Raw genomic sequence first — 112,318 nt, forward strand, 5'->3', positions numbered from 1 at the left:
ACGGCACCGGCCGGGTGATGTTCCGCAACGGCCGCCGCCACGTGGGCGGCTTCCCGGAGCGGCGCCTGCATATCGCCGAGCTCGAGGCGCCCTCCGCCTACCGGCGGGTGCTGCGGCGCCTGGCCCGGGACGAGGACTACCTGGACGAGCTGCTCATCGAGACCGGCCTCGACCACCCCGAGGTGCTGATCTACCCCGACGCCATGTATCGGGCGATGACCGACGACCCCCTCAATACCGAGCCCTGGTGGCAGTTCGACCCGCGCGTGAGCTGGCTGCTGGAGCGCCTCGCCGACGACGGCGAGGGGGGCTTCGCCGGCGACAAGGTGCTGGTGATCGCCCACGACCGCGAGACCGCCCAGGGCCTCGCCGAGGGCCTGCGGGTGCTCGGCGGCTACCAGGCCCCGGTGTTCCACGAGGGGCTCTCGCTGGTCGAGCGCGACCGCGCCGCGGCGGCCTTCGCCGACGAGGAGGAGGGCTGCCAGGTGCTGGTCTGCTCGGAGATCGGCTCCGAGGGGCGCAACTTCCAGTTCTGTCGTCACCTGGTGATGTTCGACCTGCCGCTTCATCCGGACCAGCTCGAGCAGCGCATCGGCCGCCTCGACCGCATCGGCCAGCGCCACGCCATCGAGATCCACGCGCCGGTGTTCACCGGAAGCCCCGGCGAGAAGCTGCTGCGCTGGTACCACGAGGGCCTGGACGCCTTCAGCGCCCCCCAAGGCCTCGGCAGCGAGATCCACGCCGCCTTCGGCGACACCCTGGCCGACAGCCTGCTCGACGACGAGGACCTCGACGAGGTGATCGCCGAGACCCGCGCCCTGTTCGAGGCCAAGCTCGCGGAGCGCGACGCCGGCCGCAACCGCCTGCTCGAGCTCAACGCCTGTCGCCACGACCGCGCCGAGGCGGTCGCCGAGGCGATCCGCGAGCTCGACGCCGACAAGGCCCTGGCCCGCTACCTGGACCAGGCGCTGGATATCTTCGGGGTCGACAGCCAGGACATCGGCGGCGGCATCCAGCACCTGCAGCCCAGCCCGCAGATGCTCGACGGCCTGCCCGGCCTGGTGAAGGGCGAGGAGGGCTTCTCGGCCACCTTCTCCCGGGAGCGCGCCCTGGCCCGGGACGACGTCCAGCGCCTCTCCTGGGAGCACCCGCTGCTGCGCGAGATGATGGGACGGATCCTCGGCGGCGCCATGGGCAACACCGCCCTGGCGCTGCTCAAGCACCCGGCCATCCCCGCCGGCCGGCTGATGGTCGAGCTGGTCTTCCGCACCCACTGCCCGGCGCCGAAGCGCCTGCACCTCAACCGCTTCCTGCCGCCCACCGCGGTGCGCGTGCTGCTCGACGAGTCGGGGGCCAACCTGACCGCCAAGATCTCCTTCACCGGCCTCTCCAAGGCGGTGCAGAAGGTCAAGAAGGCGGTCGCCCGGGACCTGATCAAGAGCCGCCACGACCAGCTGCGCGAGCTGCTCGACGGCGCCGAGGCCGAGGCCCAGCGGGAGCTGCCGAGCATCGTCGAGGCCGCCCAGGGGCGCATGCGCGCCGAACTCGACGCCGAGCTCGCTCGCCTCGAGGCGCTCTCGCGGCTCAACCCCGCGGTGCGCGCCGACGAGCTCGAGGCGCTGCGCCGCGAGCGCGCCGAGCTGGACGCCGCCATCGAGGCCACCCGCCTGCGCCTGGACGCGGTGCGGGTGATCGTCACGGTGGGCGACGACGCCCGCTGAGCGACGGCAACCTGCGATACCCAGAGGCCCCGGTCGGCAGTGCCGGCGGGGGCCTCCGTGCGATGGGGCATAGTGCCTAAAGCCGAGTCTGGGTGCAGCGCCCTCGGCCAAGCGTAGGTCGAAAGCCCTCAGCCGAGGATATCGGCCAGGGCCTTCTCAAGGGTCGGGAAGCGGAACGCGAAGCCGGCCTCCTGCAGCCGCGCCGGGCGCATGTCGGCGCCGGTCAGCAGCAGCCGCGCCATCTCGCCGAAGGCGACCTCCAGGGCGAGGGCCGGCACCGGCATCAGCGCCGGGCGCCCCAGCTGCCTGGCCAGGGTGCGGGAGAACTCGGCGTTGGTGACCGGGTGGGGGGCGCTGCCGTTGAAGGGGCCCGCCAGGTCGTCGCGCTCGAGCAGGAAGAGGATGGCGCGCACCAGGTCCTCGCGGTGGATCCAGGGCATGAACTGGGTGCCGTCGCCGAAGCGCCCGCCCAGCCCCAGCTTGAAGGGCGGCAGCATCTTCGCGAGGCTGCCGCCTCCCTGGTCGAGCACCAGGCCGATGCGCAGCAGGGCGACCCGCACACCGTAGTCCTCGGCCCCTCGGGCGACCTCCTCCCAGCGCTTGCAGAGCCGATGGGCGAACTCGTCGTGGGCCGGGGTCTGCTCGGTGACCTCGCGATCGCCCTGGTCGCCGTAGTAGCCCATGGCCGAGGCCGAGACCATCACCTTCGGCATGCGCCCCAGGCTCGCCTTCAACTGCTCGCAGAGCATTACCAGGTCGCCGGTGACGTTGACCCGGGAGTCGATCAGCCGCTCCTTCTGCGCCTCGCTCCAGCGCTTGGCGGCGATCGGCTCGCCGGCCAGGTTGACGATGGCGTCCGGCGGGGTGTCGACGAAGTCCAGCACCGAGCGCCGGATGTCGCTGCCCTCCGGCAGGCGGTCGCGCACCTCGTCGGGCGATCGCGAGACCACCAGCAGCTGATGGCCCGCCTCCTTCAACCGCCGGCAGAGCCGCTGCCCGACAAACCCGCTGCCGCCCGTGATCAGCACTCGCATCCGGAATCCCTCCCCAGCCATCTGCGGCCCGCCGTGGCGGCCGGCCGCCATGAGTTATACAGCCGTTGTACACTTCTGCTAGTCTAGCGATGAACGCCGTTGACTGCACGAGAGCCCCATGTCCCACGCCACCGCTACCACCGCCATCATCGGCGCCGGCATCGCCGGCCTCGCCTGTGGACAGGCCCTGCGGGCGCACGGCCTGCCGGTGCGCCTCTTCGAGAAGGCGCGCGGCCCCGGCGGGCGCATGTCCAGCCGTCGCCTCGAGAAGGCCGCGGTCGACCTGGGGGCCCAGTTCTTCAGCGTGCGCGATCCGGCCTTCCGCCGCGCGGTAACGGCCTGGCGCGAGGCGGGCGTGGTCGCGCCCTGGCCCGACTCCCTGTGGGAGGCCGGGCCCACCGGCTGGCAGCGCCACCGCGACGACGTCGAGCGCCTGATCGGCGTGCCCCGCATGAGCGCGGTCACCCGCCACCTGGCCGACGGCCTCGAGGTGGCCACCGGGACCCGTATCGAGCGCCTCAAGCCCCGGGACGGGGCGTGGTGGCTGGTCGACCAGCATGGCGAGCGCCACGGCCCCTTCGCCCGGGTGGTGCTCGCCCTGCCCTCGCCCCAGGCCCAGGCGCTGCTGGAACCCCTGGCGCCGAGCCTCGCGGCCGCCTGCGAGGCGATCATCCAGCGCCCCTGCTGGGCCGCCTGGGCCCGTTTCGCCGAGCCGCTGCCGGCCCTGCCCAGGGTCGACGACGACTGGCAGGCGGTGCGCCTGGCCCCCGCCCCGAACCGCGCCCCGGACGAGACGCCGCTGCGCTTCGTCAGCCGCAACGACCACAAGCCCGGCCGACACGGCCAGGGCGAGAGCCTGAGCCTGCTGGCGCGGCTCGAGTGGAGCGAGGCGCACCTGGAGCGCGACGCCGAGGCCGTGGCCCGGGCGCTGCTCGAGGCCTTCCGCGACCGGCTGCCGGAGGGCGTGACGCTGCCCGAGCCGACCGCGCTGGGCGCCCACCGCTGGCGCTATGCCCAGCCCGACGTCTTCGCCGGCGGCGAAGCGGTCAACCTCGACCACCGTCGCACCCCCGAGGGGCTCGCGCTGTGCGGCGACGGCTGGCGCGGGCCGCGAGTCGAGGACGCCTGGCTCTCCGGTCATCACCTCGGCGAGGCCCTCGCGGCCGACGCTTCCTGATCCCTCTTCGCGACTGGAGACATCCATGTCCTATGCCCTGATCCTGCTCGCCCACGGCTCCAGCGACCCGAACTGGCGAGCCCCCTTCGAACACTTCGCCCAGGCGCTGACCGAGCGGCTGTCGACCCCGCTGCGCCTGGCCTACATGGAGCTCAGCGAACCCTCGCTGGAGTCCACGGTGGCGGAGCTCGCCGCGGCCGGCATCGAGCGCGCCGAGGTCCTGCCGCTGTTCTTCGCCGCCGGTCGCCACCTGCGCCGCGACGTGCCCGGCCAGATCGACGCCCTGACCGCCGCCCACCCGGGCCTCGAGCTGACCCTGCTGTCGCCGGTCGGCGAGCACCCGGCCTTCGTCGAGGCGCTGGCGGCGGTGGTCGCCGAGCAGGCAGGGGAGTCGGCACGCTCATGAACGACGAGGCACGGCGCCCGGCCGACACCCCGCTCTACCCGATCCGCGAAGTCTCCCGGCTGACCGGCGTGAACTCGGTGACCCTGCGCGCCTGGGAGCGTCGCTACGGGCTGATCCAGCCCCAGCGCACCCCCAAGGGGCATCGCCTCTATGCCCGGGAGGATATCGAGCGCGTCGAGCGCATCCTGCAGTGGCTCAACCGCGGGGTGCCGGTCAGCCAGGTGCGCGAGCTGCTCGACCAGCCGGAGACGGCCGAGACCCCGGCGCCGGCGGCCGGCGACTGGCCCGGGCAGCGCCGCCAGCTGATCCATGCCCTCCAGGCGCTGGACCTCGACCGCCTCGAGGCGCTCTTCAACCAGTCGCTGGCCCTCTACCCGGTGCCGACCTGCCTGGCCGAGCTGTGGCAGCCGGTGGTGCGCCAGCTCGAGGAGGGCTGGGGCGACCAGCTGGGCGACACCCTGCAACGCCGCACCCTGGAAGCCTTCCTGCGCACCCGCGTCGGCACCCGGCTGCTGCACGCCAACCGCCTGGGTCACGGCCCGACACTGCTCGTCGCCCCGCTGCCGGACGACCCCTCGCCGCTCTGGGTGCTGCTCGCGGCCCTGGCCGCCAGCGACCGCGGCTACCGGATCCTGCTCTTCGACGCCCCGCTGCCCTTCGCCGAGGTACCGCTGGCGGTGGAGCGCTTCCAGGCCGCCGGCCTGCTGCTGGCCAGCGGCAAGGCCGAGAAGGCCGAACTGGTGCGCCGCCAGCTGCCGCGCCTGGCCGAGCAGCTCGAGGTGCCGCTGATGGCCTGCGGCCCTATGGCCCGCATCCGCGAGGCCGACCTGGAAGAGACCGAGGTGGCGCTGCTCGGCGACGACCTCGACGAGGCCATGCAGGGCCTCCAGGCCCGACTCCCCGCCCGCTGACCCGGAGCCGTCCATGACCACTCCCGCGATCGTCTGGTTTCGCAGCGACCTGCGCCTTCAGGACAACACCGCCCTGGCCGCGGCGGCCCGCCAGGGCCCCGTGATCGCCGTCTTCCTGCGCTGCCTGCCCCACTGGCAGCGCCACGGCCACGGCGCCAACAAGCTCGACTTCTGGGGCCGCGGGGTGGCCGCACTGGGCGACGACCTGGCGGGCCTCGGCATTCCACTGCTGCACCGCGATATCAACGACTTCAGCGAGGCCCCGGGCACCCTGCTGGCGCTCGCCCGCGAGACCGGCGCCCACGCCCTGCACTTCAACCACGAGTACCCGCTGGACGAGCAGCGCCGCGATCGCGCGGTCCTCGAAGCCTTCGAGGAGGCGGGCCTCGCGGCCACCGGCCACCACGACGCCGTGGCCTTCGCCCCCGGCGAGCTGCTCACCGGCAAGGGGGACTACTACGGCGTCTTCACTCCCTTCGCCAAGGCCTGGCACCGCCAGCTGACACCGGAACGCATCGCCCTGCGCGACACCCCCGCTCCCCAGGCACCGCTCGGCATCGACTCCGACCCGCTGCCCAAGCTTCCCGAGCTCGACGACGCCCCCATCGACGGGCGGCTCTGGCCCGCCGGCGAGGGACCCGCCGCCGATCGCCTGGAGCGCTTCCTGCGCTTTCGCGGCCGCCACTACCAGCGCCAGCGCGACTTCCCGGCGATCCGCGGCACCAGCGAGCTGTCGCCCTACCTGGCGCTGGGCATGATCTCCCATCGCCAGTGCCTGCAGGCGGTGCTGGCCGAGAACGACGGCGCCCTGGCCGAGGGCGATGCCGGGCTCACGGCCTGGGTCAGCGAGCTGGTCTGGCGGGAGTTCTATCGCCACGTGGCCGTCGGCTTCCCGCGGGTCTGTCGCCACCGCGCCTTCCAGGAACATACCGAGGCGCTCGCCTGGCGCGACGACGAGGCGGGCTTTACCGCCTGGTGCGAGGGACGCACCGGCTACCCCATCGTCGATGCCGCCATGCGCCAGCTGGTGGCCACCGGCTGGATGCACAACCGGCTGCGCATGGTCACCGCCATGTTCCTCGCGAAGCACCTGCTGATCGACTGGCGTCGCGGCGAGGCCTTCTTCCTTCGCCACCTGGTGGACGGCGAGTTCTGCGCCAACAACGGCGGCTGGCAGTGGGCGGCCTCCACCGGCACCGACGCCGCGCCCTACTTCCGGATCTTCAACCCCACGACCCAGTCCACGCGCTTCGACCCCGATGGCACCTTCCTGGCGGAGTGGCTGCCGGCACTGGCCGAGCTGCCGAAGAAGGCCCGCCACGCGCCGGAGCGCGACCTGCTCGGCGGGGTCGACTACCCGGAGCCCATCGTCGAGCACCGGGCCGCCCGGGCCCGGGCCCTGGAGGCCTTCAAGGCCCTCAAGACGGACTGACGCCACCGATCCACGAGGAGAGGCCTCGCATGCAGCGGACACCGGATCTGGAGGCCTTCTGCGCCTTCTTCAACAAACTGGACAAGACCTGTACAGATCGACTCGGCGAGGTATACACTGCGGAGGTGAGCTTCACCGACCCGCTGCACCACATCGAGGGCATAGAGGCACTCGAAGGGTACTTCCAGAACCTGTACGACAACGTGACATCGTGCCGCTTCACCTTCCACGAGCGCTGTCGGCAGGGAGACAGGGCCTTCGTCACCTGGACGATGCACCTGGTGCATCCGAGGCTCGACGGGGGGCGAGGCATCGAGGTCGAGGGCTGTTCGCAGCTGCGCTTCGCCCCGGACGGCCGGGTCGACCGCCACCGCGACTACTTCGACGCGGGCGCCCTGCTCTACGAGCGCCTGCCCCTGCTGGGCGGCGTGATACGCCGGGTGAAGCGCCAACTGGGCCACTGACGGCCCGCACGACGGGGAGAGCGCATGACGAACGCGAGCGACACGCAGCGCATCTGGCTGACCGGGGCCACCTCGGGCATCGGCCGCGCCCTGGCCGAGCGGCTACTCGAGCAGGGACACCGGGTCGCGCTCAGCGCACGCAGTGCATCGAGCCTGGCCGAGCTCTGCGAGGGCCACGACAACGCCCTGGCGCTGCCCCTGGACGTGGCCGACCGCGACGCCGTGGCGCGGGTCGGCGAACGCCTGGACGAGGCCTTCGGCGGCCTGGACCTGGCGATCCTCAACGCCGGCACCTGCGAGTACCTGGATGCCCGCGACTTCGACGTCGACCTGATCGAGCGGGTCTTCGCCCCCAACTTCCACGGCGCCGTCTACTGCGTGGAGGCGGCCCTTCCGCTGCTGCGCCGGGCCCGCGCGGCGGGCGGCCACCCGCTGCTGGCCGCCACCTCCAGCGCCGCGGCCTACCTGCCGCTGCCCCGGGCCGAGGCCTACGGCGCCTCCAAGGCGGCGCTCAGCCACTTCCTGGAGTCGCTGCGCCTGGACCTGGCCGGCGAGGGCATTGGGGTCAGCCTGATCCATCCCGGCTTCGTGAAGACCCCGCTCACCGACCGCAACGACTTCGCCATGCCCATGCGCATCACCCCCGACGCGGCCGCCGAGGCGATCCTCACGGGGCTCGCGCACCGCCGGCTGGACATCCACTTCCCGCGCCGCTTCACGCTGCTGGTGCGGCTGATGGGCATCCTGCCCCCCGGCCTTCGCCACCGCCTGGGCCTGCACATGGCCCGACAGGACGCCCCCGGGGAGGCCCGCCGATGAACGCCCCGACCCGCCCCCCGCACGATGCCGACCAACGGAGTGCCACCCGACGGAGTGCCGCCCAGCAGGGTGCCGCCCAGCGCATCGCCGTGATCGGCAGCGGCATCGGCGGCATGGCCGCCGCCTGGTGCCTCTCGGGCCGCCATGAGGTGACGCTCTTCGAGGCCGAGGCGCGCCTCGGCGGCCACACCGCGACCATCGACGTCACCCTCGACGGCCGCGACTACGCCATCGACACCGGCTTCATAGTCTTCAACGACTGGACCTACCCGCACTTCCAGCGCCTGCTGGGGCGTCTCGGGATCGCCGCCCAGCCCACCGAGATGAGCTTCTCGGTGCACGAGACGGCCCGCGACTTCGAGTACAACGGCCACACCCTGGCGAGCCTCTTCGCCCAGCGGCGCAACCTGCTGCGCCCGCGCTTCCACCGGCTGCTGCGCGAGATCCTGCGCTTCAATCGCGAGGCGACCCGGGCCCTGGAGGAGAACCGGCTCGATCCGGCCATGACCCTGGGCGCCTGGCTCGATGCCGGCGGCTACGACGCCGACTTCCAGCGCCACTACCTGCTGCCCATGGGCGCGGCCATCTGGTCGGCGAGCATCCGCGACCTGCGCGACTTCCCGCTGCTGTTCTTCGTGCGCTTCTTCCGCCACCACGGCCTGCTGTCGGTCAACGACCGGCCCCAGTGGTACACCCTGGTGGGCGGCTCGCGCGCCTACATCCCGGCCCTGACCGCGCCCTACGCCGAGCGCATCCGGCTCTCGACCCCGGTGCTGGGACTGCGCCGCCACGCCGACCGGGTCGAGGTGAGAAGCGCCGCCGGCACGGAGGCCTTCGACCAGGTGGTGCTGGCCTGCCACGCCGACCAGGCCCTGGCCATGCTCGACGACCCGAGCGACGCCGAGCGCGAGATCCTCGGCGCCCTGCCCTACCAGGACAACGAGGTGGTGCTGCACACCGACACCCGCCTGCTGCCGCGTCGGCCCCGCGCCTGGGCGAGCTGGAACTACCGGCTCGACGGCCGCGGCGACGACGCCCGGGTCTCGGTCACCTACGACATGAACATCCTGCAGCGCCTGAAGGCCCCGCACACCTTCTGCGTGACCCTGAACGACGGCGCCGCCATCGATCCCGACAAGGTGCTCGGTCGCTTCACCTACGCCCACCCGCAGTTCACCCTCGCCGGCCAGGCGGCCCAGGCCCGCCACGACGAGATCTCGGGGCCCTCGCGGCGCACCCACTACTGCGGCGCCTACTGGCGCAACGGCTTCCACGAGGACGGCGTCTGGAGCGCCCTGCGGGTCGCCCGGGCGCTGGGCGGCGACGAGCGGGGCCCGGGTGCCGGACGCCCCGCCGCCCGGGCGCCGGCCGCCGAGGAGAGCCCGGCATGAAGCGACTCCCGCGCTCGCGGATCTACCGGGGCAGCCTGCGCCACCGGCGCTTCCTGCCGCGCCCCCACGCCTTCACCTACGGCCTGTGGATGGCCTGGCTGGACCTCGACGAGCTGCCGGAGCTCTTCGACGGCGTGCCCGGCTTCAGCGCCCGGCGACCGGCCCTGGCGCGTTTTCGCCGCCGGGACTACCTCGGCCCCCACGACCGTCCGCTGAAGCAGGCGGTGCGCGAGGAGCTCGAGCGCCAGCTCGGCAGCGCCCCGGACGGGCGCATCTGCGTGCTGACCCAGCTGCGCACCCTGGGGCTCGGCTTCAACCCGATCTCGCTCTACTACGCCTACGATGCCAGGGGCGAGCTGCGCGCCCTGCTCGGCGAGGTGAGCAACACCCCCTGGGGCGAGCGCACCCACTACGCCTGCGCCGTGGAGCCCCGGCGCCACGGCCATACCGCCGAGTTCGACAAGGCGATGCACGTCTCGCCCTTCAACCCCATGGACATGACCTACCGCTGGCGCTTCGACACCCCCGGCGAGTCGCTCTCGATGCACATGGAGAACTGGAAGGCGGGCCAGCGCCATTTCGACGCCACCCTGACCCTCGAGGGTCGTCCGGCGACCCGCGGCATGCTGCTCGCCACCCTGGCGCGCCAGCCCTGGATGAGCCTGAAGACGCTCGCCGGCATCCACGTCGAGGCGCTGCGGCTTTGGCTCAAGCGCCTGCCGATCCATGACCACCCCGGACAAGATCACCCGCCCCGTGAGGAGAGCTCGTCGTGAACACGCTTCGCTCCGCCACCGCCCGTCCCCCGGCCGCCGAGGGCGATCGCCTGACGCGCTGGCTCAAGCCGCGAGTGATGGCCCAGCTCGACCGCCTGGAAGGCGGCACCATCATCCTGACCGACGGCCACCAGCGCCATCGCCTGGGCCAGGGCGGCGAACTGCGCGTGACGCTGGTGGTGCGCCACCACCGGGCCTGGAAGCGCCTCGCCCTGGGTGGCACCGTGGGCGCCGCCGAGGCCTACATGGACGGCGACTGGGACGCCGACGACCCGGTGGCGCTGGTGCGGCTGTTCGCCGCCAACCTCGAGCGGGTCAACGGCGAGATGGAGAACGGCACCGCGCGGCTCGGCCGCTGGCTGCTCGGCGGCCTCTACCGCCTGCAGCGCAACAGCCTGAGCGGCTCGAGGCGCAACATCGCCGCCCACTACGATATCGGCAACGCGCTCTTTTCCACCTTCCTCGACCGCGAGCACCGCATGTACTCCAGCGCGGTCTTCCCCCACGCCGAGGCGAGCCTCGAGGAGGCCTCGACCCACAAGCTCGACCTGATGCTCGACAAGCTCGACGTCCAGGCGCATCACCACCTGCTGGAGATCGGCACCGGCTGGGGCGGGCTCGCCATCCACGCGGCGAAGACCCGCGGCTGTCGGGTCACCACCACCACCATCTCCGCGGAGCAGCACGCCTTCACCGCCCGGCGCATCGAGGAGGAGGGACTCGGCGATCGCATCACCCTGCTGCAGCAGGACTACCGCCAGCTCGAGGGGCGCTACGACCGGCTGATCTCGGTGGAGATGATCGAGGCGGTGGGCCACCAGTATCTCGGCACCTACCTCAAGACGCTCGACCGACTGCTCACCGAGGACGGCCAGGCGATGCTGCAGGCGATCACCATCCGCGACCAGCGCTACGAGGAGGCCAAGCGCGAGATGGACTTCATCAAGCGCTACATCTTCCCCGGGGGCTTTCTGCCGTCGCACCGCGCCATCCTCGACGGCGTGACCCGCCACACCTCGCTCAACCTGACCGATCTCGACGAGATCGGCCTGCACTACGCCCGCACCCTGCGCGAGTGGCGCCACCGCTTCGAGGCGAGCCTGGAGACGGTGCGCAAGCTCGGCTATGACGAGCGCTTCATCCGCATGTGGCGCTACTACCTCTGCTACTGCGAGGGGGGCTTCATGGAACGCACCATCGGCACCTGCCAGCTGCTGCTGGCCAAGCCCGGCGCCCGGCCGGCGCCGCTCACCGGGAAGGTTTGACCCGCGATGGCCACCCTGTCCGCCGCGCCCGTCAAGCTGCTGGTCAACCTGGTCGCCTTCCAGGCGGGATGGTTCGCCTGCGTGCTGGGCGGCTCGCTGATCGGAGGGCTCGCGGTGGCGCTGATCATTGCGCTGCACCTCGCCTGGCTGGGGCGGCCCGGGGAGTGGCGGTGGCTCGCCGCCTTCGCCGGGCTGGGGCTCGCGGTCGACGGCGGCCTGGCGCTCGCGGGCGGTTTCGCCTTCCCCGACGGCACGCTGGCCATCGCCGGCCTGCCGCCCTGGCTGTGGCTGCTCTGGCCGCTGTTCGCGACCCTGATCCACCACTCGCTGGCCTGGCTCTGGTCGCTCCCCTGGCTCGCCGTGCTCGGCGGTGCCACCAGCGGCCCGCTCTCCTACTTCGCCGGCGCCCGGCTGGCCGGCGTCGAGCTCGCCCCCTGGCTGCTCCCCGTCGAGGCCATGGCCTGGGCGCTGATCTGCCTGATCCTAAGCCGTCGCCTCGGCCACGCGCCGGCCCTCGAGGGGCGGCCCCGCTGAGGCTCGGCCCCGCCACTCGGCCTCCAACTTTTCCGCCGGCTGCGGCCGGGCATAGAGGAAGCCCTGCACCTCGGCGCAGCCGTGGGCGAGCAGGAAGTCGCGCTGCGCCTCGGTCTCCACCCCTTCGGCCACGACCTCGAGGCCGAGTCCCTCGGCCATGGCCAGCACGGCGCAGACGATGGCGGCATCGGCGCGGTCGTCGGGCAGCGCGCGGATGAAGGCGCGGTCGAGCTTGAGCTTGTCCAGCGGCAGGTGCTTGAGGTAGCCCAGCGACGAGTAGCCGGTGCCGAAGTCGTCGATGGCCACCCGGTGGCCCCGGTCACGCAGCCGCTCCAGGCGCGGCGCTACGTCCCCGGCTCGCTCGTCGAGCAGTACCGACTCGGTCAGCTCCAGCCCCAGCAAGCGCGCCGGCACCCGATGGCGGGCGAGCCCGGAGGCGAGCACGGTCTCGAGATCCCCCTGGAAGAGCTGCATCGCCGAGATGTTGATCCACACCGTCGCCTCCGGCAGGCCCTTGCGCTGCCAGTGAGCCAGCTGGGCGAGCGCCTGGTCGATCACCCAGTCGCCGAGGGTCGACATCAGGCCGTGGCGCTCGGCCAGCGGGATGAAGTCGCCGGGCGAGACCATGCCGTCCCGCGGGTGACGCCAGCGCAGCAGGGCCTCTAGCCCGACCAGGCGATCGTCTCCCAGCCGATACTGCGGCTGATAGTGCAGCTCCAGCTGGCCGCCCACGGCCAGCGCCTGGCGCAGGTCGTTGAGCAGGCCCAGCTGCGGACTGCCCTGAACGTCGAGGGCGGGCCGGAAGCGCTGGCTGTGGTTGCAGCCGTTGCGCTTGGCGCTGAACAGCGCCGACTCCAGGCGCTGGAAGAGCTCCCCGGACTCGCGGCCGTCCTCGGGACAGCGGCAGCTGCCGATGGTCAGCCCCAGCCGCAGGCTGTGGGTATCGATCTCGAAGGGCTGCCCGAGGTGCTCCTGCAGCCCCTTGATCCAGCGGTCGTGATCGTCGTGGGTGGTGGTGCGCATCACCATGAACTCGTCGCCGCCGAGGCGTCCGACCACGCCACCCGCCGCGTGCCGGGCCAGCCGCTCCCCGAAGCGCGCGAGCAGACGGTCGCCGAGCTCCACCCCGATGCCGTCGTTGATCTCCTTGAAGCCGTCGATGTCGATCAGCGCCATGTCGAGGCTCTCGCCCGACCGCAGGTGACGCAGCCGGGAAGCCAGCAGGTCGCCCAGCCGCCGTCGATTGGGCAGGCCGGTCAGCGGGTCCTCGAAGCCGATTCGCTGCAGGTCCCGCTCCCGGGCCTTGTGCACCGAGATGTCGGTGAACAGGCAGACGTGGTGGGTGATGCGGCCCGCCTCGTCCGCCACGCCCCGAGCCCGCAGCCACTCGGGATACTCGTCGCCCTGCTTGCGTCGGCTCCAGATCTCGCCCTCCCAGCGCCCGGTACTGCGCAGGACCTGCCAGTAGTGCTCGTAGAACGCCTTGTCGTGGCGCGGCGCGGAGAGCGAGCTCGCCATTCGGCCGCGCACCTCCTCGAGGGTGTAGCCGGTGATGCGGGTGAAGGCCGGATTGACCGCCAGGATGCGATTGGCGGCATCGGTAATGACGACGCCCTCGTCCGAGAGCGCGAGGGCCTCCTCTCCCAGGCGCGAGCGCTGATGCGCCAGGCGCACCTGGCGCCAGGCATCGAGCAGCCCGAGGGCTACCAGCACGGCCGCGGCCAGGCGCAGCGGGATGCCGGGCAGCCAGATGCTGGCCGAGAAGGCCGACACGGCCATCCAGATCATCGGTCGATTAAGGGAGAAGGTTGGCCACATGGGCTGACGCTCGCTTGAGGAGTGGGCAAACGCCCCGGCAGTCGCCGGGGCTCTGGAGAAGGGATATCGGCCGGGTAGGCGGAAGCTTGACCCCGTTCCGTCGGCCCGGCCCCGGGGCCGGAGGCAATCGGCGCGGGCGAGCCCGGCGCCGGGGCGGCCCGGTCGGCGTGCATTCGTCGAGTGTGGCCAGTAGACTAGGCACAGCCGCCCGGCGGCCTCAGGCCGCTTTCGGCAGACAATAATCCCGACACTCGGAACGATTCAGTGACCAAGCAACACTCCTTTGATCGCGAAGAACTGCTGGCCTGCTCGCGCGGCGAGCTGTTCGGTCCGGGCAATGCTCAATTGCCGGCCCCCAACATGCTGATGCTCGATCGCATCAAGCACATCCACGAGGAAGGCGGGGATCACGGCAAGGGCGAGTTGATCGCCGAGCTGGATATCCGGCCCGACCTGTGGTTCTTCGACTGCCACTTCCCCGGTGATCCGGTGATGCCCGGCTGCCTGGGCCTGGACGCCATGTGGCAGCTGGTCGGCTTCTACCTGGGCTGGCTGGGCCACCCCGGCCGCGGCCGCGCCCTGGGCTGCGGCGAGGTCAAGTTCTCCGGCCAGATCCTGCCCGACGCCGAGAAGGTCACCTACCGCATCAACATCAAGCGCATCATCACCCGGCGCCTGATCCTGGGGATCGCCGACGGCACCGTGTCCGTCGACGGCCGCGACATCTATCAGGCCAACGACCTTCGCGTCGGCCTGTTCACCTCCACCGCGAATTTCTGAACAGGAGGCTCCCATGCGACGAGTGGTAGTCACCGGCCTGGGCATCGTGTCCTGCCTGGGCAACGATGCACGGCAGGTTCTGGAGGCGCTCAAGAACGGGCGCTCGGGCATTCGCTTCAAGGAAGAGTACGCCGAGCGCGGCTTCCGCAGCCAGGTGGCCGGCAGCGTCGACATCGATCTGGATGCCCTGATCGACCGCAAGCTGCGCCGCTTCATGGGCGATGCCGCCGCCTACGCCTACGTCTCCATGGCCCAGGCCATCGAGGATGCCGGCCTCACGCCGAAGCAGGTCTCCCACGAGCGCACCGGCCTGATCGCCGGCTCCGGCGGCGCCTCCAGCGCCAACCAGGTCGAGGCCGCCGACGTCATGCGCGAGAAGGGCCTGCGCCGCGTGGGCCCCTACCGGGTCACCCGCACCATGGGCAGCACCGTCTCCGCCTGCCTGGCGACCCCGTTCAAGATCAAGGGCGTCAACTATTCGATCTCCTCGGCCTGCGCCACCTCGGCGCACTGCATCGGCAGCGCCGTCGAGCAGATCCAGCTGGGCAAGCAGGACGTGGTCTTCGCCGGCGGCGGCGAGGAAGAGCACTGGACGCTGTCCTGCCTGTTCGACGCCATGGGCGCGCTCTCGACCCACTACAACGAGACGCCGGAGAAGGCCTCGCGCCCCTATGACCAGGCCCGCGACGGCTTCGTCATCGCCGGTGGCGGCGGCATGCTGGTGCTCGAGGACCTGGAGCACGCCCGCGCCCGCGGTGCCAAGATCTACGCCGAGGTCGTCGGCTACGGCGCCACCTCCGACGGCTACGACATGGTCGCGCCGTCCGGCGAGGGCGCGGCGCGCTGCATGCGCCAGGCGATGGCCACGGTCGACGGCGACATCGACTACGTCAACACCCACGGCACCTCCACCCCGGTGGGCGACGTCGCGGAGCTGAAGGCGATCCGCGAGGTGTTCGGCGACCGTACCCCGGCGATGAGCTCGACCAAGTCGCTGACCGGTCACTCGCTGGGCGCCACCGGCGTGCAGGAGGCGATCTACTCGCTGTTGATGATGGAGAACGACTTCATCAGCGCCTCGGCCAACATCGAAGAGCTCGACGAGCAGGCGGCGGGCTTCGACATCGTCACCGAGCGCCGCGACGGCGTGGCGATCGAGCGCGTGCTCTCCAACAGCTTCGGCTTCGGCGGCACCAACGCCTGCCTGGTGCTGGAGAAGTTCAAGGCCTGAACGTGAGAGACGGGGCCGGCGACGGCTCCGTCCTCGAGTCACCGGCAGGAACGCAAGAAGGCGCCCCGAGGGGCGCCTTCTTGCGTTGGTCGCGATACGTCGAGGCTCGCGGGAGCGGGTCAGGCCGGACGCCTCGCCGGCGCGGCCGCCGCCTCGGGCCGCGGCACCTCGGAGATCTCGGCCAGGCGCGCCTCGATCCAGGCCTCGGCCTGGGCCATCACCTCGTCCGGGGTGCGCCCGAGGGTCTCGATCGGCGGGCCGACCTCCAGGGTGAGGCGCCCCGGCTTCTTCACCCAGTGGCGCCCCGGCCAGCGCTCCCCGGCATTGTGCGCCACCGGCACCACCGGCATCCCGGCGCGGCAGGCGATCACCGCCCCGCTCTTGTTGTAGCGCACGCGCGACCCCGGCGAGACCCGAGTGCCCTCGGGGAAGATCAGCACCGAGAGCCCCTCCTGGAGGCGTGCCTTGCCCTGGGTGAGCACCTGCTTCATGGCCCGGGCGGGCTTCGAGCGGTCCAGGGCGATGGGGTGCAGCAGGCGCAGCGCCCAACCGAAGATCGGGATGTTGAGGAGCTCACGCTTGAGCACCGTGCAGACCGGCGGGTGCAGCAGCTGCAGGTAGACCGTCTCCCACTCGGACTGGTGGTTGGCCAAGATCACGCAGGGGCCGGCCGGCAGGCGCTCATGGCCGCGAAACTCGTAGCGCACGCCGCAGGCCAGGCGGAACCAGGCGATGATGAAGTGGTTGTAGAGGTTGAGCAGCCGATAGCGGGAGGCCAGCGGCAGGAAGGGGGCCGGCGGCAGGAAGAGCACCCCGCAGACCAGCATGGCCAGGAAGTAGCCGACGTAGAAGATCAGGCTGCGGATCACGTTCATGGCGCCGCCGACTCCTCCGCCCGCACCAGGCACCAGGCGTCCAGCATGCGACCGACCTCGAGCCGCCAGGGCTTCTGGTGGACGCCGAACACGTCCAGCACCCGCCGGCAGTTCAGCACCCGCCTCAGCGGCTGGTCGTGGTGGTGCTTGAGCGCCCTGGCGGTGCCCAGGGCGACCCGCTCGCCGCGCCCCTCGAGGCGCGTGTCGAGCTGGGTGCGCACCATCGAGACGAAGGTGTAGGCGCTCACCGGCTCGGTGCCGGCCAGGTGATAGCTGCCCCAGGCGTCGGCGCCGCAGTGCTGCTGCTGGAGCATGCCGATCAGTGCCATCGCCACCGCATCCGCCGAGGTCGGGCAGAAGATCACGTCGGACTCCGCGCGCACCTCGCCGCCCTCGATGAAGGTATCGAGCAGCTCGCCGAGCCAGGCGTGGCTGCCCTCCAGGGCGAACAGCGGCCCCAGGCGCACGATCAGGTGGCGCGGCAGCTCGGCGCGGATCCGGTCGCCGGTGCGCACCAGGCGCCGCAGGCCCTCGTCCCGGGGCTCGGGGATCACGTGCTCGTCGATGGGCACGTCGAAGCCGTCCTCGTAGAGCTGGTCGGAGACGCACCACACCAGGGGGATCTCCGCCTCGCGACACAGCGCCATGCAGGCCTCGACCGCCTCGGCATGCGCCGTGACGGCCGCCGGCTCGGCGCTGAGTGGCCGCGAGAGCGGCGGGATCACCAGCGCATCCGGGCGCAGCGACGCGAGCCGCTCCGGCGTGGTCTGCAACGCCGGCTCGATGGTGAGCTCGGTGTCGCTGCGCCGGTTGGCCTCGCGGGCCATCGCCAGGCTCAGGCAGTGGCTGGCCTCCAGAATCAGCAGCTTCACGGCATCTCCTCGGCTAGCGCCCGATCAGAACGGGATCTCGTCGTCGAAATCGTCGAAGCTGCCCGGGTCCGGGGCGCCATAGTTGCCGCCCTGCTGGCCACCCTGCTGGGGCGGGGCCGGCTGCGGGGCCGGACGCTGGGGCTGGCCGCCACCGTACTGGCCGCCCTGCTGGGGCGGCTGCTGGCCGCCGAAACCGCCGCCCTGCTGCGGGGGCTGGCCGCCGTACTGGCCGCCCTGGGGGGGACGCCCGCCGCCCTGCTGGCCGCCGCCATAGCCACCGCCCTGCGGGCCGCCGAAGCCGCCGCCCTGGCCGCCGTCGCCGCGGCCGTCGAGCATCTGCATGTCGTTGGCGACGATCTCGGTGCTGTACTTGTCCTGGCCGTTCTGGTCCTGCCACTTGCGGGTCTGCAGGCGCCCCTCGACGTAGAGCTTGGAGCCCTTCTTGAGGTACTGCTGGGCGATCTCGGCCAGCTTGTTGAACATCACCACCCGGTGCCACTCGGTGCGCTCCTGGCGCTGGCCGCTCTGGCGATCCATCCAGGTGTCCGTGGTGGCCAGGTTGAGGTTGGCCACGGCGGTGCCGGAGGGCGTGAAGCGCACCTCAGGGTCCTGGCCGAGGTTGCCGATGAGGATGACCTTGTTGACGCCACGGGCCATGGGGAACTCCTTGCTGTCATGAAATGCGTTATACGGCGATCGAGCGGCACCCAGGGCGCCCTGCCCCGATCATACGCGGCTCAGGCGCCGCTGTGGGGATTACCGGTCCCGGTGAGGCGCGCCAGGGCCTGCTCGTCCAGGCGCTGCCGGTCCACCTTAAGGTAGGCCAGGCGCTCCTCGGGCACGACCAGCACGTCCTCCACCCCGGCCACGTCGGCGAAGCGCGCCATCAGCGTCTCCAGGGCGTCGTCGTGCTCGTCGTCGTCCAGCGCCACCACCTCGCTGGAGAGGTGGCGCGGCGGCGCCATGCCGACCATCGCTGCCAGCCAGGCGAGCCCCAGCAGGCCGCAGCCGAGGAAGACCGCGGAGAGCCCCCACTGCTGGGCGAGCCACCCGCCCAGCACGCCGCCGAGGAAGGCACCCAGGAACTGGCTGGTGGAGTAGACGCCCATGGCGGTGCCCTTGGCGCCGGCCGGGGCGAGCTTGCTGAGCATCGAGGGCAGGGTCGCCTCGAGCAGGTTGAAGGCGATGAAGAACAGCAGCAGCCAGCCGACCAGCGACCAGAGGCCCTCGCCGAGGCCGGCGAGCCCGAACAGGCTCAGGGTGATGGCGGTGATCGCGGCGAGGCACATGCTCTTCATGCGGCGCCGCTTCTCGGCGACGATCACCAGCGGCACCATGGCCACGAAGGCCAGCAGCATGACGCCGAGGTAGACGACCCCATGCTGCGGCTCGGCGATGCCCGCGTTCACCAGCCGGAAGGGCACGGCGACGAAGATCGCCATCAGCACCAGGTGCAGGGCGAAGATCGAGAGGTCCATGCGCCACAGGTCACTGCGCGCCAGGATGCCGCGCAGCTGGGCGCGGTCCATGCCGACGTCGCGGTGGCGCACCCGGCGCGGCGCCGGCGGCACCAGCTTCCACAGCACGCCGAGCCCCAGCAGCGCCAGGCCGGCGGTGAACCAGAAGACGCCGGCGAGGCCGTGGTCCGCGGCGAGCCAGGGGCCGAGCACCATGGCCACGGCGAAGGCCACGCCGATGGAGAGCCCGATGGTGGCCATGGCGGCGGTGCGCACCTGTTCGCGGGTCTGGTCGGCGAGCAGCGCCATGATCGCCGCGGCCACCGCCCCGCTGCCCTGCAGGCAGCGCCCCAGGATCACCGCGCCGATGCTGTCGGCCTGGGCGGCCACCACGCTGCCGAGCATGAAGAGCACGAGCCCGACGGCGATCACCGGCTTGCGGCCCCAGCGGTCGGAGAGCAGGCCAAAGGGGATCTGCAGCACCGCCTGGGTCAGGCCGTAGATGCCCAGCGCCAGGCCGACCAGCAGCGGCGTGGCGCCCGCCAGGTCGTCGGCGTACAGGGCCAGCACCGGCAGCACCATGAACAGGCCGAGCATGCGCGTGGCGTAGAGCCCGGCCAGCCCGGCGATGGCACGACGTTCGGTGACTAACAGCAGTCCTGAGACCTTGCGCATAGCGATTCGATATTCCGTGGGCGGGCCCTGGGGGCCGGAGGTGGACCGCATATTCTAGCGGCTCGCTACCCCCCAGGGAAAGCCGAGGCCGGCGGCGCTTTGCCGCCGGCGCAGCCCGCCCCGTATAATCGAGGTTTTGCCGCGTCCGGCGAGGTGGGAATGGACACAATTCTGGTCAGGGGTGCGCGCACCCACAACCTGAAGAACATCGACGTCGAGCTGCCCCGCGACAAGCTGATCGTGGTCACCGGCCTCTCCGGGTCGGGCAAGTCGTCGCTGGCCTTCGACACCCTCTATGCCGAGGGGCAGCGCCGGTACGTGGAGTCGCTCTCCACCTACGCGCGCCAGTTCCTGTCGATGATGGAGAAGCCCGACGTCGACCATATCGAGGGGCTGTCGCCGGCGATCTCCATCGAGCAGAAGTCCACCTCCCACAACCCGCGCTCCACCGTCGGCACCATCACCGAGATCTACGACTACCTGCGCCTGCTGTTCGCCCGCACCGGCACCCCGCGCTGCCCGGAGCACGGCGAGGACCTCGAGGCGCAGACCGTGTCGCAGATGGTCGACCAGGTGCTGGCCCTGCCCGAGGGCAGCAAGCTGATGCTGCTGGCCCCGGTGGTCAAGGGCCGCAAGGGCGAGCACCTGCAGCTGCTCGCCGAGCTGCGTGCCCAGGGCTTCGTGCGCGCCATGGTCGACGGCCAGGTGCTGGAGCTCGACGACATCGCCCCGCTGGACAAGAACAGGAAGCACGACATCAGCGTGGTAGTCGACCGCATCAAGGTCCGCGAGGGGCTGCAGCAGCGCCTCGCGGAGTCCTTCGAGACGGCGCTGACCCTCGCCGACGGCACCGCCATGATCCACTTCATGGACGGCGAGGCGGAGGATCTGGCCTTCTCCTCGCGCTTCGCCTGCCCGGTGTGCGGCTACTCCATCGCCGAGCTCGAGCCGCGGATGTTCTCCTTCAACAACCCGGCCGGCGCCTGCTCCACCTGCGACGGCCTGGGCGTGCAGCAGTTCTTCGACCCCGACAAGCTGATCAGCCACCCCGAGCTGTCGCTGGCCGAGGGGGTGATCAAGGGCTGGGACCGGCGCAGCGTCTACTACTTCAACCAGCTGCAGGCCGTCGCCGACCACTACCGCTTCACCCTGGAGACCCCCTGGCAGGACCTGGCCCGCCACGAGCGCGAGGTCGTCCTCTACGGCAGCGGCAGCGACGAGATCGCCTTCCACTACGTCAACGACCGCGGCCGCAAGGTCACCCGGGAGCACCCCTTCGAGGGCGTGCTGCCCAACATGCAGCGCCGCTATCGCGAGACCGAGTCGAGCATGGTGCGCGAGGACCTGGCCCGTCACATCGCCGTGCAGCCCTGCCCGACCTGCCACGGCTCGCGGCTGCGCAAGGAGTCCCGGCACGTCTACATCGACGACAACACCCTGCCCGAGCTCGTCCGGCTGCCCATCGGCGAGGCGCTGGCCTACTTCGCCGAGCTCAGCCTGCCGGGGCGGCGCGGCGAGATCGCCGTGAAGATCATCAACGAGATCCATGCGCGCCTGGAGTTCCTGGTCAACGTCGGGCTCGACTACCTCAACCTGGAGCGCAGCGCCGAGACCCTCTCCGGCGGCGAGGCCCAGCGCATCCGCCTGGCGAGCCAGATCGGCGCCGGCCTGGTCGGGGTGATGTACATCCTCGACGAGCCCTCCATCGGCCTGCACCAGCGCGACAACGACCGCCTGCTGCAGACCCTGGAGCGGCTGCGCGACCTGGGCAACACCGTGATCGTGGTCGAGCACGACGAGGACGCCATCCGCGCCGCCGACCACGTGCTCGACATCGGCCCCGGGGCCGGGGTCCACGGCGGTCGGGTCGTCGCCCAGGGCACGCCCCAGGAGATCATGGCGACCGCCGACTCCCTCACCGGCCAGTACCTCTGCGACAGCCGGCGCATCGAGGTGCCGCCGTGGCGCATCCCGGGCAATCCCGAGAAGGTGGTGCGCCTCACCGGCGCCCGGGGCAACAACCTCCAGGACGTCACCCTCGAGCTGCCCCTGGGACTGTTCGTCTGCATCACCGGGGTCTCGGGCTCGGGCAAGTCGACGCTGATCAACGCCACCCTGATGCCGATCGCCGCGCGGGAGCTCAACCGCGCCACCTCGCTGAGCCCGGCGGCCCACGACCGCCTCGAGGGCCTCGAGCACCTCGACAAGGTGATCGATATCGACCAGAGCCCCATCGGGCGCACCCCGCGCTCCAACCCGGCCACCTACACCGGCATCTTCACGCCGATCCGCGAGCTCTTCGCCGGCACTCAGGAGGCGCGCTCCCGGGGCTACAAGCCCGGCCGCTTCTCCTTCAACGTCAAGGGCGGGCGCTGCGAGGCGTGCCAGGGCGAGGGCATGATCAAGGTGGAGATGCACTTCCTGCCGGACATCTACGTGCCCTGCGATGTCTGCAAGGGCAAGCGCTACAACCGCGAGACCCTGGAGATCGCCTACAAGGGCAAGAGCATCCACGAGGTGCTGGAGATGACCGTCGAGGAGGCGCTGGAGTTCTTCTCGCCGGTGCCGGCCATCGCCCGGCGCCTGCAGACCCTGCTCGACGTCGGTCTCTCCTACATTCGCCTGGGGCAGAGCGCCACCACGCTGTCCGGCGGCGAGGCCCAGCGGGTCAAGCTGGCCCGGGAGCTGGCCAAGCGCGATACCGGCAAGACGCTCTATATCCTCGACGAGCCGACCACCGGCCTGCACTTCGAGGACATCCGCCAGCTGCTCACCGTGCTGCACCGCCTGCGCGACCACGGCAACACCATCGTGGTGATCGAGCACAACCTGGACGTGATCAAGACCGCCGACTGGCTGGTCGACCTCGGCCCCGAGGGCGGCTCCGGAGGCGGTCGGATCATCGCCGAGGGCACCCCCGAGCAGGTCGCGCGGGTCGAGGCCTCCCACACCGGCCGCTTCCTCAAGCCGCTGCTCGCGCGGGCACAGGCCGGCAAAGCGGAACCGGAAGCCACCGCCTGACAGCGAGTCGGGCGCGGCCAAGCGGCCAAGGAAGAGCACGATGAAAAAGATAAACCCCGCCGACCCTAGGGTCGGCGGGGTTTCTTCTTGGCTGACGCCTGCCTCCGCACTCGCCGCTCAAAGAAAAAACCGGCTCCCTAGGGGAGCCGGCTTGGCGTGCCACTGGCGGAAGCCCGGTCGAGGATCACTCCTCGGCGGCTTCCTCGACGACCGGACGGTCGACCAGTTCGACGAAGGCCATGGGGGCGTTGTCGCCGGTGCGGTAGCCGCACTTGAGAATACGGACGTAACCGCCCGGACGCTCGGCGTAACGCGGACCCAGCTCGTTGAAGAGCTTGCCGACCGCTTCCTTGGAGCGGGTGCGGCTGAAGGCCAGACGACGGTTGGCGACGCTGTCCTGCTTGGCCAGGGTGATCAGCGGCTCGATGACGCGACGCAGCTCCTTGGCCTTGGGCAGGGTTGTCTTGATCACTTCGTGCTCGACCAGCGAGACGGACATGTTCTTGAACATGGCCTGGCGATGCGAGCTGGTGCGATTCAGGTGACGACCACTCTTACGATGACGCATGGTTGTGATTCCTTACCAAACTGGGACTCGAGTCGAGGCTCACGCGGAGGCCTTGTCGTCCTTCAGGCTAGCGGGCGGCCAGTTCTCCAGCCGCATGCCCAGGGAAAGCCCGCGGGCGGCCAACACGTCCTTGATCTCATTCAGGGACTTCTTGCCGAGATTGGGGGTCTTCAGCAGCTCCACCTCGGTGCGCTGGATCAGATCCCCGATGTAGTAGATGTTCTCGGCCTTCAGGCAGTTGGCGCTGCGAACGGTCAACTCGAGATCGTCTACGGGGCGCAGCAGGATCGGATCGATGTGATCCTCTTCCTCCACCACTTCCTGTTCCTTGTCGGCTTCCAGGTCGACGAACGCGGCCAGCTGCTCCTGCAGGATGGTCGCGCTGCGACGGATCGCCTCTTCCGGATCCAGGGTGCCGTCGGTTTCCAGGTTGATGATCAGCTTGTCGAGGTCGGTGCGCTGTTCGACACGCGCGGCCTCGACCGAGTAGGAAACCCGGCGCACGGGGCTGAAGGTTGCATCCAGCTGCAGGCGGCCGATGGCGCGGGACTCGTCGTCGGCCTCGCCACGGGCGTCCGCCGGCTCGTAGCCGCGGCCGCGAGCGACCTTGAGCTGCATCTTCAGCTCGGCACCCTCGTTGACGTGGGCGATGACATGCTCGGGGTTGACGATCTCGACATCGTGGTCGAGCGCGATATCCCCTGCCGTCACGACGGCCGGCCCCTGCTTGTTCAGCGAGAGCACTGCCTCGTCGCGGCTATGCATCCGGAGCGCCACGTCCTTGAGGTTCAGGAGGATTTCGATGACATCTTCCTGGACGCCCTCGATCGCGCTGTACTCATGCTCGACGCCGGCGATCTCGGCCTCCACCACGGCACAGCCGGGCATGGACGAGAGCAGGATGCGACGCAGGGCATTCCCCAGCGTGTGGCCGAAGCCACGCTCGAAGGGCTCGAGCACGATCTTGGCGTGGTGAGCGCTGATCTCTTCGACCTTGATGTCGCGAGGACGGAGAAACTCTGTCACTGAACGCTGCATATGAACACCTATCAGGCTGCCAAACGGATTGTCGGTACTCCAGGCCACCCCCGCGAACGGGGGCGGCACGACGCAGGCGCCGCTTACTTGGAGTACAGCTCGACGATCAGGTTTTCGTTGATGTCGGCAGACAGGTCACCGCGTTCAGGCAGGGCCTTGAAAGTGCCTTCCATCTTCTTGGCATCGGTCTCGACCCACACCACGTCGCCGCGGTTGGCGGCGATGGCCAGGGAAGTCTGGATGCGCGCCTGGTTCTTCGCCTTCTCACGGACGGAGACCACGTCACCCGGCTTCACCTGGTAGGACGCCACGTTGACGGTCTTGCCGTTGACGGCGATCGCCTTGTGGCTCACCAGCTGACGCGCCTCGGAGCGCGTGGAGCCGAAGCCCATGCGGTAGACGACGTTGTCCAGTCGGGATTCGAGAAGCTGCAGCAACAGCTCGCCGGTTGCGCCCTTCAGGCGGGCCGCTTCCTTGTAGTAGTTGCGGAACTGCTTCTCGAGTACGCCGTACATGCGACGTACTTTCTGCTTCTCGCGAAGCTGCAAGCCGTAGTCGGAAAGACGCTGACGGCGCTGGCCGTGCACACCCGGGATCTGCTCGGATTTGCACTTCTTCTCGAAGGGAGTGACACCGCTCTTGAGGAAGAGGTCGGTCCCCTCACGACGAGACAGTTTGCACTTCGGTCCAATGTAACGAGCCATGAATCTGTCTCCTTAAACGCGGCGTTTCTTCGGCGGACGGCAGCCATTGTGCGGAATGGGCGTCGCGTCGGTGATGCTCTGCACGCGGAAGCCGGCGGCGTTGAGCGCGCGCACGGCGGATTCACGGCCAGGACCGGGGCCCTTGACCAGCACGTCGACGTTTTTCACACCATACTCGGCTGCAGCGGTCGCTGCACGCTCGCTTGCCACTTGAGCAGCGAACGGGGTGCTCTTGCGAGAACCACGAAAACCCGAACCACCGGCAGTCGCCCAGGAAAGGGCGTTGCCCTGGCGGTCTGTGATCGTAATGATCGTGTTGTTAAAAGAGGCGTGGATATGCGCGACGGCATCCACTACCTGCTTTTTAACCTTTTTACGGTTGCTACGCGGGTTAGCCATGTTGATGTCTATTCCTGTCTTTACGCCAGAACGTGCGTGTTATTTGCGGATCGGCTTGCGCGGGCCCTTGCGGGTACGCGCATTGGTCTTGGTACGCTGACCACGCAGCGGAAGACCACGACGATGACGCAGACCACGATAGCAACCCAGGTCCATGAGACGCTTGATGTTCAGCGTCACATCACGACGAAGGTCACCTTCCACGGTGTACTTGCCGACTTCAGACCGCAGGCCATCCAGCTCTTCGCTGGACAGCTCCTGGATCTTGGTGGTCGGCGCGATGCCGGTCGCGGCACAGATGTCCTGCGCGCGAGTACGGCCAATCCCGAAGATATAGGTCAGCGAGATCGCCGCATGCTTGTTGTCCGGGATATTGACGCCTGCAATACGGGCCATCAGCTTACTCCGAAATTTGAGCGGCTTGCTCGATTAATCATCTACAAAAGGCGCAACAGCATACCCCTTTCCTCGTTCGAGGACAAGGGGCATGCCGGCACCCGGTTCAGTGCAGCGTGGGACTCAGCCCTGGCGCTGCTTGTGCCGCGGCTCGCTGCAGATGACGCGCACGGCGCCATTGCGACGAATGATCTTGCAGTTGCGGCACATTTTCTTCACGGAAGCTCGAACTTTCATCGTTCTCTCCAAATCGCCAGCGGCGCGCCTCAGCGCATGATGCCGCCGCTACCGTAGCCTTTCAGGTTGGACTTCTTCATCACCGACTCGTACTGGTGCGACATGAGGTGCGACTGCACCTGGGCCATGAAGTCCATGATGACCACCACCACGATCAGCAGCGAGGTACCGCCGAAGAAGAACGGCACGTTCCAGGCCACGATCAGGAACTGGGGCATCAGGGAAACCGCAGTGATGTAGAGTGCGCCGAACAGGGTCAAGCGGGTCATGACCTTGTCGATGTAGCGAGCGGTCTGCTCGCCAGGGCGGATGCCCGGCAGGAAGGCCCCTGACTTCTTGAGGTTGTCAGCGACATCCTTGGGGTTGAAGACCAGCGCTGTGTAAAAGAAGCAGAAGAATACCACCGCCGCGGCGAAAAGCAAGATGTAGAGCGGCTGCCCCGGCCCCAGGGCCTGGGAGGCGCTCTGCAGCCATTCCATGCCATCGCCGGCCCCGACCCACTGCCCGAGCGAGGCCGGGAACAGCAGGATACTCGAGGCGAAGATCGCCGGGATCACGCCCGCCATGTTGACCTTGAGCGGCAGGTAGCTGCTCTGGCCGGCATACATCTTGTTGCCCACCTGGCGACGCGGGTAGTTCACCGTGAGGCGGCGCTGGCCGCGCTCGATGAACACCACGAAGGCCACGGTGGCGATGCCCAGCACGGTCAGGGCCAGCAGCGGCAGGACGTTCCAGGCGCCTTCATTGCGGGCTAGCTCGAAGGCCTGGCCCACGGCGCCCGGAAGGCCGGCGACGATCCCCGAGAAGATCAGCAGCGAGATGCCGTTGCCGATGCCCTTCTCGGTGATCTGCTCACCCAGCCACATCAGGAACACCGCCCCGGTGACGAAGGTCACGATGGCGGTGAAATAGAAGCTGAAGTCGGCCGAGTAGGCGATCCCCTGGCTGGCGAGACCCACCGACATGCCGGTGGCCTGGACCAGGGCCAGCAATACCGTACCGTAGCGGGTGTACTGGCTGATCTTGCGACGGCCGGCCTCACCCTCCTTCTTCAGCTGCTCGAGCTGAGGCGAGACCGCAGTCATCAGCTGCATGATGATCGACGCCGAGATGTAGGGCATGATGCCCAGCGCCATGATACTCATGCGCTCCAGGGCACCGCCCGAGAACATGTTGAACATGCCCAGGATGGTGCCCTGCTGCTCCCTGAACAAGGCAGCAAGCTGGTCAGGATTGATACCGGGAACGGGAATGTGGGCACCGATACGGTAGACCACAATGGCGAGGAGCACGAAGCGCAGACGCGCCCAGAGTTCACCCAGACCGCTACCCATCGCCGGCATGTTTCCTGACTTAGCCATTTAGTCCTCTACCTTGCCGCCGGCGGCTTCGATCGCGGCACGGGCACCCTTGGTGACCTTGAGACCGCGGACCGTGACCGCCTTGTTCAGTTCGCCGGAAAGGATCACCTTGGCATGCTTGGTGGCATCCTTGAGCACGTTGGCCTGCTTGAGGGTGTCCAGGGTGACCTCGTCACCGGCGACCCGGGCCAGCTCGGCCAGGCGGACTTCCTCGGAGACCAGCGACTTCGCGGAGGTGAAGCCGAACTTCGGCAGGCGCCGCTGCAGCGGCATCTGACCGCCCTCGAAACCGGGCTTCACGCTGCCGCCGCTGCGGGACTTCAGGCCCTTGTGGCCGCGGCCACCGGTCTTGCCCAGACCGGAGCCGATGCCACGACCGACGCGCTTCTCGGCGTGCTTGGAGCCCGGTGCCGGGCTCAGGCTATTGAGTTTCATGGATTACTCTCCCTCAACACGCACAAGGTAGTTGACCTTGTGGATCATGCCGCGAACGGCAGGGGTGTCTTCCAGCTCAACCGTGTGACCGATGCGACGCAGGCCGAGGCCCTTCATGGTGGCCTTGTGCTTGGCCAGTACGCCGATGGTGCTGCGGGTCTGGGTAACCTTGATCGTTGCTGACATGGTACTTACCCCGTGATCGCTTCGACAGGCAGACCGCGCTTGGCGGCCACGTCTTCCGGCGACTGCAGGGAGGCCAGACCGTTGACGGTCGCCCGCACCACGTTCACCGGGTTGGTGGAGCCGTAGCACTTGGCCAGGACGTTATGCACGCCGGCCAGCTCGAGCACGGAGCGCATGGCACCACCGGCGATGATCCCGGTACCCTCGGAGGCCGGCTGCATGTACACCTTGGAGGCGCCGTGACGGGCCTTGACCGGGTACTGCAGGGTGCCACCGGTGAGGTTCACCTTGACCATGTTGCGGCGCGCCTGGTCCATGGCCTTCTGGATCGCGACCGGCACTTCACGCGCCTTGCCGCGGCCGAAGCCCACACGACCGTTACCGTCACCCACGACGGTCAGGGCGGTGAAACCGAAGATTCGGCCACCCTTGACCACCTTGGCGACACGGTTGATCTGCACGAGCTTTTCCTGCAGATCGCCGTTTTGCTGTTCGTTCTTCGCCATCGTAAAACCCTTTAGAATTCCAGGCCGCCTTCACGAGCGGCGTCAGCCAAGGCCTTCACACGACCGTGGTACTTGAAGCCGGCACGATCGAAAGCCACCTGGGTGATGCCAGCCTCTTTGGCGCGTTCGGCAATCAGTGCGCCCACCTTGGTGGCGGCGTCGGTGTTGCCGGTCGCACCCTCGCGCAGGGCCTTGTCCAGCGTGGAAGCGCTGGCGAGGACCTTGCCACCATCCGGCGAGATGATCTGCGCGTAGATGTGGCGGGGGGTACGATTGACGCACAGGCGATACACGCCCAGCTCGCGGATCTTGGCGCGAGCGCGGCGGGCACGACGGAGACGAGATTCTTTCTTCGCGTTCATAACCCTGCCTTACTTCTTCTTGGCTTCTTTGCGACGCACCTGCTCGTCGGCGTACCGGACACCCTTGCCCTTGTAGGGCTCGGGCGGACGGAAGGCGCGGATTTCCGCGGCACACTGGCCGAGCGCCTGCTTGTCCGCGCTCTTGAGCACGATGACGGTGTTCTTCGGCGTTTCCGCCGTGACACCTTCAGGCAGCTGGTAGTCGACCGGGTGCGAGAAGCCCAGTGTAAGATTGAGCGTCTGGCCCTTGGCCTGGGCACGATAACCGACGCCGATGATTTCGAGGGTCTTGGTGAAGCCCTCGCTGACACCGGTGACCAGGTTCTGGACCAGGGCACGGGTGGTGCCGACCATTGCCCAGCTCTTGGCGCTTTCGCTCGGCTGGAAGGTCAGCTGTCCCTCTTCCTGAGCGATCACCACGTCGGGGTGAACGCTCATGGACAGGGTGCCCTGGCTGCCCTTGACGGACAGCTGGTCACCGTCGAGCTTGAACTCGACGCCTGCGGGCAGTTTGACCGGATATTTGGCTACGCGGGACATTCCAAACTCCTAGAATACGGTGCAGATGACTTCGCCACCGACACCCGCCTGACGAGCCGCGCGATCGGTCATCACCCCCTTGGAGGTGGTGACGATGGCGACGCCCAGACCTTCGGCGACCTTCGGCAGCGCGTCCTTGCCCTTGTACTGGCGCAGGGACGGCTTGGAAACCCGCTGCAGGTGCTCGATGACCGGCTTACCCTCGAAGTACTTGAGGGTCACGGTCAGTTCGGGCTTGGCGGACTCGCTGACGGCGAAATCGCCGATGTAGCCCTCTTCTTTCAGCACGCGGGCCACCTCGACCTTCAGCTTGGAGGACGGCATGGAAACCGTCTCCTTGGTGGCCATCTGCGCATTGCGGATACGGGTGAACATATCCGCCAGAGTGTCTTGCATGCTCATTTACGTTGCGCTCCTGATGATTCTACGTGGCGTTACCAGCTGGACTTCTTGAGTCCGGGCACATCGCCACGCATGGCGGCTTCACGCAGCTTGTTGCGGCCGAGGCCGAACTTGTTGTAGTAGCCGTGCGGACGGCCGGTGACACGGCAGCGGTTGCGCTGACGCACCGGGCTGGAGTCACGCGGCAGCTGCTGCAGCTTGAGCTGCGCGTCGAAGCGCTCTTCGTCAGAAGCGTTCACGTCCTGGATGAGCGCCTTGAGCTCGGCACGCTTGGCGGCGTACTTCTCCACCAGCTTCGTGCGCTTCGCTTCACGCTCTACCATGCTTTTCTTTGCCATGATCCCACCCTTATTTCTTGAACGGGAAGTTCAGCGCGCCGAGCAGCGCACGACCTTCTTCATCGGTGTTGGCGGTGGTGGTGATGGTGACATCCAGACCACGGATCCGATCGATCTTATCATACTCGATCTCCGGGAAGATGATCTGCTCACGCACCCCCATGGAGTAGTTGCCACGACCGTCGAAGGACTTCGGGTTGAGACCACGGAAGTCACGAACGCGGGGAATCGCGATGTTCACCAGGCGATCGAGGAAGTCCCACATGCGCTCGGAGCGCAGGGTCACCTTGATCCCGATCGGCCAGCCCTCGCGGACCTTGAAGCCCGCAATGGACTTGCGTGCCTTGGTGACCAGCGGCTTCTGACCGGAGAGTTTCTCCAGGTCGCCGATGGCGTTGTCGATCAGCTTCTTGTCGCTGGTCGCCTCGCCGATCCCCATGTTCAGGGTCACCTTGGTGACCCGGGGTACCTGCATCACGTTGGCGTAGCTGAACTGCTCTTGGAGTTTAGCCACCACCTCGTTCTGATAACGTTCTTTCAAGTTCGCCATTTTGCTATCCGACTCGCGTTAGGCGTCGATCTGCGACTGCGTCGACTTGTAGATACGTACCTTGGTACCGTCTTCCTGAACCTGGAAACCGACGCGGTCTGCCTTGCCGGTCTCCTGGTTGAAGATGGCCACGTTGGACGCGTGAATCGATGCCTCGCGCTCGACGATACCGCCCTGGTTGCCCGCCATCGGGTTGGGCTTGGTGTGACGCTTGATCATGTTCACACCGGACACCACGAAGCGGTTATCGAGAACCCGCTTCACGGTGCCGCGCTTGCCCTTGTCCTTGCCGGCGATGACGATCACTTCATCGTCACGTTTGATCTTTTGCATATCCGCCTCGCTCCTTACAGCACTTCAGGCGCCAAGGAAATGATCTTCATGAACTTCTCGTTGCGAAGTTCACGCGTCACCGGCCCGAAGATACGGGTACCGATCGGCTGATCGTTGGTGTTGTTCAACAACACAGCCGCATTTCCATCGAAGCGGATCAGCGAGCCGTCGTTACGACGGACGCCACTACGGGTGCGAACCACCACCGCTTTGAGGACCTGGCCCTTCTTGACCTTGCCACGCGGAATGGCTTCCTTCACCGTGACCTTGATGACGTCGCCGACATGCGCGTAGCGGCGGTGAGAACCGCCCAGCACCTTGATGCACTGCACCCGGCGCGCTCCGCTGTTGTCAGCGACATCCAGCATTGTCTGAGTCTGAATCATCGGTTTTCTCCAAACCTAATCTGACTGCACGGGATCGATCGGCCTTGGCCGATCAACCCTTGGCCTGTTCGACGACTTCGACCAGGGTCCAGGACTTGTTCTTCGACAGCGGACGGCACTCTTCGATGGAGACCGTGTCGCCGGCCTTGGCCTGGTTCGACTCGTCGTGGGCGTGCAGCTTGGTGGAGCGCTTGACATATTTGCCGTAGATCGGGTGGCGCTCACGACGCTCGATCATGACAACGATGGACTTGTCCATCTTGTCGCTCACCACCTTGCCGGTGAGCGTACGGGCTTTCTTTTCTACGACCATCTCAGTCACCTGCCTTCTCGTTGAGCACAGTCTTCACGCGGGCGATATCCCGACGAACCTGCTTGAGCAGATGAGTCTGGCTCAGCTGACCGGTGGCCTTCTGCATGCGCAGGTTGAACTGCTCGCGGAGGAGTTCGAAAAGCTGCTCCTGGAGCTGCTCTGCGGACTTTTCACGAATTTCCTGGGCTTTCATCACATCACCGTCCGTTTCACAAAGGTGGTGGAGACCGGGAACTTCTGGGCGGCCAGGGCGAATGCCTCGCGAGCCAGCTCCTCGGAAACGCCTTCGATCTCGTACAGGACCCGACCCGGCTGGATCTGGGCGACCCAGTACTCGACGGAGCCCTTACCCTTACCCATCCGGACTTCCAGCGGCTTCTTGGAAATCGGCTTGTCGGGGAAGACACGGATCCAGATCTTGCCGCCACGCTTGACGTGACGCGTGATGGCACGACGGCCGGCTTCGATCTGACGGGCGGTGACGCGACCCCGGCCAGTGGCCTTGAGGCCGTACTCGCCGAAGCTCACCTTGCTTCCGCGATGCGCCAGGCCACGGTTGCGGCCCTTCTGCACCTTGCGGAACTTCATACGCTTGGGTTGTAACATCGACTCGCTCTCCCCTTACCTGGAACCTTTCTTCTTGGAGGGTGCGGCCTGCGGCTGCTTCGCCTTGGCACGGACCTCCTCGATGCCCCCGAGGATTTCACCCTTGAAGACCCAGACCTTGACACCGATGATGCCGTAGGTGGTCTTGGCCTCGTAGGTGGCGTAGTCGATGTCCGCGCGCAGGGTGTGCAGCGGGACGCGACCTTCGCGGTACCACTCGGTGCGGGCGATTTCCGCGCCGCCGAGGCGACCGGAGAGCTGCACCTTGATGCCGCCGGCGCCCAGACGCATGGCGTTCTGCACGGCACGCTTCATGGCACGACGGAACATCACGCGGCGCTCGAGCTGGCCGGCGATGTTCTGCGCGACGAGCTGGGCGTCGAGTTCCGGCTTGCGGACTTCCTCGATGTTGACGTGCACCGGCACGCCCATCATCTGGGTGACGTCGCGACGCAGGCGATCGACGTCCTCGCCCTTCTTGCCGATCACGATGCCCGGGCGGGCAGTGTGAATGGTGATGCGGGCGTTGTTGGCCGGGCGCTCGATGGTGATCTTGCTCACGGAGGCGTTCTTCAGACGCTCTTCCAGGAAGCGACGCACCTCGAGATCGCTGTTCAGCTTGTCGGCGTAAGCGCCGCGCTCGGCATACCACACCGAGGTATGGTCTTTGACGATACCCAGGCGAATGCCTGTTGGATTGACTTTCTGACCCATCTGGTCGACTCCTACTTCTCGGCTACCTTGACGGTGATGTGGCAAGTGCGCTTCAGAATGCGATCCGCACGGCCCTTGGCGCGCGGACGGATGCGCTTGAGCGTCATGCCCTCATCGACGCAGATGGTCGAGACACGCAGCTCGTCGATATCCATGCCGTTGTTTTCTTCCGCATTCGCGATGGCGGACTGCAGCACCTTCTTGACCAGCTTCGCGGCCTTCTTCGGGGAGAAGGTCAGCAGGTCGAGCGCCTCGGCGACCGGCTTATCGCGCACCTGGTCAGCCACCAAACGGGCCTTCTGGGCGGATAAACGAGCGCCACGCAGCTTTGCTGTGACTTCCATCTCTCAATCCTCTCTGGCTTACCGTTTGGCTTTCTTGTCCGCCGCGTGACCGCGATAAAGGCGGGTAGCAGCGAATTCGCCCAGCTTGTGGCCAACCATTTCCTCGGAGACGTGCACCGGGACGTGTTGGCGACCGTTATGGACAGCAATGGTGAGCCCGACCATGTTGGGCAGGATCATGGAGCGACGCGACCAGGTCTTGATCGGTTTGCGGTCGCCCTTCTCCACTGCAGTCTCAACCTTCTTCAGCAGATGAAGGTCAATAAAAGGACCTTTCTTCAGTGAACGTGGCACAGCCGTTACCTCTTAATGTCTTGGCGTTGGATCTTATTTCCGGGCCTTGCGGCGACGGACGATCAGCTTGTCGGTGCGCTTGTTCTTGCGGGTCTTGTGGCCCTTGGTGGGGATACCCCACGGAGACACCGGGTGACGACCACCGCTGGTGCGGCCTTCACCGCCACCGTGCGGGTGATCCACCGGGTTCATGGCCACGCCGCGAACGGTCGGACGCACGCCTCTCCAGCGCTTCGCACCGGCCTTGCCAAGTTGACGCAGGCTGTGCTCGGTGTTGCTCACTTCGCCCAGGGTCGCGCGGCACTCGGACAGCACCTTGCGCATCTCGCCGGAGCGCAGACGCAGGGTGGCGTAGTTGCCTTCGCGAGCCACCAGCTGGGCGCTGGTACCGGCGCTGCGAGCGATCTGGGCGCCCTTGCCGGGCTTGAGCTCGATGCAGTGCACGGTGGAACCCAGCGGGACGTTGCGCAGCGGCAGCGCGTTGCCCTTCTTGATGGGCGCGTTGACGCCGGACTCGAGACGATCGCCAGCGCTCACGCCGCGCGGGGCGATGATGTAGCGACGCTCGCCGTCCATGTACTTCAGCAGCGCGATGTGAGCGCTACGGTTCGGGTCATGCTCCAGGCGCTCGACCACGGCCGGGATGCCGTCCTTGGTGCGCTTGAAGTCGATGATCCGATAGTGGTGACGGTGCCCACCGCCCACGTGGCGGGTGGTGATGCGACCGTAGTTGTTACGGCCACCGGACTTGGACTGCTTCTCGAGCAGCGGCGCGTACGCGCGGCCCTTGTGCAGTTCCTCACCAACGATCTTGACGACGTGGCGACGACCGGCGGATGTGGGTTTAGTCTTGACGATTGCCATGATCCGTACTCCTGCCCTTATTCGGCGCCAGAGAAGTCTTCAAGCGTCTCGCCGGCGGCCAGTGTCACGTACGCCTTGCGATAACCCTTGCGCTGACCCAGACCCTGCGCGGTGCGCTTGGTCTTGCCCTTCATGTTCAGCACCTGAACACGGTCGACCTTCTTGCCGAACAGCTCCTGTACGGCAGCCTTGATCTCGGGCTTGGTCGCGTCGCTTGCCACCTTGAACACGTACTGGTTGCGCTCGGCGGCCATGGCGGCCTTCTCGGTCACGTGCGGACCGAGCAGAACCTTGAATACACGTTCCTGGTTCATGCCAGCTTCTCCTCGAATTTGCGCAGAGCGGAGACGGTGACCAGCACCTTGTCGAAGGCGACCAGGCTCACCGGATCAGCGGCGGCGACGTCCACCACATCCACGTTCGGGATGTTGCGGGCGGCGAGGTACAGGTTCTCGTCGACCTCTTCGGTCACGATCAGCGCCTTCTCCAGCCCCAGCTCCTCGAGCTTGGCGACCAGCTGCTTGGTCTTGGGCGCTTCGACGGCGAAGGCATCGACGGCCACCAGACGCTCCTGACGGACCAGCTCGGAGAGAATCGAGCGCATGGCCGCGCGGTACATCTTGCGGTTGACCTTCTGGGAGTGATCCTGGGGACGCGCCGCGAAGGTCACGCCACCGGCACGCCAGATCGGCGAACGGATGGTGCCGGCACGGGCACGACCGGTGCCCTTCTGGCGCCACGGCTTCTTGCCGCCGCCGCGCACGTCGGAACGGTTCTTCTGGGCACGAGTGCCCTGGCGACCACCGGCCAGGTAGGCGGTGACGACCTGGTGCACCAGGGCCTCATTGAATTCTTTGCCAAAGGTGGCATCGGATACTTCGACAGCACCGGCGCCTGCACCTGCAAGATTCAGATTCATCGGTAAGTTCCCCTTCAGCCTGCTTTGACGGCGCTGCGCACGATGACATCACTGCCGGTAGCGCCAGGCACGGCACCCTTGATCAGCAGCAGATTGCGTTCGGCGTCGACACGGACCACTTCCAGGCTCTGCACGGTGCAGCGAGCGTTGCCCAGCTGGCCGGCCATCTTCTTGCCCTTGAACACGCGGCCGGGGGTCTGGCACATGCCGATAGAACCCGGTGCGCGGTGGGCCAGGGAGTTACCGTGGCTGTTGTCCTGGGTGCGGAAGTTCCAGCGCTTGACGGCGCCCTGGAAGCCCTTGCCCTTGGAGGTGCCGGTCACGTCGATCATCTGACCAGCTTCGAAGAGGGATACGGTGAGTTCGCCGCCCACTTCCGGAGCCTCGTCGCCTTCTGCCAGGCGGAACTCCATCAGCGAACGACCGGCCTCGACACCTGCCTTGGCGAACTGCCCGGCCTGGGCTTTCGACAGATGCTTGGCCTTGCGGGAGCCGGCTGTCACCTGAACCGCGGCATAGCCGTCGGACTCGACGGACTTGACGCGAGTCACACGGTTAGGCTCAACCTCGATCACGGTCACGGGCACGGATGCGCCGTCTTCGGTGAAGACGCGGGTCATACCGGCCTTCCTACCGACTAAACCGATAGTCATTCTCAGTCTCCTATAGTGTACGGGGCTATCACCCGCTATGGCTGCCCTTTCCAGAGCATTCCACTAGCACGTTGTGTGGCGCCATCCCGGCGCGGCGGCTGCTGGACACCTTCAGAGGAGAGGGCGAACGCTGGGCCGCGAGTGTCTAGTGTGGTATCAGTCGAGCTTGATCTGCACGTCCACGCCGGCGGCGAGGTCGAGCTTCATCAGGGCATCAACGGTCTTTTCGGTGGGCTCGACGATATCGAGCACCCGCTTGTGGGTACGAATCTCGTACTGATCGCGCGCGTCCTTGTTGACGTGCGGAGACACCAGCACGGTGTAACGCTCGCGATTGGTCGGCAGAGGAATCGGACCACGGACCTGGGCGCCGGTACGCTTGGCGGTATCTACGATCTCCGCGGCGGACTGGTCGATCAGGCGATGGTCGAAGGCCTTCAACCGAATGCGAATCTTCTGGTTCTGCATTTGCCCTAACTCCAATGGATTCTGACGGCGCGAGCCGTCAACCCACGCATTCAAAGGATGCGCATTATAGGCACGCCGACAGTGAGAGTCAAACACTCACTTCCGGTGCGCAGAAAGGGGGCTCCTGGCGGAGCCCCCTTCGATCGATCAAGCGAGGAAACGCTTACTCGATGATCTTGGCCACGACGCCGGCGCCGACGGTACGACCGCCTTCGCGGATGGCGAAGCGCAGGCCGTCGTCCATGGCGATCGGAGCGATCAGGCTGACGACCATCTTGACGTTGTCGCCCGGCATGACCATCTCGACGCCTTCCGGCAGCTCACAGGTACCGGTGATGTCGGTGGTACGGAAGTAGAACTGCGGACGGTAGCCCTTGAAGAACGGAGTGTGACGACCACCCTCGTCCTTGGACAGCACGTACACCTCGGCCTCGAACTTGGTGTGCGGGGTGATGGTGCCCGGCTTGGCCAGGACCTGACCGCGCTCGACGTCGTCACGCTTGGTGCCACGCAGCAGGGCGCCGACGTTCTCACCGGCACGACCTTCGTCGAGCAGCTTGCGGAACATCTCGACGCCGGTCACGACGGTCTTGACGGTGTCCTTGATACCGACGATCTCGACTTCTTCGCCCGCCTTGACCACACCGCGCTCGACGCGGCCGGTGACCACGGTGCCGCGGCCGGAGATGGAGAAGACGTCCTCGATCGGCATCAGGAACGGCTGGTCGATGGCACGCTCCGGCTCCGGGATGTACTCGTCCAGGGCCTTGATCAGGTTGGCAACGGCGGTGGTACCCATGCCGTTGTCGTCCTTGCCTTCCAGGGCCATCAGGGCGGAACCGGTGATGATCGGGGTGTCGTCGCCCGGGAAGTCGTACTCGTCGAGGAGTTCACGAACTTCCATCTCGACCAGCTCCAGGAGCTCCTCGTCGTCGACCATGTCGGCCTTGTTCAGGAACACGACGATGAACGGCACGCCGACCTGGCGAGACAGCAGGATGTGCTCGCGAGTCTGCGGCATGGGGCCGTCGGCAGCGGAACAGACCAGGATAGCGCCGTCCATCTGGGCGGCACCGGTGATCATGTTCTTGACGTAGTCGGCGTGGCCGGGGCAGTCGACGTGCGCGTAGTGACGCGTCTCGGACTGGTACTCCACGTGAGAGGTGGCGATGGTGATGCCGCGCTCACGCTCTTCCGGGGCGTTGTCGATGGCGTCGAACTCGCTCCAGTCACCGCCGAACACCTCGGCAGAAACGCGAGTCAGGGCCGCAGTCAGCGTGGTCTTGCCGTGGTCGACGTGACCGATGGTACCGACGTTGATATGCGGTTTGGAACGTTCAAATTTTTCCTTAGCCACTGCTATAACCTCTTTACGTTAGCTAACGGTTAACCGTTCTGGTTGATGACGGCTTCAACGACGCTGGACGGCGCCTCTTCGTAATCCGCGAACTCCATCACGTAGCTCGCGCGGCCCTGGGTCTGAGAGCGCAGGTCGGTCGCGTAACCGAACATCTCAGCCAGAGGTACCGTGGCGCGGATGACCTTGCCCATGGCGGTGTCATCCATGCCCTGGACGAGGCCGCGACGGCGATTCAGGTCGCCCATGACGTCACCCATGAAGTCTTCCGGGGTCACGACCTCGACCTTCATCACCGGCTCCAGGAGCACGGCCTTCGCCTTCTTGGCACCTTCCTTGATGGCCATGGAAGAGGCCACCTTGAACGCGGTCTCGTTCGAGTCCACGTCATGGTAGGAACCGTCGAACAGCGTGACCTTGACGTCAATCATCGGGTAACCCGCGATGACACCGTTCTGCAGCTGCTCGTAGGCCCCTTTCTCGACGGCCGGCACGTATTCCTTCGGAACCACGCCGCCAACGATCTCCGAGGCGAACTTGAAGTGCATGTCCTCGTCTTCGCCCTTGTCCTCGGCGGTGAGGGGCTCGATCCGCAGGTACACGTGACCGAACTGACCGCGACCACCGGACTGGCGGACGAACTTGCCTTCCTGCTCGACCGTACCGCGGATGGTCTCGCGGTAGGCGACCTGCGGCTTGCCGATGTTGGCATCGACCTTGAACTCGCGACGCATGCGGTCGACGAGGATGTCCAGGTGGAGCTCACCCATGCCGGAGATGATGGTCTGACCCGTCTCCTCATCGGTGCGCACCTGGAAGGAGGGATCTTCCTGGGCCAGCTTGCCCAGGGCGATGCCCATCTTCTCCTGGTCGGGCTTGGACTTCGGCTCGACGGCCACGGAGATGACCGGATCCGGGAATTCCATGCGCTCGAGCACGATCTTGTCGTTCAGATCGCACAGGGTGTCGCCGGTGGTGACGTCCTTCAGGCCGATGCAGGCGGCGATGTCGCCGGCCAGCACTTCCTTGATCTCCTCGCGGGAGTTGGCGTGCATCTGGACGATACGACCGACGCGCTCCTTCTTCTGCTTCACGGAGTTGTAGACGCTGTCGCCGGACTTCAGCACGCCCGAGTAGACGCGGATGAAGGTCAGGGTGCCGACGAAGGGGTCGGTGGCGATCTTGAAGGCCAGGGCGGCGAAGGGCGCCTTGTCGTCCGCCTCGCGGGTGGCGATGGTGCCATCCTTGTCGTCCAGCTCGCCTTCGATGGCCTTGACCTCGGTCGGCGACGGCATGTACTCGATGACGCCATCCAGCACGGCCTGCACGCCCTTGTTCTTGAAGGCGGAGCCGCAGGTGACCAGGACGATCTCATTGTCGAGGGTACGACGACGCAGGCCGGCCTTGATCTCCTCGATGGACAGGTCGCCCTCTTCGAGGTACTTGTCCATCAGCTCTTCGGAGGCCTCGGCGGCGGACTCGACCATCTCCTCGCGGAACTTCTCGGCGGTCTCCTGGAGCTCGGCCGGGATGTCGACGAGGTCGTAGTTCATCCCGAAGTTGGCCTCATCCCAGAGGATGGCCTTCATCTGGATGAGGTCGATGACGCCCTTGAACTCGTCCTCGGTGCCCCAGTTGATCTGGATCGGCACGGTGTTGGCACCGAGACGCTCCTTCAGCTGGTCGACCACCATGAAGAAGTCGGCGCCGGTACGGTCCATCTTGTTGACGAACACCATGCGCGGGACTTCGTACTTGTTGGCCTGACGCCAGACGGTCTCGGTCTGCGGCTGGACGCCCGAGGAGCCGCACAGCACCACGACGGCGCCGTCGAGCACGCGCAGGGAACGCTCCACCTCGATGGTGAAGTCGACGTGTCCCGGGGTGTCGATGATGTTGATGCGGTGCTCATCGAACTGCTTGTTCATGCCCTGCCAGAAGCAGGTGGTCGCCGCGGAGGTGATGGTGATACCACGCTCCTGCTCCTGCTCCATCCAGTCCATGGTGGCAGCGCCCTCATGGACCTCGCCGACCTTGTGAGAGAGGCCGGTGTAGAACAGGACGCGTTCGGTAGTGGTGGTCTTGCCGGCGTCTACGTGCGCCACGATACCGATATTGCGGTAGCGATTTAGCGGAGTCTTGCGAGCCACGATGGAACTCCCCGTTGGTTGGCGGTGCGTCGAAAGGGACGCACTTAGAAGCGGTAGTGAGAGAAGGCCTTGTTGGCTTCTGCCATACGATGCACGTCTTCACGCTTCTTCACGGCCGAGCCCTTGCCTTCGGCGGCATCGAGCATCTCACCAGCGAGGCGCTGCACCATGGTCTTCTCGCCACGGCGACGGGCCGCATCGACCAGCCAGCGCATGGCCAGGGCCTGACGGCGCGAGGGGCGAACTTCCACGGGCACCTGATAGGTCGCGCCGCCGACGCGGCGGGACTTGACCTCGACCATCGGCTGGATGGTTTCCAGCGCCTTGTCGAAGATCTCCAGCGGCTCTTCCTTGCTACGATCGGCAACCCTGTCCAGCGCACCGTAGACGATGCGCTCAGCTACGGACTTCTTGCCGCTGATCATCAGGTGGTTCATGAACTTCGCCAGGCGCTCACTTCCGAACTTGGGATCCGGCAGGATCTCGCGCTTAGCCGCAACTCTTCTTCTAGGCATGATAAGCCCTCATCAAAGGATCCTTCAGGTAAACCCGAGACGCTCGGCCTCTCGCCATGTGGCAGACCGCGCTCGACCTTACTCTTATCAGACCGTGTTCAAAATTGGGTGACTGCTGCGTGCGAGGCCGATCAGGCCTTCGGACGCTTGGTGCCGTACTTGGAACGGCCCTGCTTACGGTTCTGCACGCCGGAGGTGTCCAGGGCGCCACGCACGGTGTGATAACGCACACCGGGAAGGTCCTTTACACGACCGCCGCGGATCAGGACCACGGAGTGCTCCTGGAGGTTGTGGCCTTCACCACCGATGTACGAGGAGACCTCGTAACCGTTGGTCAGACGAACGCGGCACACTTTACGCAGTGCGGAGTTCGGCTTCTTCGGGGTGGTGGTGTAGACACGGGTGCAGACCCCGCGACGTTGCGGGCAGGCCTGCAGCGCCGGCACGTCGCTCTTGGCGGCCTGGCGCTTGCGCGGCTTGCGCACGAGCTGATTGATCGTTGCCATGGTGTGTAGCTGACTCCAATGGGTTGCCTTGCCTTCGCAGCGGGTGCGGGCGCACCCGCCCCACTGTTAAAGGCTGCGCATTCTAATGGCTGACGCGTCACGTCGTCAAGCCTGCGCCCCCGGGAGGGCGCAGGCCGCGACGCCGGCGTCAGATCTCGTCGTCGTCCGAGTCGAGCGCGGTGAGCTGGGCGCCCAGCTCCTGCTCGACGTCGTAGGCCGACGGGTGGAGCAGCCGCTCGGCGTCTTCACGCTTGCGGCGACGCTCCGCGTGGTGGGTGAGGCCGGTACCGGCCGGGATCAGACGACCCACCACCACGTTCTCCTTCAGGCCACGCAGGTAGTCACGCTTGCCGGTCACCGCCGCCTCGGTCAGCACCCGCGTGGTCTCCTGGAAGGAGGCCGCGGAGATGAACGACTCGGTGGCGAGGCTCGCCTTGGTGATACCCAGCAGCAGCCGCTGGTACTTGGCCGGGAACTTGTCTTCCTGCTCCAGGCGCGCGTTCTGCTCGAGCACGCGGACCAGCTCGGCCTGGTCGCCCGGGATGAAGTCGCTGTCGCCGGCGTCGGTGATCTCCACCTTGCGCAGCATCTGACGCACGATCACCTCGATGTGCTTGTCGTTGATGCCCACGCCCTGCAGGCGGTAGACGTCCTGCACCTCGGCGGTGATGTACTTGGCCAGCTCGGCGATGCCCAGCAGACGCAGGATATCGTGCGGGTTGCTCGGGCCGTCGGAGATGACCTCGCCCTTCTCCACCGTCTCGCCCTCGAAGACCGCGATCTGGCGCCACTTCGGGATCAGCATCTCGAACGGGTCGCCGGCTTCCGGGGTGATCGTCAGGCGACGCTTGCCCTTGGTCTCCTTGCCGAAGCTGATCACGCCGCTGATCTCGGCGAGGATCGCCGGTTCCTTCGGCTTGCGCGCCTCGAACAGGTCGGCCACGCGGGGCAGACCCCCGGTGATGTCCTTGTTGCCGGTCGCCTCGACCGGGATACGGGCCACCACCTCGCCGACGCCGATCTTCGCGCCGTTGTCGGCGGTGATGATCGCCTTGCCGGGAAGCGGGTACTGGACCGGGGTGTCGGAGCCCGAGACGGTGACCGCCTTGCCCGCCGCGTCGGTGAGCATGATCATCGGGCGCTTGTCGCGGCCCGCCATGGGACGCGCCGCCGACTCGATCACCTCGATGGAGGAGAGACCGGTCATCTCGTCCACGCTGCGGTGCATGGTCACGCCCTCGTCGAGGTCGGCGTACTGCACCTGGCCTTCGGCCTCGGCGATGATCGGGTGGGTGTGCGGATCCCACTTGGCCACGGCCTGGCCGGCCTCGACCTGGTCGCCGTCACGGACGTCCAGCTCGGCGCCGTAGGGCAGCTTGTAGTACTCGCGCTCGCGGCCATGCTCGTCGGCGACGGCCAGGGCGCTGGAGCGAGAGACCACCACCAGCTTGCCGTCGCCGCGCTCGACGTGCTTGATGTTGTGCAGGCGCACCTTGCCGCCGTGCTTGACCTGGACGCTGTCCACCGCGGAGGCCCGGGAGGCCGCGCCGCCGATGTGGAAGGTCCGCATGGTCAGCTGGGTGCCCGGCTCGCCGATCGACTGGGCGGCGATGACGCCCACGGACTCGCCGATGTTCACCTGGTGACCGCGCGCCAGGTCGCGACCGTAACAGGCCGAGCAGACGCCGTGGCTGGTCTCGCAGGTGATGGTCGAGCGCACGACGATCTCGTCGACGCCCATGGTGTCGAGCTCGGCACACCAGGCCTCGTCAAGCAGGGTACCGCGCGGGATCAGCACCTCCTCGGTGCTCGGGTCGACCACGTCCTGGGCGACCACGCGGCCGAGCACGCGCTGGGCCAGGGAGACGATGATGTCGCCGCCCTCGATGACCGGGTGCAGGGTCAGGCCGGTCTCGGTGCCGCAGTCCGGCTCGGTGATCACCATGTCCTGGGCCACATCGACCAGGCGGCGGGTCAGGTAACCGGAGTTGGCGGTCTTGAGTGCCGTATCCGCCAGGCCCTTGCGCGCGCCGTGGGTCGAGATGAAGTACTGGAGGACGTTCAGGCCCTCGCGGAAGTTCGCGACGATCGGCGTCTCGATGATCGAGCCGTCCGGCTTGGCCATCAGGCCACGCATGCCGGCCAGCTGGCGGATCTGCGCGGCACTACCCCGGGCGCCGGAGTCGGCCATGATGAAGACGCTGTTGAAGGAGTCCTGCTCGACCTCGTTGCCCTCGCGGTCGACCACGGTCTCCTTGGAGATGCCGGTCATCATCGCCTTGGCGACCTGGTCGTTGGCACGGGCCCAGATGTCGATGACCTTGTTGTACTTCTCGCCGGCGGTCACGAGGCCGGAGGAGAACTGGTCCTCGATCTCCTTCACCTCGTCCTCGGCGCCCTCGACGATCTCGGCCTTGGCATCCGGGATGACGAAGTCGTTGACGCCGATGGACGCGCCGGACCAGGTGGCCATGCGGAAGCCGGTGTACATCAGCTGGTCGGCGAAGATCACCGCCGGCTTGAGGCCCGCGCGGCGGTACACCTCGTTGATCAGCTTGGAGATGGCCTTCTTCTTCATCGGCTGGTCGACCAGCTCGAAGGGCACGCCGTCGGGCAGGATGCGGAACAGCAGCGCACGGCCGACGGTGGTGTCGTAGATGCGACGCTGACGACGCTCCTCGCCGCTCTTCTCGTCGATCTCGACCTCCTCCAGGCGCACCTTGACGCGGGCGTGCATCGACACGCTCTGGGTGCCGAAGGCGCGCTCCACCTCGTCGAGGCCGGAGAAGACCATGCCCTCGCCGTTGGCGTTGATGCGCTCGCGGGTCATGTAGTACAGACCCAGCACCACGTCCTGGGACGGCACGATGATCGGCTCGCCGTTGGCCGGTGACAGCACGTTGTTGGTGGCCATCATCAGCGCGCGGGCTTCGAGCTGGGCTTCCAGGGTCAGCGGCACGTGCACCGCCATCTGGTCACCGTCGAAGTCGGCGTTGTAGGCGGCACACACCAGCGGGTGCAGCTGGATCGCCTTGCCCTCGATCAGCAGCGGCTCGAAGGCCTGGATGCCGAGGCGGTGCAGGGTCGGCGCGCGGTTGAGCAGCACGGGATGCTCGCGGATGACGTCGGCGAGGATGTCCCACACCTCCGGCAGCTCGCGCTCGACCATCTTCTTGGCGGCCTTGATGGTGGAGGCATAGCCCAGCGACTGCAGCTTGGAGTAGATGAACGGCTTGAACAGCTCGAGCGCCATCTTCTTCGGCAGGCCGCACTGGTGCAGGCGCAGGGTCGGGCCCACGGTGATGACCGAGCGGCCGGAGTAGTCGACGCGCTTGCCCAGCAGGTTCTGGCGGAAACGGCCCTGCTTGCCCTTGATCATGTCGGCCAGCGACTTCAGCGGGCGCTTGTTCGAGCCGGTGATGGCCCGGCCGCGACGACCGTTGTCGAGCAGCGCGTCCACCGACTCCTGCAGCATGCGCTTCTCGTTGCGCACGATGATGTCCGGCGCGTTGAGGTCCAGCAGCCGCTTGAGGCGGTTGTTGCGGTTGATCACGCGACGGTAGAGGTCGTTGAGGTCGGAGGTCGCGAAGCGGCCACCGTCCAGCGGCACCAGCGGACGCAGGTCCGGCGGCAGCACCGGCAGCACCTCCATGACCATCCACGCCGGGTCGTTGCCCGAGCCCTGGAAGGCCTCGAGCAGCTTGAGGCGCTTGGAGAGCTTCTTGATCTTGGTCTCGGAGTTGGTCTGCGGGATCTCCTCGCGCAGGCGACCGATCTCCTCCTCGAGGTCGATGTCCTTGAGCAGCGCCTGGACCGCCTCGGCGCCCATGCGGGCGTCGAAGTCGTCACCGAACTCCTCGAGGGCCTCGAAGTACTGCTCGTCGTTGAGCAGCTGGCCACGCTCGAGGGTGGTCATGCCCGGGTCGATGACCATGAAGCTCTCGAAGTAGAGCACGCGCTCGATGTCGCGCAGGGTCATGTCCAGGAACATGCCGATGCGCGACGGCAGCGACTTGAGGAACCAGATGTGCGCGACCGGGCTTGCCAGCTCGATGTGGCCCATGCGCTCGCGGCGCACGGCGGCCTTGGTGACCTCCACGCCGCACTTCTCGCAGATGATGCCGCGGTGCTTCATGCGCTTGTACTTGCCGCACAGGCACTCGTAGTCCTTCACCGGGCCGAAGATCTTGGCGCAGAACAGGCCGTCGCGCTCCGGCTTGAAGGTACGGTAGTTGATGGTCTCCGGCTTCTTGACCTCGCCGTAGGACCAGCTGCGGATCATGTCCGGCGACGCCAGGGTGATCTTGATCGCGTCGAACTCGTCGGACTGCGACTGCGATTTGAGGACTTTCACCAAATCTTTCATGGGGTCGGCTCCGTTGCGGAGTTGTCATGGGCGGGGGCGTTGCCACCCCCGCGGACCGTCATTCTGTGAAGCGCAGGCGGTGCGGCCTCAGCTTTCCAGCTCGATATCGATACCCAGCGAGCGGATTTCCTTCACCAGCACGTTGAAGGATTCCGGCATGCCCGCCTGCATGGTGTGGTCGCCGTCCACGATGCTCTTGTACATCTTGGTGCGACCCTCCACGTCGTCGGACTTGACCGTGAGCATCTCCTGGAGCGTATAGGCCGCGCCGTAGGCCTCCAGGGCCCAGACCTCCATCTCCCCGAAGCGCTGGCCCCCGAACTGCGCCTTGCCGCCCAGCGGCTGCTGGGTGACCAGCGAGTAGGAGCCGGTGGAGCGCGCGTGCATCTTGTCGTCCACCAGGTGGTTCAGCTTCAGCATGTACATGTAGCCCACCGTGACCGGACGGTCGAAGGCGTCGCCGGTCCGCCCGTCGTAGAGGGTCGTCTGGCCGGAGTCCGGCAGGTCGGCGAGGCGCAGCAGGTGCTTGATCTCGCCCTCCTGGGCGCCGTCGAACACCGGCGTGGCCATCGGCACGCCGCCCTTGAGGTTCTTCGCCAGGGCGATGACCTCGTCGTCGGAGAGCAGGTCGAGGTTCTCGACGCGGGTGCCTTCGCTGGCGTTGTAGACCTGGCCGAGGAACTCGCGGATCTGGCCGACCTGCTGCTCCCGGGCGTCGCGCAGCATGTGCTCGATCTTCACCCCGAGGCCGCGGGCGGCCATGCCCAGGTGGGTCTCGAGGATCTGACCGACGTTCATCCGCGACGGCACGCCCAGCGGGTTCAGCACCACGTCGATGGGCTCGCCGTTGTCGTCGAAGGGCATGTCCTCGATCGGCATGATCGCGGAGATGACACCCTTGTTACCGTGACGGCCGGCCATCTTGTCGCCCGGCTGCAGGCGGCGCTTGATGGCGAGGTAGACCTTGACGATCTTGAGCACGCCCGGCGCCAGGTCGTCGCCCTGGGTGAGCTTGCGCTTCTTGTCCTCGAAGCGCTCGTCCATCTCCTTGCGACGGCTCTCGAGCTGTTCGTCGGCCTGGGCCAGCAGCTCGTTGAGGGTCTCGTCCTGCATGCGCAGCTTGAACCACTGCTGACGCGGCAGCTCCTCGAGGTAGCTGTCGGAGAGCACGTCGCCCTTCTTGAGCTTCGGCCCGCCGTTGACGGCCTGGCCGGACAGGGTGCGCTGCAGGCGCTCGAAGGTCGCGTCCTCGGCGATGCGGTAGGTCTCCTGGAGGTCCTTGCGCACCTCGTCGAGCTGCTGCTGCTCGATGGAGAGCGCCCGGGAGTCCTTCTCCACGCCGTCGCGGGTGAAGACCTGGACGTCGATGACGGTGCCCTTCATGCCGGTCGGGGCACGCAGGGAGGTGTCCTTCACGTCGGAGGCCTTCTCGCCGAAGATCGCGCGCAGCAGCTTCTCTTCCGGCGTCAGCTGGGTCTCGCCCTTGGGCGTGACCTTGCCGACCAGGATATCGCCCGCGCCGACCTCGGCGCCGATGTAGACCACGCCGGCCTCATCCAGCTTGCCCAGCGCGGACTCGCCGACGTTGGGGATATCAGAGGTGATCTCCTCCGGCCCCAGCTTGGTGTCGCGGGAGACGCAGGTCAGCTCCTGGATGTGGATGGTGGTGAAACGGTCTTCCTGGACCGCCCGCTCGGAGAGCAGGATGGAGTCCTCGAAGTTGTAGCCGTTCCACGGCATGAAGGCGATGCGCATGTTCTGGCCCAGGGCCAGGTCGCCCATGTCGACGGACGGGCCGTCGGCCAGGATGTCGCCGCTCGCCACCCGGTCACCGGGGCGCACGATCGGGCGCTGGTTCTGGCAGGTGTTCTGGTTCGAGCGCAGGTACTTGGTCAGGTTGTAGATATCGACGCCGGCCTCGCCGCCGATGATCTCGTCCTCGTTGACCCGCACCACGATGCGCTTGGCGTCGACGGAGTCGATCACGCCGCCGCGGCGCGCCACTTCGCAGACGCCGGAGTCGCGGGCGACGAAGCGCTCCATGCCGGTGCCCACCAGGGGCTTGTCGGCGCGCAGGGTCGGCACCGCCTGACGCTGCATGTTCGCCCCCATCAGGGCGCGGTTGGCGTCATCGTGCTCGAGGAAGGGGATCAGGGCCGCGGCCACGGAGACCACCTGGCGCGGCGAGACGTCCATCAGGGTCACCTGCTCGGGACGCATGAAGGTGGTCTCGCCACGGTGGCGGACCTGGACCAGGTCGTCGACCAGCTTGCCGGACTCGTCCACGGTGGCGGAGGCCTGGGCGATGACGAAGTCGCCCTCTTCGATCGCCGAGAGGTGCACCACGTCGTCGGTCACCTGGCCGTCCACGACCTTGCGGTACGGCGTCTCGAGGAAGCCATAGCTGTTGGTGTGGCTGTAGGTGGCCAGCGAGTTGATCAGGCCGATGTTCGGGCCTTCCGGGGTCTCGATCGGGCACAGGCGGCCGTAGTGGGTGGCGTGAACGTCGCGCACCTCGAAGCCGGCCCGCTCGCGGGTCAGGCCGCCCGGGCCGAGCGCGGAGACGCGGCGCTTGTGGGTGACCTCGGAGAGCGGGTTGTTCTGGTCCATGAACTGCGAGAGCTGGCTGGAGCCGAAGAACTCCTTCACCGCCGCCGCGACCGGCTTGGCGTTGATCAGGTCCTGGGGCATCAGGCCTTCGCTCTCGGCCATGGAGAGGCGCTCCTTGACCGCGCGCTCGACGCGCACCAGGCCCACGCGGAACTGGTTCTCGGCCATCTCGCCGACGCAGCGGATGCGGCGGTTGCCCAGGTGGTCGATGTCGTCGACGTCGCCGAAGCCGTTACGGATGGCGATCATCTCGCGCAGCACGTCGAGGATGTCGCGCTGGTCGAGGACGCCGGAGCCGATATCGCTGTCGCGACGCAGGCGACGGTTGAACTTCATGCGGCCGACGCCCGACAGGTCGTAGCGGTCTTCGCTGAAGAACAGGTTGGTGAACAGCGTCTCGGCGGCTTCCTTGGTGGGCGGCTCGCCGGGGCGCATCATGCGGTAGATCTCGACCAGCGCCTCGAGGCGGGACCCGGTGGTGTCCAGCTTGAGGGTGTCGGAGATGAAGGGGCCACAGTCGAGATCGTTGGTGTAGAGGGTCTCGAGGGTGGTGATGCCGGCCTGGCCGAGCTTCTCCAGCAGCTCAGGAGTGATCTCCGAGTTGCAGGGGCAGATCAGCTCGCCGGTGCTGGGATCGATCTGATCCTTGGCCAGGGTCTTGCCGAAGAGGTAGTCCATCGGCACGTCGAGGCGCTCGAGGCCGGCCTTCTCCAGCTGGCGGATGTGTTTCTGGGTGACCCGGCGACCCTCCTCGACGATGACGTTGCCGTCGCCGTCCTTGATGTCGAAGGTCGCGGTCTCGCCGCGCAGGCGCGACGGCACCAGTTCCACGGAGAAGCCGGACTTCTCGATGTGGAAGGTGCTGAACTCGAAGAACTCGGCGAGGATCTCCTCGGCGCTCATGCCCAGCGCGTGCAGCAGCACCGTGGCCGGCAGCTTGCGGCGACGGTCGATGCGCACGAAGACGCTGTCCTTGGGATCGAACTCGAAGTCGAGCCAGGAGCCGCGGTAGGGAATCACGCGGGCGGAGTAGAGCAGCTTGCCGGAGGAGTGGCTCTTGCCCTTGTCATGGTCGAAGAACACGCCCGGGCTGCGGTGCAGCTGGGAGACGATGACCCGCTCGGTACCGTTGATGACGAAGGTACCGTTCTCGGTCATCAGGGGGATCTCCCCCATGTAGACTTCCTGCTCCTTGATGTCCTTGATCGCCTTGTTCGATGAATCCTTATCGTAGATGATCAGGCGGACCTTGACGCGCAGGGGGGCCGAATAGGTGACGCCACGCAGCTGGCACTCCTTGACGTCGAAGGCCGGAGTGCCGAAACGGTAGCTGACATACTCGAGGGCCGCGTTGCCGGAGAAGCTCGCGATCGGGAAGACCGACTTGAAGGCGGCGTGCAGGCCGATCTCCATGCGTTCTTCGGGTGAGCGATCCTGCTGGAGAAACTCGTAGTAGGAATCAAGCTGGATGGCCAGCAGGTAAGGCACATCCATCACTTGGGGCAGTTTGCCGAAATCCTTGCGGATGCGTTTTTTCTCAGTGTATGAGTAAGCCATCTGTATTCCCCAGCTTGTTCACCATGGGTGACCGATGCGTGTCGGCGTCACCCGACGGGTGCGGCTCCGTCAGGCGCTGACGGCAAGCCTCCACCAGGAGGCTCGCCGTCGGAATTCGGCTAGCGGTGGCCCAAGGGTGGGCGACCGTCTAGTGACAACAGAAAAAGGCCGGCAGCGGGTGCCCCGCCACCAGCCGTGGAAGCTTACGCAGCGCGTGAAGCCATGGGCACAAGGATTACTTGAGCTCCACGCTCGCGCCGGCTTCTTCCAGCTTCTTCTTCGCCTCTTCGGCGTCGTCCTTGGACATGCCTTCCTTCAGGGTCGCCGGAGCGCCGTCGACGGCACCCTTGGCTTCCTTCAGGCCCAGGCCGGTGATCTCGCGGACGGCCTTGATGACGTTGACCTTCTTGTCGCCGGCGCTGGTCAGGACCAGGTCGAATTCGGTCTGCTCTTCCTCGGCAGCGGCTTCACCGCCACCCGGGCCGGCCACGACGGCGGCGGCGGCGGAGACACCGAACTTCTCTTCCATGGCCTCGATCAGCTCGGCCACTTCCATCACGGACATGTCGGCGACGGCGTTGATGATGTCTTCTTTGGTCAGTGCCATTGTCTAGATTCCTAACTTTGCGGGAGCCTCGGCATCGCGATGGCTCGGGGATTCAATGTTCGATTCAGGCTGAGCGCAAGAGTTCGCCGTTCAGGCGGCCTCTTCCTGCTTCTGATCGCGCAGCGCGGCGAGGGTACGGACCAGCTTGCCGGCAGAAGCTTCCTTCATGACGGACATCAGCTTGGCGATCGCCTCATCGCGGGTCGGCAGGGTTGCCAGACGGTCGATGTCGCTTGCCGGGATCAGCTCACCTTCGTAGGCCAGGCCCTTGACCTCGAACTCCTTCTGACCCTTGGCGAACTCCTTGAACAGACGGGCGGCGGCGCCCGGGTGCTCGTAGGAGAAGGCCAGCATGGTCGGACCGGAGAAGGTCTCGTCCAGAATCTCCCAAGGAGTTCCGGACAGGGCGCGGCGTGCCAGGGTGTTGCGGACAACACGGATCTGGACGCCGTTCTCGCGGGCCTGCTTGCGCAGGTCGGTCATCGCGCTGACCGCGACGCCACGAGAGTCGGCAACTACGACGGAGAGCGCATCCTTGGCCGCTTCACTGACCTCGGCAACAATTGCCTTCTTGCCTTCGAGTGCTAGTGGCACAGTGATCACTCCTTCGTGCCGGAACCTCGCGAGAGGATTCCGGTGGTTACCATCTCTCCCGGCCCGAGGCCGGGAGTCCTGGGTGATGGTGCTCACCAGAGATCTGGCGGCCACACCATCTGCGCAGGCCTCCCCGAGGGAAGATTAAGCCGCGCCTCCGAGGAGGAGCGGCACCTGCGGTCTTTGACGGTGCCCCGCCGGCGAGGATTGCCCGGCACGGGGACCGCAAAGTTCCTGCATATGTCTCGATCGACGCCCGGTCAGACCAGGGCGGAATGATCGATGGTCAGACCCGGGCCCATGGTGGTGGACAGGGTGAACTTCTTGAAATAGATACCCTTGGACGTGCTCGGCTTGAGCTTCTTCAGGTCGGCGACCAGCGCTTCAAGGTTGCCCTGGATGGCGGCGGCGTCGAAGTCGACCTTGCCCAGAGTGGTATGGATGATGCCGTTCTTGTCGGTACGGAAGCGCACCTGACCGGCCTTGGCATTCTTGACCGCGGTGGCCACGTCCGGCGTCACGGTGCCGACCTTCGGGTTCGGCATCAGGCCGCGCGGACCGAGGATCTGGCCCAGCTGGCCGACGACGCGCATGGCGTCCGGCGAGGCGATGACCACGTCGAAGTCGAGCTGGCCCTTCTTGACCTGCTCGGCCAGGTCATCCATGCCGACGATATCGGCACCGGCGGCCTTGGCGGCTTCTTCGTTGGCACCCTGGGTGAAGACGGCGACGCGCACGTCCTTGCCGGTGCCGTTCGGCATGACGGTGGCGCCGCGCACGACCTGGTCGGATTTCCGCGGATCGACACCGAGGTTGATGGCGACGTCGACGGACTCCTTGAACTTGACGGTGGAGAGCTCGGAGAGCAGGGCCACGGCCTCGTCGAGGGAGTAGGCCTTGTTGGCGTCGACCTTGTCGCGAATCTGCTGGGCGCGCTTGGACAGTTTAGCCATGATCAGAGACCCTCCACGTTCAGGCCCATGCTGCGGGCACTACCGGCAATGGTACGCACCGCGGCGTCGAGATCGGCGGCCGTCAGGTCCGGCTCCTTGGTCTTGGCGATCTCTTCGAGCTGTTCGCGGGTCACGGTACCGACCTTGGTCTTGTTCGGCTCACCGGAGCCGGACTTGATGCCAGCGGCCTTCTTCAGCAGGACCGCCGCGGGCGGGGTCTTGGTGACGAAGGTGAAGCTGCGGTCGGAGTAGACGGTGATGACCACGGGGGTCGGCAGACCGACCTCGATGTCCTGCGTCGCGGCGTTGAAGGCCTTGCAGAACTCCATGATGTTGACACCGTGCTGACCCAGCGCCGGACCCACGGGGGGACTCGGGTTGGCCTTGCCAGCTGCCACCTGCAGCTTGATATAAGCCTGTACTTTCTTGGCCATGATGGACTCCAGTTGGGTAGTAGCGCCTTGCGGCTCCCCGGGTTACACGGCCACCCTCGGGTGGCCGCGACGAAAAAAAGCGGCGGACGGGAAGGTTATTCCTTCTCGACCTGGGCAAATTCCAGCTCGACGGGCGTGGAACGGCCGAAGATCAGCACGCTGACCTGCACGCGACTCTTGTCGTAGTTGACCTCTTCGACGACGCCATTGAAGTCGGCGAAGGGGCCGTCGATGACGCGAACCGACTGACCCGGCTCGAAGAGCGTCTTGGGCCGCGGCTTGTCAGTGCCGTCCTTCACCCGGCTGAGGATCGCGTCGGCCTCACGCTGAGTGATGGGCGCCGGCTTCTCCTTGGTGCCGCCGATGAACCCCATGACGCGCGGGGTCTCGTTGACCAGATGCCAGGTCTCGTCATCCATCTCCATCTCGACCAGCACGTAGCCGGGATAGAACTTGCGCTCGCTCTTGCGACGCTTGCCGTCACGCACCTCGACGACTTCTTCGGTCGGCACCAGGATCTCGCCGAAGCGATCCTCCATGCCATACATCTTCACGCGCTCGATGAGCGAGCGCATGACATGCTTCTCGAAGCCGGAGTAGGCGTGGACGACATACCAACGCTTGGACATGAAAACTCCTAACCGATGACGCCGGACATCGCCCAGCCAAGAAGGGTATCGATCAGCCAGAGCATCAGCCCGACCACCAGCACGGCCACCAGCACGATGGCGGTGGTCTGGATGGTCTCGGGCCGTGTCGGCCAGACGACGCGCTGAATTTCCTTCTTCGCACTCCTGGCGAGCTCGAGCAGATCACGACCCTTGGTCGTGGTCAGCGCCACCAGCGCCGCCGTCACGCTGAGCACGACGACACCGAGCACACGATAGAGAAGTGCCTGATCGGCAAAATAGGTATTGCCGACCACGGCAAGGACCAGCAGAGTGACGACAACCGCCCACTTGAGCCCGTCGTGGCGCGACTCCTGCACCTCGGCGTTATGCTTCATGAAAACGAGACTCCTCAGGGTGCGGCAATCGAAACATGAAAGTATATGAGATATCGCCAGCCTGGGGAAGACTGGCAGGCCAGGAGGGAATCGAACCCCCAACCTGCGGTTTTGGAGACCGCTGCTCTGCCAATTGAGCTACTGGCCTGTATCTGCTTCCGCGACCGCCCTTTGCAGGCGACCTTAACGACAGCGGGCGCCACTATAGCGAAAGGTGCTTCGCCTGGCAACCCCCTTCCCCGACACATCGTCGCCCCGAGGAAGAAAAAGAAAAGGCGAGCCGTGGCTCGCCTTCTCGATATGGAGCTCATGGACGGATTTGAACCGTCGACCTCACCCTTACCAAGGGTGTGCTCTACCCCTGAGCTACATGAGCACAACTGGCGGCATCGTCATGCGATACCTGGAGCGGGCAGCGGGGATCGAACCCGCATCATCAGCTTGGAAGGCTGAGGTTCTACCATTGAACTATGCCCGCCTACCCACTCTTGCTGCCACCGCCCGACGCATCGAGCGCAGCGAAACTTGGTGGAGGGGGAAGGATTCGAACCTTCGAAGCTTTCGCGGCAGATTTACAGTCTGCTCCCTTTGGCCACTCGGGAACCCCTCCAACTGGCGATGCATTCTACCGCCTCTGTTTCCGTTGTCAAGCCTCTGATTTATCAGGAGCTTGAAGGATCGCGCCGAGCGGGCCGACCCGTCTCTCCGGAACGCGACGCATTCTGTCAAAGCAGCATCGAGAATGCAAGGCCCGCACGGATCTTTTCAAGGGCGACCGGCGCGGGCACTTCCGGCGCGCCGGAGAGCCGCCCGGCCCGCTCCGCCGCCGTCAGCGGGAAACAGGCCTCGAGGCCGCCATAGACCATGTCCGGCCATACGGCATGGGGGACCTGGATGCCCCGCGACACCACCCGCGCATCGCCGCCGGTGAGCAGCATGGGCAGCGCGACGTCCTGCTGGTCGCACACCTCGCTGTAGATGCGATTGACCGCGCTGACCGCGGCCATGTAGATGCCGTGATTGACAGCCTCGACGGTGCGCCGGCCGGGCTCGAGCAGCGCCTGCGCCTCGCTGTCCGGGTCGATGGCCACGTTGCGGGTGCCGAGCTTGAGGCTCTCCTTCATCAGGCGCAGTCCGGGCAGGATGTAGCCGCCGAGGTGGCGCCCGCCAGGCAGCACGAAGTCGACGGTGATGGCGCTGCCGCAGTCCACGGCGCAGCAGCCGCCCGCCAGCTGGTAGCCCGCCAGGACTCCCATCCAGCGATCGACACCCAGCCTGCCGGGCTCCTCGTAGCCGTTGGCGACGCCCAGGGCCTCATGGGTAGAGCGCGCCACGTGCACGGTGCCGACCCGACGACGCAGCAGCCCGACCGTCTCCTCGAGCACCGCCCGGCGCGCCACGCTGGAGATGCGCACGGCCTCGACCACGTCGAGGTCGGGGATGTCGGCCCCCGGCCGCCACTCCTCGCGGGTCCAGACCGCGCCACGCGAGCGGATCTCGCTGCTGTCGCCATCCTTGAGCCGCCACTTCGACAGGGTATTGCCGATATCCAGGTCCAGGATCATGCCCGTCTCCGCACGCTGATTTCACCGCCGACCAGGCGCCGCTGCCGTTCACCCTGGCGCACCCAGAGGTTGCCGGCCTCATCCACGTCGCCGGCGATCGCCACCTCGCGCTCGCCCCGCTGCAGGATCTCCACCTCGCAACCGGCGTAGGCGTGCCGCGCATTCCACTCCTCCTGCCAGGCGGTGAAGCCCTGCTGCTCGAACGCCGCCAGCAGCGGCAGCAGCTCGTCCAGCAACGCCGCCGCCAGGGCATTGCGTGACAACCCCGGCGCCTGGTCGTGGACCGCGGCCACGGGCTGGTCGATGCGCTCGCGAAACGCCGGGGGCAGGTCGACGTTGATGCCCATGCCGACCACCACCTCGCAGGGCCCGGCGGCATCGCCGCTGATCTCGACCAGGATGCCCGCCAGCTTTCCGAGCTCCCCGCCCTCCTGCTGCAGCAGCACGTCGTTGGGCCACTTGAGACGGGGCTTGGCCCCATGGCGCTCGAGGACCCGAGCCAGTACCACCCCGAGGGCCAGGCTCAGTCCCTCCAGGGCGGCCGCACCGGCCTCGATCCGCCAGCCGATCGAGAGCATCAGCGTGCGCCCCCAGGGCGTCACCCAGGCGCGCCCACGGCGTCCCCGTCCTTCGGTCTGCTGCTCCACCAGGCAGACCTCGCCATGCCCCGCCCCCTGGGCGAAGCGTTCGCGCAGGTAGGCGTTGCTGGAAGGCAGGGTCTCCTCGACGAACAGCCGGGTCAGGTGCGGACGGGCCTCCCGGGAGAGGCCGGCCACCACGGCGCGCCCGTCGAGCAGCTCCAGGCGCTCGGTCAGGCGATACCCCTGCCCCTTCACCGCCTCCATGGGGATGCCCAGGGACTCCAATTTCTGCAGCTGCTTCCATACCGCCGCCCGCGAGACGCCCAACTGCACTCCCAGCTGCTCGCCGGAGTGGAACTCGCCGTCGCTCAACAGGCGGATCAGGTCACCGATGGTCATGCTCATGCCCCAGACGGGAAATGAGCCATTCTAGCGGATGGGGGCAGGCCCCGGAAATCGCGGCGCGCCGATGATTCTTCCGATGCCCCGCCGAGGCCGTCCCTCGAACGGCCACAGGGGAAACGGCCGGAACGGGCCCGCCTCCCCACCCTCGGCGCCACATATCGACGTGAGGACGAGAAGGTCTCGCCCCTCCCCTTCCGACGTCCCGCGGCGCCGTCAGGCCGGGCTGCCCGGGCCCTGAGACGATCACGCGAGGAGGCGGGGGCGTTCTGGTGTTGGGTGGCGCCGGTGGCCGGCGATCGGGCGGGTGCACGCCTCGCGCAAAAACACCCGCTCATGAAAAAACCCCGAGCTCGGCTGAGCTCGGGGTTTTCTCGGAATAGGTGCCTGACGATGATCCGGGCGGCGCTCCGCTACTCTCCGGGGGAGGCCCAGAAACGACGAAACCCCGACCACAAGGGTCGGGGTTTCTGAATAGGTGCCTGACGATGACCTACTCTCGCATGGGGAGGCCCCACACTACCATCGGCGCTGATCGGTTTCACTGCTGAGTTCGGCATGGGATCAGGTGGTTCCCGTACGCTATGGTCGTCAGGCGAAAAACGGTGAATCATGCTGACGAGATGCGTCTCGCGTATCCGTCTGTCGGTTGCCATCGGCAGACCGCTTGGGTGTTATATGGTCAAGCCTCACGGGCCATTAGTACCGGTTAGCTCAACGCCTTGCAGCGCTTCCACACCCGGCCTATCAACCAGCTGGTCTTGCTGGGCCCTTCAGGAGGCTCGAGGCCTCGGGGAGATCTCATCTTGAAGGGGGCTTCCCGCTTAGATGCTTTCAGCGGTTATCCCGTCCGCACATAGCTACCCGGCAATGCCACTGGCGTGACAACCGGAACACCAGAGGTGCGTCCACTCCGGTCCTCTCGTACTAGGAGCAGCACTTCTCAAATCTCCAACGCCCACGGCAGATAGGGACCGAACTGTCTCACGACGTTCTAAACCCAGCTCGCGTACCACTTTAAATGGCGAACAGCCATACCCTTGGGACCGACTTCAGCCCCAGGATGTGATGAGCCGACATCGAGGTGCCAAACACCGCCGTCGATGTGAACTCTTGGGCGGTATCAGCCTGTTATCCCCGGAGTACCTTTTATCCGTTGAGCGATGGCCCTTCCATACAGAACCACCGGATCACTAGAACCTACTTTCGTACCTGCTCGACGTGTCTGTCTCGCAGTTAAGCACCCTTATGCTCTTGCACTCAATGCACGATTTCCAACCGTGCTGAGGGTACCTTCGTGCTCCTCCGTTACGCTTTGGGAGGAGACCGCCCCAGTCAAACTACCCACCACACACGGTCCTCGATCCGGATAACGGACCTGAGTTAGAACGCCAATGATGCCAGGCTGGTATTTCAAGGTTGGCTCCACCGTGGCTGGCGCCACGGTTTCCAAGCCTCCCAGCTATCCTACACAAGCAACATCAGCGTCCAGTGTGAAGCTATAGTAAAGGTTCACGGGGTCTTTCCGTCTAGCCGCGGGTACACAGCATCTTCACTGCGATTTCAATTTCACTGAGTCTCGGGTGGAGACAGCGTGGCCATCATTACGCCATTCGTGCAGGTCGGAACTTACCCGACAAGGAATTTCGCTACCTTAGGACCGTTATAGTTACGGCCGCCGTTTACCGGGGCTTCGATCAGGAGCTTCGCTTACGCTAACACCATCAATTAACCTTCCGGCACCGGGCAGGCGTCATACCCTATACGTCCGCTTACGCGTTTGCAGAGTACTGTGTTTTTAATAAACAGTTGCAGCCACCTGGTATCTTCGACCGCTTCGCGCTTAGGGAGCAAGTCCCATCACGCTAGTGCGGCGTGCCTTCTCCCGAAGTTACGGCACCATTTTGCCTAGTTCCTTCACCCGAGTTCTCTCAAGCGCCTTGGTATTCTCTACCTGACCACCTGTGTCGGTTTGGGGTACGGTTCCACTGTATCTGAAGCTTAGAGGCTTTTCCTGGAAGCGTGGCATCGATGACTTCCAGACCGTAGTCTGTTCGTCTCGTCTCTCGGCGTTAAGGAACCGGATTTGCCTGATTCCTCGGCCTACTGACTTTCACCAGGACAACCAACGCCTGGCTCACCTAGCCTTCTTCGTCCCCCCATCGCAATACAGTGAAGTACGGGAATATTGACCCGTTTCCCATCGACTACGCCTTTCGGCCTCGCCTTAGGGGCCGACTCACTCTGCTCCGATTAGCGTCGAACAGAAACCCTTGGTCTTCCGGCGGGGGAGTTTTTCACTCCCCTTGTCGTTACTCATGTCAGCATTCGCACTCGTGATACCTCCAGCAAGCCTCTCGACTCACCTTCATCGGCGTACACGACGCTCCTCTACCGCTCATCCAGAGGATGAACCCGTAGCTTCGGTACCTGGTTTGAGCCCCGTTACATCTTCCGCGCAGGCCGACTCGACTAGTGAGCTATTACGCTTTCTTTAAAGGATGGCTGCTTCTAAGCCAACCTCCTAGCTGTCTGAGCCTTCCCACATCGTTTCCCACTTAACCAGGATTTGGGGACCTTAGCTGACGGTCTGGGTTGTTTCCCTTTTCACAACGGACGTTAGCACCCGCTGTGTGTCTCCCACGCGTCACTCACCGGTATTCGGAGTTTGCCTCGGGTTGGTAAGTCGGGATGACCCCCTAGCCGAAACAGTGCTCTACCCCCGGCGGCGCTACGTGAGGCGCTACCTAAATAGCTTTCGAGGAGAACCAGCTATCTCCGGGCTTGATTAGCCTTTCACTCCGATCCACAAGTCATCCAAATCTTTTTCAACAGATCCTGGTTCGGTCCTCCAGTTGATGTTACTCAACCTTCAACCTGCTCATGGATAGATCGCCCGGTTTCGGGTCTATTCCCAGCGACTGGTCGCCCAGTTAAGACTCGGTTTCCCTACGCCTCCCCTATACGGTTAAGCTCGCCACTGAAAATAAGTCGCTGACCCATTATACAAAAGGTACGCGGTCACCGAACGAGTCGGCTCCCACTGCTTGTACGCACACGGTTTCAGGATCTATTTCACTCCCCTCTCCGGGGTTCTTTTCGCCTTTCCCTCACGGTACTGGTTCACTATCGGTCAGCCAGGAGTATTTAGCCTTGGAGGATGGTCCCCCCGTCTTCAGTCAAGGTTTCTCGTGCCCCGACCTACTCGATTTCACACCAATCGGATTTCGACTACGGGGCTATCACCCTGTATCGCGTGGCTTCCCAACCACTTCGTCTATCGGTCATGGTGCTTAAGGGCTGGTCCCCGTTCGCTCGCCGCTACTAGGGGAATCTCGGTTGATTTCTTTTCCTCGGGGTAATGAGATGTTTCAGTTCCCCCGGTTCGCCTCCTGGCACCTATGTATTCAGTGCAGGATACCCACGTTACCGTGGGTGGGTTTCCCCATTCAGAAATGCCCGGGTCGCAGGTTGTTTGCCACCTCGCCGAGCCTTATCGCAGGCTTCCACGTCTTTCATCGCCTCTGGCTGCCTAGGCATCCACCGTGTGCGCTTCATCGCTTGACCATATAACCCCAAGAGGTCTGGTCCGCGATGACAATCGACAATTGCCGGATACGCTTGAGACGTATCTCATGTTGCCTTCTTTCGAAAGCAACGCTTTGTCAGCATGATTCACATTGTTAAAGAGCACTGTTCAGAGAACAGTGGGAAGCCATCTGGCTTGCCGCTGGTCTCTGTGACCGGACTGTCTTGGGAAGAGATGGTGGAGCCTAGCGGGATCGAACCGCTGACCTCCTGCGTGCAAGGCAGGCGCTCTCCCAGCTGAGCTAAGGCCCCTCTGATCCTGCAAATGGTGGGTCTGGGCAGACTTGAACTGCCGACCTCACCCTTATCAGGGGTGCGCTCTAACCAACTGAGCTACAGACCCGGCTACAAACCACTGGGTCCGCGACCCAAACAGTCTTTGCTCTGGTCGATCAGGTAATTCATTGTGAGCACTTGCCGAGTGTCGGCGACGTCGTCGATTAAGGAGGTGATCCAGCCGCAGGTTCCCCTACGGCTACCTTGTTACGACTTCACCCCAGTCATGAACCACACCGTGGTGATCGCCCTCCGAAGTTAGGCTAACCACTTCTGGTGCAGTCCACTCCCATGGTGTGACGGGCGGTGTGTACAAGGCCCGGGAACGTATTCACCGTGACATTCTGATTCACGATTACTAGCGATTCCGACTTCACGGAGTCGAGTTGCAGACTCCGATCCGGACTGAGACCGGCTTTATGGGATTAGCTCCACCTCGCGGCTTCGCAACCCATTGTACCGACCATTGTAGCACGTGTGTAGCCCTACCCGTAAGGGCCATGATGACTTGACGTCGTCCCCACCTTCCTCCGGTTTGTCACCGGCAGTCTCCCTAGAGTTCCCGACCGAATCGCTGGCAAATAGGGACAAGGGTTGCGCTCGTTACGGGACTTAACCCAACATTTCACAACACGAGCTGACGACAGCCATGCAGCACCTGTCTGAGCGTTCCCGAAGGCACCAATCCATCTCTGGAAAGTTCGCTCGATGTCAAGGGTAGGTAAGGTTCTTCGCGTTGCATCGAATTAAACCACATGCTCCACCGCTTGTGCGGGCCCCCGTCAATTCATTTGAGTTTTAACCTTGCGGCCGTACTCCCCAGGCGGTCGACTTATCGCGTTAACTGCGCCACAAAGGTCTCAAGGACCCCAACGGCTAGTCGACATCGTTTACGGCGTGGACTACCAGGGTATCTAATCCTGTTTGCTACCCACGCTTTCGCACCTCAGTGTCAGTGTCAGTCCAGAAGGCCGCCTTCGCCACTGGTATTCCTCCCGATCTCTACGCATTTCACCGCTACACCGGGAATTCTACCTTCCTCTCCTGCACTCTAGCCTGACAGTTCCGGATGCCGTTCCCAGGTTGAGCCCGGGGCTTTCACAACCGGCTTATCAAGCCACCTACGCGCGCTTTACGCCCAGTAATTCCGATTAACGCTCGCACCCTCCGTATTACCGCGGCTGCTGGCACGGAGTTAGCCGGTGCTTCTTCTGTGAGTGATGTCTTCCCTCCGGGGTATTAACCCGAAGGCGTTCTTCCTCACTGAAAGTGCTTTACAACCCGAAAGCCTTCTTCACACACGCGGCATGGCTGGATCAGGCTTTCGCCCATTGTCCAATATTCCCCACTGCTGCCTCCCGTAGGAGTTCGGGCCGTGTCTCAGTCCCGATGTGGCTGATCATCCTCTCAGACCAGCTACGGATCGCGGCCTTGGTGAGCCATTACCTCACCAACTAGCTAATCCGACATAGGCTCATCCAATAGCGCAAGGTCCGAAGATCCCCTGCTTTCCCCCGTAGGGCGTATGCGGTATTAGCCTGAGTTTCCCCAGGTTATCCCCCACTACCGGGCAGATTCCTATGCATTACTCACCCGTCCGCCGCTCGACGCCTCCTAGCAAGCTAGGATCGTTTCCGCTCGACTTGCATGTGTTAGGCCTGCCGCCAGCGTTCAATCTGAGCCATGATCAAACTCTTCAGTTTAAAGTCTGATAGTTCCTAAGGTGGAACCAAACCTGGCTCAAGGTTCAAACGTCTCGTTTGACGAGTCGCTTGCCTTGAATGTTTCAGTGACTGGTCACCGACATCCCGACAAGCGCCCACATGAATTACCTGATCGATTGTTAAAGAGCATCTCGCTGTTGCCGTCGTGCCGGCCGCATCAACGAAGCGGCGGTCTCGCCGGCGCCCTGCGAGGAAGGCGTATTCTACCTGACCGGCATTTCTTGTCAACCCTGCGAGGCGTTCCGAAGAAGCGAAGCGGGTGACCGAAACCTCATCTCGCCCTGCGAGGTGAGTGCCGATCGAGTGGCGTGCATTCTACCGAATGCGGCGAGTTCGTCAAGCGGGAATTTTCAAAGCGTCTTCGAAAAACCCAAATGGAAACAAGCACTTCTGCCACCATCACCGCCTGCAACGTTGGCCCGTCGCCGGCAGCGGATGCGTACTTTACGGATTTCCCGGGAGGCGTGCAAGGCCTTCGTGAAGAAAAATGTCGCCGGCGTGTCGCGGCGGTGACGAAACGATGACCGCGACGCCGACGGCCGCTTATCCACAACACCTTCCGACGCCCGTCTCGGCGACCGGGTGTGGATAGAGTGACCGCCGGCCAGAGACACGAACGCCCGCGCGGGGCGGGCGTCGTGACGGGGCAACCTGGACAGGCTCACGCCATAGAGGAAGCGCGCCTCAGCCGAGGGTCACGCGGGCGTAGCGCTTCTTGCCCGCCTGGATGACGTAGCTCGTGCCGGTCGCGAGCATATGGTCGCGCTCGACCACCTCGCCGTCGACCTTGACCCGGCCGTTGCCGAGCATGTCCTTGGCCTGGGCGCTGTTGTTGGCCAGCCCCGAGCGATTGAGCACCGCGGCGATCGGCGCCTGGGCACTGCCCTCGAAGTCGACCGTCACCTCGGGCAGGTCCTCCGGCAGCTCGCCGTCGGCGAGCTGGTTGCCGGCGCTGCGATGGGCGTTGGCGGCCGCCTCCTCGCCGTGGTAGCGACCGATCAGCTCGCGGGCGAGCACCATCTTGATGTCCCGCGGGTTGGCCCCGGCCTCGACGTCGCGCTTGAGCGCCTCGATCTCCTCGTTGGGCTTGAGCGAGAGCAGCTCGAAGTAGCGCCACATCAGGCTGTCGGGCATGGAGACCAGCTTGTTGAACATCGCCCCCGGCGGCTCGTCGACGCCGACGTAGTTACCCAGCGACTTGGACATCTTCTGCACGCCGTCGAGCCCCTCGAGCAGCGGCATGGTCATCACCACCTGGGGCGACTGGCCGAAGTGCTTCTGGACCTCGCGACCCATCAGCAGGTTGAACTTCTGGTCGGTGCCGCCGAGCTCCACGTCGGCCTCCAGCGCCACGGAGTCGTAGCCCTGCACCAGCGGATAGAGGAACTCGTGAAGGGAGATCGGCTGGCCGGCGCTGTAGCGCTTGTCGAAGTCGTCGCGCTCGAGCATGCGTGCCACGGTGCTCTGACCGGCGAGCTCGATCATGTCGGCCGCGCTCATGGACGAGAACCACTCGGCGTTGAAGCGCACCTCGGTCTTCTCGGGATCGAGGATCTTGAAGACCTGCTCCTTGTAGGTCTGGGCGTTGGCCTTGACCTCCTCCTCGGTGAGCGGCTTGCGCGTCACGTTCTTGCCGGTGGGATCCCCGATGCGCCCGGTGAAGTCACCGATCAGGAAGATCACATCGTGGCCCAGGTCCTGGAACTGGCGCATCTTGGTCAGCAGGACGCTGTGCCCGAGGTGCAGGTCCGGCGCCGTGGGATCGAAGCCCGCCTTGATGCGCAGCGTGCGCCCGGAGGCCAGCTTCTTCTCCAGCTCGTCCTCGAGCAGGATCTCGTGGGTGCCGCGCTTGAGCAGCGCCAGGGCGCCAGCTACATCGGTCATTGTCTCCTCTCCACTCAGCAGGCGGCCCGCGACCCGGCGGGCACTCGGTGTTCGAATGGTCGAGGATGGTACCATGTCCGACCACCCACGGTTGAGCCCGCCCGGGAGTCCCCATGAGCCGCTTCATCGGCCTGATGTCAGGCACCAGTCTCGACGGCATCGATGCCGCCCTCGTCGATATCGCCCCGGGGCAGCCGCCGGCCCTGGTCGCGACCCACGCGGAACCGATGCCCGAGGCGCTGCGCGAGACGCTGTGGCGCCTCTGCCATGCCGACCGGGTGGCCTTCGCCGAGCTGGCGGAAGCCGAGGACGCCTTCTGCCGCCTGCAGGCCGGCGCCGTCGCCGCGCTGCTCGCGTCGAGCGGCGTGGCGCGCGAGACCATCGCCGCCATCGGCAGCCACGGCCAGACCATCGAGCACGCCCCCTGGGGCCACGCCGGCGGCCCGGCCTACACCCTGCAGCTCGACAACCCCAGCCTGCTCGCCGAGCTCACCCGCTGCCCGGTGGTCGGCGACCTGCGTCGCCGGGACCTAGCCGCCGGCGGCCAGGCCGCCCCGCTGGCCCCGGCCTTCCACGAGGCCCTCTTTCGGACGCGGGACGAGTGGCGCCTGGTGCTCAACCTGGGCGGCTTCGCCAACCTCACGCTGCTGCCGCCGAGCGACGACCCGCGGCCGCCGCTGGGTTTCGATACCGGGCCGGCCAACGCCCTGCTAGACGCCTGGCACGCCCGCCATCGCGGCGGGCGCTTCGACGCAGACGGCGCCTGGGCGGCCTCGGGGCGCGTCGACGAGGCGCTGCTCGACCGCCTGCTGGCGACGCCCTTCTTCCACCGCCCGCCCCCCCGCAGCACCGGCCGCGAGGTATTCCACCTAGCATGGCTGGAGGCGCACCTGACGGGGGGGGAGAGGCCGGAGGACGTCCAGGCCACGCTGGCCGAGCTGACCGCCGCCAGCGTGGCGCTGGGCGTGGAGATGGCCCGGGAGGCGTTCGCAGCCCCACCGGCCGCACGGCTGATCCCCTGCGGCGGCGGCGCCCACAACCCGGACCTGCTGGCGCGCCTGGCGCGCCGGCTGCCGGAGACGCCGCTCACCACCGGCGACGACTGGGGATGGCCCGCCGACTGGCTCGAGGCCGGGGCCTTCGCCTGGCTGGCCGCCCGGCGCCTGGACGGCGAGCCGGGCAACCTGCCCTCGGTGACCGGCGCCGCCGGCCCTCGGGTGCTCGGCGGGCTCTACGCCCCCTGAGCCCGCGCGGAAGGCGCGCCGCTAGAAGTCGTCCTCGCCCCGCAGGGAGAAGTGACTGGCCGACTCCTTGGCCCCCTTCACCCCGTCGCTTTTCTCGTCGCCGAACTTGATCATCATGCGCAGGTCGTTGGCCGAATCGGCGTGCACCAGCGCCACCTCCTCGCTGATCTTGCCCGCCTTGTAGAGGTCGAAGAGCGCCTGGTCGAAGGTCTGCATGCCGAGGTCCCGCGAGCGCGCCATGATCTTCTTGATCTCGCCCACCTCGCCCTTGCGCACCAGGTCGCCGATCAGCGGCGACTTGAGCATGATCTCGATCGCCGGGCAGCGCCCGCCGTCGATCGTGGGCAGCAGCTGCTGGGCGACGATGGCGTGCAGGTTGAGCGAGAGATCGAGCCACACCTGGGCGTGGCGCTCCATGGGGAAGAAGTTGAGGATGCGATCCAGCGCCTGGTTGGCGTTGTTGGCGTGCAGCGTCGCCAGGCAGAGGTGGCCGGTCTCGGCGAAGGTCAGGGCGTACTCCATGGTCTCCCGGGTGCGCACCTCGCCGATCAGGATCACGTCCGGCGCCTGGCGCAGGGTGTTCTTCAGCGCCACCTCGAAGGACTCGGTGTCGATGCCCACCTCACGCTGATTGATGATCGCCTTGCGATGCGGGTGCACGTACTCGATGGGGTCCTCGACGCTTATGATATGGCCGCCGATCGTCTCGTTGCGCTGCTGGATCATCGACGCCAGGGTGGTCGACTTGCCGGTGCCGGTGCCGCCGACCACGAACACCAGCCCCCGCTTGTTGTTGACCAGCTCGCCAAGGGCGGGGGGCAGCGAGAGCTCCTCCAGGTGGGGGATATCGAAGCCGATACGCCGCACGACCATGGCCATCTGGTTGCGCTGCTGGAAGGCGCTGATGCGAAAGCGCCCCATGTCCTTGAGGCTCAGCGCGAAGTTGGCCTCGTGCTCGGTCGTGAAGCGCTCCCGCTGCGCCTCGGGCAGCGAGGCGCCGACCAGCTCGTTGACCTGCGCCACGCTGAGCCCCTGATCGCCCAGGGGCGTGAGCCGGCCGGCCATCTTCAGGGTGGGCGGCGCGTTCACCGAGATCAGCAGATCCGACGCCTCCCTCTGCACCATGATGCCCAGCAGCTGGTGGAGCCACTCTTTTGCCGTCATGTCCCTGCCTCCTTGTGGTTCGTGCTCAGGCCAGCACGCCCTTGGCCTTGGCCTGGGCCTCCTCCCGCGCCACGATGTTGTCGCTGACCAGCCGCGCCAGGGCGGCATCCATGGTCTGCATGCCGAGGTTGCCGCCGGTCTGGATCGCCGAGTAGATCTGCGCCACCTTGTCCTCGCGGATCAGGTTGCGCACCGCCGCCGTGGCCACCAGGATCTCGTGGGCCGCCACCCGGCCGCCGCCCTGGCGCTTGAGCAGGGTCTGGGAGATCACCGCCTGCAGCGATTCGGAGAGCATCGAGCGCACCATGGACTTCTCCTCGCCCGGGAAGACGTCGATGATCCGGTCGATGGTCTTGGCCGCCGAGGTGGTGTGCAGGGTGCCGAACACCAGGTGGCCCGTCTCGGCCGCGGTCAGCGCCAGCCGGATGGTCTCGAGGTCGCGCAGCTCGCCGACCAGGATGATGTCCGGGTCCTCGCGCAGGGCGCTGCGCAGGGCCGGGGCGAAGCCGTGGGTATCGCGGTGCACCTCGCGCTGGTTGACCAGGCAGCGCTTGCTGCGGTGGACGAATTCCACCGGGTCCTCGATGGTGAGGATGTGCTCGAAGCGGTTGTCGTTGATGTAGTCGATCATCGCCGCCAGGGTGGTGCTCTTGCCCGAGCCGGTGGGGCCGGTGACCAGCACCAGGCCGCGGGGCAGCATCGAGAGCTGGCGGAAGACCGTCCCCATGCCGAGGTCCTCCATGGACAGTACCTCGGTGGGGATGGTGCGGAACACCGCCCCGGCACCGCGCGCCTGGTTGAAGACGTTGACGCGGAAGCGGGAGACCCCCGGCACCTCGAACGAGAAGTCGGTCTCGTAGAACTCCTCGTAGTCGCGACGCTGGCGGTCGGCCATGATGTCGTAGATCAGCTTGCGGACCTCTCGGTCCTCCATGGACGGCACGTTGAGTCGTCGGATGTCGCCATCGACGCGGATCATCGGCGGCAGGCCCGCCGAGAGGTGAAGATCCGAGGCGTTCTGTTTTGCCGAGAATGCCAGCAGTTCGGTAATATCCATGCGGTTGCCCTGCTTCCGGGATGAGGTTCCCTACGGTATGACCAGTATGACAGACCCTACGACATGACGGACCTGGTACTTTCGGAGTCGCTGGCTGCCGCCCAGGCCCGCCTGCGAGAGGCGCTCCACGCCGCCAGCCGGCCCGCCGACGCCGCCCGCCTGCTCGCCGTGAGCAAGACCAAGCCCGCCGCGCTGATCCGCGAGGCCTGGCACGAGGGCCAGCGGGAGTTCGGCGAGAACTACGTCCAGGAGGCCCTGGACAAGCAGGCGGAACTCGCCGACCTCACGGGCATCGTCTGGCATTTCATCGGGCCGCTGCAATCCAACAAGACCCGGGACGTGGCCGAACACTTCTCCTGGGTGCATAGCGTAGACCGGGAAAAGATCGCCCGACGCCTGAACGATCAACGCCCCGAGGACCTCGGCCCGCTGGACATCTGCCTGCAGGTGAACATCAGCGACGAGGCGAGCAAGTCCGGCGTCTCCCTCTCGGCCCTGCCGGCCCTGGCCGAGGCCGTGGCGTCGATGCCGCGCCTGCGCCTGCGCGGCCTGATGGCGATCCCCGCGCCGAGCGCCACCGCGACCGAACAGCGCCTCCCCTTCGCCCGGCTGCGCGAGGCCCTCGAGGCGCTTCGCGAACGCTTCCCCGAGGCGCCGCTGGACACCCTCTCCATGGGCATGAGTGCCGACCTGGAGGCCGCGGTGGCCGAGGGCGCCACCCTGGTGCGCCTGGGCACCGCCATCTTCGGCGAACGCCATACCCGATAATCCCGCCCGCGCCGGCTGCCGGCCGCGGCGTTCCACCATCACAAGGACAGATCCCATGGCCAGCACAATCACCTTCATCGGGGCCGGCAACATGGCCGGCGCCATCATCGGCGGGATGATCGAGAGCGGCTTCGCGCCGGACGACGTCATCGCCACCTCGCCCAGCGAGGACGTGCTTGCCCCGCTGCGCGAACGGCTGGGCATCCGCACCGAGACCGACAACGCCGCCGCCGTCGCCCAGTCCGACGTGGTGGTGCTGGCGGTCAAGCCGCAGATCATGCGCGAGGTGTGCGAGCAGATGCGCGACGCCGTCCAGGCGCGCCGTCCGCTGATCGTCTCGGTGGCCGCAGGGCTGCCGGCCGAGACCCTCGAGGCGTGGCTCGGCGGCGACCTGCCGCTGGTGCGCTGCATGCCCAACACCCCCGCCCTGGTCGGCGCCGGGGCCGCCGGCCTCTACGCCAACGCCCGGGTCGACGAGACCCAGCGTCGGCTCGCCACCGAGCTGATGGAGGCGGTGGGCCTGGTGGCGTGGGTCGAGGAGGAGGCCCAGCTCGACGCGGTCACCGCCGTCTCCGGCAGCGCCCCGGCCTACTTCTTCCTGATGTTCGAGGCCATGGAGGAGGCCGGCGTCAAGCTCGGCCTGCCCGCCGACACCGCCCGCCGCCTGGCCATGCAGACCGCGCTGGGCGCGGCCAAGATGGCGCTGTCGAGCGACAAGCCGCCGGCCGAGCTCAAGCGCAACGTGATGTCGCCGGGCGGCACCACCGAACGCGCCATCGCGCACCTCGAACAGGCCGAACTGCGCCGCATCATGGCCGAGGCGATGACCGCCTGCGCCGACCGCGCCGCCGAGATGGCCGACGAGCTCGGCCAGCCCTGAGCCCCGGGACGCCACCCGCCCCCGATCACGTTTCACGGACATGGAGGAGCCCCGATGGGCAGTCAACTGGGAAGCGCCGGCCTGCTGCTGGTCAACACCCTGATCAATATCTACATCTTCCTGCTGATGCTGCGCTTCCTGCTGCAGGCATCCCGCGCGGACTACTACAACCCCATCAGCCAGTCGGTGGTGCGGGTCACCCAGCCGGCGGTGCGCCCCTTCCAGAGCGTCCTGGGGCCGGTGATGGGCCGCTTCGACCTGGCGACCCTGGCCACGGCCTTCGTCATCAAGGCGGTCGCCATCATCGTGATCCTGCAGCTCGCCGGCTTCGGCATGGCGCCGATCGCCAGCGTCGCGATCGGGGCGGTGGCCGCAGTGGCCAACGCCATCCTCAAGATCTACTTCTTCGCCCTGATCGTGATGATCATCCTCAGCTGGGTGGCGCCCCAGGCCAGCCACCCCGGGGCACTGCTGGTGATGCAGCTGGTGGAGCCGATCATGGCGCCGGTGCGCCGGGTGATCCCGCCGCTGGGCATGATCGACCTGTCGCCCATCGTGGTGTTCATCGCCATCAGCCTGATCGATGGTATCGTGGTGGGCTCGCTGACCCGCGCCGCGGGTGTCGTCGGGGCCCTGGTCGGCCTCTGACGCTGGCTCATGACAACGAACGACTGGACACCACACACCGATGCCCGAGTTTCCCCGCGATTCGGTCGGCCTGGTGACGCCCGAGACGGCGCACTTCGCCGATCCCCTGGCCCTGGCCTGCGGCAGGACGCTGCCGGCCTATGACCTGGTCTACGAGACCTACGGCACGCTCAACGCCGAGCGCTCCAACGCCATCCTGATCTGCCATGCCCTCTCCGGGCACCACCACGCCGCCGGCTTCCACTCGACCGAGGAGCGCAAGCCGGGCTGGTGGGACGCCCATATCGGCCCCGGCAAGTCGATCGACACCGACCGCTTCTTCGTGATCTCGGTCAACAACCTCGGCGGCTGCCACGGCAGCACCGGCCCCACCAGCGAGAACCCGGAGACGGGCCGCCAGTGGGGCCCGGACTTCCCGATCATGACGGTGGTCGACTGGGTGCACAGCCAGGCGCGGCTGGCCGACCGGCTGGGCATCGAGCGCTTCGCCGCGGTCATCGGCGGCAGCCTCGGCGGCATGCAGGCGCTGCAGTGGACGCTCTCCTATCCCGAGCGCATCGCCAACGCCGTGGTCATCGCGGCGACGCCCAAGCTCTCGGCCCAGAACATCGCCTTCAACGAGGTGGCGCGCCAGGCGATCCGCTCCGATCCCGACTTCCATGACGGCTGGTACGCGGATCACGACACGGTCCCGCGCCGCGGCCTCAAGCTCGCCCGCATGGTGGGCCACATCACCTACCTCTCCGAAGATGCGATGGGCAGCAAGTTCGGCCGCGACCTGCGCAGCACCGACCTCAACTTCGGCTTCGACGTGGAGTTCCAGGTGGAGTCCTACCTGCGCTATCAGGGCGACACCTTCTCCACCGCCTTCGACGCCAACACCTACCTGCTGATGACCAAGGCGCTGGACTACTTCGACCCGGCGGGGGACCACGACGGCGAGCTCTGCCGGGCGCTGGCCCCGGCGGCCTGCCCCTTCCTGGTGGCCAGCTTCACCACCGACTGGCGCTTCCCGCCGTCGCGCTCCAAGGAGCTAGTCAACGCCCTGATCCGCGCCGACAAGTCGGTCAGCTACGTCAACATCGACTCGCCCCACGGCCACGACGCCTTCCTGATGCCCGAGCCCCGCTACCAGGCGGTGTTCGCCGCCTTCATGGAGCGCGCGGCCCGGGAGCTGGGCCTGGAGGGCCACTCATGATGCGCGCCGACCTCAAGCTGATTCACGCCTGGATCCCCGAGGGCGCCCGGGTGCTCGACCTCGGCTGCGGCGACGGCACCCTGCTGGCGGCGCTGGCCCGCGACAAGCAGGTGACCGGCTACGGCCTGGAGATCGACCCCGACAACCTCGCCACCTGCCTGGCCAAGGGCGTCAACGTCATCGAACAGAACCTCGACGAGGGGCTCGCCAACTTCGACGACAACGCCTGCGACCTGGTGGTGATGACCCAGGCGCTGCAGGCGCTGCGCCGCCCCGACCTGATGCTCGACGAGATGCTGCGCGTGGCCGGGGAGTGCATCATCACCTTCCCCAACTTCGCCTACTGGCGCCACCGCGCCTACCTCGGCTTCAAGGGCTACATGCCGGTCTCCCGCTCGTTGCCCCACGCCTGGTACGACACGCCCAACATCCACCTCTCGACCTTCAACGACTTTGAACGCCTGTGCCGCGACAAGGGTCTGAGCATTGTCGACCGGGCGGTGGGCATCGGCGACCACGAGGGCCACTGGACCTCGCGCTGGTGGCCCAACCTGTTCGGCGAGACCGCCATCTTCCGGGTCACGCGCCGGCCGTGAGCGCGCGCCGCCCGGACCCCGCAAGGCGCCGAGAGCCCAGAGAGAGCCCAGAGAGAGCCCAGAGGGAGAATCGACGATGTTGCGACACAGCTTGACGGCCCTGGTGCTGGGCCTTGGCCTACTGGCGGGCCTGCCCGCCCAGGCCCAGCAGTTCGAACAGGTGGGGGACTACCAGATCCACTACAGTGCGGTGAACACCAGCTTCCTGCCGGCGGCGGTGGCCCGAGAGCACGGCATCCAGCGCAGCCAGGCCATGGCGCTGCTCAACGTCAGCGTCATGGAGAGCCTCGAGGACGGCTCGACCCGTCCCGTGATCGCCTCGGTCGACGGCCGCAGCGCCGCCCTCGACGGCAGCGACGAGAGCCCGCTGGCCTTCCGCAGCCTGCGCATCAACGACACCCCCTCCCAGGTCGCGGTGTTTCGCATCCGCGAGGACGAGCCGATGCGCTTCGACCTGCGCGTGCGCTACGACCGCAATGCCGAGCCCGCCAAGGTGAGCTTCATCCAGCGCTTCTACATCGACCGATGAGTGCCGCCATCGCCCACCTCGACGACCTCGAGGCCACCGCCGCCCGCGGGGTGCGCCTGCCCGATGGCCGCGACGCCCTGCTAGTGCGGGTGCACGGCCGGGTCAGCGCCTTCGAGAATCGCTGCCCCCACCTGGGCGTGCCCCTCGAGGCCGAGCCGGATCGCTTCCTGGAGGCGGGCGGCGAGCTGATCCAGTGCGCCATGCACGGCGCGCTCTTCCTGCCCGAGGACGGCGAGTGCGTGTTCGGCCCCTGCCAGGGCGCGCGGCTGCGCGAGGTCCCGGTCTCAGTCGACGAGGCCGGACGGATCTACCTCGCGGCCGAGTGAGACCGGCAGGGCGTCGCCCAGGCGCACCGCCACCGGCACGCCCCCCTCGCGGAGGAACTCGCAGCGCCGCGCCAGCACCTCGACGCCGCGTGCGGCCGCCTCGCGCAGGGTCGCGGCATAGGCCGGGTCCAGGTGCGCGGCCGGCGACACGTCCTCGATGCCCTCGTGGGCCACGCAGAAGAGCAGCACGGCACGCTCCCCCCATTCGGCCAGCGCCGCCAGCGCCTCGAGGTGGCGCCGGCCCCGGGCGCTGACCGCGTCGGGGAAGTAGCCGTGCCCGTCGGCCTCCCTGAGCGTCACCTGCTTGACCTCGACGAAGGCCTTGGCGCGGTGCGGGCCCTCGAGGCAGAAGTCCAGCCGGGTGCGCTCGCGCCCCTTGCCCTCGCCGCCTGCCTCGCCCGGGCCCGCCAGGCGCACCTCGCGGCGAATCGTCGCATAGCCCGAAAGCTCCGCCACGCGGCCCGCACGCAGCGCCTCCTCGACGATGCGGTTGGCGCGCCCGGTGTGCACCGAGGCCGTCGCCGCGCCCCCCTCGGGGCGGGGCAGCTCGATCAACTCCCAGGTCCAGGCCAGCTTGCGCGCCGGGTTGTCGCTGGCGGCGAGCCACACCCGGCATCCCGGCACGTTGACCGCGCGCATCGAGCCGGTATTGGGGCAGTGGGCGATCACCTCGCGGCCGTCGTCGAGGCGCACGTCGGCCAGGAAGCGCTTGTAGCGGCGCAGCAGGGTGCCGGGCACCAGGGTCGGGTACTCCATCAGCGACGCGCCAGGAAGCGCTCGAGGCGGGCCACCGCCTCCTCGAGGCGCGCCTCGCCGGTGGTGAAGGCGATGCGCACGTGGTGCTCGCCGCCCGCCAGGGCGAAGTCGGTGCCCGGGGTGATGGCGACGTTCTCCTCCTCAAGCAGCGCCCGGCAGAAGGCCTCGCTGTCGTGGCTGAACCGCGAGATATCGAGCCACAGGTAGAAGGCCCCCTGGGGCGGCAGCGAGGGCGCCAGCCCCAGCGGCGCGAGCGCGGCCAGCAGGGCGTCACGACGCCGGCCGAGCTCGCGGCGCCGCGCCTCGAGGATCGCGCGGCACTCGGGGGAGAAGGCGGCCAGGGCGGCATGCTGGGCCGGGGTGGAGGCGGCCAGGAAGACGTTCTGGGCCAGCCGGGTGAGCGGCTCCACCGCCGCCTCGGGCGCCACCAGCCAGCCCAGGCGCCAGCCGGTCATGCCGAAGTACTTCGAGAAGCTGTTGACCACGAAGGCGTCCGGCACGCTCGCGGCCGCCGAGAGCGGCGGCAGGTCATAGCAGAGCCCCTGGTAGATCTCGTCGACCAGCAGCGCGCCGCCGTGCGCCCTGACGGTGTCGGCCACCGCCGCCAGCCGCCCGGCGTCGAGCATGTGCCCGGTGGGGTTGGAAGGGGTGGCCAGCATGGCGAGCCGGGTGTCGTCGCGCCAGTGCGCCGCGACCAGGCCGGCATCCAGCTGCCAGCCGCTCTCGGGCCCCACCGGCACGGCGTCCACCTCGGCGCCGGCCAGGGCCATGAAGTGACGGTTGCAGGGATAGTTGGGGTCGGCCATCAGCACCCGATCGCCGGGCCCCGCCAGCAGCTGGCTGGCCAGCAGCAGCGCCCCGGAGGCGCCGGGCGTGATCAGGATGCGCGCCGGATCGACCGCGGCGCCGAAGTGCTCGGCGTAGTGCCCGGCGATCGCCTCGCGCAGCGCCGGCAGGCCGGCTGCCGGGGTGTAGCGCGTCTGGCCGGCGTCCAGCGCGGCCCGGCCGGCCGCCACCACCGGCTCGGGGGTGGCGAAGTCGGGCTCGCCGACCTCCAGGTGGATGACGTCGTGGCCGGCGGCCTCCCGGGCCTGGGCGATCTCCAGCAGACTCATCACGCGGAAGGGGGCGACACGCGCCACCCGGGCATTCCAGGTCATCCGGGGCTCCTTGGGTCGCGCCGGGATTCGAGGGGCATCTTTCCGGCGGCCGATGGTCAAATCGGGCATGTTACGACTTTTGGCGCGACGTCGCAGTCCCGACGCGAACGGAGGTTGCACCGCACGCTTTTTTCCGATAAACAAGCATCCCTTTGGCGTGAAATAGCCTGCCCGCAGCAGGTATTGATCAGCAGTCACTCAAGACACGAGGCGGACCCATGCCAGTAGCAGAAAAGAAGATGGATGCTCCCAAGAAATTCACCCCCTACGAGCCGGCGGCGGGTGAAGAGTACATGAACGACAAGCAGCTGGAGCATTTCCGCCAGATCCTGCTGGGCTGGAAACGGGAGCTCATGGAAGAGGTCGACCGCACCGTTCGCCATCTGCAGGAAGAGGCGAACAACTACGCCGACCCGGCCGACCGGGCCACCCAGGAAGAGGGCTTCAACCTGGAGCTGCGCACCCGCGACCGCGAGCGCAAGCTGCTCAAGAAGATCAACGAGACCCTCGACAAGATCGACGAGGACGATTACGGCTTCTGCGAGGCCTGCGGCGTCGAGATCGGCATCCGCCGCCTCGAGGCGCGTCCCACCGCCACCCTGTGCGTGGACTGCAAGACCCTGGCCGAGCTCAAGGAAAAGCAGCTGGGCGGCTGAGTCGGCGATGCCGATGCGCGCACCGGCCATCCGCGACGGGCACCCCAGGGTGCCCGTTCGCGTGTCTGACCCCTGCCACGGGAGGCGCCCATGATCCGCTACCGCGGCCGCTTCGCCCCGACCCCCTCGGGCCCGCTGCACTTCGGCTCCCTGGTGGCGGCGCTGGCGAGCTTCCTCGACGCCCGCCGCGCGGGCGGCGAGTGGTGGCTGCGCATCGAGGACATCGACCCGCCGCGCTGCCCGGCCGGTGCCGCCGACACCATCCTGCGCCAGCTCGAAGCCTTCGGCCTGCACTGGGACGGCCCGGTGCGCTGGCAGCACGACCGCGACGACGCCTACGCCGCCGCGCTCGCGCGCCTCGAGGCCGCCGGCCTCGCCTATCCCTGCAGCTGCTCGCGCAAGCAGTGGCGCGACCATCCCGTCTACCCCGGCTGGTGTCGCCGGGGCGTGAGCGACCCCGCCAAGCCGGTGGCCTGGCGGCTGCGCAGCGACCTGGGCGCACGCCCGGTGGCCTGGCCGGATCGGCTGTTCGGCGAGCAGCGCTTCGACCCGGCCGAGCTGGGCGACGTGGTGCTCAAGCGCAAGGACGGCCTCTGGGCCTACCAGCTCGCGGTGGTGGTGGACGATGCCGACCAGGGCATCAGCGACGTGGTGCGCGGGGTCGACCTGCTCGACAACACCCCCTGGCAGCGCCAGCTCCAGCAGGCGCTGGGCTATCCCGAGCCGCGCTACCTGCACCTGCCGCTGATCCTCGGCGACGACGGCCAGAAGCTCTCCAAGCAGAACCTGGCGCCGGCCCTGCCGGAGACCGATGACGCGGTGCGCCCGCTGCTCCACGCGGCCCTGACGGCGCTCGACCAGGCGCCGCCGGACGCGCTTGCCACGGCGCCGGTGGACGAGCAGCTCGCCTGGGGCATCGCCCACTGGGAGATCGACCGGCTGCGCGCCACGCCCCATCGCCAGGGCCACGCCCCCACCCCCTGAGAGGTGCCCGACGTGTACGTCTACCGCATCATGCTCTTCCTGGTCTTCGGCGGGTACCTGCTCTCGCCGCTGCTGATGAGCGGCTGGGCGAGCCCGGACATCGCCTGGTATCGCCCCTTCGTGGTCTGGGGCGTGCTGATCGCCCTGACCCTGTGGCTGGAACAAAAGAGAAAGCTCGATGAACGCTAGCCTCGGCGCCGTCCTGGCCCTGGGCAGCGGCTACCTGCTGCTGCTCTTCCTCTGCGCCCTGGCGGTGGAGCGCGGCTGGATCCCCACGCGCATCGCGCGCCACCCGGTGGTCTACACCCTGGCGCTCGGCACCTACGCCAGCGCCTGGGCGATCTACGGCAGCGTGGAGCTGGCCGGCCGCGCCGGCTACGGCTACCTGGCCTACTACCTGGGGGTGGCCGGCGCCTTCCTGCTCGCCCCGGTGCTGCTGGTGCCGATCCAGCGCATGACCCGCACCTACCAGCTCGCCTCGCTGGCCGACCTCTTCGCCTTCCGCTTCCGCTCACGCTGGGTCGGCACCCTGATCACCCTGGTCAGCCTGCTCGCCGTGCTGCCGCTGCTCGCCCTCCAGGTGCAGACCCTGGGCGACACCATCCACCTGCTGACCGACAGCGCCTCGCCGTCGCTGCTGGCGCTCGCGTTCTGCGCGCTGATCGCGCTCTTCGCGATCCTCTTCGGTGCGCGCCACACCCGGCTGCACGCCCGCCATGACACCCTGCTGGCGGCCATCGCCCTGGAGTCGCTGATCAAACTGGTCGCCATGCTGTCGCTGGGCGGCTTCGCGCTGTTCGTGGTCTTCAACGGCCCCAGCGACCTGCAGGCCTGGCTCGACGGCCCGGGGCGCCTGGCCCAGGCGGGGGTGGAGCACCTCGACCCGGCCCAGTGGCGCACCCTGCTGCTGCTGTTCTTCGCCGCGGCCTTCCTGATGCCGCACATGTTCCACATCACCTTCGCCGAGACGCTCTCGCGGCGCACCCTGCTGCAGGCCGCCTGGGCGCTGCCGCTGTTCCTGCTGCTGATGGCGCTGCCGGTGCCGCTGATCCTGTGGGCCGCCCAGCGCCTGGGAACCGATGCCGCGGGGCTCGGCAGCGCCTACCTGGCCTATGGGCTCTCGGAGTCGCTGTGGCTGCAGGGGGGGATGTTCGTCGCCGGCCTCGCCGCCACCAGCGGCACCATGATCATCATCTCGCTGGCGCTCTCGGGGATGATCCTCAACCACCTGGTGCTGGTCGCCCACCCCCCGGTGGATCAGCCGGACCTCTACCACTGGCTGCGCTGGCTGCGGCGCGCCCTGATCGGCGCGGTGATCTTCGCCGGCTGGCTCTTCTACCGCCTGGTGGGGGTGAACCACGACCTCACGACCCTGGGCCTGGCCGCCTTCATCGGCATGGCCCAGTGCCTGCCGGGCATGCTGGCGCTGCTCTACTGGCCCGGCGCCAACCGCAAGGGCATGGTCAGCGGGCTGATCGCCGGCGTGCTGGTGTGGCTCGCCGGCAGCTGGGTGCCGCTGCTCACCGACCTCCCCGCCCAGGTGCTGCTGCCGCCCGGCCTCGAGTCCCTGGCCGGCCAGCCGGACTGGTACGTGGTGACGATCGTCTCGCTGGCGGCCAACATCCTCACCTTCATCCTGGTCTCGCTGCTCACCCCCACCTCCGACGGCGAGCGCGCCGCGGCGGAGGCCTGCTCGGTGGACGCGGTGATCCGGCCCAAGCGCCTGCCGCTGGTGGCCGCCAACGGCGAGGAGTTCAAGTACCACCTGGCCCGCGCCCTCGGCGACGATGTCGCCGGCCGCGAGGTCGACCGGGCGCTGACCGACCTGGGCCTGTCGCCGCTGGACGGGCGCCCCTACGCGCTGCGCCGCCTGCGCGATCGCATCCAGGCCAACCTCTCGGGGCTGATGGGGCCCTCGGTGGCCCAGGACATCGTCGACCGCCACCTGCCCTATCGCCGCGGCGGCCTGGAGCCCACCGATGACATCCACTTCGTCGAGAGCCGCCTCGAGGCCTACCGCACCCGGCTGACCGGCCTGGCCCGGGAGCTCGACGGCCTGCGCCGCTACCACCGCCGCATCCTCACCCGCCTGCCGGTGGGCCTGTGTGCCTTCGGCGTCGACGACGAGCTGCTGATGTGGAACGACGCCCTCGCCGAGCTCACCGGCATCGATGGCGACGGCGTGGTCGGCTCCCGCCGCGACAGCCTGCCCCCGCCCTGGGATGACCTGCTGGGGCGCATGTTCCTCGAGCATCAGGACCACCTCTACAAGCAGCCGGTGCTCCTCGACGGCACGACGCGCTACCTGAGCCTGCACAAGGCCGAGCTCACCACCGACGAGGACATCCGCGGCGGCACCGTGGTGCTGGTCGAGGATCACAGCGAGATGAAATGGCTGGAGGACGAGCTGGTGCACGCCGCGCGGCTCGCCTCCATCGGCCAGCTGGCCGCCGGGGTGGCCCACGAGATCGGCAATCCGGTCACCGGCATCTCCTCGCTGGCCCAGAACCTGCGCTATGACACCGACGACCCGGAGGTGCTGGAGACCGCCACCCAGATCCAGCAGCTCACCGACCGCATCTCGCGGATCGTCGAGTCGCTGGTCGGCTTCGCCCACGGCGGCCGCCACGTGGCGGGACGCACCTTCGCCCCGGTCTCGCTGGCCGAGGTCACCGACGAGGCCCTGCACTTGATCCACCTCGCCCGCTCGGGGGAGGATATCCATTACCGTAATCGCTGCCCGGCGGGCCTCGAGATCGAGGGCGACGCCCAGCGGCTGCTGCAGGTGATGGTCAACCTGATCGGCAACGCCCGGGACGCCAGCGTCCCCGGCGGCGAGGTGGTCGTCGACGCCGGCCGCCAGGGCGAGTGGCTGCACGTCACCGTCACCGACCAGGGCCACGGCATCGCCGAGCACGTGCGCGACCACCTGTTCGAGCCCTTCACCACCACCAAGCCGCCCGGCGAGGGCACCGGCCTCGGCCTGCCACTGGTCTACAGCATCATCGCCGAGCACGGTGGCCAGATCGACATCGACTCCCCGCCCCCCGGGCAGGCCCAGGGCACCCGCATCCACCTGTGGCTGCCCCTCCACACAGAGCATGGTGACCCCTCCGATGAGCCGGATCCTGATCGTTGAAGACGAAGCCATCATCCGCAGCGCCCTGAGGCGGCTGCTGGAACGGCACGACCACCGGGTCAGCGAGGCGGGGTCGGTGGCCGAGGCGCTGGCCCTCGAGCCCCAGGGGTTCGACCTGGTGATCAGCGACCTGCGCCTGCCCGGCGAGCCGGGCACCGAGCTGATCGCCCGCGCCGCCCCCGTGCCGGTGCTGATCATGACCAGCTACGCGAGCATGCGCTCGGCGGTGGAGGCCCTGAAGCAGGGCGCCGTGGACTACGTCGCCAAGCCCTTCGATCACGACGAGCTGCTCGAGACCGTGGCCCGGGTGCTGCACCAGCAGGCCACCCAGCAGGGCGAGCCGCCCGACGTCACCGAGCCCGACGGCCAGCGCCAGACCATGATCGGCAACTGCCCCGCCATGCAGGTGGTCTACACCCGCATTCGCAAGGCGGCCCCCGCCGATGTCACGGTGCTGGTGCAGGGCGAGTCGGGCACCGGCAAGGAGCTGGTGGCCCGGGCCCTGCACCAGCAGAGCCGACGCGCCGCCGCGCCGCTGGTCTGCGTCAACTGCGCGGCCATCCCCGAGACGCTGATCGAGTCCGAGCTGTTCGGCCACGAGAAGGGCGCCTTCACCGGCGCCAGCGCCGCGCGCACCGGCCTGGTCGAGGCCGCCGACGGCGGCACCCTGTTCCTCGACGAGATCGGCGAGCTGCCGCTGGACGCCCAGGCTCGGCTTCTGCGCGTGCTGCAGGAGGGCGAGATCCGCAAGATCGGCTCGGTGGAGACCCGCCACGTGGACGTGCGCCTGATCGCCGCCACCCACCGCGACCTGCAGAGCCTGTCGAAGACCGGCGAGTTTCGCCTCGATCTCTACTATCGCCTCAACGTGATGCAGATCGACCTGCCCTCGCTGCGCGAACGCGACGACGACATCCTGCAGATCGCCGACGTGCTGCTGGAAAAGGCCTGCCGGCGTCACGAGCGCGAGGGCCTGCGGCTCTCCCGAGCCGCCCGCCGCACCATCCGCGACTACCCCTGGCCCGGCAACGTGCGCGAGCTGGAGAACGCCCTGGAACGCGGCGTCATCCTCGCCGAGGGCCACCTGATCCACCCCGACGACCTGGGGCTCGCCACCGCGCCCCGGCCCCCCGTCGAGCCGCCCGTCGCGGCCCCGAGCCCGCCGCCTCCGGCGGCGCCGGAGCCGAGCGAGGAGGACGACCTCTCCCTGGAGGACTACTTCCAGCACTTCGTGCTCGAGCACCAGGACCAGATGAGCGAGACCGAGCTCGCCCAGAAGCTCGGCATCAGCCGCAAGTGCCTGTGGGAGCGGCGCCAGCGCCTAGGCATCCCGCGCAAGAAGAGCCCGCGACGCAGCGCGGGATGACGCCGCCGGGCCATACGACCTTTAGCCATACGACCATAGTGCAAGCGCCCGCGGCCGACACCGCGGGCGCCGTTTTTCCTCCGTCTGACCCGTGCCCTGCACCATTTGTTACCTTCCCACACAGCCATTGCCCCATGACGGGGCCAGATGGGTAACACTCCGCCGGCGCGGCACGACACCACCTCCTCGCCGCGTTTTCAAATTCATGTTTTATATAGATTTTTTTAGTAGTGGCACACCACCTGCTACTACCAGGCCAAGAAAAACAAATCCGGACGTCACACCGGGCCGACAACAACAACAAGGCTGCCAGGCGTGACAGGGCCCGACCCGACAACAACAACAAGCGACACGGGCCCCTATGACTTCGGCGCCTGCCGACAACAAGAACAGCAGCGGCACGGCGCGAGGCCTTCGAGGCGTAACAACAACAACAGACTGCTCGAAGCACCGGAGCCATCAGGACGCGACGCACCCAGAGACGGCCAACAACAATGACAAGGGCCAACGAGGTGCACTCCCGGCAACAATGCCAACAATCCGGGAGGAGGCATACTTTCATGCCGTCGTGGTTGGACTATTGTTTTGAATACGAGACGGTCGCCGTCAGGAACATCGACAACCATAACAACACTGCTTGCCTGAACCTCCTTGGTGACTGTGGTGCGTATTCAGGGCGATGCGCCATCACGAAGAAGAATCAGCTGCACGGATGCAGCATCCTGCATTGAAGGGGAGGCCACCGGCCTCCCCTTTCTCTCTCTGGTCCCTGTCGAGGGCCACGCCGCTCCTCCCATCCCCCGGGCATTGCCTCACCGCGCTTTGCAAGGTGTCAGTGGTCGGCTACACTCAACGCTTTTCCGCGTCCCGCGAGTCGATATCGCCGCATGATCAAAGGTTTTACCCGCTTTCTGCAGAGCCCGGGCCAGCACCTCAAGTCGCTGTTCGGCCCTCAGGATGCGCCGGCCGGCAGCACCGGTCCTCGCATCATCCCCCGCCAGGAACACCCGGTCTCGCGTCAGCACTTCAGTGACGCCTCCCTCAAGGTGCTCTATCGCCTGCACAATGCCGGCTTCCAGGCCTTCCTGGTCGGGGGGTGCATCCGCGACTCGCTGCTCGGCCACATGCCCAAGGATTTCGACGTCGCCACCGACGCCACGCCGGAGCAGGTCCGCGAGCTGTTTCGCAACTCGCGGATCATCGGCCGGCGCTTTCGCATCGTGCACGTGCGCTTCGGCCGCGAGGTGATCGAGGTCACCACCTTCCGCGGCAAGCCCAACGACGACCACGCCGACCATATCTCCCAGCAGTCCGACGACGGCCTGCTGCTGCGCGACAACGTCTGGGGCAACCTCGAGGAGGATGCCCTGCGCCGGGACTTCACGGTCAACGCGCTCTACTACAACATCGCCGACTTCTCGATCCACGACTTCGCCGACGGCGTGAAGGACATCGAGTCCCGCACCCTGCGACTGATCGGCGACCCGGCGACCCGCTATCGCGAGGATCCGGTGCGGATGCTGCGCGCGGTGCGCTTCGCCGCCAAGCTCGACTTCCACCTCGATCCGGCCACCGAGGCGCCGATCGACGAGGCGGCGCCACTGCTGCTGCAGATTCCGCCGGCCCGGCTGTTCGACGAGGTGCTCAAGCTGTTCATGGCCGGCCACGGGGTCGTCACCTTCCGGCTGCTGCGCCAGTACGGCCTGTTCGCGATGCTGTTCCCCGAGGCCGACGAGGCCATGGACGCGTTGCCCTGGGCCGAGCGCCTGGTCGAGCACGCCCTGGAGAGCACCGACCGCCGCATCCGCGAGGATCGCCCGGTGACGCCGGCCTTCCTGTTCGCCGCCCTGCTCTGGGCGCCCGTCCAGCAGCGCCAGGTCCGGCTCGAGGACGACGGCATGCCGGCGATCCCGGCGCTGCAGGCGGCCTCCCAGCAGGTGGTGTCGCGCCAGCTCCAGCACATCACCATTCCCAAGCGCTTCAGCCTGCCGATGCGCGACATCTGGGACCTCCAGCAGCGGCTGCCGCTGCGCCGGGGCAAGCGCGTCTTCCAGACCCGCGAGCACCCGCGCTTCCGCGCCGCCTACGACTTCCTGCTGGTGCGCGAGGCGGCGGGCGAACTCGAGCCGGGCCTCGGCGACTGGTGGACGGCCTTCCAGGACGCCGACGAGCACGAGCAGCGCCGCCTGCTGGGCAAGGTCGACGCCGATCCGGCCGGCACCCCCGCGCCTCGCAACAAGCGCCGGCGTCGCCGGCGTCGCCGCAAGCCGTCCAACAACGACTCATGAACCTCCCGCATCACGCCTGGATCGGGCTTGGCAGCAACCTCGACGGCCCCCGCGAGCACGTCGCGCGCGCCCTCGAGGAGCTCGACGGCCTGCCGCTGACGCGTCGCGTCGCCGCCTCGAGGCTCTATGCCAGCCGTCCGGTGGGGCCCGCCGACCAGCCCGACTACGTCAACGCCGTGGCCGAGCTGACGACGCGGCTCTCGCCGCTCGCCCTGCTCGATCAGCTGCAGGCCCTCGAACAGCGCCACGGCCGGGTGCGCGGCCGCCGCTGGGGCCCGCGTACCCTGGACCTGGACCTGCTGCTCTACGACGACCGCCGGCTGGCGCTGCCGCGCCTCACCCTGCCGCATCCGGAGATGGTCCGGCGCGCCTTCGTGCTGGTGCCGCTGGCCGAGCTGGCCCCGCGCCTCACCCTCGACGGCCGCTCGCTGGCGGGCCTCGCGGCGGAAGTCGATCGCGACGGGCTGGCGCCGGTGTTACCGGCCGACGGATGATCGCCCCCACACTGTTACCTATCGACACCCCTACGGGATTCGGGTAACAATCGCGGGTTACACCGAGGACGGCCCGCCAGAGGCCTCCCCCGACCAGACGATGAGAACACGCCATGAAAACCGTCACCCTGAGCACGCTCTCGACTCTCAAGCGCGCCGGTGAACCCTTCAGCTGCCTGACCGCCTACGACGCCTCCTTCGCGCGGGCGGCCGGCGAGGCCGGCATCGAGGTGCTGCTGGTGGGCGACTCGCTGGGCATGGTCCTGCAGGGGCACGCCAGCACCCTGCCGGTGACCCTCGACGACGTCTGCTATCACACCCGCTGCGTGGCCCGCGGCAAGGGCAAGAGCCTGCTGATGGTCGACCTGCCCTTCATGAGCAACACCAGCACCGAGCGCCTGCTGCAGGATGCCGGCGAGCTGATGCGGGCCGGCGCCGAGCTGGTCAAGGTCGAGGGCGAGGCGTGGATGGCCGAGGGCATCCGCGAGCTGACGCGCCGCGGCGTGCCGGTCTGCGCCCACCTCGGCCTGACGCCCCAGTCGGTCTACCAGCTGGGCGGCTACAAGGTGCAGGGCCGCGAGGCGGAGCAGGCGACCCGCATCCTCGAGGACGCCCGCACGCTGGTCGAGGCCGGCGCCTCGGTGATCCTGCTGGAGTGCGTGCCGGCGAGCCTCGGGCGGGCGGTAAGCGAGGCGCTGGAGGTGCCGGTGATCGGCATCGGCGCCGGCCCCGATACCGACGGCCAGATCCTCGTGATGCACGACGTGCTGGGGGTCACCCACGGCCGCGCGCCGCGCTTCGTCAAGAACTTCATGGCGGAGGCCGACGACATCCAGGGCGCCTTCCGCCGCTACCACGAGGACGTCAAGGCCCGCCGCTTCCCCGCCGAGGAGCACTGTTTCTGATGCGCACCCTGCACGAGATAGCCCCCCTGCGCGAGACCCTGGATGACGCCCGGCGTCGCGGCCAGCGCATCGCCTTGGTGCCGACCATGGGCAACCTCCACGAGGGCCACCTGGCGCTGGTGGCGGAGGCGCGCCGCCGGGGCGACGTGGTGGTGGCGACCATCTTCGTCAACCCGCTGCAGTTCGGCCCCGGCGAGGACCTGGACGCCTACCCGCGCACCCTCGCCGAGGACCAGACGAAGCTCGAGGCGGCCGGCTGCGATCTGCTGTTCGCGCCCGAGACCACCACGCTCTACCCCCGCGGCCTCGAGGCCCAGACCCGGGTCAGCGTGCCCGGGGTCAGCGAGGGGCTGTGCGGCGGCGACCGGCCCGGCCACTTCGACGGCGTGGCCACCGTGGTGACCATGCTCTTCCAGCTGGTGCAGCCCGACGTGGCCTGCTTCGGCGAAAAGGACTACCAGCAGCTGGCGGTCATTCGCCGCCTGGTGGCCGATCTGCACCTGCGGGTGGAGATCGTCGGCGTGCCGATCGTGCGCGCCGAGGACGGCCTGGCGCTATCCTCGCGCAACGGCTACCTGGACGCGGCGCAGCGCGCCGTCGCGCCGACCCTCTACGCCACCCTGTGCGCGCTGCGCACGGCGCTGGAGGCGGGCGCCACCCCCCACGACGTCCTGGCCGACGGCCTCGCCCGGCTGGAGGTGGCCGGCTTCGCGCCGGACTACCTGGAGCTGCGCGCCGCCGACCTGGGCCCGGTCGAGGCGACGACCCGCGAGGCCGTGCTGCTCGCCGCGGCTCGCCTGGGCCCGACCCGACTGATCGATAACCTGAGCCTGACCCTGCCGCGCTGACGGTGCGGCACGCGACCAGAGGAACCCCTCTCCCATGCAGACCATCATGCTCAAGGCCAAGCTGCACATGGCCCGCGTCACCCATGCCGTGCTCAACTACGAAGGCTCCTGCGCCATCGACGGAGAGCTGCTGGACATGGCCGGCATCCGCGAGAACGAACAGATCCAGATCTACAACGTCGAGAACGGCCAGCGCTTCACCACCTATGCCATCCGCGCCGAGGAGGGCTCGCGGATCATCTCGGTGAACGGCGCGGCCGCCCACCTCGCCACCGAGGGGCAGCGCGTGATCATCTGCAGCTACGCCCACTACAGCGAGGCGGAGCTCGACGCCCACCAGCCGGCCCTGGTCTACCTCCAGGAAGGCAACGTCGTCAGCCACACCAGCAACGCCATCCCGGTGCAGCTGGCCTGACGCCTGCCGGGCACCCCGCCGGGGTGCCCCCCTCCCGCCGCACACGCTGCGCGCTCGCCTCGCCGGCCATCGCCGTGCCCTCTCGCTTCCCCCTCGCTGCCCCCTCGCTGCCTGCCCCACCCCCCGCGCCCTGCTGCCCCCCGAGGCTCATACGGCCATGGGAGCATTGCCGCGACGCACAATACTCCCCTATGCTGAGGGCTCGGCCCTGTCCGAGACGCCATCGACCGCAGGGTGCCCTCCGGACACGGCCGCCCGTCCGCTACCTATTCTTCAGGAGTATCCCGCATGCAAGACGTGGTGATCGTTGCTGCACGCCGTACCGCCGTCGGCACCTTCGGCGGTTCCCTGGCCGGCATCCCCGCCAGCGACCTGGGCGCGCATGTCATCAAGGACATCCTGTCCACCACCGGCGTCCCCGGCGACCAGGTCGACGAGGTGCTGCTCGGCCAGGTGCTGACCGCCGGGGTCGGCCAGAACCCCGCCCGCCAGGCGAGCATCAAGGCCGGGCTGCCGGACGCGGTGCCCGCCATGACCATCAACAAGGTCTGCGGCTCCGGCCTCAAGGCCCTGCACCTGGCGACCCAGGCGATCCGCTGCGGCGACGCCGAGCTGATCATCGCCGGCGGCCAGGAGAACATGTCCGCCTCGCCCCACGTGCTGCCCAACTCGCGCAGCGGCCAGCGCATGGGCGACTGGAAGGCCATCGACAGCATGGTCCACGACGGCCTGTGGGACGCCTTCAACGACTACCACATGGGCATCACCGCCGAGAACCTGGCCGAGAAGTACGGCATCACCCGTGAGCAGATGGACGAGTTCGCCGCCGGCTCCCAGCAGAAGGCCGCCGCCGCCATCCGCGAGGGCAAGTTCAAGGGGCAGATCGTCCCGGTCGAGATTCCCCAGCGCAAGGGCGACCCGGTGGTCTTCGACACCGACGAGGGCCCGCGCGACGTGACCGCCGAGAAGCTCGCCGGCATGCGCCCCGCCTTCAAGAAGGACGGTACCATCACCGCCGGCAACGCCTCCTCGATCAACGATGGCGCCGCCGTGGTCATGCTCTGCTCCGCCGAGAAGGCCAAGGCGCTGGGCCTCGAGCCGCTGGCGCGCATCAAGGCCTACGCCAACGCCGGCGTCGACCCCAAGATCATGGGCATCGGCCCGGCCCCGGCGACCCGTCGCTGCCTGGAGAAGGCCGGCTGGAGCCTGGACGACCTGGACCTGGTCGAGGCCAACGAGGCCTTCGCCGCCCAGGCGCTCTCGGTCAACAAGGAGCTCGGCTGGGACGCCGACAAGGTCAACGTCAATGGCGGCGCCATCGCCATCGGCCACCCCATCGGCGCCTCCGGCTGCCGCATCCTGGTGACCCTGGTGCACGAGATGATCGCCCGGGACGCCAAGAAGGGCCTGGCGACACTGTGCATCGGCGGCGGGCAGGGCGTGGCCCTCGCCATCGAGCGCTAAGCCGCGCTGCGCGCGAGCTGCAAGCTGCAAGCTGCACAGAGCGTGCCCCGAGCTGGATGCTCGGGGCACGTTTTTTATCGCCTCGCGACACACCACAACAAGAAACCGCCGCCGGGGGTAACCCCGGCGGCGGTTTTCCTTGCGCCTTGCAGCTTATGGCTCGGCGCTTACAGCTCGGGATCGGCGGCCGCTTCGGCCTCGAAGGCGGCCTTCTCTTCCGGGGTGATCTCCTTGATGGTGAGCTTCACCCGGTTGCGGTTGTCGATGTCGAGCACCTTGACGATGGGCTCGTCGCCCTCGTTGAGGAAGTCGCGCACGTCGTTGACCCGCTCCGGCACGATCTGGGAGATGTGCACCAGGCCGTCGGTGCCCGGCATGATGTTGACGAAGGCGCCGAAGTCGGCGATGCGCACCACCTTGCCGCGGTAGAGCTTGCCGATCTCGGGCTCGGCGGTGATCGCGAGCACGGTGTCGATGGCCGCCTTGGCCGCCGACTTGTCCTCGGCGTAGATGCGCACGGTGCCGTCGTCGTCCAGGTCGATGGAGGCGCCGGTGTCCTCGCAGATCTTGCGGATGGTGGCGCCGCCCTTGCCGATGACGTCGCGGATCTTCTCCGGGTCGATCTTGAGGGTCGCCATGGAGGGCGCGTTCTCGGAGACCTCGGCGCGGCTCTGGGCGATCACGGTGTTCATCTGCTCGAGGATCTGCTGGCGGGCGTCGTAGGCCTGCTGCAGCGCCTGCTCCATGATCTCCTCGTTGATGCCCTCGATCTTGATGTCCATCTGCAGGGCGGTGACGCCCTCGGCGCTGCCGGCCACCTTGAAGTCCATGTCGCCGAGGTGGTCCTCGTCGCCGAGGATGTCGGTGAGCACGGCGAAGCCGTCGTCATCCTTGACCAGGCCCATGGCGATGCCGGCCACCGGCGCCTTCATCGGCACGCCGGCGTCCATCAGCGCGAGCGACGAGCCGCACACGGAGGCCATGGAGCTGGAGCCGTTGGACTCGGTGATCTCGGAGACCACGCGGATGGTGTAGGGGAAGTCCGCCTCGTCGGGCAGCATCGCCTGCACGCCGCGGCGCGCCAGGCGGCCGTGACCGATCTCGCGGCGCTTGGGCCCGCCCATGAAGCCGGCCTCGCCCACGCTGTACGGAGGGAAGTTGTAGTGCAGCAGGAAGCGATCCTTGCGCTCGCCTTCCAGCGACTCGATCAGCTGGGAGTCGCGCAGGGTGCCCAGCGTCGCCACCACGATGGCCTGGGTCTCGCCGCGGGTGAAGATCGCCGAGCCGTGGGTCTTGGGCAGGCTGCCGACCTCGATGGAGAGCGGACGCACGGTCTTGTGGTCGCGGCCGTCGATGCGCGGCTCGCCCTTGACCACCCGCGAGCGCACCACGCGCTTCTCGAGGCTGGCGAAGGCGCCCTTCACCTCGTCGGCGCCGAACTGGCCCTCGTCCTCGCCGGCGAGCTGCTCGACCGCCTGGTCCTTGAGGGCGGAGAGCGCGTCCTGGCGCGCCATCTTGTCGGTGACGCGGTAGGCCTCGCCGACCTTGGCCTCGAAGGCCTCGGCCATCGCCTGCTTGAGGGCGACGTTCTCGGCGGGCGCCTGCCAGTCCCACTTCGCCTTGCCGGCCTCGGCGGCCAGCTCGTTGATGGCGGTGATGGCGACCTGCATCTCCTGGTGGGCGTAGAGCACGGCGCCCAGCATCTCGTCCTCGAGCAGCTCCTTGGCCTCGGACTCGACCATCAGCACCGCCTTCTCGGTGCCGGCGACGACCATGTTGAGCTCGGAGTCGACCAGCTCCTCGACGGTGGGGTTGAGGAAGTAGCCGTTCTCCTCGGTGAAGCCCACCCGCGCGGCGCCGATCGGGCCGTTGAAGGGCACGCCGGAGATCGCCAGGGCCGCGGAGGTACCGATCATCGCCGCGATGTCCGGGTCGTGGTTGCGGTCGGTGGAGAGCACCGAGCAGACCACCTGCACCTCGTTCATGAAGCCCTTGGGGAAGAGCGGACGGATCGGGCGGTCGATCAGGCGCGAGGTGAGGGTCTCCTTCTCGGTGGGACGCCCCTCGCGCTTGAAGAAGCCACCGGGAATCTTGCCGACGGCGTAGGTCTTCTCCTGGTAGTGGACGGAGAGCGGGAAGAAGGGCTGGGCCGGGTTGGCCTCCTTCTTGGCCACCACGGTGCACAGCACCACGGTGTCGTCCATGGTGACCATCACGGCACCGGTGGCCTGGCGGGCGATGCGCCCGGTTTCCAGGGTGACGGTGCTGCGACCGTACTGAAATGTCTTCTTGACCGGATTCACGGCGACTTCCTTCAACGTTACTTTTCTGTGTTTGGGTCGTTTTGACTCGCCGACCATTTTAGGGCGTGACGCCCGCCGGGACCACCAGGCGGCGACATTTCCGCGCCGGCTTTGGCGGGGCTGACCCAGCGATATCGCCGCCACCAACGCAAAACGGGCAGCCCGAAGGCTGCCCGTTTTGACGTCTGCGTCAGAAAAGGAGGAATTCGCGTCACGAGCGACGGGAGGCTGGTCGCCGCCGGAGCGCAGGAACCGGAATGTAGCCTGCTACATGAGGATTCCGAGCACCGCCGGCGGCCAGGCTATCGAGCGCAGTAGCGAATTACCCTTTTCTTTAGCGACGCAGGCCCAGACGCTGGATAAGCGACTGATAGCGCTCGAAGTCCTTGCGCTTCAGGTAGTCCAGCAGCTTGCGGCGCTGGTTGACCATGCGGATCAGGCCACGACGGGAGTGGTGATCCTGCTTGTTGGTCTTGAAGTGATCCTGCAGGCCATCGATGTTGGCGCTCAGCAGGGCCACCTGCACCTCGGGGGAACCGGTGTCGTTGTCGCCACGACCGTACTCGCTGACGATTGCGGACTTCTGCTCGGCTGTCAGTGCCATCTGTCTCTCCAGTAAGCAATATGCTTGAAGTTGAATGTATGAGACCACGCATATTTGCAGTCTCGGGCGTCTCTTCCTTCACTCGGCTGCGGTGCTCAGCAGCCGCTTCGGCGCCACCTCCTGTGGCCCCGTCACCGTGGCGAGGCCGAGGAAGGCCTCACCGCGATAGAGTCTGGCGGTCTCGCCCTCGGCGAGCCCGCAGGCCTCGACCCGGGCCGACTGGCCGTGGGTCAGGCGTCCCGCCGCCTCGGCGTCGACGTCGAGGCGCGGCAGGTGATCGACCAGCACGTCCACGGGCAGCAGCACCGCCTCGCGCGCGGTCTGGTCGGCCAGGGCCTCGAGCGCGGCGACATCCTGCATGCCGTCGCTCGTGAAGGGCCCGGTCGCCAGCCGCCGTAGCGCGCTGATGTGGGCCCCGCACCCCAGGGCGCGGCCGATGTCCTCGGCCAGCGTGCGGATATAGGTGCCCTTGCTGACGCGGACCTCCAGCTCGAAGGCCTCGGCCTCGCAGGCGAGAAGCCGGGCATCATACACCGTCACGCGGCGGGCTGCACGCTCGATCGTCTTGCCCTCGCGGGCCAGTTCGTAGAGCTTGCGGCCCTGGTGCTTGAGCGCCGAATACATCGGCGGCACCTGCTCGATCTCGCCGCGGAAGCGGTCCAGCACGCCCTCGATATCGGCCTCGGTGAGCCGCGGCACCGCGTGACGCTCGATCACCGCGCCCTCGGCGTCGCCGCTGTCGGTGACCACGCCGAGCTCCACCCGGGTGCGGTAGACCTTGTCAGCCTCGAGCAGGTGGGCGGAGAACTTGGTCGCCTCGCCGAAGCAGACCGGCAGCAGGCCGGTGGCCATGGGATCCAGGGTCCCGGTATGGCCGGCCTTCTGCGCCTGGAACAGGCGCCGCGCCCGCTGCAGGGCGTGGTTGCTGGACGCGCCGGCGGGCTTGTCCAGCAGCAGCACGCCGTTCACCGGCAGTCCGCGACGTCGCCGTGCCATCAGTCCCGCTCGCTCCCGCTCTGCTCGGCGGCGTCTTCGTCCGGCGCCTCGCCGTGCTGGGCCTGGTCGCTGGCCACCGCCTCGTCGATCAGCGACGACAGCCGCTGGCCGCGCACCACGCTCTCATCGTAGTGGAAGCGCAGCTCCGGGACATGGCGCAGCTTGATGCGCCGGGCGATCTGGCTGCGCAGGAAACCGGCGGCGCGCTTGAGCACCGCCAGGTTCTCCTTGATGCGCTCGGGTTCCTGCTCACCCAGCAGGGTCACGTGGACATCGGCATAGCCGAGGTCGCGACTGACCTCGACGCCGCTGACGGTGACCATGCCCAGGCGCGGGTCCTTGACCTCGCGCTGGATGAGCACCGCCAGCTCCTTCTGGAGCTGGTCGGCCACCCGGTCGGTACGCTTGAACTCGCGCATGATCGGCTCCTCGAGCGGTTAGAGCGTCCGCTCGACCTTGACCTGGTCGAAGACCTCGATCTTGTCGCCGACCTGGACGTCGTTGTAGTTCTTCACGCCGATGCCGCACTCCATGCCGTTGCGCACTTCCTGGACGTCGTCCTTGAAGCGGCGCAGGGACTCGAGCTCGCCCTCGTAGATCACCACGTTGTCGCGCAGCACGCGGATCTTCTTGTTGCGATGCACGGTGCCCTCGACGACCATGCAGCCGGCCACGGCGCCGATCTTCGGCGCGCGGAAGACGTCGCGGACCTCGGCCACGCCGACGATCTCTTCCTTCCACTCCGGGGCCAGCATGCCGCTCATGGCCTGCTTGACCTCGTCAATCAGCTGGTAGATCACGCTGTAGTAGCGCAGATCCAGGCCTTCACGCTCGATGATCTCGCGGGCCGCGGCGTCGGCACGCACGTTGAAGCCGACCACGATGGCATCACTGGCCAGCGCCAGGTTGGCGTCGGTACCGGTGATGCCGCCCACGCCGGAGGAGACCACGGCCACCTCGACCTCGTCCGTGGAGAGCTCCTCGAGGGCGCTCTTGATCGCCTCCAGCGAGCCCTGCACGTCGGCCTTGAGCACGATGTTGAGCTTGGCGGCGACGTCCTGGCCCATCTGGCTGAACATGTTCTCCAGCTTGGCCTTCTGCTGACGCGCCAGGCGCACCTCGCGGTACTTGCCCTGACGGAAGTTGGCGACCTCGCGGGCCTTCTTCTCGTCGGCCAGCACCATGAAGTCGTCACCCGCCTCGGGGGTGCCGTCCAGGCCCTGGATCTCCACCGGGGTGGAGGGGCCGGCCTCGTCGACCTGCTTGCCCAGCTCGTTGGTCAGCGCGCGCACGCGGCCGTAGTGCAGGCCGGCGAGCACGATGTCGCCCTTCTTCAGGGTGCCGTTCTGGACCAGCACGGTGGCCACCGGGCCGCGGCCCTTGTCCAGGCGCGACTCGACCACCACGCCCTTGCCGGGCGCCTCGGGGACGGCCTTGAGCTCGAGCACCTCGGAGACCAGCTGGATCGACTCCAGCAGCGCCTCGATGCCTTCACCGGTGTGCGCGGAGACGTGCACGAACTGGGTGTCGCCGCCCCACTCCTCGGAGATGACGCCGTGCTGGGAGAGCTCGTTCTTGACCCGGTCCGGATCGGCGCCCGACTTGTCGATCTTGTTGACCGCGACCACCATCGGGACCTCGGCGGCCTTCGAGTGCTCGATGGCCTCGATGGTCTGGGGCATGACGCCGTCGTCGGCGGCCACCACCAGCACCACCACGTCGGTGGCCTTGGCACCGCGGGCACGCATGGCGGTGAACGCCGCGTGGCCCGGGGTATCCAGGAAGGTCACGCCGCCGTGGTCGTCTTCCACGTGGTAGGCGCCGATGTGCTGGGTGATGCCGCCGGCTTCGCCGGTGGCCACCTTGGCCTTGCGGATGTAGTCGAGCAGCGAGGTCTTGCCGTGGTCGACGTGACCCATGACGGTCACGACCGGCGAACGGGTGATCTCCTCGCCCTCGTAGGAGATGCCCTCGAGGACCTCGGTCTCCAGCGCATCGTCCTTGACCAGCTTGGGCGTGTGGCCCATCTCCTCGACCACGATGGCCGCGGTGTCCTGATCGATGGTCTGGTTGATGGTCACCGCCGCGCCCATGGTGAACATGGCCTTGATGACCTCGTTCGCCTTGATCGACATCTTGTCGGCCAGGTCGGCGACGCTGATCGATTCGGGGATGGAGACCTCGCGGACGATCGGCTGGGTCGGCTTCTGGAAGCCGTGCTTGCCGCCGCCCTGGCTGCCGCCCCCGCGACGACCGCCGCGACGCTCGGCGCGCTTGGCCTTCTTGCCGCCCCGGCGACGCTCCTCGCGATCGCCACGATCGTCGTCGCGATCGTCACGGCCCTTCTTGCCGGCCTTGCCGCTGGCCTTCTTGACCGCGGCGCGACGCGGCTCGCCACGCCCCTCCTTGGGGGGCGCCGGCGGCTCGTCGGTGGACGGCTGGGTCTCGAGCTCCGGCACCGGGATCGCCGGCTCGCTGGCGGCCTTCTCGGCCTCCAGCTTGGCGGCGGCCTCGCGCGCGGACTCCTCGGCGGCACGCGCCTTGGCCTCCTCGGCCTCGCGGGCGTCCTTGGCGGCCTGGGCCTGCTGGGAATCGGCCATGTCGCCGACCAGCTGGCGCGGCCCGGCGTCGACCTCGGGCTGCTCGGCCGGCTTCTCTTCCTCGCGCTTGACGTAGGTGCGCTTCTTGCGCACCTGCACCTCGATGCTCTTGCCGCGCTCGCCGGTCTTGATGCGGCTGCGCGTCTTGCGCGTCAGGGTGATGCGGTTCTTCGCCGCCCCGGCGCCGCTGCCGCCGTGACTCTTGGTGAGATAGTCGAGCAGCTGGCGCTTGTCCTCCTCGGACACGGCGTCGTTCTCGGCCTTCTGGCCAAGCCCTGCTTCCTTCATCTGCTCCAGCAGGCGAGGCACGTCGCGCCCCACCTTCGCTGCAAAATCCTTAACGGTCATTTCTGACATTACGACCCTCCTCAGCCCGTGACCCGTTTACTGTTCGTTCTCGAACCATGGCGCACGGGCAGTCATGATCAGTGCCGCGGCGCGCTCCTCGTCGATCCCCTCGATGTCGGTCAGATCATCGACGGACTGCTCGGCCAGGTCCTCCATGGTGACAATGCCCCGACTGGCCAGAATGAAGGCCAGGTGACGCTCCATGCCGTCCATCTCCAGCAGGTCGTCGGCCGGCTGGGCGCCGTCGAGTTCCTCCTCGGAGGCGATGGCGAGGTTCAACAACTCGTCCTTGGCGCGAGCGCGCAGCTCTTCAATGAGATCCTCGTCGAACTCCTCGATCTCGAGCATCTCCTCGACCGGCACATAGGCGACCTCCTCCAGGGAGGTGAAGCCCTCGTCCACCAGCAGGCGCGCCACGTCCTCGTCGATGTCCAGGTGCTGGATGAAGTGCTCGACGAGGCTATCCACTTCCTGGTCGCGCTTGGCCTCGGCCTCCTCCTCGGTCATGACGTTGAGACGCCAGCCGGTCAGCTCGGAGGCCAGGCGCACGTTCTGGCCGCTGCGGCCGATGGCCTGGGCCAGGTTGTCCTCGGCGACGGCCACGTCCATGGCGTGGGACTCCTCGTCGACGAGGATCGAGGCGACATCGGCCGGTGCCATGGCGTTGATCACCAGCTGGGCGGGATTGTCGTCCCACAGCACGATGTCGACCCGCTCGTTCTGCAGCTCCGAGGAGACCGCCTGCACGCGCGAGCCGCGCATGCCGACGCAGGCGCCGACCGGATCGATGCGGCGGTCGTTGGTCTTGACCGCGATCTTGGCCCGGGAACCCGGGTCGCGTGCCGCGCCCTTGATCTCGATGAGCTGCTCGGCGATCTCCGGCACCTCGATGCTGAACAGTTCGATGATCAGCTCCGGGCAGGTGCGCGAGAGGATCAGCTGGGCGCCGCGGGCCTCGGCATCGACCTTGACCAGCAGCGCGCGGACCCGCTCGTTCATGCGGTAGCGCTCGCCGGGGATCATCTCGCTGCGCGGCAGGAACGCCTCGGCGTTCTCGCCCAGGTCAATGATCAGGCCGTCGCGGGTGGTCTTCTTGACGATGCCGGCGACCAGCTCGCCCTCGCGCTCGGCGTAGAGGCGCACCACCTCGGCACGCTCGGCCTCGCGCACCTTCTGCACGATGACCTGCTTGGCGGTCTGGGCGGCGATGCGACCGAAGGCGGCGTTCTCGATGCGCTCCTCGACCACGTCCCCGAGCCCCAGGGGCGGGTCGCGGCGCTCGGCGTAGGAGAGCTTGATCTGGGCGTCGGGCCCGTCGAAGTCGTCGTCCTCGACCACCTCCCAGCGGCGGAAGGTCTCGTAGTCGCCCGTTTGGCGATCGATGTGCACGCGCACGCTGGCTTCCTCGTCTTCGAAGCGCTTGCGCGATGCACTGGCCAGGGCCGCCTCGACGGCCTCGAAGATCACCTCGCGGGAGACCCCCTTCTCGTTGGAGATCGTGTCGACGACCGCCAGAATTTCTTTACTCATGCCTTAGCCTCGCCAGTGAACCTGTCCTTATACACCGAGCTCGTCACGTGAACTGCGGGACGACCCGCGCCTGATCGATGCCCTCGATGGGAAAGCAATACTCCTCGCCGTCGACCTGCAGCAGCACCTCGTCGTTCTCGATACCCGCCAGCAGCCCCTTGAACTTGCGCCGACCGTCGAAGGGCGCGCGCAGCTTGATGGTGACCACATGGCCGGCATACCGAGCGAACTGCTCGAGGGTGAAGAGCGGTCGATCCATGCCCGGCGAGGAGACTTCCAGTCGATACTCGCCCGGCACCGGGTCCTCGACATCGAACACCGCGCTGATCTGACGACTGACGTCGGCGCAGTCGTCCACGCTTATCCCGTTCTCGTGGTCGATGTAGATCACCAGGCGGGAGTGTTTGCCCTGGGACAGATGGTCGATGCCCCAGAGGTCGAACCCCATGGCCGAGACCACCGGTTCGATCAGCGCATGCAGCGCAGCGTCCTTGATTGCCACGGAAGAAAGCTCCTACAGCCGTTGCATCAGGCACCTGGCCGGGAGTTGAGAGAAGAGTCAGGTGGCTGATTGGCGTTGCCCGAGCAGCGCCACCGGCATCTCCGGTGGGCAAGCTGCTAACAAAAAGCCCCTTCACAGGAAGGGGCTTTTACAAGAAACCTGTATACCACTTCGGCACTATGACACGCCCCTGATGCTGCGCATGCCTGCCAAGAAGATGGTAGCGGGGACCGGATTTGAACCGATGACCTTCGGGTTATGAGCCCGACGAGCTACCAGACTGCTCCACCCCGCATCAATCTAGGTCGGTGATTGTAAGCCCACATGACCTGCTGGTCAAGCGGCAACACCGCATTCTGCCAATCCTGCTTCGAAGGCGCGAAAGGTTCGCTTGCTTCGAGTTGGTGCCGAAGGCGGGACTTGAACCCGCACGACCATAAGGTCACTACCCCCTCAAGATAGCGTGTCTACCAATTCCACCACTTCGGCATCGGGGAGGCTGGATGAGACGACTCAGTCGCCGCTTTCCTCCAGCACTGGCGCAGTATTATCCATACCACTGCTGCCGTCGTCAAGGGTCGGAACGGCATTCTGCTGCTCGATCAGCTCGGCATCGGGAATGCCGGCCTCAGGCGCATCGCCGGCCTGGGACGCGAAGTACGCCAGGGTCAGCGAGGTGGCGAAGAAGGCCGCGGCCAGAACGCCGGTGAACTTCGCCAGGAAATTACCGCTGCCCCGCGAGCCGAACACGGTCTGGGAGGCACCGCCGCCGAAGGCGGCACCGGCTTCGGCGCCCTTGCCCTGCTGCAGCAGGATCAGGACGACCAGGGCGATGGCGATCGCCACGTGGGTCATGAGAATGGCAACTTGCATGGGTTCAACCTGCTGACTGACAAATGGCTAGGAAATCGTCGACCTTGAGGGAGGCTCCCCCCACCAGGCCGCCGTCGATGTCGGGCTGGGCGAGCAGCTCGGCGGCATTATCCGCCTTCATGCTGCCGCCGTACAGCAGACGCATGCCGTCGGCGAGCGTCGCGTCGTAGCGCGCCAGCCGCGCGCGAAGGGCGGCGTGGACCGCCTGCGCCTGCTCGGGAGTCGCGGTGCGGCCGGTGCCGATCGCCCAGACCGGCTCGTAGGCGACGATCAGGCGCGGCCGCTCGTCCGCCGCGAGGGCCTCGACGACCGCCTCGAGCTGGCCCAGCACCACCGCCTCGGTGCGTCCGGCCTCGCGCTCCTCGAGGGTCTCGCCGACGCACAGCACCGGAGTGAGCCCCTCGTGAAGGGCGGCCCTGACCCGTGCCAGCACCGCCGCGTCATCCTCACCGAAGAGGGCGCGGCGCTCGGAGTGGCCGACCAGCACCAGGCGGGCGCCGCACTCGCGCAGCATGGCACCGCTGACTTCGCCGGTGAAGGCGCCGGCGGGGCGATCGCTGAGGGTCTGGGCGCCCACCGTCACGGCGGTCTTGCCCAGCGCCTGGCCCGCGGCCCCCAGATAGGGGAAGGGCACCATCAGGGCCACCTCGACGTTCACGGGCAGGGAGACACCGGCGAAGGCCCGGCCGAACTCCTCGACCAGGGACAGGGAACCGTTCATCTTCCAGTTCCCGGCGATCAGCGGCATGCGCATGGAGCTTCCTCTTTCAAGGTGGTGCGAAATGGTATAGGAGGGGCCCCATCAAGACAACCAGAGCCCCCTCGACCGGCCCGGAGCAGCCAGGCCCCGCGCCCGGCCACTCAGCCGAGCAGCGCCTGGACGTCATCGGCCAGGCGCCGCGCCAGCCCGTCGACGTCCAGGTGCGCCCGGCCCTCGACCATCACGCGGATCAGCGGCTCGGTGCCCGAGGCACGCAGCAGCACGCGGCCCTGGTCGCCGAGCTCCGCCTCCAGGGCACTGACCGCCTGCTTGAGCGACGCCTGCTCCAGCAGCGCCTTGGCGTCGCTGCCCGGCGTCAGGCGCACGTTGACCAGTGCCTGGGGGGCCTTCTCCAGCCCAGCGAGCAGGCGGCCCAGCGACTCGCCCTCGCGCACCATGATCGCCAGCACCTGCAGCGCCGAGACGATGCCGTCGCCGGTGGTCTGCACGTGGCCGCAGACGATGTGACCCGAGGACTCGCCGCCCAGCTGCCAGCCGTTGGCCGCCAGGCGCTCCATGACGTAGCGGTCGCCGACCTTGGCGCGCTCGAAGGGGATCTCGAGGGACTCCATGGCGGTGGCGAGGCCGAAGTTGGACATCAGGGTGCCCACCACGCCGCCGTTCAGGTCGCCCCGGGCCTGGCGGTCGCGGGCGATCAGGTAGAGGATGTCGTCGCCGTCGATCTCGCGGCCATCGGCATCCACCAGCAGCACCCGGTCGCCGTCGCCGTCGAAGGCCACGCCGAGGTCGGCGCCCTGCTCGACGACCGCCTGGCTCAGGGCCTGGGGATGGGTTGAGCCCACCGCCTGGTTGATGTTGAGGCCGTCGGGCGCGGCGCCGATCAGGCTGACCTCGGCGCCCATCTCGCGAAACACGCTGGGGGCGATGTGGTAGGTGGCCCCGTGGGCGCAGTCGATCACCATCTTCAGCCCGTGCAGGCTGACCCGGTCGGGGATGGTCGACTTGCAGAACTCGATGTAGCGGCCCGGGGCGTCGTCGACCCGCATCGCCTTGCCCAGCCGGGATGGCCCCACGGTGGTCAGCGGCTCCTCGAGCATCGCCTCGATCTCGGCCTCGACCTCGTCGCCCAGCTTGGTACCGGCGGCGGAGAAGAACTTGATGCCGTTGTCCTGGAAGGGGTTGTGCGAGGCCGAGATGACGATGCCGGCGTCGGCGCGGAAGGTGCGGGTCAGGTAGGCGATGGCCGGCGTCGGCATCGGCCCCAGCAGCATCACGTCGACGCCGGCGGCGGAAAGCCCGGACTCCAGGGCCGACTCGAACATGTAGCCGGAGATCCGCGTGTCCTTGCCGATCATCACCCGCGCCCGCCCGGTCTCGCGGGTTAGCACGCGGCCGGTGGCCCAGCCCAGCTTGAGCATGAAGTCGGCGGTGATGGGGGGCTCCCCCACGGTCCCGCGGATGCCGTCGGTGCCAAAGTAGCGTCTAGTCATGCGAAGCGCCTTCCTCGAGTACGGCCCAGGTCATGTTCACCGCGTCCACGTGGGGCCCCACGTCGTGAACGCGCAGGATACGCGCGCCGCGCTCCACCGCCATGGCGGAGAGCGCCAGGCCGCCGGCGAGACGCTCCTCCACCGGTCGGCCCAGCACCTTGCCGATCATGCTCTTGCGCGACATGCCGACGAGCAGCGGCAGGCCGAACTCGCCCAGGCGATCCATCTGCTTGAGCAGGCGCAGGTTGTGCTCCACCGTCTTGGCGAAGCCGAAGCCGGGATCGAGCAGCAGGCGCTCGCGGCGCAGCCCGGCGGCCTCGCAGGCCGCCACCCGCTCGGCCAGGAAGTCGGCCACGGCCTCCTCGACCGGCGCGTCATAGTGCGGGTCCTGCTGCATGTCGCCGGGCTCGCCCAGCATGTGCATCAGGCACACCGGCAGGCCGCTGGCGATCGCCGCCGACATCGCCCCCTCGCGGCGCAGGTTGCGCACATCATTGATCATGCCGGCCCCGGCCTGGGCCGACGCGCTCATCACCTCGGGCGTGCTGGTGTCCACCGAGACCAGGGCGTCGAACTCGCGCACCAGCGCCTCGACCACCGGCACCACCCGATCCAGCTCCTGCTGGGGCGGCACCGGCTCGGCGCCCGGGCGCGTGGACTCGCCGCCCACGTCGATGATCGCGGCCCCCTCGGCGAGCATCCGCTCGGCATGGCGCAGGGCATCGTCCGGCACCGCGTGGCGGCCGCCGTCGGAGAAGGAGTCGGGCGTGACGTTGAGGATCCCCATGACGCGGGGAAAGGCGAGGTCGAGGCGGTGCCGGCCGCACTGCAGGTAGGTCGCTGTGCTGGTATCCATCGTCTTCCTGTTGATCGAACGGCAAAGGCGCCCCGCAGGGCGCCTGAGAGTACTGCCGGGGCGGCTCAGCTGCCGGCCGGGCCGCCCAGCGGGTCGGAGGGGCGACGCGAGGGGGTATCGTCATCCTCGGCATCGTCGCTCGCCGCCGGACCGGCCTCGGCCCGGGGCTCGCCGCCGGTGGGCGCGCCGCCGCTCGGGTCGTCCCAGCCCTCGGGGGGACGCGGATCGCGGCCTTCCATGATGTCCTTGAGCTGATTGGAGTCGATGGTCTCGTACTTCATCAGCGCGTCGGCCATGGCGTCCAGCTTGTCGCGGTTCTCCTCGAGGATCCGCTGGGCCTGCTCGTAGCAGCCGTCGATGATCTTGCGCACCTCCTTGTCGAGCTTGGAGGTGGTCTCGCCGGACTTGAGCTTGCCGCCCTGGCCGGGGCCGCCGAGGAACTGGTGGGACTCGTCCTCGTCGTACATGATCGGCCCCATCTCCTCGGAGAGGCCCCACTTGGCCACCATGTTGTGGGCAAGCTCGGTGGCGCGCTTGATGTCGTTGGAGGCCCCGGTGGTGACGCCGTTCGGCCCCAGGGTCATCTCCTCGGCGATGCGGCCGCCGAACAGCGAGCAGATCTGGCTGATGATCTGCTGGCGCGACAGGCTGTAGCGATCCTCCTCGGGGAGGAACATGGTCACGCCCAGCGCTCGGCCGCGGGGGATGATGGTCACCTTGTAGACCGGGTCGTGCTCCGGCATCACCAGGCCGATGATGGCGTGACCGGACTCGTGATAGGCGGTGTTGAGCTTCTCCTTGTCGGTCATGACCATGGACTTGCGCTCGGCGCCCATCATGATCTTGTCCTTGGCGAGCTCGAGCTCCTCCATGCCCACCAGGCGCTTGTTGCGGCGCGCGGCGAACAGGGCGGCCTCGTTGACCAGGTTGGCCAGGTCGGCGCCGGAGAAGCCGGGCGTGCCCCGGGCGATCAGCGACGGCTTGACGTCGTCGGCCAGCGGCACCTTGCGCAGGTGCACGTTGAGGATGTGCTCGCGGCCGCGGATGTCGGGCAGCCCCACCACCACCTGGCGGTCGAAGCGGCCCGGGCGCAGCAGCGCCGGGTCGAGCACGTCGGGCCGGTTGGTGGCGGCGATGACGATGATGCCCTCGTTGGCCTCGAAGCCGTCCATCTCGACCAGCAGCTGGTTCAGGGTCTGCTCGCGCTCGTCGTTGCCGCCGCCCATGCCGGCGCCCCGCGAACGGCCCACGGCGTCGATCTCGTCGATGAAGATGATGCAGGGCGACTGCTTCTTGGCCTGCTCGAACATGTCACGCACGCGGGAGGCACCCACGCCGACGAACATCTCGACGAAGTCGGAGCCGGAGATCGAGAAGAAGGGCACCTTGGCCTCGCCGGCGATCGACTTGGCGAGCAGCGTCTTGCCGGTGCCGGGCGGGCCGACCATCAGCACGCCGCGCGGGATGGTGCCGCCCAGGCGCTGGAACTTGGTCGGGTCGCGCAGGAAGTCGACCAGCTCCTCGACCTCCTCCTTGGCCTCGTCGCAGCCGGCGACGTCGGCGAAGGTGGTCTTGATCTGGTCCTGGGAGAGCAGCTTGGCCTTGGACTTGCCGAAGCTCATGGGCCCGCCCTTGCCGGCCCCGCCGCCCTGCATCTGGCGCATGAAGAACATGAAGATGGCCAGGATCAGCAGGATCGGGAAGCTCGCGATCAGCAGGCGCATCCACAGGCTCTGCTGCTCGGGCTCCTTGCCCACCACGGTGACGTCGTTGGCCAGCAGGTCATCCATCAGCTTGGGATCCTCCGCCGCCGGGCGGATGGTCCGGAACTGGGAACCGTCGCTGCGCTCACCACTGATGGTATAGCCATCGATGGTGACGCTCTTGACCTGCTGGTTCTGCACCTGCTGGACGAACTGGGAATAGTTCATCGCCTGGGGGGAACTGTCGACGCTGAAGTTGTTGAACACCGTCAGCAGCACCGCCGCGATGACCAACCACAGAATCAGGTTCTTCGCCATGTCGTTCAAGGGACTACCCTCATTGCAAGAATCTGTCGGCCGAAAATGCCTGGTCCTTCGACACTACATGAGCGGCACATGTTCAGCCAGCCTGGGGCCGGAGCGGGAATGCCGTCACTGTGACACAGTCGCGGCGTCCTGTCCGGCCATCGGCCCATTAGGCGCCGCCTATCGTGGCGGCGCCCCGTATTGCCGCCGAGGCCGAGCCTCAGCCGCGAAATCCTTCCGCCAGCAGGTAGACCTCCCGCGAGCGGGCCCGGGAGGCCTCCGGCTTGCGCGTCACTACCCGCGTGAAGCTGCCGCGCAGCTCCTTCAGGAACTCGTCGAACCCTTCGCCCTGGAAGACCTTGGCCAGGAAGGTACCGCCGGGGGAGAGCGTCTGGCGCGCCAGGTCCAGCGCCAGCTCCACCAGGTACATCGCCTGGGGCTGGTCGATGGCGGCCATCCCACTCATATTGGGGGCCATGTCCGACATCACAAGGTCGACCGGGCGATCGCCGAGGGTCGCGAGGATCGCCTCGAGCACGTGCTCCTCGGTGAAGTCGCCCTGGATGAAGTCGACGTCGGCCAGGGCATCCATCTCGAGGATGTCCGAGGCGATCACCACGCCGTTCGAGCCGACCTTCTCGGCGGCCACCTGGCTCCAGCCGCCCGGGGCGGCGCCCAGGTCGATCACGGTCATGCCGGACCGCAGCAGGCGGTCCTTTTCGTCCAGCGCCAGCAGCTTGTAGCTGGCGCGGCTGCGATAGCCGTCCTGCCAGCTCTGCTGCACGAAGCGATCATCGAAGTGCTCCTTCATCCAGCCCTTGCTGGTCTTGCTGGTGGAGGCCTTGCTGGCCGGCTTCTTGCCGGCAGCGCCCTTGGCGCGGGAAGCATGGGGACGTGCCACGGCATCACCTGTGAATGGCCATGAATGACAGGCAGTCGAGCGAAATCCGGGAAGACCCGAGGGAGGTGCGACGGGGTGCTGACCTGCGGACCCGGCCGGTGGAGAAGCAGGCGTGTCGGCTATGCGCTTTCGCCGCGGGGCGATTCGCCGTACCATGTGCGCTGCGCGCCAACCGGGAAGAAGCAAGATACCATGAGCTTGTCACAGGCACAAAAGAAAGCATTTCGCAGCATCGGCCACCATCTCGACCCCGTGGTCACCGTCGCCGAGAACGGTGCCTCCGAGGGGGTGATCGCCGAACTCGATCGAGCCCTGCGCGACCACGAGCTGGTCAAGGTCAAGCTCGCCCTGCCCGACCGCGACGACCGCGCGGCCATGCTCGAGGCGCTGGTCGAGTCGAGCGGCGCCGAGCTGGTGCAGAAGATCGGCAAGATGGCCCTGCTCTATCGCCACAACCCCAGGGTCAACCCGAAGCTCTCCAACATCACCCGCTTCGAGGAGCACCACGGGCGGCGCTGACGCGCGTCGCGCGTGCTGGAAGCGCTAAGCCGTAAGCTGCAAGTCAAACCGAAACACCCCCGAGGTTCTGCCTCGGGGGTGTTTACTTGCAGCTTAAAGCTTTTGGCTCACAGCCGACCGAAGGTCACAGGTGCTCGACGCTGGCGATCTCGTACTCGACCTCGCCGCCGGGCGTCTTGACCACCACCACTTCGCCCTCCTCCTTGCCGATCAGGGCGCGGGCGATGGGCGAGGTGACCGAGATGCGACGCTCCTTGATGTCGGCCTCGTCCTCGCCGACGATCCGGTAGGTGACCTCCTCGTCGTTGTCGAGGTTGATCAGCCCCACGGTGACGCCGAAGATCACCTTGCCGGTCTGGGGCAGCTTGGTGACGTCGATCACCTGGGCGTTGGAGAGCTTGCCCTCGATCTCCTGGATGCGCCCCTCGATGAAGCCCTGCTGCTCACGAGCCGCATGGTACTCGGCGTTCTCCTTCAGGTCGCCGTGCTCGCGGGCCTCGGCGATGGCGGCGATCACCCGGGGGCGCGCCTCGCCCTTCAGCTCCTCGAGCTCCTTGCGAAGCCGTTGCTCACCGGCGACGGTCATCGGGACCTTGTTCATTGCGTAGCTCCTGCATGCAGTTCCTGTAGCCGCCGCACGGTGATGGCGTTGCCGTACTCGAGCGCCATGCACACCGCCTGGGCTCCTGCCAGGGTGGTGGCGTAGGGAACCTTGCGGGCGAGTGCGGTGCGGCGGATCACCGAGGAGTCGTTGATGGCCTGGCGGCCCTCGGTGGTGTTGACGATATAGGCGACCTCGTCGTTCTTGAGCAGATCGACGATATGGGGACGGCCCTCATAGACCTTGTTGACGATCTCCACCGGCAGCTCGGTGCCCTCGAGGGCCTTCGCGGTGCCGCGGGTCGCGCAGAGTGTGAAGCCCAAGGTTACCAGAGAACGGGCCACCTCGATAACACCCGCCTTGTCCGGATCGCGCACCGAGAGGAACGCCTTGCGCTCGCCCTCGAGCCGCGGGATCGCCTCGCCGGCGCCCAGCTGCGCCTTGTAGAAGGCCTCGGCGAAGGTATCGCCCGACCCCATCACCTCGCCGGTGGACTTCATCTCCGGCGACAGGATCGGATCGACCCCCGGGAACTTGTTGAACGGGAAGACCGCCTCCTTGACGCTGTAGAAGGGCGGCACGATCTCGGTCTCGAAGCCCTGCTCGGCCAGGGTCTGGCCGGCCATGCAGCGCGCGGCGATCTGGGCCAGGGAGGTGCCGATGCACTTGGAGACGAAGGGCACGGTGCGCGAGGCGCGCGGGTTGACCTCGATGACGTAGATCTCGCCATCCTGCCAGGCCAGCTGGACGTTCATCAGGCCCTTGACGCCGAGCTCCACGGCCATCTGCTTGACCTGCTCGCGCATCGCGTCCTGCACCTCGGCGGGCAGCGAGTAGGGCGGCAGCGCACAGGCCGAGTCACCGGAGTGCACGCCGGCCTGCTCGATGTGCTGCATGATGCCGCCGATCACCACCTGCTGGCCGTCGCTCACCGCGTCGATGTCGATCTCGATGGCGGCATTGAGGAAGTGGTCGAGCAGCACCGGCGAGTCGTTGGAGACCTTCACCGCGTGGGTCATGTAGTTCTCGAGCTCGGAGGCGTCGTAGACGATCTCCATGGCGCGGCCGCCGAGCACGTAGCTCGGGCGCACCACCAGCGGGTAGCCGATCGCCTCGGCCTTGGCGAAGGCCTCGTCGAAGCTGCGCGCGGTGGCGTTGGGCGGCTGCTTGAGGCCCAGCTTGTCGATCATCTGCTGGAAGCGCTCGCGATCCTCGGCGCGGTCGATGGCGTCCGGGGTGGTGCCGATGATCGGTACGCCGGCGGCCTCGAGCTCGCGCGCGAGCTTCAGCGGGGTCTGGCCACCGAACTGCACGATCACCCCGACCGGCTGCTCCTTGTCGGCGATCTCCAGCACGTCCTCCAGGGTCACCGGCTCGAAGTAGAGGCGGTCCGAGGTGTCGTAGTCGGTGGAGACGGTCTCCGGGTTGCAGTTGACCATGATGGTCTCGTAGCCGTCGTCGCGCATGGCCAGCGCGGCGTGGACGCAGCAGTAGTCGAACTCGATGCCCTGGCCGATGCGGTTGGGCCCGCCGCCCAGCACCATGATCTTCTTCTTGTCGCTGACCTCGGCCTCGCACTCCTCCTCGTAGGTGGAGTACATGTAGGCGGTGTCGGAGGCGAACTCCGCGGCGCAGGTGTCGACGCGCTTATAGACCGGGCGGATGCCGGCGGCCTGGCGGGTGCGCCGGAACTCCTTCTCGGCCACGCCCAGCAGGCGCGCCAGGCGGGCATCGCTGAAGCCCTTGCGCTTGAGCATGAAGAGCTCGCGCGGGGTGAACTCGGAGAGCGAGCGGCTGGCCACCTCTCCCTCGAGGCGGATCAGCTCCTCGATCTGCACCAGGAACCAGCGGTCGATGTTGGTCAGCGCGAAGACCTCCTCGACGCTCATCCCGGCGCGCATGGCGTCGGCGACGAAGAAGATGCGCTCGGCACCGGCGGCCTGCAGCTCGCCCTTGATGTGCGCCATCGCCTCGTCGGTGAAGCGGGTGACCTTGGGGTCGAGGCCGTCGTTGCCGGTCTCCATGCCGCGCAGCGCCTTCTGCAGCGACTCCTGGAAGGTCCGGCCGATGGCCATCACCTCGCCCACCGACTTCATCTGGGTGGTCAGGCGATCGTTGGCCTGGGGGAACTTCTCGAAGGTGAAGCGCGGGATCTTGGTGACCACGTAGTCGATGGACGGCTCGAAGGAGGCCGGAGTGCGCCCGCCGGTGATGTCGTTCGAGAGCTCGTCCAGGGTGTAGCCCACCGCCAGCTTGGCGGCGATCTTGGCGATCGGGAAGCCGGTGGCCTTGGAGGCCAGCGCCGAGGAGCGCGAGACCCGCGGGTTCATCTCGATCACCACCATGCGCCCGGTCGTCGGATCCATGCCGAACTGGACGTTGGAGCCGCCGGTCTCGACGCCGATCTCGCGCAGCACCGCCAGGGAGGCGTCGCGCATGATCTGGTATTCCTTGTCGGTCAGCGTCTGGGCCGGGGCGACGGTGATGGAGTCGCCGGTGTGCACGCCCATCGGGTCGAAGTTCTCGATGGCGCAGACGATGATGCAGTTGTCGTGCTTGTCGCGCACGACCTCCATCTCGTACTCCTTCCAGCCGAGCAGCGACTCGTCGATCAAGAGCTCATGGTTGTTGGAGAGCTCGAAGCCGCGCTGGCAGATCTCGTCGAACTCCTCCTTGTTGTAGGCCACGCCGCCGCCGGAGCCGCCCATGGTGTAGGAGGGGCGGATGATGGTCGGGAAGCCCAGCTCGGCCTGGATCTCCCAGGCCTCTTCCATGGTGTGGGCGACCTTGGCCTTGGGGCACTCCAGGCCGATGTTCTTCATCGCCTTGTCGAAGAGGTCGCGGTCCTCGGCCTTGTTGATGGCGTCGGCGTTGGCGCCGATCATCTCCACGCCGTGCTTCTCGAGCACGCCGTGCTTGTCGAGGTCCAGGGCGCAGTTGAGCGCGGTCTGGCCGCCCATGGTGGGCAGCACGGCATCGGGCTTCTCGGCCTCGATGATCTTCTCCACCGCCTGCCAGGTGATCGGCTCGATGTAGGTGGCGTCGGCCATCACCGGGTCGGTCATGATGGTCGCGGGGTTGGAGTTGACCAGGATGACCCGGTAGCCCTCCTCGCGCAGCGCCTTGCAGGCCTGGGCGCCGGAATAGTCGAATTCGCAGGCCTGGCCGATGACGATGGGGCCAGCACCAATGATCAGGATGCTCTTGATGTCGGTACGCTTGGGCATGACGGTTTCCGCGGCTAATCGATGAATGACGGTCTGATGTAGGGCGATTCGCGCCTAGCGGCGTTCCTTCATCATGGAGACGAAACGGTCGAACAGCGGCGACACGTCACGCGGCCCCGGGCTCGCCTCGGGGTGGCCCTGGAAGCTGAAGGCCGGGCGGTCGGTGCGCTCGATGCCCTGCAGGGTGCCGTCGAACAGCGAACGGTGGGTCGCGCGCAGGGTAGCCGGCAGGCTCGCCTCGTCGGCGGCGAAGCCGTGGTTCTGGCTGGTGATCATCACCTTGCCGGACTCGAGGTCCTGCACCGGGTGGTTGGCGCCGTGGTGGCCATGCCCCATCTTCACGGTCTTGGCCCCGCTGGCCAGCGCCAGCAGCTGGTGGCCCAGGCAGATGCCGAAGATCGGGATCTCGGTCTCGAGGAAGGTCTCGATGGCGGCGATCGCGTAGTCGCAGGGCTCGGGGTCGCCGGGGCCGTTGGAGAGGAAGATGCCGTCCGGGGCCATGGCCAGCACCTCGTCGGCCGGGGTCTGGGCCGGCACCACGGTCAGCCGGCAGCCGCGGGAGGCGAGCATGCGCAGGATGTTGCGCTTGGCGCCGAAGTCGTAGGCGACCACGTGGTAGGGGCGCTCCGCGGCCGTCGCATCGGCGTAGCCCTGGCCCAGGGCCCACTCGCCCTCGTTCCAGTCGTGGGCGGTCTGACAGGAGACCACCTTGGCGAGATCCATGCCCTTGAGGCCGGGGAAGGCCCGGGCCGCCGCGAGCGCTCGCTCGACGGCGTCGTCGCCCTCGGCCTCGGAGCCCGCCAGGATGGCGCCGTTCTGGGCGCCCTTGTCGCGCAGGATGCGGGTCAGGCGGCGGGTATCGATGTCGGCGATGCCGAGCACGTTCTCGCCCTTGAGGTAGTCGGAGAGCGACTGCTCGGAGCGGAAGCTGCTGGCCAGCAGCGGCAGGTCGCGGATCACCAGGCCCGCCGCGGCGATGCTGCCGGACTCGACGTCCTCGGCGTTGACGCCGGTGTTGCCGATATGGGGGTAGGTGAGGGTGACGATCTGTCGGGAATAGGAGGGGTCGGTCAGGATTTCCTGGTAGCCGGTCATGGCCGTATTGAACACCACCTCACCGCTGGTTTGTCCATCGGCACCGATGGCCGTGCCGTGGAACACACTGCCGTCTTCCAGGGCCAGTATCGCGGGTCTGTTCAATGTAAGGTCCTCCCAAGTGTTAACCGCTCGTCAAGGAATGCCGTTCGCCGGGCCGCAAAAAAGCGGGACGAACCCGATGGCTAGACCGGTTTCATCCCGCTTGTTGTCATTCGCTCGGAATGCCTGGGCCGAAGCAACAAGCGCTGTTGGAGGGGGCTTTCGCCCGTGCGCCCGGCCAAAATTTTGGGGATATTACAGGAAACGACGCCCCGCGACTACCCCCGCCGCACCCCGGTCAGTGCCCAGGTGCCGGGACGATGAGAATCAACGACCCGGCAACGGGCAGTAGGTTTAGTGGGAGCGGTGCTTGCACCGCGATGGGATGCCTCCGTCCTGCGAGGGGCCAGGCCAACCCCGCCGCCGCTACGCGGCGGATCGCGACGCAAGCGTCGCTCCCACAAGGGTAATGTGGCGCCTCCGCTCTTCGCGGTGCCTCCCTCCCGTCACTCCAGGCCCAGCACGTCCTGCATCGCATAGCGGCCGTTGTCCCGGTCGGCCACCCAGCGCGCCGCGCGCACCGCGCCCTTGGCGAAGGTCATGCGGCTACTGGCCTTGTGGGTGATCTCGATGCGCTCGCCCTCGGTGGCGAACATCACGGTGTGCTCGCCGACGATGTCGCCGGCGCGCACGGTGGCGAAGCCGATCTCCTTGTCGGTGCGCGGCCCGCACTGGCCGACGCGCTCGAACACGCCGTATTCCTTGAGCGGACGCGCCAGGGCGTCGGCCATCACCTCGCCCATCTTGAGCGCGGTGCCGGAGGGGGCGTCGACCTTGTGGCGGTGGTGGGACTCGATCACCTCGATGTCGTAGCCCTCGTCGCCCAGCGCCCTGGCGGCGGTCTCGAGCAGCTTGAGGGTCAGGTTCACGCCGACGCTCATGTTGGGGGCGAAGACCATCGGCACCCGATCGCGGTAGCCGTCCAGTTCGGCCAGTTCGTCGTCGGACAGGCCGGTGGTGCCGATCACGATGCGCTTGCCGTGCTCGGCGCAGAACGCCAGGTTCGACAGCGTCACCTGCGGCGCGGTGAAGTCGATCAGCACGTCGAAGTCGTCGACGATACGCGCCAGCGAATCGACCGCGGCGACCCCCAGCCTGCCCTGGCCGGACAGCTCGCCGAGATCGGCGCCGACGAGCGAGCTGCCCGGCTCGACGATGCCGCCGGCCAGGGTGGCTTCGGCATCCTGCTGCACGGCGTTGACCAGGGTGCGGCCCATGCGGCCGGCGACACCGACGATGGCGATACGGGTCATGCGGACTCCTGCGAATGCGTTGGCTGCGGAAATGGCGGCAGTATACCAGAGGGGCGCCCGGGCCGGGCGGCCCGCTCAGCCGCCGCGCCCGGCGCCCGCATCGGCGCGGAGCAGCAGCGCGATCGCCGCCACCACCAGCAGGCTGCCCGGCAGCCAGATCCAGTCGATGCGCCCCGGCTCGCGCAGGAAGAGCAGCAGCATCGAGACGAAGGGCACCAGGTAGCTGTAGGCGGTGACCGCCCCCGGCGTCAGCACCGCGGTGGCGCGCTGCAGGAGCCAGAAGGTCAGGGCGCTGGAGAAGAGCCCCAGATAGACGAGCAGCGCCAGGTCGCGGCCGGTCATGGTGGCCAGGCGCGCCACCGGCTCGACGGCGAGGCCCGCCAGCCCGACCAGCACGGCGCCGAGCCCCAGGCTCCAGAAGGTGCGCACCGCCGCCGAGGCCGACAGGCGCCCCGTCGCCATCCCCCACTTGCTGAGCACCGGATAGAGCGCCGTGGCGAGACACCCGAGGAAGAACACCGCCTCGCCGAGGCCGAAGCGCAGCGTCCCGGCCTGCCCCACGGACTCGGCGACGGCCAGCCCCAGGGCGCCCGCCGCGCCGAGCGCCAGGATCGCGGGCAGCCGCCAGCTCAGTCGTTCGACCCCGACGAGCGCGCCGCCCAGGAAGGCCAGCAGCGGCACGGTCACGAACAGGGTGGCCATGGAGAGCGCCGTGGCGTGGTGCGCCGCCCAGAACATGGCGCCGAAGAAGCCGGCCAGGCAGAGCCCCATCAGGGCGTAGAGCGGCAGGGCCCGGGCGTCGGGCAGGAAGCCCGGCGAGCGCCGGGCCAGCCATCCCAGGCCCGCGCAGGCGATCAGGAAGCGCAGCGCGGTGAGCGAGAGCGGCGGCAGCGCACTCATCATCCCCACCGCGGGAAACGAGAGCCCCACCAGCACCGCCCAGAGCAGCATGCCGAGGTGGGCGGCGCGGGCCGAACGCGGCGCGCTCAATTTTCCCAGACGATCTCCAGGCTCACCCCCGACAGCCCCTCGAGGGCGGCGTTCACCTGGCCCTCCAGGCGATCCAGGCTCTCGTCATCCAGGGTCTCGACGGCCACGCTGAGGTGCCCCGGACGGGCCTCGAGCAGGCAGCTGCCCTCGTCGAAGCGCACCCGCGCCTGGGCCTCCTCGCGGTCGATCGGCTGGGCGTCGTCCCACTCCCGGCACAGGCGCTCGATCAGCCCCTGGGCATCCTCGGCGGGTATATCGGCACGTGAAATCGGCATGGGGGACTCCGTGTTCCTGGGACATGAGTCTCCAGACTATGACGCCCACCCCCGACAACGCCACCCCGCCCGCCGGGCCAGCGCACCTCGCCCGGGTCGCCATGCCGCGGCACAGGGCATCGTCTTCGCGGTGGCCGCCTCGACGCCACTCGGGGATTCCGCCATACTGGCCGCCGCTTGAGAATACGAACGATACGCAAGTAGCCAACGAGATACGCTCGCGGCAACCGCCGAACGGCGCGGGCACCGGGCGTCGAATCGACCCATCCACGAGTACGAAATCCGCACATGCCAAACGCACTGCTCAGCGCCGTCGGTTGCACGGCCCTCGCCCTCGGTTCCACGGCCGCCCTCGCCGAGGAGATCACCGTGACCGACATCGCCGGCCGCGAGGTCACCCTCGATGCCCCCGTGGAGCGCGTGATCCTCGGCGAGGGGCGCCAGATCTACCTGCTGGGCGCGCTGCAGCCCGACGCCCCCTTCGAGCATGTGGTGGGCTGGCGCGAGGACTTCTCCCAGGCCGACCCGGACAACTACGCCCGCTATGCGGCGAAGTTCCCGGCGCTGGAGGACATCCCGACCTTCGGCGGCTTCAAGGACGGCACCTTCGACGTCGAGCAGGCCGCGGCGCTCACGCCCGACGTGGTGCTGATGAACCTCGAGGCCCGGGCCGCCACCGAGGATGCCGCCTATGACGACAAGCTCGCCGAGCTCGGCATCCCCATCGTCTACGTCGACTTCCGCGAGGACCCGCTGGCGCACACCGTTCCCTCAATGCGGCTGATGGGCGAGCTGCTGGGCGAGGAGGCCGCCGCCGAGGCCTTCATCGACTTCTCCGAGGCCCAGATGGCCCGTGTCGCCGAGCCCCTCGCCGCCGCCGACCCCGCGCGTCCCAGGGTCTTCATCGACCGGGCGGGCGGCTACTCGGAAGACTGCTGCATGAGCTTCGGGCCGGGCAACTTCGGCGAGTACGTCGAGCTGGCCGGCGGCACCAACATCGCCGCCGACATCATCCCCAACACCTTCGGCTCGCTGAACCCCGAACAGATCATCGCCGCCGACCCGGATCACGTGGTCGTCACCGGTGGCAACTGGGACGCCTACGTGCCCGGCGGCGACTGGGTCGGGGTGGGCCCCGGCGCCGATCTGGACGCGGCTCGCGACAAGCTGCAGGGCCTGACCGAGCGCACCGCCATGACCGGCATCGGCGCGGTCGAGAGCGGCGACTTCCATGCCATCTGGCACCAGTTCTACAACAGCCCCTACTACTTCGTCGCCGTGCAGCGCCTGGCCAAGTGGCTGCACCCCGAGCTGTTCGCCGACCTCGACCCCGAGGCCACGATGCGCGAGCTGCACGAGCGCTTCCTGCCGGTGGACTACGAACCGGGCTACTGGGTGTCCCTGAATGAGCAGTAACGCCGTCGCCGGCCCCGCCGCTCCCCGGGGCGGCTTCTATCGCGCCCTGGTGGTTCGCCGCCAGCTGATCCTCGCCGGGCTCACCCTGGCCCTGGTCCTGAGCCTGTGCATCGACCTGGCGCTCGGCCCGGCGCGCTACGGCCTCGGCGAGGTGGTCGCCGCGCTGCTCACGCCCGACGCCGTACCGGCCTCGGTGCGGGTGATCCTCTGGGAGATCCGCATGCCGGTGGCGCTGATGGCCCTGGTGGTGGGCGCCAGCCTGTCGATCGCCGGCGCCCAGATGCAGACCATCCTCAGCAACCCGCTGGCCAGCCCCTTCACCCTCGGCATCTCGGCCGGCGCCAGCTTCGGCGCCGCCCTGGCGCTGGCCTTCGGCGTCACCCTGATGCCCGTCGCGGTCGACTACGTGATCCCGATCAACGCCTTCGTGATGGCGATGCTGACCGCCTTCGCCATTCACCTGCTGAGCCTGCGGCGCGGCGTGACGATCGAGACCATCGTGCTGCTGGGCATCGCCATGGTGTTCATCTTCAACGCCCTGATGGCCCTGATCCAGTTCTTCGCCAGCCAGCAGGCGGTCTCCGCGGTGGTGTTCTGGACCATGGGCAGCCTGACCAAGGCGACCTGGCCCAAGCTGTGGATCGCGCTGGGGGTGCTGGCCGTGGTGGTGCCGCTGCTGGCGCGTCACGGCTGGGCGCTCACCGCCATGCGCCTGGGCGACGCCAAGGCCGAGAGCCTCGGGGTCAAGCCGCGGGCCCTGCGCCTCGAGGTGCTGGTGCTGGTCTCGCTGCTGGCCGCCATCGCGGTGGCCTTCGTCGGCACCATCGGCTTCATCGGGCTGGTCGGGCCGCACATCGCCCGGCTGCTGCTGGGCGAGGATCAGCGCTTCTTCCTGCCGGGCGCGGCGCTCTGTGGGGCCCTGATCCTCTCCGTGGGCTCGGTGCTGTCGAAGGTCATCCTGCCCGGCACCGT

Annotated in this window: 108 protein-coding genes, 8 tRNA genes and 3 rRNA genes (2 of these 119 cut by a window edge); 36 read left to right on the forward strand and 83 right to left on the reverse strand. The window is 67.4% G+C overall.

Annotation, left to right across the window (positions count from 1 at the left end; translation table 11 throughout):
- Positions 1-1,721, forward strand: partial view of an RNA polymerase-associated protein RapA gene (gene rapA, locus FIU83_RS16120; protein ID WP_152484984.1) — the 3' portion only. 1,228 nt of this gene lie to the left of the window's left edge; only the last 1,721 of its 2,949 coding nucleotides appear in the window; its start codon lies beyond the left edge, outside the window; the stop codon is at positions 1,719-1,721.
- Positions 1,722-1,849: 128 nt separating this feature from the next.
- Here the strand turns inward: rapA and FIU83_RS16125 are convergent, their stop codons facing one another.
- Positions 1,850-2,755: a TIGR01777 family oxidoreductase gene (locus FIU83_RS16125; RefSeq protein ID WP_152484985.1), complete on the reverse strand. Its 906-nt coding sequence runs from the start codon at positions 2,753-2,755 to the stop codon at positions 1,850-1,852.
- Positions 2,756-2,873: 118 nt separating this feature from the next.
- Between FIU83_RS16125 and FIU83_RS16130 the strand changes: the two genes are divergently transcribed.
- The 10 genes from FIU83_RS16130 to FIU83_RS16175 all read left to right on the forward strand — a co-directional run bounded on the left by FIU83_RS16130 (position 2,874) and on the right by FIU83_RS16175 (position 11,930).
- The gene (locus FIU83_RS16130; protein ID WP_152484986.1) at positions 2,874-3,932 is read left to right on the forward strand and encodes an NAD(P)/FAD-dependent oxidoreductase; all 1,059 of its coding nucleotides are present in this window, start codon (positions 2,874-2,876) and stop codon (positions 3,930-3,932) included.
- Positions 3,933-3,957: 25 nt separating this feature from the next.
- Positions 3,958-4,338, forward strand: coding sequence for a sirohydrochlorin chelatase (locus tag FIU83_RS16135; RefSeq protein ID WP_152484987.1), 381 nt, complete (start codon positions 3,958-3,960; stop codon positions 4,336-4,338).
- Positions 4,335-5,249 (forward strand): MerR family transcriptional regulator, encoded by a 915-nt coding sequence (locus FIU83_RS16140; protein WP_152484988.1) that lies wholly within the window; start codon positions 4,335-4,337, stop codon positions 5,247-5,249. Before FIU83_RS16135 ends, FIU83_RS16140 begins: the two co-directional genes overlap by 4 nt.
- Positions 5,250-5,262: 13 nt before the next feature.
- A complete protein-coding gene (gene phrB, locus FIU83_RS16145; protein ID WP_152484989.1) occupies positions 5,263-6,681 on the forward strand; it encodes a deoxyribodipyrimidine photo-lyase in 1,419 nt (472 codons plus the stop codon).
- Positions 6,682-6,710: 29 nt separating this feature from the next.
- A complete protein-coding gene (locus FIU83_RS16150; RefSeq protein ID WP_152484990.1) occupies positions 6,711-7,145 on the forward strand; it encodes a nuclear transport factor 2 family protein in 435 nt (144 codons plus the stop codon).
- A 24-nt stretch (positions 7,146-7,169) separates the two neighbouring features.
- A complete protein-coding gene (locus tag FIU83_RS16155) occupies positions 7,170-7,964 on the forward strand; it encodes an SDR family oxidoreductase (protein WP_152484991.1) in 795 nt (264 codons plus the stop codon).
- Positions 7,961-9,355 carry an NAD(P)/FAD-dependent oxidoreductase gene (locus FIU83_RS16160; RefSeq protein WP_152484992.1) on the forward strand — a complete coding sequence of 465 codons (1,395 nt, stop codon included), beginning with the start codon at positions 7,961-7,963 and terminating at the stop codon, positions 9,353-9,355. The genes FIU83_RS16155 and FIU83_RS16160 overlap by 4 nt, the downstream gene beginning before the upstream one ends.
- Positions 9,352-10,131 (forward strand): DUF1365 domain-containing protein, encoded by a 780-nt coding sequence (locus FIU83_RS16165; protein ID WP_152484993.1) that lies wholly within the window; start codon positions 9,352-9,354, stop codon positions 10,129-10,131. Before FIU83_RS16160 ends, FIU83_RS16165 begins: the two co-directional genes overlap by 4 nt.
- Before the next feature lie 77 nt (positions 10,132-10,208).
- Positions 10,209-11,396: a cyclopropane-fatty-acyl-phospholipid synthase family protein gene (locus FIU83_RS16170; RefSeq protein WP_152485412.1), complete on the forward strand. Its 1,188-nt coding sequence runs from the start codon at positions 10,209-10,211 to the stop codon at positions 11,394-11,396.
- Between the two features lie 6 nt (positions 11,397-11,402).
- Positions 11,403-11,930, forward strand: a complete 528-nt coding sequence (locus tag FIU83_RS16175) for a DUF2878 domain-containing protein (RefSeq protein WP_152484994.1) — start codon at positions 11,403-11,405, stop codon at positions 11,928-11,930.
- Here FIU83_RS16175 and FIU83_RS16180 read toward each other — a convergent pair.
- Positions 11,880-13,748, reverse strand: a complete 1,869-nt coding sequence (locus FIU83_RS16180; RefSeq protein ID WP_152484995.1) for a bifunctional diguanylate cyclase/phosphodiesterase — start codon at positions 13,746-13,748, stop codon at positions 11,880-11,882. The two genes, FIU83_RS16175 and FIU83_RS16180, sit on opposite strands and share 51 nt — an antisense overlap.
- 264 nt (positions 13,749-14,012) lie before the next feature.
- Between FIU83_RS16180 and fabA the strand changes: the two genes are divergently transcribed.
- Complete coding sequence (gene fabA / locus FIU83_RS16185; protein WP_152484996.1) at positions 14,013-14,528, forward strand: 3-hydroxyacyl-[acyl-carrier-protein] dehydratase FabA; 516 nt, start codon at positions 14,013-14,015, stop codon at positions 14,526-14,528.
- Between the two features lie 13 nt (positions 14,529-14,541).
- Entirely contained in the window at positions 14,542-15,759 is a 1,218-nt protein-coding gene (gene fabB, locus FIU83_RS16190) for a beta-ketoacyl-ACP synthase I (protein WP_152484997.1), read from the forward strand.
- 119 nt (positions 15,760-15,878) lie between these two features.
- On the opposite strand, the gene FIU83_RS16195 is transcribed toward fabB, so the two are convergent.
- From FIU83_RS16195 to FIU83_RS16210, 4 genes are all read right to left on the reverse strand, one after another.
- Complete coding sequence (locus FIU83_RS16195) at positions 15,879-16,634, reverse strand: 1-acyl-sn-glycerol-3-phosphate acyltransferase (RefSeq protein WP_152484998.1); 756 nt, start codon at positions 16,632-16,634, stop codon at positions 15,879-15,881.
- Positions 16,631-17,506, reverse strand: a complete 876-nt coding sequence (locus FIU83_RS16200; RefSeq protein ID WP_152484999.1) for a sugar nucleotide-binding protein — start codon at positions 17,504-17,506, stop codon at positions 16,631-16,633. Before FIU83_RS16200 ends, FIU83_RS16195 begins: the two co-directional genes overlap by 4 nt.
- A 24-nt stretch (positions 17,507-17,530) precedes the next feature.
- Positions 17,531-18,163 carry a single-stranded DNA-binding protein gene (gene ssb / locus FIU83_RS16205; protein ID WP_152485000.1) on the reverse strand — a complete coding sequence of 211 codons (633 nt, stop codon included), beginning with the start codon at positions 18,161-18,163 and terminating at the stop codon, positions 17,531-17,533.
- Between the two features lie 80 nt (positions 18,164-18,243).
- Positions 18,244-19,638, reverse strand: coding sequence for an MFS transporter (locus FIU83_RS16210; protein ID WP_152485001.1), 1,395 nt, complete (start codon positions 19,636-19,638; stop codon positions 18,244-18,246).
- A gap of 159 nt (positions 19,639-19,797) precedes the next feature.
- Here FIU83_RS16210 and uvrA point away from each other — a divergent pair, with 159 nt between their 5' ends.
- A complete protein-coding gene (gene uvrA / locus FIU83_RS16215; RefSeq protein WP_152485002.1) occupies positions 19,798-22,659 on the forward strand; it encodes an excinuclease ABC subunit UvrA in 2,862 nt (953 codons plus the stop codon).
- 184 nt (positions 22,660-22,843) lie between these two features.
- On the opposite strand, the gene rplQ is transcribed toward uvrA, so the two are convergent.
- The 52 genes from rplQ to tyrS all read right to left on the reverse strand — a co-directional run bounded on the left by rplQ (position 22,844) and on the right by tyrS (position 63,250).
- Positions 22,844-23,227 carry a 50S ribosomal protein L17 gene (gene rplQ, locus FIU83_RS16220; protein ID WP_108447059.1) on the reverse strand — a complete coding sequence of 128 codons (384 nt, stop codon included), beginning with the start codon at positions 23,225-23,227 and terminating at the stop codon, positions 22,844-22,846.
- A 39-nt stretch (positions 23,228-23,266) separates the two neighbouring features.
- Positions 23,267-24,265, reverse strand: coding sequence for a DNA-directed RNA polymerase subunit alpha (gene rpoA / locus FIU83_RS16225; protein WP_108447060.1), 999 nt, complete (start codon positions 24,263-24,265; stop codon positions 23,267-23,269).
- An 83-nt stretch (positions 24,266-24,348) separates the two neighbouring features.
- On the reverse strand, positions 24,349-24,969 hold the full coding sequence (rpsD, locus tag FIU83_RS16230; RefSeq protein ID WP_108447061.1) for a 30S ribosomal protein S4: 621 nt from the start codon (positions 24,967-24,969) through the stop codon (positions 24,349-24,351).
- Positions 24,970-24,981: 12 nt separating this feature from the next.
- Complete coding sequence (gene rpsK / locus FIU83_RS16235) at positions 24,982-25,368, reverse strand: 30S ribosomal protein S11 (protein ID WP_013331014.1); 387 nt, start codon at positions 25,366-25,368, stop codon at positions 24,982-24,984.
- Between the two features lie 39 nt (positions 25,369-25,407).
- Complete coding sequence (gene rpsM / locus FIU83_RS16240) at positions 25,408-25,764, reverse strand: 30S ribosomal protein S13 (protein WP_152485003.1); 357 nt, start codon at positions 25,762-25,764, stop codon at positions 25,408-25,410.
- 123 nt (positions 25,765-25,887) lie between these two features.
- Entirely contained in the window at positions 25,888-26,001 is a 114-nt protein-coding gene (rpmJ, locus tag FIU83_RS16245; RefSeq protein ID WP_008959154.1) for a 50S ribosomal protein L36, read from the reverse strand.
- A gap of 29 nt (positions 26,002-26,030) precedes the next feature.
- Positions 26,031-27,362: a preprotein translocase subunit SecY gene (gene secY / locus FIU83_RS16250; RefSeq protein ID WP_071943836.1), complete on the reverse strand. Its 1,332-nt coding sequence runs from the start codon at positions 27,360-27,362 to the stop codon at positions 26,031-26,033.
- Complete coding sequence (gene rplO, locus FIU83_RS16255) at positions 27,363-27,797, reverse strand: 50S ribosomal protein L15 (protein WP_152485004.1); 435 nt, start codon at positions 27,795-27,797, stop codon at positions 27,363-27,365.
- A gap of 3 nt (positions 27,798-27,800) precedes the next feature.
- On the reverse strand, positions 27,801-27,983 hold the full coding sequence (gene rpmD / locus FIU83_RS16260) for a 50S ribosomal protein L30 (protein ID WP_013331010.1): 183 nt from the start codon (positions 27,981-27,983) through the stop codon (positions 27,801-27,803).
- Positions 27,984-27,988: 5 nt separating this feature from the next.
- Positions 27,989-28,489, reverse strand: a complete 501-nt coding sequence (gene rpsE / locus FIU83_RS16265) for a 30S ribosomal protein S5 (protein ID WP_071943831.1) — start codon at positions 28,487-28,489, stop codon at positions 27,989-27,991.
- An 11-nt stretch (positions 28,490-28,500) separates the two neighbouring features.
- Positions 28,501-28,851 carry a 50S ribosomal protein L18 gene (rplR, locus tag FIU83_RS16270; protein WP_139527874.1) on the reverse strand — a complete coding sequence of 117 codons (351 nt, stop codon included), beginning with the start codon at positions 28,849-28,851 and terminating at the stop codon, positions 28,501-28,503.
- 9 nt (positions 28,852-28,860) lie between these two features.
- A complete protein-coding gene (rplF, locus tag FIU83_RS16275; RefSeq protein WP_152485005.1) occupies positions 28,861-29,391 on the reverse strand; it encodes a 50S ribosomal protein L6 in 531 nt (176 codons plus the stop codon).
- 9 nt (positions 29,392-29,400) lie between these two features.
- The gene (gene rpsH / locus FIU83_RS16280) at positions 29,401-29,793 is read right to left on the reverse strand and encodes a 30S ribosomal protein S8 (protein ID WP_108447067.1); all 393 of its coding nucleotides are present in this window, start codon (positions 29,791-29,793) and stop codon (positions 29,401-29,403) included.
- A 32-nt stretch (positions 29,794-29,825) separates the two neighbouring features.
- Positions 29,826-30,131: a 30S ribosomal protein S14 gene (gene rpsN / locus FIU83_RS16285; protein ID WP_152485006.1), complete on the reverse strand. Its 306-nt coding sequence runs from the start codon at positions 30,129-30,131 to the stop codon at positions 29,826-29,828.
- Positions 30,132-30,141: 10 nt separating this feature from the next.
- On the reverse strand, positions 30,142-30,681 hold the full coding sequence (rplE, locus tag FIU83_RS16290) for a 50S ribosomal protein L5 (RefSeq protein ID WP_089848242.1): 540 nt from the start codon (positions 30,679-30,681) through the stop codon (positions 30,142-30,144).
- Positions 30,682-30,699: 18 nt separating this feature from the next.
- Positions 30,700-31,014: a 50S ribosomal protein L24 gene (rplX, locus tag FIU83_RS16295; RefSeq protein WP_152485007.1), complete on the reverse strand. Its 315-nt coding sequence runs from the start codon at positions 31,012-31,014 to the stop codon at positions 30,700-30,702.
- A 14-nt stretch (positions 31,015-31,028) separates the two neighbouring features.
- The gene (rplN, locus tag FIU83_RS16300; RefSeq protein ID WP_089848244.1) at positions 31,029-31,400 is read right to left on the reverse strand and encodes a 50S ribosomal protein L14; all 372 of its coding nucleotides are present in this window, start codon (positions 31,398-31,400) and stop codon (positions 31,029-31,031) included.
- Between the two features lie 52 nt (positions 31,401-31,452).
- On the reverse strand, positions 31,453-31,713 hold the full coding sequence (gene rpsQ, locus FIU83_RS16305; RefSeq protein ID WP_152485413.1) for a 30S ribosomal protein S17: 261 nt from the start codon (positions 31,711-31,713) through the stop codon (positions 31,453-31,455).
- A 1-nt stretch (position 31,714) separates the two neighbouring features.
- Positions 31,715-31,906, reverse strand: a complete 192-nt coding sequence (gene rpmC, locus FIU83_RS16310; protein ID WP_040183129.1) for a 50S ribosomal protein L29 — start codon at positions 31,904-31,906, stop codon at positions 31,715-31,717.
- Entirely contained in the window at positions 31,906-32,319 is a 414-nt protein-coding gene (rplP, locus tag FIU83_RS16315) for a 50S ribosomal protein L16 (protein WP_071943806.1), read from the reverse strand. The genes rpmC and rplP overlap by 1 nt, the downstream gene beginning before the upstream one ends.
- A 15-nt stretch (positions 32,320-32,334) precedes the next feature.
- On the reverse strand, positions 32,335-33,033 hold the full coding sequence (gene rpsC, locus FIU83_RS16320; protein ID WP_089848246.1) for a 30S ribosomal protein S3: 699 nt from the start codon (positions 33,031-33,033) through the stop codon (positions 32,335-32,337).
- Between the two features lie 11 nt (positions 33,034-33,044).
- On the reverse strand, positions 33,045-33,377 hold the full coding sequence (gene rplV, locus FIU83_RS16325; RefSeq protein WP_089848247.1) for a 50S ribosomal protein L22: 333 nt from the start codon (positions 33,375-33,377) through the stop codon (positions 33,045-33,047).
- 18 nt (positions 33,378-33,395) lie between these two features.
- A complete protein-coding gene (gene rpsS / locus FIU83_RS16330; RefSeq protein WP_071943800.1) occupies positions 33,396-33,671 on the reverse strand; it encodes a 30S ribosomal protein S19 in 276 nt (91 codons plus the stop codon).
- Between the two features lie 33 nt (positions 33,672-33,704).
- The gene (gene rplB, locus FIU83_RS16335) at positions 33,705-34,535 is read right to left on the reverse strand and encodes a 50S ribosomal protein L2 (protein ID WP_152485008.1); all 831 of its coding nucleotides are present in this window, start codon (positions 34,533-34,535) and stop codon (positions 33,705-33,707) included.
- 17 nt (positions 34,536-34,552) lie between these two features.
- Positions 34,553-34,849: a 50S ribosomal protein L23 gene (rplW, locus tag FIU83_RS16340; RefSeq protein ID WP_040183135.1), complete on the reverse strand. Its 297-nt coding sequence runs from the start codon at positions 34,847-34,849 to the stop codon at positions 34,553-34,555.
- Complete coding sequence (gene rplD / locus FIU83_RS16345; protein WP_152485009.1) at positions 34,846-35,454, reverse strand: 50S ribosomal protein L4; 609 nt, start codon at positions 35,452-35,454, stop codon at positions 34,846-34,848. Before rplD ends, rplW begins: the two co-directional genes overlap by 4 nt.
- Before the next feature lie 14 nt (positions 35,455-35,468).
- Positions 35,469-36,107: a 50S ribosomal protein L3 gene (gene rplC, locus FIU83_RS16350; RefSeq protein ID WP_152485010.1), complete on the reverse strand. Its 639-nt coding sequence runs from the start codon at positions 36,105-36,107 to the stop codon at positions 35,469-35,471.
- 156 nt (positions 36,108-36,263) lie between these two features.
- Positions 36,264-36,575 (reverse strand): 30S ribosomal protein S10, encoded by a 312-nt coding sequence (gene rpsJ, locus FIU83_RS16355; protein WP_089848256.1) that lies wholly within the window; start codon positions 36,573-36,575, stop codon positions 36,264-36,266.
- A 163-nt stretch (positions 36,576-36,738) separates the two neighbouring features.
- A complete protein-coding gene (tuf, locus tag FIU83_RS16360) occupies positions 36,739-37,932 on the reverse strand; it encodes an elongation factor Tu (protein WP_152485011.1) in 1,194 nt (397 codons plus the stop codon).
- 29 nt (positions 37,933-37,961) lie between these two features.
- Positions 37,962-40,082: an elongation factor G gene (fusA, locus tag FIU83_RS16365; RefSeq protein ID WP_152485012.1), complete on the reverse strand. Its 2,121-nt coding sequence runs from the start codon at positions 40,080-40,082 to the stop codon at positions 37,962-37,964.
- 44 nt (positions 40,083-40,126) lie between these two features.
- Positions 40,127-40,597: a 30S ribosomal protein S7 gene (rpsG, locus tag FIU83_RS16370; RefSeq protein ID WP_108447075.1), complete on the reverse strand. Its 471-nt coding sequence runs from the start codon at positions 40,595-40,597 to the stop codon at positions 40,127-40,129.
- 131 nt (positions 40,598-40,728) lie between these two features.
- On the reverse strand, positions 40,729-41,103 hold the full coding sequence (gene rpsL, locus FIU83_RS16375) for a 30S ribosomal protein S12 (RefSeq protein ID WP_089848264.1): 375 nt from the start codon (positions 41,101-41,103) through the stop codon (positions 40,729-40,731).
- A 148-nt stretch (positions 41,104-41,251) separates the two neighbouring features.
- Entirely contained in the window at positions 41,252-45,469 is a 4,218-nt protein-coding gene (gene rpoC, locus FIU83_RS16380; RefSeq protein ID WP_152485013.1) for a DNA-directed RNA polymerase subunit beta', read from the reverse strand.
- An 87-nt stretch (positions 45,470-45,556) separates the two neighbouring features.
- Positions 45,557-49,636 (reverse strand): DNA-directed RNA polymerase subunit beta, encoded by a 4,080-nt coding sequence (rpoB, locus tag FIU83_RS16385; protein ID WP_152485014.1) that lies wholly within the window; start codon positions 49,634-49,636, stop codon positions 45,557-45,559.
- A gap of 235 nt (positions 49,637-49,871) precedes the next feature.
- Positions 49,872-50,243: a 50S ribosomal protein L7/L12 gene (rplL, locus tag FIU83_RS16390; protein WP_108447078.1), complete on the reverse strand. Its 372-nt coding sequence runs from the start codon at positions 50,241-50,243 to the stop codon at positions 49,872-49,874.
- 90 nt (positions 50,244-50,333) lie between these two features.
- On the reverse strand, positions 50,334-50,837 hold the full coding sequence (rplJ, locus tag FIU83_RS16395; RefSeq protein ID WP_152485015.1) for a 50S ribosomal protein L10: 504 nt from the start codon (positions 50,835-50,837) through the stop codon (positions 50,334-50,336).
- Between the two features lie 260 nt (positions 50,838-51,097).
- Positions 51,098-51,790, reverse strand: coding sequence for a 50S ribosomal protein L1 (rplA, locus tag FIU83_RS16400; RefSeq protein ID WP_152485016.1), 693 nt, complete (start codon positions 51,788-51,790; stop codon positions 51,098-51,100).
- A 2-nt stretch (positions 51,791-51,792) separates the two neighbouring features.
- Positions 51,793-52,224, reverse strand: a complete 432-nt coding sequence (gene rplK, locus FIU83_RS16405) for a 50S ribosomal protein L11 (RefSeq protein ID WP_108447080.1) — start codon at positions 52,222-52,224, stop codon at positions 51,793-51,795.
- A gap of 95 nt (positions 52,225-52,319) precedes the next feature.
- Positions 52,320-52,853: a transcription termination/antitermination protein NusG gene (nusG, locus tag FIU83_RS16410; protein ID WP_152485017.1), complete on the reverse strand. Its 534-nt coding sequence runs from the start codon at positions 52,851-52,853 to the stop codon at positions 52,320-52,322.
- A gap of 8 nt (positions 52,854-52,861) precedes the next feature.
- Positions 52,862-53,230, reverse strand: coding sequence for a preprotein translocase subunit SecE (gene secE, locus FIU83_RS16415; RefSeq protein WP_152485018.1), 369 nt, complete (start codon positions 53,228-53,230; stop codon positions 52,862-52,864).
- A gap of 72 nt (positions 53,231-53,302) precedes the next feature.
- A tRNA-Trp gene (locus tag FIU83_RS16420) sits at positions 53,303-53,378 on the reverse strand.
- A 153-nt stretch (positions 53,379-53,531) separates the two neighbouring features.
- Positions 53,532-53,606: transfer RNA gene (locus tag FIU83_RS16425), tRNA-Thr, on the reverse strand.
- 28 nt (positions 53,607-53,634) lie between these two features.
- Positions 53,635-53,708: transfer RNA gene (locus tag FIU83_RS16430), tRNA-Gly, on the reverse strand.
- Between the two features lie 48 nt (positions 53,709-53,756).
- Positions 53,757-53,840, reverse strand: a tRNA-Tyr gene (locus tag FIU83_RS16435).
- 115 nt (positions 53,841-53,955) lie between these two features.
- Positions 53,956-54,795, reverse strand: a complete 840-nt coding sequence (locus FIU83_RS16440; protein WP_152485019.1) for a type III pantothenate kinase — start codon at positions 54,793-54,795, stop codon at positions 53,956-53,958.
- Entirely contained in the window at positions 54,792-55,775 is a 984-nt protein-coding gene (locus FIU83_RS16445) for a biotin--[acetyl-CoA-carboxylase] ligase (RefSeq protein WP_152485020.1), read from the reverse strand. The genes FIU83_RS16440 and FIU83_RS16445 overlap by 4 nt, the downstream gene beginning before the upstream one ends.
- Positions 55,776-56,258: 483 nt before the next feature.
- Positions 56,259-56,374, reverse strand: a 5S ribosomal RNA gene (gene rrf, locus FIU83_RS16450).
- Positions 56,375-56,456: 82 nt separating this feature from the next.
- A 23S ribosomal RNA gene (locus tag FIU83_RS16455) occupies positions 56,457-59,345 on the reverse strand.
- Between the two features lie 197 nt (positions 59,346-59,542).
- A tRNA-Ala gene (locus FIU83_RS16460) sits at positions 59,543-59,618 on the reverse strand.
- Positions 59,619-59,632: 14 nt separating this feature from the next.
- Positions 59,633-59,709, reverse strand: a tRNA-Ile gene (locus tag FIU83_RS16465).
- A 98-nt stretch (positions 59,710-59,807) separates the two neighbouring features.
- Positions 59,808-61,345: ribosomal RNA gene (locus tag FIU83_RS16470) — 16S ribosomal RNA — on the reverse strand.
- The 16S, 23S and 5S rRNA genes sit together here with 2 tRNA genes alongside, the layout of an rRNA operon.
- A 705-nt stretch (positions 61,346-62,050) precedes the next feature.
- Positions 62,051-63,250 carry a tyrosine--tRNA ligase gene (gene tyrS / locus FIU83_RS16475; protein WP_152485021.1) on the reverse strand — a complete coding sequence of 400 codons (1,200 nt, stop codon included), beginning with the start codon at positions 63,248-63,250 and terminating at the stop codon, positions 62,051-62,053.
- A gap of 113 nt (positions 63,251-63,363) precedes the next feature.
- Between tyrS and FIU83_RS16480 the strand changes: the two genes are divergently transcribed.
- On the forward strand, positions 63,364-64,494 hold the full coding sequence (locus FIU83_RS16480; RefSeq protein ID WP_152485022.1) for an anhydro-N-acetylmuramic acid kinase: 1,131 nt from the start codon (positions 63,364-63,366) through the stop codon (positions 64,492-64,494).
- A gap of 21 nt (positions 64,495-64,515) precedes the next feature.
- Here FIU83_RS16480 and FIU83_RS16485 read toward each other — a convergent pair whose 3' ends face one another.
- Both FIU83_RS16485 and FIU83_RS16490 read right to left on the reverse strand, forming a co-directional pair.
- Positions 64,516-65,658 carry a PilT/PilU family type 4a pilus ATPase gene (locus FIU83_RS16485; protein ID WP_152485023.1) on the reverse strand — a complete coding sequence of 381 codons (1,143 nt, stop codon included), beginning with the start codon at positions 65,656-65,658 and terminating at the stop codon, positions 64,516-64,518.
- Positions 65,659-65,683: 25 nt separating this feature from the next.
- Positions 65,684-66,715, reverse strand: coding sequence for a type IV pilus twitching motility protein PilT (locus FIU83_RS16490; protein WP_152485024.1), 1,032 nt, complete (start codon positions 66,713-66,715; stop codon positions 65,684-65,686).
- Between the two features lie 63 nt (positions 66,716-66,778).
- On the opposite strand from FIU83_RS16490, the gene FIU83_RS16495 reads away from it, so the two are divergent.
- From FIU83_RS16495 to FIU83_RS16525, 7 genes are all read left to right on the forward strand, one after another.
- Positions 66,779-67,483, forward strand: a complete 705-nt coding sequence (locus tag FIU83_RS16495) for a YggS family pyridoxal phosphate-dependent enzyme (RefSeq protein ID WP_152485025.1) — start codon at positions 66,779-66,781, stop codon at positions 67,481-67,483.
- A 55-nt stretch (positions 67,484-67,538) separates the two neighbouring features.
- Positions 67,539-68,363 (forward strand): pyrroline-5-carboxylate reductase, encoded by an 825-nt coding sequence (gene proC, locus FIU83_RS16500; protein ID WP_152485026.1) that lies wholly within the window; start codon positions 67,539-67,541, stop codon positions 68,361-68,363.
- A 54-nt stretch (positions 68,364-68,417) separates the two neighbouring features.
- Positions 68,418-69,011, forward strand: a complete 594-nt coding sequence (locus FIU83_RS16505) for a YggT family protein (RefSeq protein ID WP_152485027.1) — start codon at positions 68,418-68,420, stop codon at positions 69,009-69,011.
- Positions 69,012-69,051: 40 nt separating this feature from the next.
- Entirely contained in the window at positions 69,052-70,209 is a 1,158-nt protein-coding gene (locus FIU83_RS16510; protein ID WP_152485028.1) for a homoserine O-acetyltransferase, read from the forward strand.
- On the forward strand, positions 70,209-70,805 hold the full coding sequence (metW, locus tag FIU83_RS16515) for a methionine biosynthesis protein MetW (protein WP_152485414.1): 597 nt from the start codon (positions 70,209-70,211) through the stop codon (positions 70,803-70,805). Before FIU83_RS16510 ends, metW begins: the two co-directional genes overlap by 1 nt.
- A gap of 76 nt (positions 70,806-70,881) precedes the next feature.
- Positions 70,882-71,334 carry a DUF4426 domain-containing protein gene (locus FIU83_RS16520; RefSeq protein ID WP_152485029.1) on the forward strand — a complete coding sequence of 151 codons (453 nt, stop codon included), beginning with the start codon at positions 70,882-70,884 and terminating at the stop codon, positions 71,332-71,334.
- Positions 71,331-71,660, forward strand: a complete 330-nt coding sequence (locus FIU83_RS16525; RefSeq protein ID WP_152485030.1) for a Rieske (2Fe-2S) protein — start codon at positions 71,331-71,333, stop codon at positions 71,658-71,660. The genes FIU83_RS16520 and FIU83_RS16525 overlap by 4 nt, the downstream gene beginning before the upstream one ends.
- On the opposite strand, the gene sfsA is transcribed toward FIU83_RS16525, so the two are convergent.
- Positions 71,619-72,416 carry a DNA/RNA nuclease SfsA gene (sfsA, locus tag FIU83_RS16530; RefSeq protein WP_152485031.1) on the reverse strand — a complete coding sequence of 266 codons (798 nt, stop codon included), beginning with the start codon at positions 72,414-72,416 and terminating at the stop codon, positions 71,619-71,621. The two genes, FIU83_RS16525 and sfsA, sit on opposite strands and share 42 nt — an antisense overlap.
- Positions 72,416-73,576 (reverse strand): aminotransferase class I/II-fold pyridoxal phosphate-dependent enzyme, encoded by a 1,161-nt coding sequence (locus FIU83_RS16535; RefSeq protein ID WP_152485032.1) that lies wholly within the window; start codon positions 73,574-73,576, stop codon positions 72,416-72,418. Before FIU83_RS16535 ends, sfsA begins: the two co-directional genes overlap by 1 nt.
- A gap of 218 nt (positions 73,577-73,794) precedes the next feature.
- On the opposite strand from FIU83_RS16535, the gene dksA reads away from it, so the two are divergent.
- The 11 genes from dksA (at position 73,795) to FIU83_RS16585 (ending at position 86,135) form a co-directional block, all read left to right on the forward strand.
- A complete protein-coding gene (dksA, locus tag FIU83_RS16540; protein WP_152485033.1) occupies positions 73,795-74,232 on the forward strand; it encodes an RNA polymerase-binding protein DksA in 438 nt (145 codons plus the stop codon).
- A 90-nt stretch (positions 74,233-74,322) separates the two neighbouring features.
- Positions 74,323-75,216 carry a tRNA glutamyl-Q(34) synthetase GluQRS gene (gluQRS, locus tag FIU83_RS16545; protein ID WP_152485034.1) on the forward strand — a complete coding sequence of 298 codons (894 nt, stop codon included), beginning with the start codon at positions 74,323-74,325 and terminating at the stop codon, positions 75,214-75,216.
- Between the two features lie 12 nt (positions 75,217-75,228).
- Entirely contained in the window at positions 75,229-75,405 is a 177-nt protein-coding gene (locus FIU83_RS17505) for a hypothetical protein (RefSeq protein WP_170121140.1), read from the forward strand.
- Positions 75,395-78,355, forward strand: coding sequence for an ATP-binding protein (locus FIU83_RS16550; RefSeq protein WP_152485035.1), 2,961 nt, complete (start codon positions 75,395-75,397; stop codon positions 78,353-78,355). Before FIU83_RS17505 ends, FIU83_RS16550 begins: the two co-directional genes overlap by 11 nt.
- On the forward strand, positions 78,333-79,721 hold the full coding sequence (locus tag FIU83_RS16555) for a sigma-54 dependent transcriptional regulator (protein WP_152485036.1): 1,389 nt from the start codon (positions 78,333-78,335) through the stop codon (positions 79,719-79,721). The genes FIU83_RS16550 and FIU83_RS16555 overlap by 23 nt, the downstream gene beginning before the upstream one ends.
- 887 nt (positions 79,722-80,608) lie before the next feature.
- On the forward strand, positions 80,609-82,009 hold the full coding sequence (gene pcnB / locus FIU83_RS16560) for a polynucleotide adenylyltransferase PcnB (protein ID WP_152485037.1): 1,401 nt from the start codon (positions 80,609-80,611) through the stop codon (positions 82,007-82,009).
- Positions 82,006-82,503 (forward strand): 2-amino-4-hydroxy-6-hydroxymethyldihydropteridine diphosphokinase, encoded by a 498-nt coding sequence (gene folK, locus FIU83_RS16565; RefSeq protein WP_152485038.1) that lies wholly within the window; start codon positions 82,006-82,008, stop codon positions 82,501-82,503. Before pcnB ends, folK begins: the two co-directional genes overlap by 4 nt.
- A 113-nt stretch (positions 82,504-82,616) precedes the next feature.
- Positions 82,617-83,408, forward strand: a complete 792-nt coding sequence (gene panB, locus FIU83_RS16570) for a 3-methyl-2-oxobutanoate hydroxymethyltransferase (RefSeq protein ID WP_152485039.1) — start codon at positions 82,617-82,619, stop codon at positions 83,406-83,408.
- Complete coding sequence (panC, locus tag FIU83_RS16575) at positions 83,408-84,256, forward strand: pantoate--beta-alanine ligase (protein ID WP_152485040.1); 849 nt, start codon at positions 83,408-83,410, stop codon at positions 84,254-84,256. The genes panB and panC overlap by 1 nt, the downstream gene beginning before the upstream one ends.
- A 34-nt stretch (positions 84,257-84,290) precedes the next feature.
- Positions 84,291-84,671, forward strand: a complete 381-nt coding sequence (gene panD, locus FIU83_RS16580; protein WP_108446029.1) for an aspartate 1-decarboxylase — start codon at positions 84,291-84,293, stop codon at positions 84,669-84,671.
- A gap of 288 nt (positions 84,672-84,959) precedes the next feature.
- Positions 84,960-86,135, forward strand: a complete 1,176-nt coding sequence (locus FIU83_RS16585; protein WP_152485041.1) for an acetyl-CoA C-acetyltransferase — start codon at positions 84,960-84,962, stop codon at positions 86,133-86,135.
- 167 nt (positions 86,136-86,302) lie between these two features.
- Here FIU83_RS16585 and pnp read toward each other — a convergent pair whose 3' ends face one another.
- The 15 genes from pnp to rlmE form a co-directional block, all read right to left on the reverse strand.
- The gene (gene pnp, locus FIU83_RS16590; RefSeq protein ID WP_172976108.1) at positions 86,303-88,438 is read right to left on the reverse strand and encodes a polyribonucleotide nucleotidyltransferase; all 2,136 of its coding nucleotides are present in this window, start codon (positions 88,436-88,438) and stop codon (positions 86,303-86,305) included.
- Between the two features lie 334 nt (positions 88,439-88,772).
- Entirely contained in the window at positions 88,773-89,042 is a 270-nt protein-coding gene (rpsO, locus tag FIU83_RS16595) for a 30S ribosomal protein S15 (RefSeq protein WP_108446032.1), read from the reverse strand.
- A 78-nt stretch (positions 89,043-89,120) separates the two neighbouring features.
- Positions 89,121-90,038: a tRNA pseudouridine(55) synthase TruB gene (truB, locus tag FIU83_RS16600; RefSeq protein WP_152485043.1), complete on the reverse strand. Its 918-nt coding sequence runs from the start codon at positions 90,036-90,038 to the stop codon at positions 89,121-89,123.
- Positions 90,038-90,457, reverse strand: a complete 420-nt coding sequence (gene rbfA, locus FIU83_RS16605; RefSeq protein WP_152485044.1) for a 30S ribosome-binding factor RbfA — start codon at positions 90,455-90,457, stop codon at positions 90,038-90,040. Before rbfA ends, truB begins: the two co-directional genes overlap by 1 nt.
- Before the next feature lie 18 nt (positions 90,458-90,475).
- On the reverse strand, positions 90,476-92,995 hold the full coding sequence (gene infB / locus FIU83_RS16610; RefSeq protein WP_152485045.1) for a translation initiation factor IF-2: 2,520 nt from the start codon (positions 92,993-92,995) through the stop codon (positions 90,476-90,478).
- 27 nt (positions 92,996-93,022) lie between these two features.
- Positions 93,023-94,516, reverse strand: a complete 1,494-nt coding sequence (nusA, locus tag FIU83_RS16615; RefSeq protein WP_152485046.1) for a transcription termination factor NusA — start codon at positions 94,514-94,516, stop codon at positions 93,023-93,025.
- 43 nt (positions 94,517-94,559) lie between these two features.
- Positions 94,560-95,018: a ribosome maturation factor RimP gene (gene rimP, locus FIU83_RS16620; protein ID WP_152485047.1), complete on the reverse strand. Its 459-nt coding sequence runs from the start codon at positions 95,016-95,018 to the stop codon at positions 94,560-94,562.
- Positions 95,019-95,236: 218 nt separating this feature from the next.
- Positions 95,237-95,313: transfer RNA gene (locus FIU83_RS16625), tRNA-Met, on the reverse strand.
- 107 nt (positions 95,314-95,420) lie between these two features.
- A tRNA-Leu gene (locus tag FIU83_RS16630) sits at positions 95,421-95,507 on the reverse strand.
- Positions 95,508-95,531: 24 nt separating this feature from the next.
- Complete coding sequence (gene secG, locus FIU83_RS16635) at positions 95,532-95,891, reverse strand: preprotein translocase subunit SecG (protein WP_152485048.1); 360 nt, start codon at positions 95,889-95,891, stop codon at positions 95,532-95,534.
- Positions 95,892-95,895: 4 nt separating this feature from the next.
- The gene (gene tpiA, locus FIU83_RS16640) at positions 95,896-96,645 is read right to left on the reverse strand and encodes a triose-phosphate isomerase (protein ID WP_152485049.1); all 750 of its coding nucleotides are present in this window, start codon (positions 96,643-96,645) and stop codon (positions 95,896-95,898) included.
- A 107-nt stretch (positions 96,646-96,752) separates the two neighbouring features.
- Entirely contained in the window at positions 96,753-98,102 is a 1,350-nt protein-coding gene (glmM, locus tag FIU83_RS16645; RefSeq protein WP_152485050.1) for a phosphoglucosamine mutase, read from the reverse strand.
- The gene (gene folP / locus FIU83_RS16650; RefSeq protein WP_152485051.1) at positions 98,095-98,958 is read right to left on the reverse strand and encodes a dihydropteroate synthase; all 864 of its coding nucleotides are present in this window, start codon (positions 98,956-98,958) and stop codon (positions 98,095-98,097) included. The genes glmM and folP overlap by 8 nt, the downstream gene beginning before the upstream one ends.
- Before the next feature lie 65 nt (positions 98,959-99,023).
- Entirely contained in the window at positions 99,024-100,988 is a 1,965-nt protein-coding gene (gene ftsH / locus FIU83_RS16655) for an ATP-dependent zinc metalloprotease FtsH (RefSeq protein ID WP_152485052.1), read from the reverse strand.
- Between the two features lie 199 nt (positions 100,989-101,187).
- The gene (rlmE, locus tag FIU83_RS16660) at positions 101,188-101,868 is read right to left on the reverse strand and encodes a 23S rRNA (uridine(2552)-2'-O)-methyltransferase RlmE (RefSeq protein ID WP_152485053.1); all 681 of its coding nucleotides are present in this window, start codon (positions 101,866-101,868) and stop codon (positions 101,188-101,190) included.
- 192 nt (positions 101,869-102,060) lie between these two features.
- Between rlmE and yhbY the strand changes: the two genes are divergently transcribed.
- Positions 102,061-102,387, forward strand: a complete 327-nt coding sequence (yhbY, locus tag FIU83_RS16665) for a ribosome assembly RNA-binding protein YhbY (RefSeq protein WP_152485054.1) — start codon at positions 102,061-102,063, stop codon at positions 102,385-102,387.
- Positions 102,388-102,511: 124 nt separating this feature from the next.
- On the opposite strand, the gene greA is transcribed toward yhbY, so the two are convergent.
- The 6 genes from greA to FIU83_RS16695 all read right to left on the reverse strand — a co-directional run bounded on the left by greA (position 102,512) and on the right by FIU83_RS16695 (position 109,930).
- On the reverse strand, positions 102,512-102,988 hold the full coding sequence (greA, locus tag FIU83_RS16670; protein WP_152485055.1) for a transcription elongation factor GreA: 477 nt from the start codon (positions 102,986-102,988) through the stop codon (positions 102,512-102,514).
- Positions 102,985-106,215 (reverse strand): carbamoyl-phosphate synthase large subunit, encoded by a 3,231-nt coding sequence (gene carB, locus FIU83_RS16675; protein WP_152485056.1) that lies wholly within the window; start codon positions 106,213-106,215, stop codon positions 102,985-102,987. The genes greA and carB overlap by 4 nt, the downstream gene beginning before the upstream one ends.
- A 54-nt stretch (positions 106,216-106,269) precedes the next feature.
- A complete protein-coding gene (carA, locus tag FIU83_RS16680; protein WP_152485057.1) occupies positions 106,270-107,415 on the reverse strand; it encodes a glutamine-hydrolyzing carbamoyl-phosphate synthase small subunit in 1,146 nt (381 codons plus the stop codon).
- A 443-nt stretch (positions 107,416-107,858) separates the two neighbouring features.
- Positions 107,859-108,665 carry a 4-hydroxy-tetrahydrodipicolinate reductase gene (gene dapB, locus FIU83_RS16685; protein ID WP_152485058.1) on the reverse strand — a complete coding sequence of 269 codons (807 nt, stop codon included), beginning with the start codon at positions 108,663-108,665 and terminating at the stop codon, positions 107,859-107,861.
- A 75-nt stretch (positions 108,666-108,740) separates the two neighbouring features.
- Entirely contained in the window at positions 108,741-109,655 is a 915-nt protein-coding gene (locus FIU83_RS16690) for a DMT family transporter (protein WP_253939502.1), read from the reverse strand.
- Positions 109,652-109,930, reverse strand: a complete 279-nt coding sequence (locus tag FIU83_RS16695; protein WP_152485059.1) for a DUF2218 domain-containing protein — start codon at positions 109,928-109,930, stop codon at positions 109,652-109,654. The genes FIU83_RS16690 and FIU83_RS16695 overlap by 4 nt, the downstream gene beginning before the upstream one ends.
- A gap of 288 nt (positions 109,931-110,218) precedes the next feature.
- On the opposite strand from FIU83_RS16695, the gene FIU83_RS16700 reads away from it, so the two are divergent.
- Both FIU83_RS16700 and FIU83_RS16705 read left to right on the forward strand, forming a co-directional pair.
- Positions 110,219-111,346, forward strand: a complete 1,128-nt coding sequence (locus FIU83_RS16700; protein ID WP_152485060.1) for an ABC transporter substrate-binding protein — start codon at positions 110,219-110,221, stop codon at positions 111,344-111,346.
- A protein-coding gene (locus tag FIU83_RS16705; protein ID WP_152485061.1) for an iron ABC transporter permease crosses the window boundary here: on the forward strand, positions 111,336-112,318 show its 5' portion. The gene runs 85 nt beyond the window's last position; the window shows 983 of its 1,068 coding nt (coding positions 1-983); its start codon is at positions 111,336-111,338; its stop codon lies off the right edge, out of view. The genes FIU83_RS16700 and FIU83_RS16705 overlap by 11 nt, the downstream gene beginning before the upstream one ends.

This window comes from Halomonas sp. THAF5a (assembly GCF_009363755.1).
Lineage (GTDB): Bacteria > Pseudomonadota > Gammaproteobacteria > Pseudomonadales > Halomonadaceae > Halomonas.

Bases quoted from the DNA above. Each gene is read 5' to 3' on its own strand.
- FIU83_RS16125 (WP_152484985.1), bottom strand. From the start codon at position 2,755: ATGCGAGTGCTGATCACGGGCGGCAGCGGGTTTGTCGGGCAGCGGCTC.
- FIU83_RS16130 (WP_152484986.1), top strand. From the start codon at position 2,874: ATGTCCCACGCCACCGCTACCACCGCCATCATCGGCGCCGGCATCGCC.
- FIU83_RS16135 (WP_152484987.1), top strand. From the start codon at position 3,958: ATGTCCTATGCCCTGATCCTGCTCGCCCACGGCTCCAGCGACCCGAAC.
- FIU83_RS16140 (WP_152484988.1), top strand. From the start codon at position 4,335: ATGAACGACGAGGCACGGCGCCCGGCCGACACCCCGCTCTACCCGATC.
- phrB (WP_152484989.1), top strand. From the start codon at position 5,263: ATGACCACTCCCGCGATCGTCTGGTTTCGCAGCGACCTGCGCCTTCAG.
- FIU83_RS16150 (WP_152484990.1), top strand. From the start codon at position 6,711: ATGCAGCGGACACCGGATCTGGAGGCCTTCTGCGCCTTCTTCAACAAA.
- FIU83_RS16155 (WP_152484991.1), top strand. From the start codon at position 7,170: ATGACGAACGCGAGCGACACGCAGCGCATCTGGCTGACCGGGGCCACC.
- FIU83_RS16160 (WP_152484992.1), top strand. From the start codon at position 7,961: ATGAACGCCCCGACCCGCCCCCCGCACGATGCCGACCAACGGAGTGCC.
- FIU83_RS16165 (WP_152484993.1), top strand. From the start codon at position 9,352: ATGAAGCGACTCCCGCGCTCGCGGATCTACCGGGGCAGCCTGCGCCAC.
- FIU83_RS16170 (WP_152485412.1), top strand. From the start codon at position 10,209: ATGGCCCAGCTCGACCGCCTGGAAGGCGGCACCATCATCCTGACCGAC.
- FIU83_RS16175 (WP_152484994.1), top strand. From the start codon at position 11,403: ATGGCCACCCTGTCCGCCGCGCCCGTCAAGCTGCTGGTCAACCTGGTC.
- FIU83_RS16180 (WP_152484995.1), bottom strand. From the start codon at position 13,748: ATGTGGCCAACCTTCTCCCTTAATCGACCGATGATCTGGATGGCCGTG.
- fabB (WP_152484997.1), top strand. From the start codon at position 14,542: ATGCGACGAGTGGTAGTCACCGGCCTGGGCATCGTGTCCTGCCTGGGC.
- FIU83_RS16195 (WP_152484998.1), bottom strand. From the start codon at position 16,634: ATGAACGTGATCCGCAGCCTGATCTTCTACGTCGGCTACTTCCTGGCC.
- ssb (WP_152485000.1), bottom strand. From the start codon at position 18,163: ATGGCCCGTGGCGTCAACAAGGTCATCCTCATCGGCAACCTCGGCCAG.
- FIU83_RS16210 (WP_152485001.1), bottom strand. From the start codon at position 19,638: ATGCGCAAGGTCTCAGGACTGCTGTTAGTCACCGAACGTCGTGCCATC.
- uvrA (WP_152485002.1), top strand. From the start codon at position 19,798: ATGGACACAATTCTGGTCAGGGGTGCGCGCACCCACAACCTGAAGAAC.
- rplQ (WP_108447059.1), bottom strand. From the start codon at position 23,227: ATGCGTCATCGTAAGAGTGGTCGTCACCTGAATCGCACCAGCTCGCAT.
- rpoA (WP_108447060.1), bottom strand. From the start codon at position 24,265: ATGCAGCGTTCAGTGACAGAGTTTCTCCGTCCTCGCGACATCAAGGTC.
- rpsD (WP_108447061.1), bottom strand. From the start codon at position 24,969: ATGGCTCGTTACATTGGACCGAAGTGCAAACTGTCTCGTCGTGAGGGG.
- rpsK (WP_013331014.1), bottom strand. From the start codon at position 25,368: ATGGCTAACCCGCGTAGCAACCGTAAAAAGGTTAAAAAGCAGGTAGTG.
- rpsM (WP_152485003.1), bottom strand. From the start codon at position 25,764: ATGGCCCGTATTGCAGGCGTCAATATCCCGGACAACAAGCATGCGGCG.
- rpmJ (WP_008959154.1), bottom strand. From the start codon at position 26,001: ATGAAAGTTCGAGCTTCCGTGAAGAAAATGTGCCGCAACTGCAAGATC.
- secY (WP_071943836.1), bottom strand. From the start codon at position 27,362: ATGGCTAAGTCAGGAAACATGCCGGCGATGGGTAGCGGTCTGGGTGAA.
- rplO (WP_152485004.1), bottom strand. From the start codon at position 27,797: ATGAAACTCAATAGCCTGAGCCCGGCACCGGGCTCCAAGCACGCCGAG.
- rpmD (WP_013331010.1), bottom strand. From the start codon at position 27,983: ATGTCAGCAACGATCAAGGTTACCCAGACCCGCAGCACCATCGGCGTA.
- rpsE (WP_071943831.1), bottom strand. From the start codon at position 28,489: ATGGCGAAGAACGAACAGCAAAACGGCGATCTGCAGGAAAAGCTCGTG.
- rplR (WP_139527874.1), bottom strand. From the start codon at position 28,851: ATGAACGCGAAGAAAGAATCTCGTCTCCGTCGTGCCCGCCGCGCTCGC.
- rplF (WP_152485005.1), bottom strand. From the start codon at position 29,391: ATGTCCCGCGTAGCCAAATATCCGGTCAAACTGCCCGCAGGCGTCGAG.
- rpsH (WP_108447067.1), bottom strand. From the start codon at position 29,793: ATGAGCATGCAAGACACTCTGGCGGATATGTTCACCCGTATCCGCAAT.
- rpsN (WP_152485006.1), bottom strand. From the start codon at position 30,131: ATGGCAAAGAAAAGCATGGTAGAGCGTGAAGCGAAGCGCACGAAGCTG.
- rplE (WP_089848242.1), bottom strand. From the start codon at position 30,681: ATGGCGAACTTGAAAGAACGTTATCAGAACGAGGTGGTGGCTAAACTC.
- rplX (WP_152485007.1), bottom strand. From the start codon at position 31,014: ATGCAAAAGATCAAACGTGACGATGAAGTGATCGTCATCGCCGGCAAG.
- rplN (WP_089848244.1), bottom strand. From the start codon at position 31,400: ATGATTCAGACTCAGACAATGCTGGATGTCGCTGACAACAGCGGAGCG.
- rpsQ (WP_152485413.1), bottom strand. From the start codon at position 31,713: ATGGTCGTAGAAAAGAAAGCCCGTACGCTCACCGGCAAGGTGGTGAGC.
- rpmC (WP_040183129.1), bottom strand. From the start codon at position 31,906: ATGAAAGCCCAGGAAATTCGTGAAAAGTCCGCAGAGCAGCTCCAGGAG.
- rplP (WP_071943806.1), bottom strand. From the start codon at position 32,319: ATGTTACAACCCAAGCGTATGAAGTTCCGCAAGGTGCAGAAGGGCCGC.
- rpsC (WP_089848246.1), bottom strand. From the start codon at position 33,033: ATGGGTCAGAAAGTCAATCCAACAGGCATTCGCCTGGGTATCGTCAAA.
- rplV (WP_089848247.1), bottom strand. From the start codon at position 33,377: ATGGAAGTCACAGCAAAGCTGCGTGGCGCTCGTTTATCCGCCCAGAAG.
- rplB (WP_152485008.1), bottom strand. From the start codon at position 34,535: ATGGCAATCGTCAAGACTAAACCCACATCCGCCGGTCGTCGCCACGTC.
- rplW (WP_040183135.1), bottom strand. From the start codon at position 34,849: ATGAACCAGGAACGTGTATTCAAGGTTCTGCTCGGTCCGCACGTGACC.
- rplD (WP_152485009.1), bottom strand. From the start codon at position 35,454: ATGAATCTGAATCTTGCAGGTGCAGGCGCCGGTGCTGTCGAAGTATCC.
- rplC (WP_152485010.1), bottom strand. From the start codon at position 36,107: ATGACTATCGGTTTAGTCGGTAGGAAGGCCGGTATGACCCGCGTCTTC.
- rpsJ (WP_089848256.1), bottom strand. From the start codon at position 36,575: ATGCAGAACCAGAAGATTCGCATTCGGTTGAAGGCCTTCGACCATCGC.
- rpsG (WP_108447075.1), bottom strand. From the start codon at position 40,597: ATGCCTAGAAGAAGAGTTGCGGCTAAGCGCGAGATCCTGCCGGATCCC.
- rpsL (WP_089848264.1), bottom strand. From the start codon at position 41,103: ATGGCAACGATCAATCAGCTCGTGCGCAAGCCGCGCAAGCGCCAGGCC.
- rpoC (WP_152485013.1), bottom strand. From the start codon at position 45,469: ATGAAAGATTTGGTGAAAGTCCTCAAATCGCAGTCGCAGTCCGACGAG.
- rpoB (WP_152485014.1), bottom strand. From the start codon at position 49,636: ATGGCTTACTCATACACTGAGAAAAAACGCATCCGCAAGGATTTCGGC.
- rplL (WP_108447078.1), bottom strand. From the start codon at position 50,243: ATGGCACTGACCAAAGAAGACATCATCAACGCCGTCGCCGACATGTCC.
- rplA (WP_152485016.1), bottom strand. From the start codon at position 51,790: ATGGCTAAACTGTCCAAGCGCGCCCAGCAGATTCGCGACAAGGTCGAC.
- rplK (WP_108447080.1), bottom strand. From the start codon at position 52,224: ATGGCCAAGAAAGTACAGGCTTATATCAAGCTGCAGGTGGCAGCTGGC.
- nusG (WP_152485017.1), bottom strand. From the start codon at position 52,853: ATGTCCAAGCGTTGGTATGTCGTCCACGCCTACTCCGGCTTCGAGAAG.
- secE (WP_152485018.1), bottom strand. From the start codon at position 53,230: ATGAAGCATAACGCCGAGGTGCAGGAGTCGCGCCACGACGGGCTCAAG.
- FIU83_RS16440 (WP_152485019.1), bottom strand. From the start codon at position 54,795: ATGATCCTGGACCTGGATATCGGCAATACCCTGTCGAAGTGGCGGCTC.
- FIU83_RS16445 (WP_152485020.1), bottom strand. From the start codon at position 55,775: ATGACCATCGGTGACCTGATCCGCCTGTTGAGCGACGGCGAGTTCCAC.
- tyrS (WP_152485021.1), bottom strand. From the start codon at position 63,250: ATGACCGATGTAGCTGGCGCCCTGGCGCTGCTCAAGCGCGGCACCCAC.
- FIU83_RS16480 (WP_152485022.1), top strand. From the start codon at position 63,364: ATGAGCCGCTTCATCGGCCTGATGTCAGGCACCAGTCTCGACGGCATC.
- FIU83_RS16485 (WP_152485023.1), bottom strand. From the start codon at position 65,658: ATGACGGCAAAAGAGTGGCTCCACCAGCTGCTGGGCATCATGGTGCAG.
- FIU83_RS16490 (WP_152485024.1), bottom strand. From the start codon at position 66,715: ATGGATATTACCGAACTGCTGGCATTCTCGGCAAAACAGAACGCCTCG.
- FIU83_RS16495 (WP_152485025.1), top strand. From the start codon at position 66,779: ATGACGGACCTGGTACTTTCGGAGTCGCTGGCTGCCGCCCAGGCCCGC.
- proC (WP_152485026.1), top strand. From the start codon at position 67,539: ATGGCCAGCACAATCACCTTCATCGGGGCCGGCAACATGGCCGGCGCC.
- FIU83_RS16505 (WP_152485027.1), top strand. From the start codon at position 68,418: ATGGGCAGTCAACTGGGAAGCGCCGGCCTGCTGCTGGTCAACACCCTG.
- FIU83_RS16510 (WP_152485028.1), top strand. From the start codon at position 69,052: ATGCCCGAGTTTCCCCGCGATTCGGTCGGCCTGGTGACGCCCGAGACG.
- metW (WP_152485414.1), top strand. From the start codon at position 70,209: ATGCGCGCCGACCTCAAGCTGATTCACGCCTGGATCCCCGAGGGCGCC.
- FIU83_RS16520 (WP_152485029.1), top strand. From the start codon at position 70,882: ATGTTGCGACACAGCTTGACGGCCCTGGTGCTGGGCCTTGGCCTACTG.
- FIU83_RS16525 (WP_152485030.1), top strand. From the start codon at position 71,331: ATGAGTGCCGCCATCGCCCACCTCGACGACCTCGAGGCCACCGCCGCC.
- sfsA (WP_152485031.1), bottom strand. From the start codon at position 72,416: ATGGAGTACCCGACCCTGGTGCCCGGCACCCTGCTGCGCCGCTACAAG.
- FIU83_RS16535 (WP_152485032.1), bottom strand. From the start codon at position 73,576: ATGACCTGGAATGCCCGGGTGGCGCGTGTCGCCCCCTTCCGCGTGATG.
- dksA (WP_152485033.1), top strand. From the start codon at position 73,795: ATGCCAGTAGCAGAAAAGAAGATGGATGCTCCCAAGAAATTCACCCCC.
- gluQRS (WP_152485034.1), top strand. From the start codon at position 74,323: ATGATCCGCTACCGCGGCCGCTTCGCCCCGACCCCCTCGGGCCCGCTG.
- FIU83_RS16550 (WP_152485035.1), top strand. From the start codon at position 75,395: ATGAACGCTAGCCTCGGCGCCGTCCTGGCCCTGGGCAGCGGCTACCTG.
- FIU83_RS16555 (WP_152485036.1), top strand. From the start codon at position 78,333: ATGAGCCGGATCCTGATCGTTGAAGACGAAGCCATCATCCGCAGCGCC.
- pcnB (WP_152485037.1), top strand. From the start codon at position 80,609: ATGATCAAAGGTTTTACCCGCTTTCTGCAGAGCCCGGGCCAGCACCTC.
- folK (WP_152485038.1), top strand. From the start codon at position 82,006: ATGAACCTCCCGCATCACGCCTGGATCGGGCTTGGCAGCAACCTCGAC.
- panB (WP_152485039.1), top strand. From the start codon at position 82,617: ATGAAAACCGTCACCCTGAGCACGCTCTCGACTCTCAAGCGCGCCGGT.
- panC (WP_152485040.1), top strand. From the start codon at position 83,408: ATGCGCACCCTGCACGAGATAGCCCCCCTGCGCGAGACCCTGGATGAC.
- panD (WP_108446029.1), top strand. From the start codon at position 84,291: ATGCAGACCATCATGCTCAAGGCCAAGCTGCACATGGCCCGCGTCACC.
- FIU83_RS16585 (WP_152485041.1), top strand. From the start codon at position 84,960: ATGCAAGACGTGGTGATCGTTGCTGCACGCCGTACCGCCGTCGGCACC.
- rpsO (WP_108446032.1), bottom strand. From the start codon at position 89,042: ATGGCACTGACAGCCGAGCAGAAGTCCGCAATCGTCAGCGAGTACGGT.
- truB (WP_152485043.1), bottom strand. From the start codon at position 90,038: ATGGCACGGCGACGTCGCGGACTGCCGGTGAACGGCGTGCTGCTGCTG.
- rbfA (WP_152485044.1), bottom strand. From the start codon at position 90,457: ATGCGCGAGTTCAAGCGTACCGACCGGGTGGCCGACCAGCTCCAGAAG.
- infB (WP_152485045.1), bottom strand. From the start codon at position 92,995: ATGTCAGAAATGACCGTTAAGGATTTTGCAGCGAAGGTGGGGCGCGAC.
- nusA (WP_152485046.1), bottom strand. From the start codon at position 94,516: ATGAGTAAAGAAATTCTGGCGGTCGTCGACACGATCTCCAACGAGAAG.
- secG (WP_152485048.1), bottom strand. From the start codon at position 95,891: ATGCAAGTTGCCATTCTCATGACCCACGTGGCGATCGCCATCGCCCTG.
- tpiA (WP_152485049.1), bottom strand. From the start codon at position 96,645: ATGCGCATGCCGCTGATCGCCGGGAACTGGAAGATGAACGGTTCCCTG.
- glmM (WP_152485050.1), bottom strand. From the start codon at position 98,102: ATGACTAGACGCTACTTTGGCACCGACGGCATCCGCGGGACCGTGGGG.
- folP (WP_152485051.1), bottom strand. From the start codon at position 98,958: ATGGATACCAGCACAGCGACCTACCTGCAGTGCGGCCGGCACCGCCTC.
- yhbY (WP_152485054.1), top strand. From the start codon at position 102,061: ATGAGCTTGTCACAGGCACAAAAGAAAGCATTTCGCAGCATCGGCCAC.
- greA (WP_152485055.1), bottom strand. From the start codon at position 102,988: ATGAACAAGGTCCCGATGACCGTCGCCGGTGAGCAACGGCTTCGCAAG.
- carB (WP_152485056.1), bottom strand. From the start codon at position 106,215: ATGCCCAAGCGTACCGACATCAAGAGCATCCTGATCATTGGTGCTGGC.
- dapB (WP_152485058.1), bottom strand. From the start codon at position 108,665: ATGACCCGTATCGCCATCGTCGGTGTCGCCGGCCGCATGGGCCGCACC.
- FIU83_RS16695 (WP_152485059.1), bottom strand. From the start codon at position 109,930: ATGCCGATTTCACGTGCCGATATACCCGCCGAGGATGCCCAGGGGCTG.
- FIU83_RS16700 (WP_152485060.1), top strand. From the start codon at position 110,219: ATGCCAAACGCACTGCTCAGCGCCGTCGGTTGCACGGCCCTCGCCCTC.